The following is a 115,343-nucleotide window of genomic DNA, read 5'->3' as shown; positions in this document are numbered from 1 at the left end:
GCGGCCCGGAGCCCGTGGCCCAGTCGGCCAGTCGCGCGGCGAGACCGGCGTCGATCCTCGTGCCGGGGTGGTGCGGCACGGGGGTCGACAGCGCGGGGTCATGCGGCGCCGGCCCGTCGAGCAGGCGGTCCACCTCCGGCAGCAGCTCGGCGATCCGGTACAGCGGGATCATGTGCCCGTGCCGCTTCTCGAACTGCGGCACCTGCCCGTCGTCGTAGAACCGGCTGACGACCATGCCCAGGATCTCCGGCGGCGGCTCCGGCGAGATCCGCTCCAACTGGGCGACGGCGACCCCCGCGCCGCTGAAGCCCGCTTCGAGGACCATCGCCGGGTTCTCCGGGGTGAGCTGCCACCAGGCGCCGTACGGGCCGTCGACCTCGGCCCGTACCCACAACCCCTCGTCCCCCCTCTCGGGGAAGCCGCCGATACGCACCTTCGCGCCGGTGTAGTGCAGGTTGCGGCGCAGCGGCGCCGGGCGGACCCCCGCGCGGGGCGGGTCGAGTGAGAGCAGTGCCACGTCCCCGTCGGCCGGCTCCGCGCCGCAGGGTTTGACGCAGCCGGGCAGCGGGCGGGCGCGGCTGGGCGCGACGGTGCCCCGGTAGTCGACGTAGTCGGCGGTCAGCGTGCCGTCGGCGCGCTCCAGGGTGTGCGCCGTGGTCAGGGCCCGGTCCGGCGCGATGAGGATGCCCGCGCCCAGGATCCTGCCGCCGGCGCGCAGCCGCAGCCGCCAGCCGTGGCCCTCCGCAGCCCGAACCCCCATACCCGCTGACGATAACGCTCCCGGCGGACCTCCCTCTACACTCTGGCGCGGCTCCATGACACACAGTCATGGGAGAAAGGGGGTCGCCGATGGCCCACGGGGCGCGGGGCGACGAGTTGGTGGGGCTGGCGGACGCGATCGCCGAGGTGCGGCGGGAGCTGGCCGAGGCGGAGCGGGAGGGGGAGCGGAGCGACTGGCGCTTCCGGGTGGAGCGGGTGAGCCTGGAGTTCGCCGTGGAACTGCACCGCACGGGCGAGGGGAGGCTGTCGCTGCGGCTCGGGGTGGTGGAGGGGGGCGCCGGCGGGTCCGCGACCCGGGTGGGTACGCACCGGGTACAGCTCGATCTGGTGCCGCACGGCGCGGCGGGCGACCGGCCGGTCAGCCGCTGAGGGTGCCTCGTCGTCGAGGCGGGGTGGTGCGGGGCCTGCGGTGACGTACGGGATGGGGTCCGTACGACATCGCTTCGGCGGTCCGGCTCGGAACGATTCTGCACCGGGCCGTCCGGGTCGTGCAGGGTGAACGGGCGGCTAGCCCCGCTCGATGCGGATCGTCGTCCACGCGCCGACGTGCACCCGGTCGCCCTCCTTGAGCGGCACCGGGACGAAGGGCTGGATCGGGTCGGCCGCGCCGTTGACGGTCGTGCCGTTGGTGCTGTTCTGGTCGACGACCGCCCAGCCGCCCTCCGGCTGCTCGACGAGCATCGCGTGCTTGTGCGAGACGCCCGGGTCCTCCGGGGGTCTGGCGAGGTCGATGTCCGGCACCTCGCCCGTCGACTGGCGCTTGCGGCCGATCGCGATCTGCGGGCCGACCAGCGGCACCTTCTGCTCCGGCGAGTACGCCGGGAGGTTCAGCCCCTGGGCCTCGGGCCCGCTGCGCGACATCATCGCCGCGAAGTACTCCCGGTCCGGCGCCACGACCGCCACCCAGCCCACCGGCTGCTGCGGCGGCCCCTGGCCGGGGAACTGCTGCCCGTGCTGCGGCGGCGGCTGCGCCGAACTGGGCGGCGTGATCACGAAGTCGCCGCCCCTGCGCGGGTCCGGCTGCGCCGGCGGCGCCTGCGGGGCCACGCCGGGACCCGGGCCGGGCGGCGGGGGCGGAGGCGGCGGTGCCTGCGCCGCACCGGTGTCCGGCCCGAGCGGCTCGGGGCCTCGGTGGACCTGCGAGGGGCCCGACGGCTGGTACGTCAGCCCCTGCGGGTGCTGCGGGTGCTGCGGGTGAAAGCCCTGAGAGAACCCGGCGGCCGTCGCCGGGGGCACGTACGGCTGGGCGCTCTGGGTGACGAAGTTGTACCGGCACTCCTCGCAGAACTGCGCCTGCCCCTCCCGGGGCGTGCCGCACGACGGGCAGGGCTCCGCGGCCTGGGTGGGCTCGCCGGCGGGGGGACCGGGGTAGCCGTAGCCCCCCGGGCCCGGCGGCGGGACCTGGGCGGCCGGCGGCGGGACGGCGCCCGGCATGCGGATGCCGCACACCTCGCACCAGTCCTCGGCTCCTGACGGGTGACCGTTCGGGCAGGTCGCCATCTCGGTGGATCCCCCTGTCTCACTCTCGTCATTTCTTGACGCGGACGGTCTTCGTCGACCGTGTCTCCAGTGTCATTTCGTCGGCCTCCGCGACCTTGGCCTTCAGACGCACAGTACCGCTCGCCGCGTCCACCACGTCCACCACCTTCGACAGTAGCTTTGCGGTGTCCGCGTTTCCGGAGGCGCTCGCCAACTGGACGGCGCGCCCCAGTTTGGCCGTGGCGCCGTCCATGTCACCGGCCTTGCGGTCCTCCAGTCCCTGCTGGATGACGTGGGCGAGTTCGGCCTGTCCGGTGTAGTGCGCGACCTGGGCGTTGATACGGGTGGAGGCCGCCATGTCGTCCGTCCACACGGCCCGGATCAGGCCCTGGGAGAGGGTCTGCGCGCTGCCGTCGGGCCGCGGCAGGATCAGCGAGACGCGGGCGGCGAGCATCTCCTGGCCGATCGAGGCGGGGGGCACCTCGACGCAGACGTGGTAGTCGCGGGACTCGTCGCCCCACGAGCCGGTGGGGTAGTCGCCGGCGCGCGGGCCGGCTTCCGTACGCCGCTCGGTCAGCTCCTCGACCGTGGGTGCCACCTGCTTGACGAACTTTATGGTCGAGCCCTGCGGCGTCCACAGCCGCAGTGCCACGTCCGCGACCTCCTTGCCCATCGCGGTCTCCATCATCTGCGTGAAGTCCGCGGCGAGACCGGCCGGGTCGGCGACGATGTCGGCGGTGCCGAGCAGCGCGGAGGCGATGCCGGTGACCTCCTTGACCTCCCAGTCCGTGCCGACGCCGCGGGCGTCGCAGGTGAAGCGGCCGGCGCAGGCGTCCAGGGCGGCCCGCAGGTCCTCCGGCGACTCGTGCTCGTTGCGGCCGTCGGTGAGCAGGATGCCGTGGCGAATCGCCACCTCGGCGGAGCCGAGGAGCTTGTCCGCGAGCCGCAGCCAGGTGCCGATCGCCGTACCGCCGCCGGCGCTCAGCTTGCGCAGCGCCTCCTTGGCCTCGGTACGGGTCGAGGCGTCGGCGACCGCGAGCCGGCCGCCGCCGGGATAGACCTCGCGCGCCACGTGGGTGCCGGCGACGACGGCGAAGGCGACGCCGTCGCGTACCGTCTCGATCGCGGCGGCGGTGGCGTCCCGGGCATTGCGCATCTTGGTGGGGGGATAGTCCATCGAGCCCGAGCAGTCGACCATGATCACGACGCCCGCGTCCGGGCCTCCGGAGCCGAAACTCGTGCGCGCGGGATCGGCGGCGGGCAGGGGCATGCCGCCCGTCGTGCCGCCGCCCGTGGAGGCGACGGTCACGATCGCGTTCACTTCCCGGCCGCCCTCGGGCAGATACTCGTTCTGGTAGACCTCGACCGAGAACTCCGGCGCGTTCGACTTCGAGAAGTTGGCCATCTCGTCCCCTCCCACTGATGGTGCTGGAACCGTGTAGACAATTCACCGGGCAAGAGAGGCTGACAACGTGACGCGCGCCGCCCCCCGTGGCGGATCACTCCCGCTCGCGACCCCCCTTTGTCACGAAGGGCCTGCCCCGCCCGCCGGGCCGGGGAACGGGAGCACCGCCACTGTTACGTTGTCGTGGCCCCCGCCGTCCAGCGCGTGGCCGACAAGTACCTGCGCCGCGTGCAGCGGCCGGGTCGCGGCGTCCGGCGGCACCGCGGCCGCCAGTTCCGCCGCCGCCTCCGCGTAGTTCCACAGCCCGTCGGTGCACACGATCACCACACCGGGACCGTCCGGCTTGAACGAGGCCGTGTGCGGGTCGAGTTCGTGCGCGTCCGCGCCCAGCCAGCCGGTGATCGCGTGCGCACGCTCGTCCGCGTACGCGTCGGCCTCGGACATCAGCCCGGCGGCGACCATCTGCGCCGCCCACGAGTCGTCCTCGGTGAGCCGGGCCGACGGCGCGGCGCGGTCGTCCGGCACCCAGTACGCGCGCGAGTCGCCGATCCAGCCGACGGTCAGGATGCCGCCCGCGATCACCGCGCTGACGATCGTGCAGGCCGGCGCGTTCTGGTGGCTCAGTGGCGAGTGCTGTGCGGCCAGTTCGTTGACCGCGCCGGCGGCGGCGAGCACCGCCTCGTGCATCGCCTGCTGCGGGTGCAGCCCGCGGCCCAGCGCGGCCTGCAAAGACGCGCCGGCCCTTCCGCTGGCGGCGGCGGACGCCTCGTCCGGGCGGCTGGCGGAGGACACGCCGTCGCAGACGACGGCGACGGTCGCCGGGGCGCCGTTGGGCAGGGACGCCTCGGCGATGGCGAAGTAGTCCTCGTTGCGGTGGTGGCGCAGACCCCGGTCGCTGACCGCGGCGACGCCCTCCCTCTCGTGCTCCATGTGGTCGCGTTCGCGCGGCTGCGCATGGCCGCAGCGCTCGCAGTAGCCGTCGGTGTCGATCGCGCCCGTACGGCAGGCGATGCAGCGCCGTCCGGACGGCGCGGGACCGGCGGCGGGCGGCTCGGCGGCCGGGCCGTCGGGAGCCGCCGTGCCCAGCACCGCGCGCGGATCGGCGCCCTGCGGCGCGGCCGGCTCGGCGAGACGGTAGTGCTCCGGGTCCTCCTCGGGCGCGTCGAGCAGGAACTCACCGGAGTCCCCGCCGGTCTCCGTCCCGGCCGCGGGGCCCGCGATGCGGTAGCTGCCGGTGCGCTGCGCCTCCGCCGGGGCGGCCTGCCCGGCGGGCGGTGCACCCGCGGCGGCGGGCGCGGCGCCGTTGGGGTTGGCCGCGGGCTCCGCGGCCTTCGGCGCGGGTGCGGCCGGCGCGGGTGCGGCGAGATCCGCGCCGCACGCCCCGCAGAACAGGTCACCCGCCTCCAGCGGCTCCTCGCACGAGGGGCACGCGCTCAGTTGGGATACGGGAGGTGTGTTCGCCATGGGCTTTCCTCTCATACCCAGGTCTTCGGCCGGTAGCGGTTGGCCCGTTCGACCATGTCGATCCGCTCATGGCCGTGCGGTGCGAGACGGGCCAGCACCCGGAAGGAGTTTTCCAGACCGAGCCGCAGCCCGTCCTCATCCAGCGCACAGCCCAGCAGCGGCTGCGGCGGACCCGGGTGGGCGGCAGGGCCCGTACCGGCACCGGTGCGGCCGGTCAGCACCCAGTCCAGCGCGCTGCCCAGCACCTCGGTGGAGAGCCGCGCTCTGCGGCCCGCGTCCAGGCCCATGTCCTGGAGCCGTTCCACCTGCGCTCCGGCGGCCTGCAGGTCTGTCAGCAGGGGCTCCTGCGGGGCGCGCTGGCGCAGCCGGGCTCTGATCGCGGCGACGCGCGCCGCGGTGTAGTGGATCGACGCCTCCGGTACGGACTCCAGCGCCCGTACCGCACCCGCCCTGTCGGCGGCGGCGAGCCGCACCCTTGCGAGCCCGAACGCAGCGCTGACGTAGGCCGGGTCGGTGGTCCACACCAACCGGTAGTACTCGGTGGCGTTGTCGAGTTGACCCAGCACCTCGGCGCAGATGCCCAGCGCCAGCTTCGGCGCGGGCTCGCCGGGGAAGGCGTCGTAGATCGCGTCGAAGGAGAGCGCCGCGGTCTCGAAGTCCCGGGTGGCCAGGGCCTGCAGACCGCGGTACCAGACGATCCGCCAGTCGTCGGGGTGCTGCGTGCCCAGCTCGGCGAGCGCCGAGCCGGTCGCGGCCAGGTCGCCCAGCTCCAGGTGGGCGCGGACCCGGCGCAGTTGCAGCTCGACGGAGTCGGTCGGCGCGTTGGCCAGCGCCGCGGTCAGCTCCGCCGGCGCGGACGCCATCAGGCCGGCGAGGAAGCCGGCGTTGGGGTCGCCCGGGTTCACCCGCGGCACCGGCAGCGCCAGCGCCGCCGCGGGGGAGTCCAGCGGCAGCGTGTCCGCGATCTGCGCGGGCAGGGCCACCTGCGTGCCCATGCCCTGCGCGCCGCCCGGCAACAGCGGCGGTACGCCCTGCGCGGCCGGCAGCGCGGGGGCCCCGTTGGCCGCGGCCCGCGCCGCGCGCTCGCGCTTGCTGACCGCCCGGGCGCCGAGCTGCGAGGTCTCGCCGGTCGCCGGCGGGAACAGCTCGGTGTCCACCACCCGCAGCTCCGCCCCGAAGAGCGTGGACAGCGCCGGCTGCGGCTTGCCCGTCTGGAGCGCCACGACCTCCCGCAGCACGCCCGTCAGTTGCTCGGACATCTCGGCGGCCGAGGCGAACCGGCGGGCCGGATCGGGATCGGTGGCGCGGACCAGCAGGCGGTAGAAGGACTCGTACCGGCTGAAGACGTCGATCGAGTCGGGGTCGGGCAGGGAGTCGACGAAGACGTTGGTGTAGCCCTGGAAGTCGAAGGTCAGCACGGCCAGCGTGCGGGCCACCGTGTACAGGTCGGAGGCGACGGACGGGCCGACGTCGGCGACCTCCGGCGCCTGGTAGCCGACGGTGCCGAAGATCGCGGACTCGTCGTCGTCCATGCGGCGCACCGCGCCCATGTCGATCAGCTTGAGCTGGTCGCCCTGCTGGATGGCGTTGTCGACCTTGAAGTCGCAGTAGAGCAGGTTGCGGCTGTGCAGGTGGCCCAGCGCCTCCAGCGCCTCGATCCCGTACGCGCACGCCACCTCGACCGGCAGCGGGTCGCGCTTGCCGTCCGGCGTGCGCCGCTCGTTGGCGATCTCCTTCATCGACTTGCCGCCGACGTACTCCATGACGATGTAGCCGTCGAGGCTGCCGGTGCGCTGGTCGAGGTGCTCGACGAAGTTGTAGATGCGCACGATGCCCGCGTGCTCGATCTCCGCGAGGAAGCGGCGCTCGGAGACGGCCGCGGCGATGGCGTCCTCGTCGCCGGTGTTCAGCAGGCCCTTCAGGACCACCCAGCGGTCGGCGACCGCGCGGTCGATCGCCAGGTAGATCCAGCCCAGGCCGCCGTGCGCGAGGCAGCCCGCGACCTGGTACTGCCCGTGGACGATGTCGCCCTCCTGGAGCTTGGGCACGAAGGAGTACGGCTGCCCGCACTTGGTGCAGAAGCCCTCCGTACGCCCCGGCCGCCCGCTGCGCGAACGGCCCACCGGCGCCCCGCACTCGCTGCGGCTGCAGTACCGCTTGCGCTCGGGCACCTCGGGGTTGGCCAGCACCGCCGTGCGCGGATCGGGCCGCGGCACCTCCGGCACCGACACCAGGCCCGCGCCCAGCTTGCCGCGGGAGGCCACCGCGGACGTACGGGAACTCTTGACCGAGACCGAACGGCCCGTCGACTCCCCGGTCAGCGCGCGCGACAGCCGCCCGGAGACCGACCGGCGCGACGCCCGCGAACTGCTCCGCGAGGTGCTGCTCGACCGGCTGGACGCGCTGGAGCTGCTCGACGAGCTGCCCCGGCTGCCGCGCCCGCGGCCGGTCACCCCGGTGGGCGCCGACCCGACCACCCCGTCCGGCGAGACGACGGGGGCGAGCCCGCAGGTGTCGCAGTACAGCTCGCCGCCGCCGACGTCCTCGTACGTGCCTCCGCAGCCCGGCCGCTGACATGCCCGCGTGTTGCTCATGACTCCCCCAACTCCGTTCCGTCCGGCTTCACGCCATGCCTCCGGGGCGGTCCTCCCCCTCGGCGCGCCGAGCGCGCGAGGGCGGTGGCCCCTGAGCCGCCGCCAGCACCTCCGCCGTGGCCCGCTGGTAGCGCAGCACAGCCTGCTCCGCCGCGATCAGATCACAGGGCGCCGACCACAGCAGCCGGCGCGCCGCGTCGTACCGCTCCACCAGGATGCGGTCCTCGGCGAAGCCGTGCCGGGCCACCTTCGCCTTGTACGCGTCCAGCCGGCCACGCAGCTCCGCGCGCACGGCCAGCGGCGCGGTCACCGCCGTCAGCGACTCCCGCGCCCGCAGCAACTCCTCCTCGGCCCGCTGCTCCAGACTCTCCAGCAGCGGTGACAGCCGGTGCCACTGGGCGCGCCTGCGGAACTCGACGGCGTTGGCCAGCTCCTCGTTCAGCGCCGTCGGCGGGCCGCTGACCGCCGGCACCTCGGAGGCCGCGATCTTCGCCAGCACCTCGCCGCGCGCCCGCCGCGCCTCGCCGAGCGTACGGTCCGCGCGCGAGAGCACGTCGCGCACCCTGATCAGCCGCTCCTCCGCGTCCTGCCGGACGTGCAGCACGGCGTCGATCTCCCGGCGCACGTCCTCCAGGCCGCGCGCCGCCGCGTCGTAGCGCGCGGTGTCCGGCGTGCCGCCGCCCGGCGCCGCACCGGGGCTGCGCCCCGCCGGCCGGGACCAGAACGCCAGCGGGTCGCGCACCACCTCGTCCCGCAGCGACGCCAGCTCCGCGGTGATCCGCTCCAGGTCGTCGCCCGCCGGGTGCTCGCCGGAACGCACGCCGACCGACTGGGCCAGCGAACGGGTCCGCTGCAGCTCCGCGGCGAGCATGTCGATGCGCGCGGGCAGCGCCGACCACACGGAGTCCGCCGCCGCGACGACGTCGATCACCTCCGCGTACCACCGGTTCATCCGCTCCACCAGCTCGTCGAGCTTCAGCGACTCCGACAGCCGGGCCGGGCCGGTCAGCGACGCCGGATAGCCCCCGGCGACGGTACGGGGCAGGGCGGCGGCGCCCGGCGCGATAGTGACGCCGTGGTCGCGCAGCAGCGCCGTCAGCTCAGCCAGTTCCGCGGCCCCCGGAGAGCGGCGGCGGGCCCGGATCTCGCGGGCCGAGCCGAGCGCGCCGGTGTAGGCGTCGAAGTGCGCCCAGAGCAGCGAGATCGCCTGCTCGGCGGCGGCCCACCGTTCCTTGGTCGTACCGGACAGCTCGGCGCCCTCCAGGAGCCGGCGTCCCGCGTGGTCCTGGAGCGCGAGCAGCGAGGTCTCGATCGCCTCGTGCTCGGCTCCCAGCCGCGCGAGCGCACGATCGACCTCCTCGCGGTCCATCGAACCCCGTGGCGGGAGCGGCATCTGTTTCCCTCCGTGCTGCCGTACTCTGCCCGATGTCGTGCCGTTGGTGCGTGAGCCCGCTCAGTCCTTGTACTTGGGGGCGGGCGGCCGGTCGATCCCCGGCATGGCGTCGGCCAGCCACTCGTCGTAGGAGTCCATCCAGCGTCCGTCCTTGCGGTAGTCCTCGAGCAGCTTGTTGACGCGGCGCACCAGATCGTGGTCCTTCTCGTTCATCGCCACGCCGTAGGGCTCCGGGCGGTTCAGGGTGCCGAACAGCTTCATCGACGGGTCCTGCGCGGCCTGGCCGGCCGCCAGCGCGTTGTCGGTGACGACCGCGTCCGCCTCGCCGAGCTGCACCCGCACCAGGCAGTCGAGCTGGTTCGGCACCAGCATGACCTCCGCGCCGTACGACTCCTCCTCCAGGGCGCCCTGGCCCGTGGAGCCTTCGGCGGTGCAGACGCGCTTGCCGTCGAGGGACTCGTCGAAGCCGGTGATGCCCGAGTCGGCGGGCGCGAGCACCTGCTGGTCCCCGGTGAAGTACTCGGTGGAGAACGCCACTTGCTCGATGCGCTCGCAGTTGATGGTCATCGTGCGCACCACGACGTCCACCCGCTTGTCCTGCAGCGCGGGGATGCGCTCGCTGGTGGGGATGGAGCGGAAGACGACGTCCTCCGGGTCGCCGAGGATCTCCTCGGCGATGGCCCGCGCCAGGTCGATGTCGAAGCCCTCCAGCTCGCCGGTGAGCGGGTTGCGGTAGCCCCACTGGTAGCTGTTCTGGTCGATGCCGGCGATCAGGTATCCGCGGTCGACGATCCGCTCGACGCCGTCGCCGGAGGCGTTCGCCGACGGCCGCAGGCTCGCCTCCGGCGTCTCGCACTCCTCCTGGCTCGACGTCGCCGGCTGCGCCGCGACCGCGCCTCCCGCGGCCCGCTCGTCCGCCGCACCGCCCCGCCGGTCGTCGCCCGCGAGGCCGGGCAGCAGCGCGGCGGTCAGCGCGACGGCCGCCGCCGTCCCGGCCACACCGCCCCAGCCGTGCAGTTTCCGCCTCGTCCTGGTCGCCTTCGGTGTCCGCATGGCTGCCTCCCCCTTCGCCGTCACCGGTACTCCGAGAGCCTGCGGCCGATGCCGAACACCGCGCCCGCGGCCCCGAGCACGGCGAGCACCGCGGCGCCGGCCCACAGGCCGGAGAGCGCCCCGCGCCCGTCCTCGGCCGCCGAGGTGAACTCCTGCCGCTCGTGCTCCAGGGCCACCTTCAGGCTGTCGTCGACCTCGTCGAAGAACTCGCTGGTCGACTCCTCCCCGTCGCCGCCGATGACCATGTCCTTCGCGGCCTCGTAGTCGCCCGCGACGTTCTTGTCCTGCGCCTCGCCGTGCATCTCGCGCCATGCGCGTACGTTGTCCATCGCCTTGGCGATGGGTTCGCGGCCCTGGTCGTCGTCGGCCAGCTCCATGGCGCGGCCGAGCAGGCTGTTCTCCGGCGCCTGTTCGGCGTCGGCCTTCTTGCCGGCCAGCTCCTGCATGCCCTTGAGGTAGCTGTCCTCGTACTTGTCGAGACCGTCCTCGGTGGTGACGGAGCCGCGGTTGACGTACGTCAGGTTCTCGTCGGCGCGGGCCCTGAGGGTGTTGATGCGCGCCTCGTTCAGCGCGTGCAGCGACTGGGCGCCGTGCCGGTCGGAGTCGCCGAGACCGGAGCGGGCGAAGGTGTGCCCGACGGCGAGCCAGAGCAGCACGATCACGGTGGCCGCGGAGGCCGCCAGCAGGCCGTGGTTGAACACCCGGTTCGTACGGCGGTAGTGGCGGCGCTGCGCCCAGAACAGCACCCCGAGCGCGAGCAGTCCGCTGACCAGCGCGGCCCACGGCCACGACTTGGCGTCGGAGTAGTCCTTCTCCAACTGGCCGGTCTCGGCGAGGTAGAGCCGCTCGGCGGCGGGCAGCAGCGTCTCGCGCATCTGCTCGTCCGCGTAGCGCAGGTAGGCGCCGCCGAGCGGCAGGCCCTGGCGGTTGTTGGCGCGGGCGGTCTCGACCAGCGAGGTGTAGACCGGCAGCGCCTGGTTCAGCTTCTCGATCTGCTTCTGGGACGCCTCGGCGCCCTGGGAGTTGGCCGCGGCCTTCACCAGCAGTTGCGAGGCGAGCTCGATGTCGGCGTCGTAGCGCTCGCGCACCGCTCGCGGCTCCTGCCCGCCCTCCAGGAAGCCGGTGGCCGCGGTGGTGTTGGCGCGGGCCAGTGAGCGGTAGATGTCCGCGGCGTCGGCGCTCAGTGGCTGGCTGCGGTTGATGACGTCGTCGGCCGCCGCCGACCGGTCGGACACCTGCCAGGCGGTCAGCGCCCCGAAGAGCACGACGAGTGCCGCCAGTACCGCCCCGATGATCCGCAGCCGGCCCGGCTCGGTGGTCGCGGCGGCGCGCAGCCGGTCGAGACCCTCGGCGAACGCGGAGCGCCGCCCCGGTGGCGCGGCGGGCGGCGGCGGTGCGGCGGAGCCGCCCGCGGGGGAGCCCGCCTGCGGTGCGAGTGGGCCGTCCGGCCCGGCCTGCGCGGGAAACGCAGGCGCGGTCTGGTGCTCCGGCGGCGCGGCGCTGCCGGCCGGCGGCGGGTACGTCACGTGACCTCCCCCTGGGTCGCTGGCTGTTCGCCCGGTTCGTGGGCGGGTCCAGTCCACCCCGGGCACGTCGGCAAGTATGGCGGCCCGGTCAGGCCGTCACACCGCGATTCCCGGGATCTTGTTCGGATCGGTACCGTAGCGCGCAGCGCGAGCGGGCTCAGGCTCCTATCCTGCCCTTCTTCACGCGCAGAGCACCCGTTCGGTTCCGGTTCCGACCGGCTTGCCCGCCCCGGGGGGAGAGCCGGGGCACGGGGCCGCGGCGGAGGGGGCCGCGGGCGTCACGGCGGGCATAACAAAGGCCCGGTTCTAGGCAGAGATGCCGTCGATCCGGGCCAGGGCCTCGTCCGCGCCGTATGGCTGCAGGTAGGGCAACCAGCGCGGGTCCCTATGCCCTGTCCCGATGATCCGCCACGCCAGTCCGGACGGCGGCGCGGGCTGGTGGCGCAACCGCCAGCCCAGCTCATGGATGGGCCGGTCGGCCTTCACGTGGTTGCAGCGGCGGCAGGCCGCCACCACGTTGTCCCAGCGGTGCTGTCCGCCGCGGCTGCGCGGGATCACGTGGTCGACGCTCGTGGCCACCCCGCCGCAGTACGCGCAGCGTCCCCCGTCGCGGGCGAAGAGCGCCCGGCGCGTGAGCGGAACGGGCCCCCTGACGGGGACCCGTACGAACCTCTGCAGCCGCACGACGCTTGGCGCCGCTATCACCCGCGTGGCGCTGTGGAGAAAGGCACCGGATTCCTCCAGGCTCACAGCCTTGCCGTTCAGCACCAGCACGAGCGCGCGGCGCAGCGGCACGACGCCGAGCGGCTCGTATGAAGCATTGAGGACGAGGACGTGCGGCACGGTGCCTCCTTGTACGCCGGCGGCGCGTGGCTCGCGCCGGGACGATCTGGTCAACAGTGTGTCCTGCACCCCCGCCTCCGCGCCACCACGATCAGGTAAACGGGCCAACCGCCCGGCAAGGTTCCACGGCCGCGCCCCGTGATGTTGATCCCCCTTTCGGCCCCGCCCTACGCCTGCCCGCGCGGGCGGTAACCGGACCGCAACACGTGCCCCGCCGGACCGCCCCGCGGCGGGCGCCGGACGTCGCCGCATAGGTAAAGAATCGGCAAAGAGGCAGGCCGGAGCGGCGGGTAGGGTCGGGGGTGCCCCACGCCCGCCGGGCGTAGGGGAAGCGTCCACCCCTGAACGGAAGGTTCCACGCCGTGTTCGCCACCGTCCGCCCGGCTGCCGAGAGCCCTTCCCCGACCCCGCTCGAGGACTCGCGCAAGAGCGCGGAGGAGACGGCCGGGTGGATCCAGGAGAACTGGGCCTCGTGGCTGGGCGTGAGCCTGCGGATCCTGCTCGTCGTGGTGATCGCGTACGTGCTGCGCCGCGTCGTCCAGCGCATGATCACCAAGCTGATCACGCGGATGACGCGCACCGCCGACGCCGTGGACGGCACCGCGCTCGGCGGCCTCCTCGTCAACCACGAGAGACGCAGACAGCGATCCGAGGCACTGGGCTCGATCCTGCGCAGCAGCGCCTCCTTCGTGATCCTCGGCACAGCCGCCCTGACCGTGCTGTCCGCGCTCGACATCGATCTGGCGCCGCTGCTGGCCAGCGCGGGCGTCGCGGGCGTCGCGCTCGGCTTCGGCGCCCGCAACCTCGTCATGGACTTCCTCTCCGGCATCTTCATGCTCGTCGAGGACCAGTACGGGGTCGGTGACACCATCGACGTCGGCGAGGTCACCGGCGAGGTGATCGAGGTCGGGCTGCGGGTGACCAAGCTGCGCGGCGACAACGGGGCGATCTGGTACATGCGCAACGGCGAGGTCAAGCGGATCGGCAACCTCAGCCAGGGCTGGGCGACGGCCGTCGTCGACGTGCCCGTGGCGGCCGGCGAGGACCTGGACCGGGTGCGCGACGTGATCGCCGCCGCCGGCGAGGAGTTCGGCCGGACCGAGCCGTGGAGCGAGCAGTTGTGGGGCGAGGTCGAGGTGCTCGGTCTCACCGCCGTCTCGCAGGGCACGGCGACCCTCCAGGTGCAGGTCAAGACGATGCCGGGGAAGTCCATCGGGGTCGAGCGCGAGCTGCGCTGGCGGATCCGCGAGGCGCTGCTCGCGGCCGGGACCGTCATGTCGGACATACCGCCCGGCGCGACGGTGCCGGGACGGACCGAGCGGGTCACGATCGTGCAGCAGCCGGCATCCTCGGGCGGCGGTGGTGGCGGGGAGTAGCCCCGGCCCCCGGCCGCGGCGGGCGGACCGGCCCGCGTTTCGCCCGTTCCCCTTGACGTGCCCCGCCGGCGGCACTATTTTCGCCGGACTCCGATAGGAAAGTTTCCTAACCATTCCCGGCGAGCGGTACGGCACGTGTCCGGACCGGTGAGAGGTGACACCCATGGCCGGTGGCCCGGGGACGCTGCGCGCGATGAACGACCGCGCCGCGCTGGAGCTGCTGCTCGACCACGGCACGCTCTCGCGCACCCGGCTCGGCAAGCTCACCGGCCTGTCGAAGCCGACCGCCTCGCAGCTGCTCGCCCGGCTGGAGGCGGCCGGGCTGGTGATCGCCACCGGCACCAGCGAGGGCCGCCCGGGACCCAACGCCCAGCTCTACGCCCTCAACCCCACCGTCGCCCACGTCGTCGGGCTCGACGTCACCGCCGCCCGGATCCGCGCGGCCGTCGCCGACGTCACCGGGCGCACCGTCGGCTCGTACGAACTGGCCACCGCCAAGCGCACCGGCGGCGCCGCGGCGGAGGGGACGGTGCGCCGCGTCGTCCGCGCCGTCGACGGCGCCGCCAAGGACGCCGGGCTCACCCGCGCCGAGCTGCACCGGGCCGTCATCGGCACCCCCGGCGCCTTCGACCCCGGTACCGGTCGCCTGCGCTACGCCTCCCACCTGCCCGGCTGGCACGCGCCGACGCTCCTGGAGGAGCTGGCCGCCGCCCTGCCGATGCCGGTCGCGTACGACAACGACGTGAACCTCGCCGCCGTCGCCGAGCAGCGCCGCGGCGCCGCCCGCGGCCACGACGACTTCGTGCTGCTCTGGAACGAGGAGGGCCTCGGCGCCGCCGTCGTCATCGGCGGCCGGCTGCACCGCGGCAGCACCGGCGGCGCCGGTGAGGTCGGCTTCCTGCCGGTGCCCGGCGCGACCCTGGTACGCCAGGTCACCCGCGCCAACAGCGGCGGCTTCCAGGAGCTGGCCGGCGCCCAGGCGCTCGCCCCCCTCGCCCGCGAGCTGGGCCTGACCCCGGGACGCGGGAGCCACGCCGAGATCGCCGCCGGCCTCGTCGCCCGCGCCGCCGCCGAGCCCGGGGTACCCGGCCACGCCGGCCTGCTCGACCGGTTCGCGCAGCGTCTGGCCGTCGGCCTCGCCTCCGTCGTCGCCGTCCTCGACCCTCAGCTCATCGTGCTCTCCGGCGCCGTGCTCACCGCGGGCGGCGACCGGCTGCGTGCGCTCGTCCAGGCCGAGCTGGCCGAGCTGGCCGCACCCCGGCCGCGCCTGGTGACCGGCGCGGTCGAGCGGCACCCCGTCCTCACCGGTGCCCTGGAGACCGCGCTTGCCGCCACCCGCGACGAGGTCTTCGACACCACCGCCCGCTGACCCCGCCCGGCCCCACCACGCCTGCCCGCTTCGCGCTTCCGCCGGCCCGCCGCACGCCCCGCGTCACTCCCCACCCGCCGAGGAGGTACGACGACCATGCCCCCGACCCGCCCACGCGCCCGCGCCGCCGCCCTCCTCCCCTTCTTCTCCTGCTGGAACGGCTCCTTCGGGTCGCAGATCCACGCCTCGGAGAACCCTGGCCGGTGGACCCTGAGCTACGGACCGGAGTCGTGCAAGGACGCCCACCAGACCGACCGGAACCTCACCACGGCGGCTACCGTCCTGGTCATGACCCCGGTGCTCGTGGTCTTCTTCTTCGCCCGGAAAGCCTTCATCGAGGGCGGCACGCTGACAGGAGGCACAGGGTGAAACTCGCAGTGGTAGGCGGCGGCTCGACCTACACGCCCGAGCTGGTCGACGGGTTCGCGCGACTGCGCGAGACGCTGCCCGTCGACGAACTGGTACTCATCGACCCCGCCGCGGAGCGGCTGGATCTGATCGGCGCCCTGGCGCGGCGGATGTTCGCCCGGCAGGGCCACGACGGGCGGGTCGTCACCACCGCCGGCCTCGAGGAGGGTGTCGAGGGCGCCGACGCCGTGCTCGTCCAACTGCGCGTCGGCGGGCAGGCGGCGCGGCAGCAGGACGAGACGTGGCCGCTGGACTGCGGCTGCGTCGGGCAGGAGACGACCGGCGCGGGGGGTCTCGCCAAGGCGCTGCGCACCGTGCCCGTGGTGCTCGACATCGCCGAACGGGTCCGCAAGGCCGCCCCCGACGCCTGGATCATCGACTTCACCAACCCCGTCGGTATCGTCACCCGCGCGCTGCTGCAGGCCGGGCACCGCGCGGTGGGCCTGTGCAACGTGGCCATCCATCTGCAACGGACGTTCGCACGACTCCTGGACGCCCCACCCGCGGACGTCCACCTGGAGCACGTCGGCCTCAACCACCTCACCTGGGAGCTGGCCGTGCGCCTCGGCGGCCCCGGCGGCGTCGACGTGACGCCCAAGCTGATCGGTGAGCACGGCGCCCGGATCGCCGCGGACCTGCGCCTCCCGCCCGAACTGCTGACCCGCCTCGGCGTCGTGCCCTCGTACTACCTGCGCTACTTCTACGTCCACGACCAGGTCGTGCGCGACCAGCGGGAGGGCCCCACGCGGGGCGCGCAGGTCGCCGGGATGGAGGCCGAGCTGCTGCGGATGTACGCCGACCCGGCGCTCGACACCAAGCCGGAGCTGCTGTCGAAGCGCGGCGGCGCGTACTACTCCGAGGCCGCCGTCGCGCTCGCCGCGTCCCTGCTGGGCGGGGCGGCCGGCGCCGTCCAGGTCGTCAACACCGCCAACCGCGGCACGCTGCCGTTCCTCCCCGACGACGCGGTCGTCGAGGTGCAGGCGGAGGTCACCGCCGAAGGGGCCAGGCCGCTGGCCGTCCGCGAGCTGGACCCGCTCTTCGCCGGCCTCGTCGCGCACACCACGGCGTACGAGAACCTGGCGCTCCAGGCGGCGCTGCACGGCGGGCGCGAGCGTGTCTTCCGCGCGCTGCTCGCGCACCCGCTCATCGGGCAGTACAACCGCGCCGAGCGGCTGACGGACGCACTGATCGCGCACAACCGGGAACACCTGCCGTGGGCCTGAGCCCGGGGCGGGCAGCGGCTGTGCTGGCGATCGACGCCGGGAACAGCAAGACGGACGCGGCGCTGGTCGCGGCGGACGGCACGGTGCTGGGGCAGGGGCGCAGCGGCGGCTTCCGGCCGCCGGCGACGGGGGTGGCGGCGGCGGTCGACGTGCTGGCGGAGGCGGTGGCCGGGGCGGTACGGAGCGCCACCGGCGGGCCGGAGGGCTCCGGTGCGCCGGGCGGGGCCGGGGTCCCGGCCGCACCCGGCTCCGGGCCGGTCGCCGCGCACGTCTCCGCGTGCCTGGCCAACGTCGACCTGCCCGTCGAGGAGCGCACCATCGCCGCGGCGCTCCGGGAGCGGGGGTGGGGCCGTACGGTCGCCGTCCACAACGACACGTTCGCCCTGCTGCGCGCCGGCCTTCCGCCCGGCGCCGAGCCGCGCGGCGTCGCCGTCGTCTGCGGCGCCGGCATCAACTGCGCCGGGCTGCTTCCCGACGGCCGCACCCACCGGTTCCTCGCCCTCGGCAAGCTCTCCGGCGACTGGGGCGGCGGCGCGGGTCTCGCGGCGGAGGCGGTCTGGTACGCGGCGCGGGCCGAGGACGGCCGCGGCGAGCCGACCGCCCTGGCCACGGAGCTGCCCGCGCACTTCGGCCTCGGCACGATGCACGAGCTGATCGAGGGCGTCCACCTGGGCACGATCCCGGTGGCGCGCACCCGGCGGCTGGCGCCGCTGCTCTTCGCGGTGGCCGCCGCGGGCGATCCGGTGGCGCGGTCGCTCGTGGACCGGCAGGCCGACGAGGTGGTGGCGCTGGCCGCGGTGGCGCTGGAGCGGCTCGGCCTGATGGACGAGGAGGTGCCCGTGGTGCTCGGCGGCAGCGTCCTGGCCGCGGGCCACGCGCAGTTGGACGACCGGATCCGCACGCTGCTCACGACCCGCGCCCCGAAGGCGGTCCCCCGGGTGGTCACCGCCCCGCCGGTGCTGGGCGCGGCACTCCTGGGCCTGGACCGCGCCGGAGCCCCGGAGGCGGCCAAGTCCCGCACCCGGGCGCACTACGGCTGACCGTCCCGCGGACGGGCGTGTCCCCGGGACACCGCCCACCCCGGCTCGCCACGGGGCCGGCACGAGAGGACCGGGCAGTGCGGCCGGCGACCGCGCGGCAGGGTGGTATACCGAACGGGGAACGGCGTCTTGGCGTTGTGGACGGTGCGTTAGCATGAGCCGTTCCGGCACTGATGGAGCGGCGACAGGACGATGGTGAAACTGCAACACATCGGGGCGCAGCATCCGCGGATTCGCCAGATCGTGTCGATCCAAAGGAACTCGGCACCGAACCCGCACAAGCTCTTCGTCGCTGAAGGTCTGTGGGCGCACAACCTGCTGCTCGACAATGACGTGACCATCGATGCGTTCTTCTGGTGCCCGGAAGCCGCTTACGGTGACGAGGCCCGCAAACGCGCCGAACAGCTCATGGACCGCGCTCAGTCGGCTTACCAGATATCAGCGAAGACGCTGGAGCGCATCTCCGAGCGGGACCGGCCGGATGGGCTGGTATCGCTTGCGGCTCTCCCGAGGCATACCCCGGAGGAGGTGCGGCTGCCGCCGAACGCGCTGGTGATCGTCGCCGATGGCATGGAGATCCCCGGCAACCTGGGCACCCTCATCCGCACCTTCGACGCCTGTCGCGGTGATTGCCTGGTGCTGACGAACCGCCGCACTCGACTCACGCACCCGAAGGTGTTCCGGGCCAGTCAGGGAATGCTGCTGACGACGCCCATCATCGAGTTCGACCAGGTCGAGGACGCCGTGGCGTGGCTGCGCAAGTGGGACGTCGAGGTGTATCTCAGCGATACCAGAAACTCGCGCAACTATCGGCAGCACGATTACGGGAAGGGCCGCACGGCGATTGTTCTCGGCGCCGAGAAGTACGGGATTCCGAAGGCGTGGAACCAGCCCGACTTCAAACGGGTGTTCGTGCCGATGCTCGGCAATGCCGACTCGCTCAACGTCTCCGTCTCGGCGGCCGTTCTGTTGTATGAGGCCAGGGCGCAGAAAGAGGGATGGTGACCCGCGTATTCCCGCGATCGGCTGCCGCCGCCGTCCATAACCCCCCAGGGCAGAACAACGTGGGCACCTCGCCAACCCGGCGACACCCGGTGATCTTCGGCGTAGGATGCGACGGTGTCGAGCGTCGGGGGTGGAAGGCCGACTGCGGGGTCACCCCGGCGCTCCGGCTACATTCGTGACGGGAGCCCCGACCGGGCCGGGAAGCGCAGGAGGTTGCCGACGATGGCGGTGCACGAAGGAGATATTGCCCAGGTGTGGGCAGACGTGATCGGGGTGGATGTCTCCGAGATCGACACGGTCACCAGCTTCTTCGACGTCGGGGGAAACTCGTTTCTGCTGATCAAGTTGGTCGACGAACTGAAATCGGTCCTGGGCATCGCAACGGACGTCGTCGAGTTGCTGGAGTACGCAACGATCGAGGAGTTCGTTTCCCACTGCAATTCCCGGCTCGAAGACGCGGAGTCAGAGCCAGCTTGACCACAACCGGGCGTAGGTGCCGCCCTGCTCGAGAAGGTCCTGATGGGAACCGATCTCGACGAGCCGCCCGTGCTCCATCACGGCGATCCGGTCCGCGTCGTAGGCCGTGTGCAGGCGGTGCGCGATCGCGATGACCGTGCGACCCTCGAGCACGGTCGCGAGCGCCCGCTCAAGGCTGCGGGCCGGGCCCGGGCTTATCTGCGAGGTCGCTTCGTCGAGGATGACCACCGGTGGATCCGCCAGCAACAGCCGGGCGAGGGCAAGCTGTTGCGCCTGCGCGTCCGTCAAGGACTCCCCGCCCGCGCCGACCACGGTGTCCAGTTTCTCCGGAAGCCCGGCGAGCCATTCGCTCGCGCCGACCGTTTCCAGGGCCGTGCACAGCGCGAGGTCGTCGGGCTGCGCCCGCACGTCCCGGCCGGCCCGGGAGGTGGACATTTCGAGGTTCTCCCGGAGCGAGCCGCCGAAGACGTAGTGGTCCTGGGTGACCAGCATGACGTGCCGGCGCAGTTCGTGCAGCGGAATCTCGTGCAGCGGAACCCCGGAGATACGCACGCTGCCGGCACGCGGGTGGTAGACCCCGGACAGCAAGCGGGCGAGCGTCGACTTGCCGCTCCCGGTCTGGCCGACGATGGCGAGCCGCTCACCCGGCCGCACCGTGAGGTCGATCCCGTGCAGCACGTCCGGCCCGTCCTCGTAGCCGAACCGAAGGGCACTCGTGGACAGGTCGGCCGAGGAGATGACGCTCTCCCGCTTCGTCGCTGCCGGCTTCGTCTCCGCGTCCGCGACGCCGAGCAGACGCGCCAGTGAGACCTTCCCCTGCTGCAGCGTGGGCACCCAGTCGAGCAGGACTTCCAGGGGAACCATCGCCTGCAGGATGTACAGCGTCGCGGCGGTGACCTGGCCCAGGTTGACCCAGCCATGGTCGTAGGCGAACCCGCCGAGCAGCAGCGCCACGGCCAGCGGCGCGACGAAGAGGAACTCCTCGACCGGGTAGAGGACGCTGCGCAACCGCAGCGTCCTGCCGACGGCGCCGTACCAGGACCGGGTGTCCTCGACGGTGTGGCGCATGCGGTCGGCCTCCAGGCCGAACGCCTCGACGGTCGACGCTCCCGCGACGGTGGCGCTCAGGCCCTCGGTGATGCGTGCCGACGCTTCGGCCTCGCGCAGGTACGCGGTGTAACTGCGGTTCAGATACCACCGGTTGACGAGCACGAGCGGCGGCGCGATCACCAGCAGCGCGAACGAGAGCTGCCACGACACCAGCAGGAGAGCGCCGACACTGAGCACGACCCACACCACGGCCTCGGTCACCTGAGGTACCGCCAACTGCATGGTGCGCCGCAGCATGTCGACGTCGCGCGACGCCCGCGTCACCAGATCGCCGTCGTCGGAGGTCTCGACGACGGCGAGGGGAAGTTCGAGCACATCGTCGACGAACTTCTCGCGGATCTCGGCCAGGACCGTCGCGGCGAGCCTGCCCGCCGAGCGGAAGGCGACGCCGATCAGGAAGACCTGCAGGAGAATGAACCCCAGCAGGGCGCCCGCGAGGACCGTCACGTGGCCGGCCGTCGTGCCGTCGCGTACGGCCTGAACCATGGCGCCCAGCAGTCTGGGCCCGACCAGACCGCTGGTCGCGGCCAACCCGTACTGCACCAGCACCAGTGCCAGTTCCCGCTTGTGGCCTCGCACCAGCGTCCACACAAAGCGGCGGACCGTCTTCTCGCCGGCCACGGGGAGCGTGCGCGCGGTCATCGGCCGGCCTCCAGTGCGTCCTCGCGCCTGATCAGGTCCCCGTACGCGGAATGGGTCGCCAGTAGTTCCCTGTGCGACCCCGTGGCGACCACTCGGCCGTCGGCGACGTAGGCGACCTGCCGGGCATGCTGCAGCAACAACGGGCTCACCGTGAACACGACCGTGCTCCGGCCGTCCGCGAGAGCCTCGTGGTACCTGGCCAGATTGGCCGCGACGGTGTGCTCGGTGTAGGCGTCGACGGCGTTGGTCGGCTCGACGAGCAAGGTGATCTCGGCGCCGGCCAGGATCGCGCGGGCCAGTCGCAGGCGTTGCAGCTCGCCACCCGAGAACGTTCTGCCCCGCCCACGCATCCGCGTGTCGGAGCCGTCCGGAAGCGAGTCGATGATGTCCGCCGCGCAGGCGATCTCGAACGCGGCCGCGAGTTGTTCCGGCGAGGCGGCCGGCGCGATCTCGTGCCTGATGGTGCCGCCGAAGAACCGGTCGCTGTTGCGTGCCAGCAGCACCCGGGAACGTATGACGGACAGCGGCAGCGAAGCCAGCGGCTCGCCGTCCAACGTGACATCGCCGGAGCCCTCGTAGCGGGCCCACCGCCGGGCGATCAGCTCGGCGGAGGACGGCTCGGCGCACGCGACCGCCATCAGGGTCGACGGGGGGACCTCCAGCCCCGAGGTCCGGTCGACCAGGTGGGCCGCGCCGTTCGTCCCGGTGGCCACCGCCGGCCGCGTCCGGTCCGGCGCCTCGGTGTTCAGCAGCGCCGTGACACGGCCGGCGGAGACCAGCGCCTGGGTCACCTGCTTCGCGCCTTCCATGATGTCGTTGAGGGGGAGGGCGAGAAAGACCGCGAACGCGTAGAACGCGACCATCTGACCGATCGTCACCTGCTGGTCGAGCGCGAAGAGAGCCGCGATGTAGGTGGTGATCGCGGCGATCAGGCCCGGCATGAGGATGCGCGCCGCCTCGAGATTCGCCTCGGCCCGGGCCACCTCGGTGTCCGCGGCACGCAGGTGTGCGGAATCGGTGTGGAAGGCCGTCGAGAACTGCCTCTCGCCGCCGACCCCGCGCAGCACCCGCAGTCCCGAGGCGATGTCGACGGCCCTGGCCGCCAGCCGTCCCTGCTGAGACCGGTACGCGTCCTGGTTCCGGTACAGGGGGCGCAGCAGAAGTCCGCTGAGCGCGAGGAGCGCGGGAACCAGCACCAGGACCATCAGCCCGAGCGGCACCGAGATCGTGAGCATGAAGATGGTGACCACGATGACGGCCACGATCGAACCGAGGACCCGGCCGGCGTGGAGCAGTCCGTTGCCGATCGTGGTCACGTCCGACGTTACCGTCGCGGTCAGGTTGCCGGCGTCCTGCCCTCGCGGCAGCGAGCCCCCGAGCTTCGTGACGTGCCGCGTGACCGCCTGGACCGTCAGGCCGGCGGACACGGTGCGGCTGACGACCGTCTGCCGGTAGAACGCGATCCCCGCGGCCGCTCTCACGACGCCGAGCAGGAGGATGACAACGGACCAGAAGACCAGGTCGCCGCTGTCGCGGCCGGCGATGCCCTGGTCCAGGGACTGGCCGATGGCGACCGGAATGAACGCCTGGCCGGCGTTCCACACCGCGGAAGTCACCATCCCCCAGGCCGTGCTGGCCTTTTGACGCCCGACGAGCCACAGTAGATACCTGCTGGCCGAGCGGTGATCGACTGCGCCCGCGCCTAGCTCGGGGATGCGTCGCATGGCGGGAGGGGCTCCTTTTCGGGGTGTTGATCCGTGCGGCAGCATATCGTCCGGCCAGCGGGGGGTGATCTTATATCGTGGGTTTCCCGTGACGACTCGCCGCCCGGAGACTTCGCGACCTAGGGGAAGGCTGCCTGTGAGTGGACTGTCCGTACTGGAACAGGTCGGCGACATCGCCGCACGTGAACCGCGCCGACCCGCGGTCCGCTCCGGGGGAGGACTGCTCGACTACGGCGAACTCATGGCGAAGGTGACCGATCTCCACGATCAGTTGCGCGCGCAGGGGGCCGGCCCGGAAGACGTGGTGGCAACCGTGTTGCCCCGGGGCGGCAACTCGATCATCGCCATGCTCGGCATCTGGATGACGGGTGCGGCGTACCTGCCGGTCGACGTGAAGTGGCCCGAGCGGCGGCGTGAGCGCGTCCTCGCCGAGGTGGCCACCTTCGCTCTGGAGGCGTCCGACGGCGCGCACGGTGGCATGCCGGGTGAGTCGGGGCTGTCTGCCCGGCGCCTGCGCGAAGGCCGTGCCCGGGCCGACGGGGTGAGCGCGACCGAGCGCAATCTGGCCTACGTCATCTGCACGTCCGGCTCCACCGGTACCCCGCTGGCGGTCTGTGTCGAGTTCGGGGCGCTGGACAACTACGCGCGGTACCTCCGCGACCTGGTGAAGCAGCCGGGTGTGCACGACGAGACCGACCTGCGGGTGCTGCTCTCGGCCGACTTCGCCTTCGACGCGTCGCTGCGGCCCGTCCTGCTCCTCGCGGCGGGTGCCGAGCTCGTCGTCGCGCCGGATCTGACCGAGGGCTCGTGGCAGGAGCACATCGACTGCATCGCCGAGCACAAGGTCACGGTCCTCAGCGGCGTGCCGTCCTGGTACTCCGGGCTGCTGGCCGCGGGTTACGTACCCGGCGACTCCGCCGTGCGACTGGCGTTCATCGGCGGCGAGGCGGTGCCCAACGGCGTCGTGCGCCAACTGGCCGCGAGCCAGTGCGTCGTGGTGCAGTACGGTCCCACGGAAACGACGGTCGCCGCGACGGGCGGCCGGGTGACCGACGACGGGTTCCAGGAAGCGCCGATCGGCGAACCCCTGCCCGGGACGCGGATCCACCTCTACCGCAACGCCGACCTCGACCCGGCGACCGACGGCGAGCCGGCATACCTGTACGTGGGCGGCGCGGGCGTGGCGCGCGGGTACCTGAACGATCCCCGGCTGACCGCCGAGCGATTCATCCCGGACCCCTCCGGTCCGCCGGGCTCCCGGCTGTTCCGGACCGGCGACCTCGCGAAGGTGTCGCCGCAGGGCACCTACAGTTTCCACGGGCGGTCGGACGACCAGGTCAAGATCAGCGGACGGCGGATCGAACTGTCCGAGATCTCGACGGTCCTCAACCGGCATCCCGCTGTCGCCCAGTCGGTCGCGTTCGTGGACCGCGACGCCCCGGCCCCCGTGCTCGTCGCCTGCTACGTCGGTGCTCGTGGCGTGGCCGAAGCGGGGGAGGAGGCCAGTGTCCGGGACCACCTGGCCGGCGAGCTCCCCGGCTACGAAGTGCCCGCCGTGGTCCGGCGCGTGGAGTCCATGCCGATGACCGAACGCGGGAAGGCGGACGTCCCGGCACTGGCGCGACTGGTGAAGCCGGCCGAGACCGGAGCCCGGGACGAGAAGCCCGACGAGTCCGGCATGACCGAGGTCGAGAAACGGGTGATCGCGATCGTGCGGTCGATGACGGACGCCCCGTGTTCGCTCGACGACGAGTTCTTCACGCTGGGCCTCGGCTCGCTGGACTCGCTGAACATCCTCGCCCAGATCCGCGAAGAGCTCGGCGTCCGGGTGCGGTTGCGGGACTTCTTCCAGGCACGCACCACGCGGAACCTCTGCAAGCTCATCGGGGACGTCAGTTGACGAGCACGGAGGTGGGCGAGCGCATCGTCCCGCTCGGGCCGCTCCAGGAGCAGTTCTGGCGCTTCTGGCGGCAGAACCCCCGGAGCACGGCGTACATCATGCCGGAGGTCTATCTCTTCGACGGTACCTTCGACGTCGCCGCCGCCACGTACGCCCTTGAGGAGACGGCGCGCCGCCACGAGTCCCTGCGAACCACCTTCCGCGAGGTGGACGGTACCGTCGTACAGGTCGTCGGCCCCGATCCGGCGCACGCCCCGGTCGAGGTGCTCGATCTCCGGGAGCTGTCCGGGGCCGCGCAGACCGAGCGGTTCGAACGCGCCATCGCCGACGCGACGAACACGACGTTCGACCTCACCGACCGGCCGGCGATCAGGCTCACCGCCGTGCTCCTGTCGGACAGCCGGACAGGGCTGGTCCTCTCCGCTCATCAGATCATCTGCGACGGCAGCTCGATGGCGCTCGTCGTCGACGATTTCGGCGAGTTGTACCGCTCGGCCCGGGCGGGCACGACGCCGGAGCTCGCGCCGGTCACGCCCGGATACTCCGCCTTCGTGACGGACCAGCTCGCGGCCCTCGCCGGCGACATGACCCGCGACGACCTGAAGTCCTGGGTCGGCGGGCTCTCGGGCGCCGCCGGCAGCGTCCTGCCCGGAGACTCCCGGGCAGCGGAGGGGAGTCCGGCGGCGCCGGAGAACGGCGATCTGTCCACGACACTCCTGTCGACGACGCTCGACGATGCGCTGGCCGGCCAGGTGGTGGCGTACGGGCGCCGCGCGGGATCGACACCGTTCTCCGTTCTGCTGTGCGCGATGAGTGTCATGACCGCCGCCGCCACCGGCGACGGCGACGTGTGCGTCGGGACCGCGACGAGCTGCCGGACCCCGAAGTTCGCACGCACCGTGGGAATGCTCACGAACATGGCCGTGACGCGCGCGCGGATCGACCTGTCGGGCACGTTCGCCGCAGCACTGCGCGAGGTGTCGATGAACCTGCTGGACGCCATCGACAACCAGGACCTGCCGTTCAGCAAGGTGGCGGATCTGTGGCGAGCGGACGGATCGCCCGCCGGCACCGAACTGGTCCGGACGACGTTCTCCGCCGGCGCCAGCGGTGGACTGGCCCTCGGCGAGGGCACGTTGTCGGAGCGCGTCGCCCGCACCTCGCAGGGGCCTTTCGACCTCGGGGTCGTCTGCGACATCACCGAGGCCGGCATCGCTCTGGACTGGCAGTACGCGCTGCGCGCCTACTCGCCCCGGCTCTCCCGCGACTACTGCGACGCGTATCAGGAGATCCTGGCGATGTTGCTGACGCACTCCGAAACGGCGATGGACTCGCTCGGGATCCCGGAGGTTCTGCCTCCGGCCGGTCGTCGGGCTGGTGGAGTGCGGGGAGAGGCGGATGCGTGAACCGCTGGCCATCGTGGGCATGGCGTGCCGCGTCCCCGGCGCCGCCGACTACCGTGCACTGTGGGCCAACGTCGAGGCCGGCGCGACAGGCATGGTGGAGGTCAGCGAGCAGGATCGCCGGCGCGAGGGAATCGTCCTTCCCCCGGACGTGAGACACCCTTACGTGCCGGTGGCCGCGCCGCTTGAGGATCACGACGAGTTCGACCACGCCGCCTTCGGCATCACCGCCGGTGAAGCCCAGGCTGTGAACGTCAACCACCGCGTCATGATGGAGGTCGTCCTCGAGGCCCTGGAGGACGCCGCCTGCGACCCGTTGCGGAACTCCGGCAGGATCGGTCTCTTCGCGGCCGGTGGAGCCGGCTCGCCGATCCCGGTCCTGGAGCGCATCGGCGACCCCAGGTGGGGCGATGCCACGAGGCCGCTCATGTCGTCGGAGGCGGTCAACTGGGTGTCGCTGATCGACCATGACCTCCTGTCCACCCGGATCGCCTACGCCCTCGACCTGCGCGGTCCGTCCCTGACGGTGCAGAGCGCCTGTTCCAGCTCGCTGGTCGCGCTGCACCTCGCCGGCCAGAGCCTGCTGTCCGGTGATTCCGACGTGGCCGTGGCCGGGGGAGTGAACGTCGAGCACCCGCACCGGGCGGGCTACTACCACCAGCCGGGCAGCATCTGGTCCTCGGACGGCCGATGCCGTCCGTTCGACGCGTCCGCCGACGGCACGATCTCGGCGAGCGGGGCGGGCGCGGTGGTGATCAAACGACTCGACCGTGCGCTCGCCGACGGAGACGAGATCCACGCCGTCATCCGCAGCAGCGCGATCAACAACGACGGCAGGCGCAAGGCCGGGTTCACGGCGCCGAGCGTGCAGCAGCAGAGCCAGGTCATCTCCGCGGCGCTGACCGCGGCGGGCGTGGCAAAGGGCGACATCGGCTACGTCGAGGCACACGGAACCGCGACCGAGATCGGGGACGTCGTCGAGTGGGCGGGCCTCGAACGCGCCCTCGGCACCGAGGGCGCGCCGTGCGCGATCGGCGCCGTCAAAGCGAACGTCGGGCATCTCGGTGCGGCGGCCGGCGTCGTCGGCCTGATCAAGGCCGCGCTCGTCGTCCACCACGGCCGGATCCCTCCGGTCGCGAACTTCGAGCGGCTGAATCCGAGGATCACGGCGAACTCCAGGATGTTCGTGCCGGCGGACGTGAGGTCCTGGGCGGACGGCGGACATCCGCGACGAGCCGGGGTCAGCTCGATGGGGGTCGGCGGCACCAACGCGCACGTCGTCCTGGAACAGGCGCCGGTGCGCGAGCCGGCGAACCCGCCGGCCGACGGTGCGTACGTGCTCCCCGTCAGCGCCGCGTCGGCGCGCAGCGCCGAGAGAACGATGGACCGCGTGGCGGACTTCGCCACCGAGGAGCCGGAACGCCTGGGCCGGCTCGCGCACACGATGTCGACGGGCCGGCGGGTGCTCGCCCACCGGCAGGCCACCGTCGTGGTCAAGCAGGACGGGCAGATCAGCACGTGGCGGACGGGGGTCCGGCGGGCGAAGAAGAAGCCTCACACCGTTCTCGTCTTCCCCGGGCAGGGGAGCACGCTCGGTGACCTGACGGCGGCGAAAGAGGAGATCGACGGGTTCGCCGACTCGTTCTCGGAGGCTCTGTCGAGCCTGGCGGCCGAGGACCGGCCGCTGGTGGCGGCCCTGCTCACCGGCGCGGGGGAGCCCTCCACGCCGAGGATCACCGAGCTCGCGATGCTCGTCCGGTCCGTGGCGATCGCGAGATCGCTGCTCGCCGACGGCATCCGGCCCACGTCCTTGTGCGGCTACAGCATCGGCGAACTGGCCGCCGGTGTGGTCGGCGGAGTGCTCACCCTGGCCGATGCCGCGACCGTGCTCACCGAGCGTGCCCGCATCCTGGAAGGGGCCCCGCCCGGGGAGATGATCCGGGTACGGCTGACCGAGGACTCGGCCGCCCAGTACCTCAGCGACCGGGTGTCGTTGGCGATCGTGCCCGGTGCCAGGGACTGCGTCCTCAGCGGTGAGGCGCAGGCGATCGAGGCGGTCGCGGCCGAGCTGCGGGCCGGGGGGGTCGCCTCGGTCAGGATTCCTGTCGCGCACCCTTTCCACAGCACGGTCCTGGAGCCGTTCACCGAGAAGTACACCGCGATCTGGTCCCAGATCGACCTGCGGCCCCCGGCACTGCGGCTGACGTCGCCGACGACCGGCGGCGCGATCGACGAGGCGACCGCCCGGGACCCCGGGTTCTGGGCCGGCCAGTTGGTCCGGACGGTCCGGTTCGCCGACGCGCTGAGCGCGCTGCACGCGGACGGCGCGGACCTCGCCGTCGTTCTGGATTCGGGCACGGGCGTCACCCCGTTCGTCAAGGACGTCTTCGGTGCCGGCGCGGTGGCCATGACCACCGGGCGGCAGACGGGGTTCGACGCGAGCTCGCGCGCCCGGCTGCTCGCGACGGCCTGGACGGCCGGGCACGACCGGGCGCTCCCGTCCACCGCCGAGCGCGCGGACGGTGCGAGGAGTGTCGTCGTCCACGCCCCCACCTACGCGTTCGACCGTGACGGGACCGACCGGGACGGCGTCGACCGGAACCACGCTCACGCACGCAACGAGGAGGGGCACGAGCCCATGCCGGCGGAACCAGTCCCGGCCACCGCTTCCGGTCGGCCGGAGTCCTTGCCGGAGCAGCCTCCGGGGACCGCCGACCGTGACAGCGTCGAACTGGGTATCCGGCAGGTTGTCGCGAAGCTGGTGGGACTCACGCTGTCGGAGGTGTCGCCGAGCACGTCCTTCATCAACGTCGGGTACGACTCGTTCCTGCTGATTCAGCTTGCGGACGCGCTGTCGGCCGAGTTCCAGGTCGCCGTCGACGTCCGTCTGCTGTACTTCGAGCGGGATTCGCCCGCCCTCCTGGCCGAGCACCTCACCGGTCTCGTGCCGGCGAGCTGGCGCCCGTCGGGCGACGCGCCCGCGCCCGCCCCGGCTCGGGAGCCGGCCCCCGCTCCGGCTCCCACTCCGGCCCCCGCGCAGGTCTCCGCGCCGGCGCCGCGGTCCGAGCCCGAGCACCGGCCCGACGAGACGTCCGGGCTCCCGACGGAGGAGGAGCAGGAGCGGCTCCGGCGTACCCCGGTGTCGAAACGAGTCACCGAGGAGGACCGGTACACGCTCGTCGATCAGCGGAACGTGGTGTTCTCGCTGCGCACGGGCCGCCGCGAGGTGAGCTACCCGGTGGTCGGGGTCAGAGGCGAGGGCTCACACTTCGTCGACGTGGACGGGCGCGAGTACCTCGACCTGTGCATGGGCTTCGGCGTCACCATGCTGGGACACGCGTCCGAGCCGGTGACGCGGGCGCTGCGCTCCTTCGAGCCCTCCGAACTGCTGCTGGGCCCGCAGTCGTCGACCGCGGGAGACGTCGCCCGCGGCATCGCGTCGTTGACCGGGGTCGACCGGGTCGGCTTCGCCACCTCGGGCACCGAGGCGGTCATGGCCGCGGTGCGCGCGGCTCGCGCCAAGACCGGGAGAGATCTGCTCGCGGTGTTCACCGGGTCGTTCCACGGCACCTTCGACGGCGTGCTGGTCGCTCCCCGGGCCGGTGGGCTGCCCGGTGAGACGACGACCCTCGGCCGGGGCACGCCGGCCGGCATGGTTCAGGACGTCATCGCCGTCCCGTACGACGAGTCGGCGATCCCCGTGCTCGAGTCCTACGGCGAACGGCTGGCGGCGGTGCTGGTGGAGCCGGTCCAGAGCCGGCGCCCCGGCTACCAGCCCGCGGAGCTGCTGCGGCGGCTTCGCACGCTCACCAGCGACGTGGGCGCCGCACTGATCTTCGACGAGATCATCACCGGTTTCCGGTGCCATCCGGCCGGTGCGGCCGGATACTTCGGTGTCCGTCCGGACCTGGTCACCTACGGCAAGGTCATCGGTGGCGGCATGCCCCTCGGGGTCATCGCGGGCGACGCGGAGTTCATGGCGCCCATCGACGGCGGTCGCTGGCGGCAGGGGGACGCCGGACTGCCGCAGCGACCGAGCATGGTGTTCTCCGGGACGTTCAGCAAACAGCCGATGGCGATGGCCGTCGCGCAGCACATGGTCGGACATCTGAAGAAGGAGTCGCCCCGGCTGCAGGCCGACCTCACCCGGCGGACCGCGGACATGGCCGAGGCGATCAACGCACACGCCGCCGCGCACGGTTATCCGGTCACCGTGGAGAACTTCTCGTCCTTGTTCCGCATCAACGTCGGCGGCTCCGAGCGAGCGGAGGACATGTTCTTCCTCGGGCTGCTCAGCCGTGGCGTGTACGTGTGGGAGGGGCGCACCTGCTTCCTCAGCGCCGCACACGACGACGCGGACTGCGAGCGGATCGTGCGGACCGTCGCCGACACCGCGGCCGAGATCGCCGCGAGCGGCCTCTGGCCGGGGACGGGGGCAGGGGCCCCGCCCGCACGGCCGCAGCCACCTCGGCCACCGGGCCCCGAAGCCCCTTCGCCGGTCGTCGGGCAGGCTCCGCTCACCGACGGCCAGAAGCTGCTGTGGATGAGCAGCGAACTGGGCGGCGAGCGCGAGGCCTCGTACCGCATGTCCGACGTGCGCCGGATCGACGGCGCGATCGACGAGAAGCGGTTGGCGGCCGCCATCGCCGCGGTCGCGGAACGGCACGAGGCGATGCGGCTCGGATTCGACCAGGACGGCGCGACGCAGAACTGCGTCGCCCGCGCCGTTCCGAAGCTGACCACGTGCACCATGAGCGACGCGTCGCCGGAGGACATCGAGGCGCTCCTCGACCGTTTCGCGAAGCGGCCGGTCGACATGTCGGTCCCGTCGCTGTTCCAGTTCCACCTCGTGCGGACCGGCGATGCCTCGTTCCTTCAGGCGACCGCGCCGCACGCGGTCGTGGACGGGTGGTCGTTCGAGGTTCTGTGGGCGGAGTTGTCGGCCTGCTACCTGGGTGACGCGGCGAGCCGGGCCCTCCCGGCGCCCGCCGGCTTCCTGGAGTACGCCCGGTTCAAGCGAGCCGAGGAGGACGCGCAGTTCGAGGCGAACGCCGCGCTGTGGCGGCCGAGGCTGGACGAGTTCTGGACGGCGGGCCGCATGGTCGAAGGCCCGGGGCCGTTCGCGCCGGTCACCCGGGTCGACTCGTTCTCCGCGAAGAGCCTGGCGGACCTCCGGAGTCTGTCGCGCGCCGGCCGGTCCACGATGCACACCGCCGCGCTGTCGGCCGTGGCGGTGGCGTCGTCGCTGCTGACGGGGGCTCCGCGGGCGATCATGGTGGCCCACCGCACCGGACAACCGCACTACGCCGGCAAGCCGCTCGTCGGCTTCTGCGTGGACCAGCTACCTGTCCTCATGGAGCTTCCCGACGATCGCAGCCCGGCGGACGTGACCCTGGACGTACAGACACAGCTCGTGGACACCTCGAACGCCACAGCCGGCCTGTACCGCCTGCTGCAGGACCGGCGCTACCGCCGGACACCCGCCGCTCTCATCGCCTTCGACTACGCGCACGAGGGCCAGGAGGACCTGTTCGGGTTCGCGACCACACCGGTGGCGATGCCGCGCCGGGCCATGCCCCGGCCGGCGATGGTGACCGTCGAGGAGCACAGCACCGGGTTCGAGATCATCTCGGAGGTCTCCCAGGAAAGCGAGCTCGCGCCGTACGCGGCGGACCTGGCGGCCACCGTGGAGCGGGTGCTCTCCGCATCCACCGTCCCACTCGGCGAGATGCGCCGAGCTCATCGGTCCTAGGTGATCGATCTGTGATCATCCGACCGGGCGTTGCGACTAGACTGGATCGACGACCTGAGGGTCCATCAGCGGAGGGGGAACAGATTGTCCAGCGACCGGACAGATGCCGCAGTGCGTGACCTCGATCATCCAGCCGGCACCGCGGCCGCGGCGTCAGGCCCCGTCGAGTGCTACAACGAGTGGGACCCGCTTGAGGAAGTCATCGTCGGCATCGTCGACAACGCCCACTTTCCCCCGTGGCATGTCGCCGTCGGCGCGCCGCTGTCGCCCGAGCAGCGTGAGATCTTCCGGCAGCGGGCCGGGCAGCCGTTCCCGGCCGACCAGGTGGCCGCCGCGCGCGACGAGCTCGATCAGCTCGCCGAGATCCTCGAAAGCATGGGCGTCGTGGTGCGCCGACCGGAGCCCCGCGACCACTCCGCCTCCTACGGCGTTCCCGGCTGGTCGAGCACGGGACTGTACGACGCGATGCCACGCGACCTGTTGCTCGTCGTCGGTGACGAGATCATCGAGGCGCCGATGTCGTGGCGGTCGCGGCACCACGCGGTCTCGGCGTTCCGGCCCTTGCTGAAGGAGTACTTCCAGCGCGGTGCGCGTTGGGCCTCCGCGCCCAAGCCCGAGCTGCACGATGAGCTGTACGTCGGGGACTGGACGGACCAGCCGGACGGCGAGCCGTTCCGGTCGGTGATCACGGAGTACGAGCCGACCTTCGACGCGGCCGACTTCATGCGCTTCGGCCGGGACATCTTCGCCCAGCGCAGCCACGTCACCAACGGGATGGGTATCGAGTGGCTGCGCCGGCACCTCGGCGACGACTACCGCGTCCACGAGGTGACGCTTGACGACGACCACCCGATGCACATCGACGCAAGCCTGGTACCCCTCGCTCCCGGGAAGCTGCTCATCCAGCCGGAGCGGGTGAGGGAGGTGCCGGAGCTGCTGAAGGACTGGGAGGTACGGTCCGCGCCACCGCCGGTCATCCCCGACAGCCACCCGCTCTACATGACCAGTAAGTGGCTCAACATGAACGTGCTGATGATCGACGAGGAACACATGCTCGTGGAGGAACAGGACGTGCCGATGCAGCGACTGGCCGAGAGCTGGGGCATCACTCCGGTTCCCTGCCCGTTCCGCAACTTCAACAGCTTCGGCGGTTCGTTCCACTGCGCGACGACCGACGTCCGCCGTCGCGGCGAGCTGCGGTCCTACCTGTGACGTCGATGCCGCACTTGGCCCACCGGCTCATCGAGGCGCAGGCCGAGCAGACCCCGGACGCGGTGGCGGTGTCCTGGGACGGCGGGAACTACACCTTCCGCCAACTCGATGAGCGGGCGAACGTGCTCGCCGGCATGCTCGCCGAACACGGTGTCCGGCCGGAACGCCTGGTGGGCGTGAGCATGCAGCCGTCGCCACTGCTGCTCGTGTCGATGTTCGCGATCTGGAAGGCCGGCGGAGCGTACGTCCCCATCGACGCGTCGCTGCCGCGTGATGTCGCCGAGGGCATGGTCTCCGACGCCGGCGTGACCCTGCTGATCGGCAACGGTCCCGTCGCGGTGGATCTCGCCGGGGTGCACACGATCGACCTCGACGGCCTCGACCTTTCCGGCCCGCCCACAGCCGTGCCGTCGGTGGAACCGCACCCGGACAACCTCGCGTACTGCGTGTTCACCTCGGGCTCGACGGGTAAGCCCAAGCTGGTCGCGGCCGCGCACGCGAGCTTCGTCAACCACGCGCGGGCGCTGCGCGACCAGCTCTCGCTCGGTCCCCAGGATCGTTCGCTGCAGTCCACGGCGATGGCCTTCGATGCCGCGCTCGAGGAGATCCTCCCGGCGTGGCTGGCCGGCGGCGCTGTGGTGATGCCCGCACAGAGCAAGTTCACCCCCTGGGAGTTCACCAGCCTCATCGAGCGGTTGTCGGTGACGATGGTCAGCCTGCCGAGCGCCTACTGGCACCTGTGGGTCGACGACCTGGTGGCCGGCGTGGTGAGCCTGCCGCCGAGCCTGCGGACCGTGTTCATCGGCGGCGACAAGATCCTCGTCGACAAACTGACGGCCTGGTACGGGGTTCCGGGGGCGGAACGGATCAACTGGGTGTCGGACTACGGGCCGACCGAGACGTCGATCAGCGTCGCTCTGCACCATCCCGCCCGCGACGGCGTCGGCGGCTCCGACGGCTCGGACTACGCCCTGGTGTCGCTCGGCCGTGCGTTCGCGCAGGCGGCGCTGTACATCCTCGACGACGAGCTGCGGCCGGTGCCCGACGGCGAGCCCGGCGACCTGTGGGTGGGCGGTCCGCCGGTGACCCGCGGCTACTACCGGGCTCCGGCGATGACCGCCGACCGCTACCGTCCGGACCCGCAGGGCACGCCCGGTGCCCGGATGTACCGGACCGGCGATCGCGCCGCCCGGGCGCCCGACGGCACGCTCTCCTTCCTCGGCCGTTCCGACCGCCAGGTGAAGATCCGTGGGCAGCGGGTGGAACTCGGCCAGGTGGAGAGCGTCCTGCACCAGATCGACGGCGTGCGCGACGCCGTGGCAGTCGTCGTCGAGAATCCGTCCGCGGGGTCGTCCCTCGTCGCGTACGTCGAGGCCGGGGCCGAGGTGTCGGCGGGGGGGATCAGGACCCTGCTGGCCGAGCGGCTGCCGGAATCCGCGCTGCCGGCGCACATCGTGCTGCTGGAGAAGATCCCGCGTTCGCCGTTGAACGGGAAGGTGTCGCGCTCTGCCCTGCCGCCGGTCGGTGGCGCACGGGCCGGACGTCCCGGCGACGGGGCGGCCACCACGCTCGAACGCGCTGTCGCCATGCTTGTCGCCGACGTTCTCGGCGCTCCGGTGAGCGACCGGCACGACGACATCTTCTCGGCCGGCGGGGACTCGTTGCAGGCCATGCAGATTCTGAGCCGGGTCGCCGAGGTGACCGGTGTGGCCCTGACCTTCAAGGACTTCCGTGCGGCCCCGCACGTCGCCGGTATCGCCGCGTCGGTGACGCGGCTGCGCGGCGCCGGGCACGCGATCGTCCCGGCCGCCGGCCGCGATGAGTGGCAGCCGGCGTCGCGTGGGCAGCAGGCCCTCGCGTACCTCGACAAGGTGCACCGAGGCGCGCCCGTGTACGCCATCCCGGTCTGCTACCGGATCCGCGGGCCGCTCGACATCGAGCGCCTGGACGCCGCCCTGTCCGCCATCGTCGTCCGGCACGAGGCGCTGCGGACGGTGCTTGTCCAGAAGGACGGCACGGTGTGGCAGCACATCCGGCCTGCCGAGCCGGTCCGGACCGAGGTCGTCCGCGCCGACGGCTTCGCCGACGCCGCCGAACGCGCCCAGGCCGCGGCCGGGGTCCCCTTCGATCTGAGCACGGGACCGCTGCTGCGCTCGACCGCGTTCACGTTCGACGGCGAGTGGCTGTGGCTGCTCGACGTGCACCACGCGGTGTTCGATGCCTGGTCGCTGGCCCTGTTCTGGAAGGAACTCACGGCGCTCTACGAAGGCCGGCCGCTGCCGGACGTGGCCGTGCAGTACGCCGACTACGCCGTGTGGCAGCAACGCTGGCTGGCGGGACCGGAGGCGGCAGCACAGCGGGCGTACTGGTCGGCACACCTGACCGGAGCCCCGGAGCCCGCGCCCCTGGGAACGCGTCGGGCTGCCGGTGCCCGGGTGGGCACCTCCGGCTTCGCGCTGCGGTTGCCCCCCGGCGCCATCGACACCGCGGCGGTCACGCGCGTCGCCCGCGAGTGCCGGTCGACTCCGTACACGGTCCTGCTCGCCTCCTTCTTCCTCGCCCTGAGCCGTGCGATCGGCACGGACGAGCCGGTGGTCGGCCTGCCGGTCGCCTGCCGCAACCGGCCGGGCACAGAGGACATCATCGGGTACCTCGTGAACACGGTCGCGGTGCGCGCCCGGTTGAAGCGGACGATGACTTTCCGCGAGGTGATCGCCGACGTCGACGTGGCGATGGCCGAGGCGCTGACGCATCAGGATCTGCCCTTCGCCGACGCGGCCGACGGGGCGTCACGCAGCTCCCGGGCCGGGGCCCCGCCGATCTTCGAGGCGATGTTCGGGTTCCAGTCCACGCCGCTCGACAGCCTCGACGGCATCGCGGGACTGTCCGTCGTCGAGCACTTCGTGCACTCCGGCACGGCGAAGACGGCACTGACCTGGACGGCGCGCAACGAACCGGCCGGCCTTGTCGGCGAGATCGAATTCGCCGCCGACGCCTTCGACACGGAGTCCGCGGGGCAGTGGCAGGCGGACCTGATGGCCACCCTGGCCGCGGCGCTGGCCGACCCCGACCAGCCGATCGGCGCGCTTCTCGAGGCGCCCCCCGCGAGTGTTCCCTCCTCGGTAGAACGTAGAGGTTGAGTTGGATAGAGTCTCGTCATGTCGCAAACTTTCGCCGATACGACGTCGGGCGGCAGGGGGACCCGGCATCGGTTCGATCGGGAGATTCTCGACGCCGTCCGCGTAGCGTCCCGCCCGGACAACTGGCACGGACCCGCGGAAATCCTCCGGCACTGGTTCTGGATCGCGTTCTGGTGCACGGCATCGGTGTGGACCTTCGGCAACTTGTCGCTCTGGGCGTCCGTCCCGGTGTACCTGATCGCCGCATTCTTCATCGGCGGCCGGCAGCGCGCCGTGGCGGGTGTGCTGCACATGGCCACGCACCGCGCGTTCATGGCCAACCATCGCGTCGGCAGTGTCCTCGGCGCCGTCTTCGGCGGGTATCCGGTGCTGCAGAGCTTCACCGCATACCGCGCGTCACATCTCGGCGAACACCACGGGCGCCTGGGCGACCCGGAGCGTGATCCCGACTACCGCCAGTACAAGGACAACGGCCTGTGCGGTGACAATCTGGGCCGCCCGGCGCTGAACCGCTACCTGCGCAAGGTGGTGGGCCCGCGATCCACCGGCTCGTACATCCTCTACCTGCTGCGGCACCGGATCTGGTCGAAGGACGAAGCGACGTTCGAGCGCGCCCTGCGTATCGCGTTGCTCGTCGCCGTGCTGGGGTGGGCCGTGGTCGGCAACTGGTGGCTGTGGCTGATCCTGCTCTGGTTCGTCCCGCTGGTGACCACGCAGGTCTGGATCGGCGCGGTGGCCGAGTTGATGGAGCACTTCCCGCTCATCGAGAATGCGCCGCGCGTCGACCTCTACATGTCGTGGAACCGGGACTACGGGTTCTGGACCCGTTTCCTGTTCGGCGAGACCGATGGCGAAGGATTCCATCTGGTCCATCACCTGTTTCCCAGGACACCGATGTGGCGCCTGCGTGAGGTCGACGCCATCCTCGCGAAGGACCCGGTCTACGCCGCGCTTCCGCGGCTCAGCGGGGTGCTCGGCGGCATGGTGCAGATCTACCGGTCGCTGCCGCCGACCCCGCGGCCACGCCCGCAAACGGGCCCGGTTCAGACCGCCACGTGAGGAGTTGACGTGCATCACGTGAGCGGCTCGACGTCGCTGGTCTCACGGTTCGCGTGCCAGGCCGGATCCACGCCGGAGGCGATCGCGGTCGACGACGCCGGCCGGCTCGTCACCTACCGCCAGCTCGACCAGTGGTCCGACGCGGTCTGCGCGGAACTGCTGGCCGCCGGGGTCGCGCCCGGCGGCCTCGTGGGTGTGCTGCTGCCACGCGACTCCCGCTGGATAGCCGCGATTCTGGGCGTGCTGAAGACCGGCTGCGGTTATGTGCCGCTGGATCCGCTGTATCCGGCCGAGCGCCTGGCCATGATGGCGTCGGACTCGGCGCTCACGCTGGTCCTCTCCGCATCCTCGGAGACGGATCCGGCGTTGGGCCGGCCGTGCGTGGCGATGCCGGCCCCGACCGCGACTGCCCGGCCGGCGGTACGCCCGCCCGTTGGCCCCGACTCACCGGCGTACGTCATCTACACGTCGGGTTCGACCGGGAGGCCGAAGGGGGTGCCGATCCGGCACCGCAACGTGCTCGCCCTCCTGGACGGGGCCCATACCCGGATGAGCTTCGATGCCACCGACGTCTGGTCCCTGTTCCACTCCTTCAGTTTCGACTTCTCGGTGTGGGAGATGTGGGGGCCGTTGCTGACGGGCGCCCGCATCGTCCTCGTGCCGCAGAACGTGCGGCTGGACCCCCAGGCGTTCGTTTCCTTTCTGGCGAGTTCCGGTGTGACCGTGTGCAACATGGTCCCGTCGATCTTCCGGCACCTCGTCGCCTCGGGTGAGGGACCGCAGGACGAGCTTGTGCTGCGCCAGGTCATCTTCGGTGGCGAGGCGGTCGATCCGGTGTCGGTCTCGCGGTGGTACTCGGCACTGCCCCCGTCGCGACGGCCGGCGGTCGCCAACATGTACGGGATCACCGAGTCGACCGTGCACGTGACACTGCGCCAGATGACCGCGGCCGACTTCTCGCGCTCCGAGCCGGGAACACTGATCGGCACGCCGCTGCCCCACGTCCGGCTGCGGCTGGTGGATCACCTGCTGCGGCCGGTTGAGCCCGGGGACGTCGGCGAGATCCTCCTCGACGGCCCCGGGGTGAGCGACGGCTATCTCGGCCGCGCGGACCTCAACCGCGAGCGGTTCCCCGCCAGGACCGGCGATGACGGATCGAGGGAGCACTGCTTCCGCACCGGCGATCTCGCCGCCTGGGATGAGGCCGCGGGCAGCTACGTCTATCGCGGACGCATCGATGACCAGGTACAACTGCGCGGTCACCGCATTGAGTTGGGAGAGGTCGAGGCATCGCTGCGCGCCTGTCCCGACGTGTTCGACGCCGCCGTGGTGCTGCACAGCACCTCCGGGCAGGACGCGGCGCTCCTCGCTCACGTCGTCGCGGCCGGGTCCCTCCCGGACGACCAGGCACACGCGAGCCGAGTCGTCCGGGCGATCAGACGCAACCTGGCCGAGATGCTGCCGCACTACATGATTCCGCAGCACATCCGACTGGTGCCCGCCCTGCCGCAGAGCGAGTCGGGCAAGGTGGACCGGAACGCTCTTGTTCCGCTTTCCCTCCCGGCGGAACAGCAGTAATACCCGGTTCGTGTCAGCGTTTGATTCGCCATCATCCGACGTCAGGAGAGTTGTGTACCGTCTCGAGGGTAGGGTCGCCTTCATCACCGGAATCGGCCGCGGCCAAGGGCGTAACCAGGCTGTGCGGCTGGCCTCCGAAGGTGCGGACATCATCGGCGTGGACATCTGCCGTGATGTCGAGTCCGCGGCCTATTCGATGGCGTCGGAAGACGACATGGCCGAGACCGTGCGACAGGTGGAGGCACTGGGCCGGCGCGTCGTCGCGCGCGTCGGCGACGTGCGTGACGGCGCGTCGTTGCGCAAGGCCGTGCAGGAGGGCGTCGAGCGGTTCGGCCGGCTGGACTTCGTGGTGGCGAACGCCGGTATCAGCACCGCCCAGTTCGGGATGACGACGCCGGAGCAGGAAGAGCAGGCGTGGAACGACGTCATCGCCGTGAACCTCACCGGGGCCTGGAACACCGCGCAAGCCGCCATTCCGTACATGGTCGCCGGCGGCCGAGGCGGTTCGATCGTCTTCATCGGCTCGACCGCGGGGCTGCGTGGCCTGGGGGCGGGCGGGTACACCGCGGCCAAGCACGGCGTCGTCGGCATCATGCGCGGGCTGGCCAACGAACTGGCCGAGGACAACATCCGCGTCAACGTCGTGCACCCCGCGGCGGTCAACACGCCGATGGCGGTCAACGAAGGGATGCAGGCATACGTGGATGCGCAAGCCGAGAAGGGCGGTGGCGACCAGAACGCGATGCCCTTGCTGGAACCTGCCGACATCAGCGCCGCCGTCGCGTTCCTGCTCTCGGACGAGGCCCGTTACATCACCGGCACGGACCTTCCGGTCGACGCGGGATTCGTGAACCGCGTCAGCTAGGGCGCAGCGACAGCACGACGCTCTGCACTTCGAGCACCTCTCGCTCGGCGAGCGCATCGAGGTAGGCCGCCCGCTCGTCCCGCCCGACGGCCAGCAGCGAATGCGGTGGCAGCCGGCGTTCGCGGACCATGTCGCGGCTCAGGGTGAACGGCGACGACTCATCGGTCGCCGGGCTCAGGTGCCAGCTCTCCGGATCGTGGATCACCCGGCGGAGCAATCCGTCCAGCGAGCCGTCCGCCGCGGTGACCTCGGTGTCGAACCAGATCTGTGCCATGCCTTGCGGGTCGAGAAGGCCGCGAAGTGAGGTGTTGATGAAAGCGAACGCGGTCGCGCTGTCCGGAGCGTTGAACGCGATCCGCCCATAGGTGGCGGTGTCGGTGTAGGTCGTGCAGTCGCCGACGACGTACCGGGCGTCGACACCGTTGAGTACCGCGTTCGCGGTGGCGTAGGAGACCGATCGGGCGCCGATGTCGGCGCCCACCCGCGGATGACCGCAGTCGGCCAGTTGGGACACGAAGCCGGTCCCGCATCCCATGTCGAAAAAGGATTGCCCCCGCAGGTCGGGGCGCTGGACGTGCCGGAGCAGCTCTATCGACGAGGCGTGCGGCGGCATGCACCCGCCGTCGGGCCAGTCCCGGGTGAACCCGTCCGGACCGTGTTCGAACAGCCGGTCGGAGAGAAAGAGCCCGTTCCGGTACTCGGTGACGGCGACCGTGCCGCGCCGCTCGCCGTCCGGAAGGACCCTGACCAGTCCGAGGTCGGTGAGCAGCGAGGCGAGCTCCGGAGCCAGGAGCTTCCAACGCTGCTGAGGCACCTGTCCACACAGGAGGAACAACTCGAACAGGACCGCGGTGGGATCGTCGATCAGCGACAGCTCTCCGAGGTGATACAGCGAGAACCGCCCTATGTCGGACAGGGCGGCTTCGCCGGACGTGTCGAGCTCAAGCAGGTGCGGCAACCGGGCGGTTCGGTAGTCCGCCGCGCGGAGCAACGCGCCGAGCCGGGCGAGTGAGTCCCGCTCCGCCTGGAAGACATCCACGTTCCGCTACCCGCGCGCGTCCATCGCCTCCCGCAGGCTTTTGGGCCGCATGTCGGTCCAGACCTCGGCGATGTGGTCCAGGCACTCGGTCCTGCTGCCCGTGTGACCGACCTCGCGCCAACCGGCCGGCAGCGATCGACCGGCGAGCCATATCGAGTACTGCTCCTCCTCGTTGACCACGACCGCGTAGGTCCGGTTGTCCTCGTCGATCTCGCTCACGACCAGCCTCCGTGGGGTCTTCGCCGAACAGCACGAGTCTATCGTCCTGTTCATAAGGTTAGACTGATCTTCCCGCCGCGATGCCACATGGAGACACTCATGGCAGAAGTCGATCCGATCACGATCGACGAGATGTACACGTCCCGCCACCTCGATGTGGCGCAGCGGGGGCAGTACCGCAGTTATGAGCCCCGGCGTTCCGCCATGTTGTACGAGTTGGTCGATGATCTCGGAATCGGACCGGGGGATGTCGTGCTCGACATCGGCGGGCGCGACGGGTCGCATTCGCTCGCGCTGGTCAAGATGTTCGGCTGCGACGCCGTTTCCGTGGATCCGGTGGCGAGCAACAACGAGGAGGCGCGGGCCGCGGTGGCGGCGTCTCCCCTGAGCGGCAAGGTGTCGGTCCGGGACGGCATGATGGAGGAGATTCCCGCCGCCGACGGCGAGTTCGACTTCATCTTCAGCCGGGACATGTTCTTCCATGTCGTCGGTGCCGACCGGGCGCTGGCCGAAGCCCGGCGTGTGCTCAAACCCGGCGGACACATGCTGCTGTACCAAACCTTTGCCACCGACCGCCTGGAACCGCTGGAGAGAGCACAGCTTTTCTCCGACTTGGCCGTCGCGCCCGAGCGCATGTCACCCGAGGACTTCCGGACGCGAGCGCTGGCGGCAGGTTTCACCATCGAGTCGACCGACGTTATCGGCTCCGAATGGCGTGAGGCGTGGGAGGAGGACGGTGAAGGGCTGACGTCCCGGCAACTGTTGTATGCGGCCCGACTGATCCGCAAGTCCGAGCAGTTGCGGGCCGAACTCGGAGATGTCGATTACCGCGTCGAACTCTCCAACGCCCTGTGGGGCGTCTACCAGATGATCGGAAAGCTTGAGCCCTGGATCTTCCTGCTGCGAAGGTAAAGCCCGGGGAGAGGTTGCATCCGGCCAGGTCAGGGCCGGATGCAACCTTCCGCGTCACGCCTCAGTAGCCGCGGGCGCCGAGGAATTGTTCCATGCGGTCGAGGGCCTGCGGCAGTGCCGAACGTCCGAGTCCGACGCGGAACCGGTTGTCGGTGGTGTCGAAGACCGTTCCGGGCAGGAGCAGGACACCCTGATCGCGCACAAGATCGGTGACGAAGTCGTCGACCGGAACGGGCGCCAGCAGCCGGGGGAACGCGAGCAGACCCGCTGCCGGTGGGGACCAGGCGAACGTGTCGCGATGTCCGCCGAAGAACGACGCGACGTGGGCGAGGTTGTCCCTGACGATCGTCCGGCTGCGCTCGATCAGGTGGTCGTGGGCTCGCAGCGCGATCAGCGACAGGATCTCGGCCGGCGCCGAGGAACAAACCGACGTGTAGTCCTTGAGGGTTCGGGCCGCCTCGGTGAGGGACTCGTCGCGGGTCGCGAACCACCCGACGCGCAATCCCGCCAGTGCGTACGCCTTGGACATCACGCCGACGCTGACGGCGCGCTCGTCCAGATCGCAGGCCGCCGGCAGGGTGTCGGCGTCGTCGTACTCCAGATGGCGGTACACCTCGTCGGAGACGACCGTGACCCCGGCCTCGCGGGCCATCGTGAGCAGCTCGGTGAACTCGGCAAGACCGGGCAGCGCCCCGGTCGGGTTGTGGGGGAAGTTGACGAACAGCGCCCGGGTGTTCGGCCGCAGCGCCTTCCGCACGGCGCCGAGGTCGAGTTTCCAGTCGTTGTCGGCGTCGAGTTCCACGGCGGTGAACGTGGCGCCGAGCGACGGCGCGATGCGGTGCAGTGACTCGAACGCCGGCCATACCACCACCGCATGGTCTCCCGGGCCGAGCAGGGAGTGTGCGAGCAGGAACAGTGCCTCGACCGCGCCGCCGGCGCACACGGTGACCTCGGAGGCCGCGGTCTTTCGGTACTGATCGGCGATCGCCTCGCGCAGCAGTGGATGGCCGGTGGTCTCGGTGTAGCCGAGTTCGAGCCCGTCCCACAGCGCCCGGGTGTCGGCGTCGGCCAGGTCCAGCAGTTCTCGGAGGGACAGCGGATCGACGTCCGAGGCGCAGGCGAGGTACTCGACCTCGGGGTCCCACCGGCCGAAGAAGTCCTCGATCTTGCAGCGGTTCGGGATCACGTCAGCCGGCCTCCTGCGCCTGGCCGTCGTGCAGCCTCGGCCTGCCCCGGTCGAGGAAACCGACCATCGCCGGAACCGGGCTGACGATACGCGGCTGAGCGGCCAGCCGTTCCCGGTGGCGGGCGTTGATCACGGGCATCTTCGACCAGTGGGTGGCCGGGCTCAGGTGGTGCTCCTGGTGGTACCCGTCGTTGAAGGTGACGAGGTTGTAGAGCCGGCCGTAGTGGCTGACCGAGTCGGTCATGCGGGAGTCGGGGTTCGCGCCGTAATGGCGGTAGTAGTTCTGCACGTTCACCAGTGTCAGGGCGCAGAAGAACGCCGGCAGGTAGACCATCACCGTCCACTGCCAGGAGATCACCACGAAGCCGGCCAGCGCCAGGCAGTGGGCGGCGCGGTCGGCCTGGAGCTGGAGCAGCTCCCGCCTGCGCCGGTCAGGCTTCTTGGAAGCCAGGGCGAGCAGGTTCTCCTCTCCGGCCCCGACCCGCCAGAGCCGGACCACCGCCGCCAGGTCCATGGCGCGGTCGGCGAGGGAGTCCACGGCGCCGCGCAGCGCGTACGACGGGAGCGGCTCGTGCTGGCCGTTCTTGCCGCGGCGGTACGTCGACGAGCGGTCACGGGTCGGCTCACCCCCCTTGGGGCGGTCGTTGTTGTGCCGGTGGTGGTTGCGGACGTGCGTCAGCTCGTAAGCCTGCACCGACTGTCCGATGTTCGCCGAGTTGATGATCGACACGACCGCGTTGAGCTTGCCGCTCACGAACCAGGGGGTGTGGGTGAACAGGTGGGACACGACGATGATGTTGTAGGCCATCATGAAGGTGAGCAGGACTCCGCCGGCGATCCGTCCCGCGATCGGCATGAGCTCCCATGTACCCGCCAGCGTGAACGTGAGGGCGAACTGCGCCACGCTGATGACTACCAATATCGCGTCCTTGCGACTGTGCTTCCACATCCCGTAGACCGCCAATCCGCAACGAAAAGGGGAGAACTAGCTGCGCGCACCGAACGGTTCGGTGTTTGATCAAGGATAGTACTGGCAGTGGGGCGGCGCGGGGAGTGGCATAGTTTCACGCGACTTCGGCCGTGCCGGCGTGGCGAAGGGTGGAGATGACAACACAGGACCACGTGAGGGCGGAGTCCCCGCGGATCGACGGTGCGGTCCCACCGGTCGACGAGACGAGTGACACGCTCCCCATCGGACCGCTCCAAGAGGGACTGTGGGTGTTCTGGCGGCTGAACCCGGCCAGCGCGGCGTACAACCTCCCCGAGGCCCTCCACGTCGAGGGCGAGTTCGACCTCGACGCCCTCCAGTTCGCGTTCGACGAGACGGTGCGGCGGCACGAGGCGCTGCGCACGACGTTCCGGGAGACCGAGTCCGGTGTGGTCCAAGTCGTGTCGCACGCCCCGGGCCGGATGCCGGTCAGGGTCACCGACCTTCGTGACGTGCCGGAGCCCGAGCGTGCCGAGCGGATCGCCGCCACTCTCTTCGACGAGGCCAACGCGCCGTTCGATCTGGCAGCGGACATGCCGATCAGGCTCGCTGCGATCCGCGTCGCCGAGGAGCGCACGTCGATCCTCCTCGTCGTCCACCACATCGCGTGTGACGGTCCCTCGTTGTCGCGCGTGCTGGAGGATTTCGAGGCGTTCCATCAGGCCGCACGACGAGGGGCCGTCCCGGATCTCCCGCCGGCTCCCCCCGGCTACACCGAGTTCGTCCGGCGGCAACTCGACGCGCTCTCGGGGCAGGGCTTCCGCGAGGAGCGCGAATACTGGCGTGAACGGCTCGCCGGCGTGCGCGGAAGCGTGCTGCCGGGTGACGGCGGCAGCCGGCCGGCGGAAGGCACCCATCGGACCTGTGCCGTGTCGACGGTCCTCGAGCCCGAGCTGGCGGCCGCGGTGCTCGACTACGCCCGCCGGGCGCGGGCCACCCCGTTCACCGTGCTGCTCTGTGCGATGCAGATCATGTTCGCCCACGCGGCGAACGACCGTGAGGTGGTGCTCGGCACCGCGGTGGAAGGGCGGCCGCGACGGTTCGCCGGCACCGTCGGAATGCTCGTGAACACGCTCGTGATCAAGTCGACCGTCGACAGGGCCGCCTCCTTCGGGGCCGTGGTCGAGGCCGTCTCCCTCGACGTGATGGACGCGCTCGACCACCAGGAGCTGCCCTACAGCCGCGCCATCGCTGAACTCGAAGTCTCCGGGCGCGGGTTGGGCGACGACCTCATCAACACCATGTTCACCGCGGGTGCGAAGGGCAGTCCCACCGTCCGCGGCGAGCGGGACTCCGGGGTTCCGGCCCACCGGGTCGAGGGCCCGTTCGAACTCATCACCTGGTGCTACGTCGAGGATTCCGTGGTCGCTCTCGACTGGGAGTTCGCGCTGCGTACGTACTCCCGCGAGACCGCGGCGGGCTACCGGGACGCCTACCGCGAGATCCTGGCCGCCCTGCTGCGCGATCCCGAGGCGCCGATCGACTCCCTGGGGCTGACCGGCGTGCTCACCCGGCTCGTTCCCGGCACGTCCCCGAACGCGCCCGCCGGGCCGGCCGAAGCCCCGCCCGAGGCGGAAACCTCCCATGGAACCGGCGATACGACGCTGTCACCGGTCGAGGCGGCAGTCGCCGCGATCTGGTCGGAGTTCCTGGGGGTTCCGGTCGAGTCGCCGTTCGACGACTTCTTCGAGCTCGGCGGCCACTCGATGGTGGCGAGCCGGGCTGTGGCGGTGATCCGCCGGAAGGTCGCGCCCGCGACGATGCGGAAGCTGTTCGACCACCCGCGACTGCGCGACTTCTGCGCCCAGTTGGACGCGGGTGAATGAACCGGCGTGGCGTGGACCTGAAGGCGCGCCGCTCGTGGGGTACCCGGGTTGTCGCAACAGGAGCCGGCAGCATGATCTTTCCTGCTAGCATCGCCGAATGCGCGTGAATTCAATGAAGGTGATATGGCGGACTCGGTGAATCCGGAAGGACTGGCGCCCGTCTCGGTCGGTCAGGAAGCGCTGTGGTTCATCGACCAGATGACGCCGGGCACCTCCCAGTACCTGATGACCTTCCCGTTCCGGCTGACCGGTGAGCTGGACGTGCCCGCGCTCGAGAACGCGCTCGACCGGCTCGTCGCCCGGCACAGCGCTTTCCGGACGACGTTCGCCGAACGCGACGGCCGGGTGTGTCAGGTCGTCCATGACAACCTGCGCGTGCCGTTGACCGTCGAGAACGTGTCGGGCGGCGAATCCGGGCTGCGCCGGCGGCTGGCGCGGGAGGCCGACCGCGGCTTCGACCTGGGGACGAGTCCGCTGTTGCGGGCGACCCTGCTGAGGTGCGGTGAACGGGAGCACGTGCTGGTGCTCGCCACGCACCACATCATCTTCGACGGCGGCTCGCTCGACATCGTCATGGACGAGCTCGCCGAGTTCTACGCCGACGGGCCGGGTGCCGCTTCGCGCAAGAAGCCGGCCGGCCAGTACACCCGGTTCGCGATCGACGAGCGGGCATGGCTCGACCAGGAGGAGAGCCGTGAGCAGCTCGACTTCTGGCGCGCGACCCTCTCCGGCGCCCCCCATCTCCTCCTGCCGACCGACCGCCCCCGGTCCCTGGCTTCGTCGCTGACCGGTGACGCCGCGCGGTTCACCATCGGTGCGCGGGAGTTCGAAGGTGTGCGCTCGCTGCTCGCGCAGGAGCGGCTCACGCCGTTCATGTTCGCCCACGCGCTGCACCATCTGGCGGTCGCCCACCTGACCGGCCAGCGGGACATCGTCGTCGGCAGCCCGGTCTCGAACCGGCCGGACGAATTCCGTGACGCCGTCGGCTACTTCGTGAACATGATGACACTGCGCGTCGACTCGTTCGGAGCGCGCACCTTCCGGGATCTGCTGCGCCAGGTCCGGGGCGACCTGCTGGACGCCTACGAGAACCAGAGATACCCGTACGCCTATCTGGTCTCCGAGCTCGCGACCTCGGAGCTCGGGCTCCGTCCCGACCTGTTCGACACCGTTCTCGCCGTGGAATACGAGGGGTCGGGAGAGGACCGCTGGCCCGGGCTGCGCGTGGCGCGTCTTGAGACCGACAACAGCACGACCAAGTTCGAACTCGGCGTCTCGGTCATCTGGGGCGACAACGGTTTCGAGACCGACATCGCGTTCCGTACGGCGCTCTTCGACCGGTCGACGATAGCCTCCTTCACCGAGCACTACCGGTCACTCGCGCTACGGGCGATCGCCGAACCGGATGTCGAGCTGGCGAGCCTGCTGTCGGACGGCGCCGCGCCGTCCGGACGCAAGGATCCGGTCCGGCGTCTCGTCCGCGGTGGGGCGTCACTCACGTCGCCGCCCGCTGAGACGGGCCCGAGCGGACCGTCGCCGCAGTCGGCGGCCGGGGGCCGGGCGCCGCGCAACTCCCGGGAGGAGACCATCGCCCGGCTCTTCGCCGAGGTGCTGGGCCGGGATGCGGTCGGGGTCGACGACAACTTCTTCGACCTCGGTGGCCACTCGCTGCTGATCCTGCGCCTGGTGTCGCGGGTGCGGGCGGTGCTGGGGACGGAGGTCGCGATCCGGTGGCTGTTCGAGGCGCCGACGGTGGCGGGACTCGCCGACCGCCTCGCACACCCGGTGCCCGACGCGCCGAAGCGTTCCGACGGCGATGCTCCGGCCGTCCGGAAGAAAAGCAGGGTTCACGTCCGGCGGCTCGTCGGCGACGGGGCGGCCCGGAACGAGCCTCGGGCAGGGGTCGCGATCGCGAACCCGCCGCCGCCGGAGTCGCCGGCCGGGGGCCGGGCGCCGCGCAACTCCCGGGAGGAGATCCTCGCCCAGCTCTTCGCCGAGGCGCTGGGCGAGGAGGCGGTCGGGGTCGACGACAACTTCTTCGACCTCGGTGGCCACTCGCTGCTGATCGCGCCCCTGGTCTCGCGGGTGCGGGCGGTGCTGGGGACCGACGTCGAGATTCCGTGGCTGCTCGAGGCGCCGACGGTGGCGGGACTCGCCGACCGCCTGGGGAGCCCGGTGCACGACTCGCTGGCGCCGCTGCTCCCCCTGCGCGCGGACGGCGACCTCGACCCGGTCTTCTTCCTTCCGCCGATCGGCGGACTCAGTTGGGCCTACGCACGGTTCCTGCCCTTCCTCCCGAAGGGACGCCCGGTCTACGGCCTGCAGGCCACGGGTGTGGTCTCCGGTGCGGACCGGCCGGGGACGCTGCGGCAGGTGGCCGAGACCTACCTCGACCTCATCGCCGGTGTGAACGCCGACAGTCCTCTGTCTCTGGTCGGATGGAGCTTCGGCGGCGTCGTCGCGCAGGAGATCGCGGTGCTGGCGCAGGAGTCCGGGCGTCCGGTGCGTGACCTGGTGCTGCTCGACGCCGTCCCAGGCGTTCCGGGGATGGTCCAGGTCGGCGGGGCCGAGTCCCCGGAGGCTCTCTCACCGGAGACCATGGAGGCGATCACGGCATCGATCCGTGGCTCCGTCGGGGGCGAGGCCGGCGAGCTGACCGAGTCCCTGTTCGACGATTTGCTGGGCACCGCCACGCACTGCTTCCGCCTCTCCGCGGCTCATCGATCCCGGCCGTTCGACGGCCGGACCGTCAGCTTCGAGACCGACGAGACCGGGCCGCTACGCCGCCGGGCCGGGATCACGTGGGCCGACCTCTCTTCCGGTGGCGCCGAGACGCATCGACTGACGTGCCTGCACACCGAGGTCATGGACACATCGATCGTTCGCCGGACCGGCCCCGCCGTCGCGGGTATCCTGGCACGGCCCCGGTGATGATGATCGCACCCCGCCCCTGCCTCAAGCGGTCGGCGAGCACAGAGGGACGTGTCCTGTGAGAACGCTGCATTCCTGGTTCACCGCCACTGCCGACCGGCTCCCCGATGAGATCGCGCTGGTCGTGGACGGGCAGCAATGGACCTACCGGGAACTGGACCGGGTCGCACGATCCGTGGCCGCGGTCGTCGCGGAGGTCGCGCCTCGACGCCCGGCCCGGATCGGACTGCTGGCCGCACAGAGCGTGGGGGCCTATGCGGGCTACCTCGGCGTGATCCGCGGCGGCAACGCGGTGGTGCCGATGCATGTCGACTATCCCGCCGAACGCAGCCGCCAAGTCGCCGAGGTCGCCAAGCTCGACGCCCTGATCGTCGACGAGGGCCGCGACTTCGAGTTCGCCGAGGACCTCGACCTGCCGGTCATCGAGATCGGCACCGAGGACGCCCGGCAGGTGTCGGCCGCACCCGCGGCCGACGCCGTCGAGGACGCGGACGACGCGCAGGACATCGCGTACATCCTGTTCACCTCGGGATCCACCGGCGTGCCGAAGGGGGTGCCGATCCGGCATCGCCACCTCGACGCGTTCGTCCGCTACCACCTGGACCGGTACGGTGTCGGTCCCGGTTGCCGCCTGTCCCAGACGTTCGGGCTGACCTTCGACCCTTCGGTTTTCGACATGGCCGTCGCGTGGGGGAGCGGCGCCACGCTGGTGGTGCCGTCACGGGCCGAACTGATCGACCCGGTCGAGTTCGTCAACCATCACGCCCTGACGCACTGGTACTCGCTGCCCTCGATCGTCTCCTGGGTGCACGACGCCGGGTCACTGGAGCCGGGCAGCCTGCCCACGCTGCGCCGAAGCATGTTCGCGGGTGAGCAGTTGACTCTGGAGCAGGCGCGGGTGTGGTCGGACGCCGCGCCCCACAGCACGATCGAGAACCTCTACGGGCCGACCGAGCTCACCATCACGGTCACCGCGTACCAACTGCCGGCGGACCGAGAAGCGTGGCCGGCGACCAAGAACGGAACGGTGCCGATCGGCCCGGTGTACCCGCACCTGGAGGGCCGGATCGACCCGGCGACCGGTGAACTCCAGGTCCGCGGGCCGCAGCGATTCGACGGGTACCTCGACCCGGCCGACAACGCCGGCCGCTTCCGGGATCCCGATGGGGCGGGTGACGCCGGCTCCAGCGACGGTTCGGTCGACGATGCGGCATGGTACCGCACCGGTGACCGCATGACCGACGTCAATGGCGATCTCGTTCACCTGGGTCGCCTCGACGAGCAGGTCAAGATCATGGGGCGGCGGCTCGAACTCGGTGACGTGGAGGCCGCATTGCGGCGGTGGGCGGGTGTCGGCGATGTCGTCGTGGTCGGCGGCTCCGCCTCGACCGGCGAGCTTCAGCTCACCGCCGTGTACACCGGCACGGCCGTCGACCCGGGCGAACTGCGCAACCGCCTGCTTCCGAACGTGCCGGTTCACATGGTTCCCGCGCGGTTCGTGCACGTGGATGCGTTTCCGCTCAATGCCAACGGCAAGATCGACCGCCAGGCGTGCCGGGCGCTGTGACTCCGATGGTCCAGCGCCCCGGCCCGCGGGCTACCGAACGCGGAACGGATAGCCCCGCTGGTTCTTCGTAGCGATGCGGTTGATGCCGTAGTCGTCGACGCCGGAGACGAGCACGGCGCCGTACTTCGAGAGGTCGATCGCACCGCCGTACTCGACCACGTCGTCGGTTTCCGGGTAGACCTTGACCTTGGTCGGCACGTAGCGGGCGGCGAAACCCATGCGGTAGTCCCGGACGCTTCCCGTATGCGGCAGGGACGCGTGCATGAGGGTGGACCAGAAGATGACCGCCTCGCCGGCCCGCATGACCAGAGGGAACGCCTGGGACTCGTCCGGCTTCCAGTCGGGATCCGTTTGCAGTTGCCGGTAGTCGTAGCCGAAGAAGCCCCGCTTGATGCCTTCCTTTTCCGTCTTGTTGAGCGTTTCGGGCTGGAAGTCCATGGGTTTCGACTCGTCGTAGTTCATGTGGCGGTGCGTCCCCGGCATCAACTGGAGGCACCCGTTCTCCAGCGTCGAGTCGGTGAACGCCGTCCATACCGTGATGGTGCCGCCGAACGCCGGCTCACCGTTCTCCGACGGCCAGGCGATCTGCGGCTTCTTGCTGGCGTTTGCGAAGGTTGCCGCCTGGTGCCAGTCCGTTCCCTCGTCGCCGGCGTACTTGGGGAAGAACTCGGTGCGCCAGCACAGGACATCGGGGCCGAGGATCGACGCCACCCGGTCGACGATCCTGGGGTTCATGATGTGCTCCGAGAGCAGATCGATATCCAGGTGCCGGTCGTAGTTCGCGATGTTGGTCGCCGAACCCCGGGCGTTCGCGTCGTAGATGGCGTGGGACCGGTCAACCAGTTGACGCCTCACGGTCCGCCATCGTTCCTCGATCACTTCGGGCTCGTAGATCCGGACCGGCCCGATGTAGCCGTCCCGCTCGAACTGTTCGCGCTGCTCCGCAGAGAGTGCGAAATCGCCGCGTGCGTCGTTGATCGTCATCGTGATGATTTTAACACCACGATCGGTTGATGATTTTCACTTCGGCCGGGTAATGCTGGTCGACCACGGAATCGCCCCCGAATCCGAACCGCCGGTCTTCGCCGAATTCGCCGCTACCGCGAGGTGGCTCGGCGCGGTCTTCTCGGAGAGTGGTGCTCTGACCGCCCCCGCCCGGGGCGCGGTCAGTCGCGCACCGCGCGGACCTCGACCGCGTACAGCGAATAGCCGAACTCCGTCGCCCGCTCCATGCCCTGGACGCGCACGTACCGCACCTCGCGCTCGTCCATCCGCACCGACTCGCGTCCGCCCTCGCCGTCGTCCACCGCCGCCGCCGTGCGCCAGCGGCGGCCGTCGCGGGAGACCTGCACCCGGTAGCGCTTCGCGTACGCGCTCTCCCAGCTCAGCGCCACCTCGCCGACGCGCGCCGGCTCCGCGAGCCGCACCTGTACCCAGGCGCCGTCCTCGACCGGCGAGGACCACCGCGTGGCGGGGTCGCCGTCGATCACCGCCGCGGCCGGGAAGTCCGGCGTCTCGTCCCCGGACGACGACGCGCGGCCGGCGCGTGCCAGGTCGGGGCCGCCCACCGCGGGGTAGGCGTGCACGGTGAGGCGACGGACCTGGGTGTCGCCGCCGTCCTCCAGCCGCACCGGGATCTCGTACGTGCCGGGCGCCACGTCGTCCGTCGCGCGGATCTCGATCGGGGCCCTGGCGGTCGTGCCGCGGGCGATCCGCACCTCGCCGGGGAACTCCGCCTTCAGCCCCTTCGGCGCCTTCGCGGTCACCTTGCCGCCCGCGTCGCCCGGCCGCCTCGCGGACAACTCCGCGTCCACGACCACCGCATCGCCGCCGATCGTCACGTCGGCCTCGTCGCGGGAGAGCGAGAGCCGGGCGCCGGGCTCGTCGGCGGACCACGGCACCACCTCGTGCACGACCGGCGCGGTCGTGCCGGCGGCCCACACCAGCCGTACCGCGTCGGCGTCGGCGCGCCCGGCGGGCAGCTCCGTCCAGCCGCCGCCGTCGAGTTCGCCGACCGGGCGCCACGCGGTCCCGTGCCCGTCCCGCACCCGGACCTGCACCTCGGCCCGGGTGCCCGTGTCCGGCTGGGTCAGCACCGTCACCGCCCGCAGCGGCTGCCGGTCGAACTCCACCACCATCGCCTCGCGCGTGCCGGGTGACGGCGGGCGGGCGGCCTCGTACGCCGTCGCCGGCCTGCCGTCGGCCGCCGCCGCCGGCGGCGAGCCCTCCAGCGGCTCCGCGCCGCCCGAGGCGGACGTCCCGCGGCCCCGGCCGGGTCCGCCCGCGCCCAGCCAGGAGTCCGAATCGGTCAGCGCCCGGCTCAGGAAGGCGTCGAGCACGCCCGCGCCCACCACCCCGCCACTGTCCTCCGCCTCGCCGGCCAGCCGCTGCAGCTCCAGTCGCGCCCGCCACGCCTCCTCGTTGCGGCCCCGGGCCTGCGCGGTGATCATGTCCACCGCCTGCTCGCCGGCCCTGCCGTACCGCGCCAACTGCGTCAGCCACGGCCGCACCTCGTCGCCGAACGTCCCGTCAGCCAGCGGCGCCAGCTCGTCCGGGGCGCGGCGCATCACGGTGAACGCGTCCCGCAGTCGCTGCGCCGCCTTCTCCCCGTCCCGCCGGCCGGCCGACGCGCGCTCCCGCTCCTGCCAGAAGTCCGCGATCAGCGGCCGCAGATACGCCGACTCCCTGGCGCCCAGCTCCGACGACGCCGAGTTCCCGGCCAGCGCGGCGAGCGCGGTGCCCGCGCTCCCGGGGTCGGGGGCGTCCGCGGCGAGGTCGCGCACGGCGGCCCGCCAGGCGGTGTCCGGGTCGTACGCGCGCGGGTTCCAGGCGTAGTCGGCGACCGTGAACAGCGGCACACGGGAGGCGGCGGGCTGTTCCATCGCGCCGGCCAGTACGCCCGCGGAGCCGGCGGCCACCGCCGGGTCGCGGCCGTCGTAGGGGCCGAGGAAGATGCGGTCGCGGGCGTAGTCGTTGACGGGGTAGTTGTCCTGCGTGACCAGCGGGTGGCCGCCGAACGCGGCCTGCGCGTCACGCAGTTGGCCGCCGGTGATCTCCTTGGGCACCGCGCCCACGCCCGACCAGGCGACCTCGACCCGCTCGTCCAGCTCGCCGGCGAGCGCGGTGCGGTAGTCGGTGGTGCCGTCCTGGTAGTACTCGGTCGGCAGCAGCGACAGCGGGGCCGCGTCCGGGTGCCGCCGGGACAGGTGCGCGGCCAGCGCGTTGGCGGTCTCGGCCTGCGCGCGGGCGGCGGCCTCCGGGCCCGAGCCGTACTCCTCGGCGTCCTCGCCGCAGGCCCACTCGCGGTAGCTGACGTCGTGGAACTGGAGTTGGAACGCCCGGACGCCCAGCGCCCACATCGCGTCCGCCTTGGCCAGCAGGTCCTTGCGGTCGCGGCCGGAGGAGAAGCAGAAGTTCTGGCCCGGCGCCACCGCCCAGGCGAGCGTCACGTGGTTGGCGCGGGCCCGCTCGGCCAGCTCGCGGAACCGGGCGCGCTGCCCGGCGGGGTATGCCTCGCGCCAGTCGGCCTGGCGGTACCGGTCGTCGCCGGGGGAGTAGAGGTAGCGGTTGAGCTTCGTGCGGCCCATGAAGTCGAGTTGCGCCAGGCGCTGTTCGTGGCTCCAGGGGCGGCCGTAGTGGTTCTCGGCGATGCCGCGCACGGCGGTGCCCGGCCAGTCGCGTACGGACACGGCGGGCAGCGTGCCCTCCGTACGGGCGGCGCGAGCCAGTTCGCGCAGGGTCTGCACGCCGTGGAAGAGCCCGGCCGCGTCGGTGCCGGCCAGCGCGACGACGTCGCGGCCCTGGTGCTGTCCGGTGGCCAGCCGGTAGCCGCCGGCCGGCAGGTCGGCCTGATCGCCGGCGCCCAGGGCGCGCAGCGCGGTGTCGGCCGGGGAGTGCCGGGACGGCGGGCCCGCGACGCCTGCGGGTCCGGCGGGCGCCTCCTCGGCGTGGACCACCAGCCCGGCCGCGGGCAGCGCGGCGCCCGGACGCACCTGCGTGAACTCCCGTACGCCGAAGGACCGCAGCACCTCACGCAGCTCCGCGAGCGCCCGCACGTCCGCGCCCTCGGGGCTGACGAGCACCGCCTGCCCGCCCGCGTGCACCTCGCCGTCGCGGGCGCGCAACTGCTGCGGGCGCGGCCACACCGCGTCGCGCAGCGCCGTCTCCGCGGCCGGCGTCTCGGCCGACCCCGCGCCGCCGTTGTCCGGCTGCTGCTCCGGCTGCGCGGCGGCGTCCGGTGCCCGGCCGCCGAGCAGCCCGCCGATCACGGCGGCGGACAGTGCCGTCGCCGTGGCCATCCGCCGCCTGGCAGATCCGCCCAACTCCGCCCGCCCTCCGTTCGTTTCCGGTCCCGTGCACCGGCTGCCGGCCGTCCTTCCGACCGTACGCCGATGCCGGCGACTGCTCGTCGCCGTTGCGTTTCGCCGCGGTCAAGGATGCCCGTACGTGTGCCGTACATCTACCCCGCGCCGCCCGCGCACACCGGGCGCAGGCGGAGAGCCCACCACCGCGGCATGGCCGCTGTCAACGGCCGGTCGGCCCTGTTCTGCCCGGGGGGAGCGAGCCGGGCCACCGGCGCCGTCAGGACGCCGAACCGGCGACCCGCTCCTCGATGCCGACGTAGTGCTGCCGCACGGCGTCCCTGGCCAGCTCGGGGTCGCCGCTGAGGACCGCGTCGAGGATACGGGCGTGCAGCTCGTGGATCACTTCCGGGTCGCGGTGCGGGGCGGTGGGCGCGGCCCGGTGGTAGGCCACCCAGAACAGGTCGAAGAGCTGCAGCAGCATCGCGTTGCCGAGGTCGGCGAAGAGCAGCCGGTGGAACTCCCGGTCCAGCTCGGCGATCTCCTCGTGCCGGCCCGCCGCCGCCCGCATACCGGCCAGCACGTCGCGCAGCGAGTCCACGCTCCCGGGCGTCAGCGACCGCATCGCGTCCGCGATCATCCCGGACTCCAGCGCCTTGCGCAGCGCGACCAGCTCGCCGAGCGCGCGGGGACCCTGCATCAGCCCGTACGGGAGGTTGTCGAGAAGAGGGGCGAAGGAGAAGTCCCGGACGAACACGCCGCTGCCGCGGCGGGTTTCGAGCACGCCCGTGGACTCCAGGGCCTTCACCGCTTCCCGGACGGAGTTGCGGCTGACGCCGAAGAGCCGGGCCAGCTCGGCCTCCGGCTTGAGCGGGTCGCCGGGCCGCAGCCCGCGCTTGATGATGTAGTGCCTGATCTCGTCCTGCACCGTCTTGTGCAGCGGGGGGACGGTCCCCACCCGCTTGAACGCTTCTTGCACCGGCGACTCCCGCCTTTTCTCGTCCACGTGCGAATCCCCGTCCTACCACGGCTCTTGACAGCGGTGCACGGTGAACCTACGGTCCCGAACTTGTAGGATATCTTGCAGATTCCGAACGGCCCAGAGGGGGAGCCGGTGGCCACAGACACGGGGTCGGCCCTGAGCATCAGGGACTTGGCCGTGGAGTTCGACACCCCGGCCGGCGTGGTGCGCGCGGCGGACGGCGTGAGCTACGACGTCGCCGCCGGCGAAACGCTCGGCGTCGTCGGCGAGACGGGCTCCGGCAAGAGCGTCACGGCCCTGGCCGCGCTGGGGCTGCTGTCCGCCGGGAACGTGCGGCGGGTGACCGGGCAGGCGCTGCTGGACGGCACGGACCTGCTGGCGCTGCCGCCGGACGAACTCCGCGCGGTGCTCGGCCGCGACGTGGCGATGATCTTCCAGGACCCGGCCTCCGCCCTGAACCCGGTGCAGCGCGTCGGCGACCAGATCGCGGAGGCGCTGCGGGTGCACGACCGGACGCTGACGGCGCCCGCCGCGCGGGCCCGGACCGTGGAGCTGCTCGACGAGGTGGGCGTGCCGGACCCCGCCGGGCGGTACGACGCGTACCCGCACCAGTTCTCCGGCGGGATGTGCCAGCGCGCGGTCATCGCCATGGCGATGGCCAACCGGCCGCGGGTCCTGATCGCGGACGAGCCGACGACGGCGCTCGACGTCAGCGTCCAGGCGCAGATTCTGGAGGTGCTGCGGCGGGCGGCGCGGGAGACCGGGGCGGCGACCGTGCTGATCACCCACGATCTGGGGGTGGTGGCGGAGACCGCGGACCGGCTGTGCGTGATGTACGCCGGGCGGGTGGTCGAGTCGGGCACGGTGTACGACGTCTTCGCCCGGCCCCGGCACCCGTACACCGCGGCCCTGCTGGCGTCGCTGCCGCGCCTCGACGTACGCGCCGACCGCCTCACCCCCATCCCGGGCCGGCCCCCGGACCTGATCGAGACGACCCCGGGCTGCCCGTTCGCCCCGCGCTGCCCGGTGGGCCACGACCGCGCACGGTGCGCCGAGGAACGCCCGGAGCCGGTGCGGAGCGGCGACGGCCTGACCGCGTGCCACTACCCGGACGAGGCGGGCCTGCCCCCGGGGACGGCGGGCCCCGAGCGGGGTCCCGCGGCGGACGCGGACGCCGCGGGCGATCCGGGGGTGGCCGGGGCCGCCCCGCCCGCGGCCGCGCCGCGAGGCACGGCGGCGAAGTCCGCTACCCCGCCGGACGGCGGGCTCGCGCTTGACGTGCGGGACGCGCGCAAGCTCTTCCCCATCCGCACCGGCGTCTTCGCCCGCACCTCCGGATACGTGCACGCCGTGGACGGGGTGTCGATGCAGATACCCGCCGGGCGGACGCTCGGGCTCGTGGGGGAGTCCGGGTGCGGGAAGTCGACGCTGGCGCGGATGCTGCTGCGCCTCGTCCAGCCCAGCGGCGGGGAACTGACCGTCGCCGGGCACGACCTCGTCCGGGCGAACCGCGGCGAGCTGCGGCGCATCCGGCAGCGGGCGCAGATGGTCTACCAGGACCCCTTCGCCTCCCTGAACCCCCGGCTCAGCGTCGGTGACAACGTGGCCGAACCCCTGCGCCTCGCCGGCGGCTTCAGCCGCCCCCGGCGGCGCGCGCGCGTGCTCGACCTCTTCGACCGCGTCGGCCTGCGCCCCGAGCACGCCGACCGCTACCCGGCCGAGTTCTCCGGCGGACAGCGCCAGCGCGTCGCCATCGCCCGCGCCCTGGCGCTGCGCCCGCGGCTGCTGCTCCTCGACGAACCGGTCTCCGCGCTCGACGTCTCCGTCCAGGCGCAGGTCCTCAACCTCCTCGCCGACCTCCAGCACGACTCCGGCATGGCGTACCTCTTCGTCAGCCACGACCTGTCCGTCGTCCGGCAGGTCGCCGACGAGGTGTCCGTCATGTACCTCGGCCGGATCGTCGAGACCGGCCCCGTCGAGCGCATCTACGGCCGGCCCCGCCACCCGTACACGCGCGCGCTGCTCGACTCCGTGCCCGCCCCCGACCCCGCGGGCCGCGAGAAGCGCCGCCGGGCCCCGCTCGGCGGGGACGTCCCGAGCCCGGCCGACCCCCCCTCGGGCTGCCGCTTCCGCACCCGCTGCCCGCTGGCGGAGGCGCGCTGCGCCGCCGAGGAGCCGGTGCTGCGCGCCGTGGACGGCGGCCTGACCGCCTGCCACTTCGCCGAGACCCTCCGCGGTCCCGACGCCCCCCGCACCGCCGGCACCCCCCGCGCCACCGGTTCCGTCCCCCGCGAGGTCCACACATGACCGCCCCCGGCCCGCCCCGGCCCCCCGCCGTCCGCCGTGCCGCCGAGCGACTCCGCGGCACCGACCCCGCGACCCCTGTCCCCGAGGTCCGCCGCGCGGTCGATCCCCCACGGCGCGAGGTGCGTTCATGACCGACACCGCCCTCACCAAGACCCCCGCCGCGGCCCCGCCCGGGAGGGCGCCCCGCTTCGCCGCCGCCCGCCGCTTCGCCCGCTCCCGCTCCGCGCTCGCCGGCGCCGCCGGGCTGCTGCTGCTGGTCCTCCTCGCCCTCCTCGCCCCCTGGGTCGCCCCCTTCGACCCCAACGAACAGGGTGCCGACAACCTCCTCGGCCCGTCGGCCACCCACCTCCTCGGCACCGACGAACTCGGCCGCGACGTCGCCTCCCGCGTCATCCACGGCACCCGCGCCTCGCTGCTCGTCGGCTTCGGCGCCGCCGCCCTCGGCGCGCTGGCCGGCGTGCCGCTCGGACTCGTCGCCGGTTACGCCGGCCGCTGGGCCGACGCCGTCGCGATGCGGCTGACCGATCTGCTGCTCGCCGTGCCCGGCATCCTGCTGGCGCTCGTCATCATCGCCGTCCTCGGCCCCGGCCGGCTGAACCTCATCCTCGCCATCGGCATCGGCGCCGTACCGGAGTTCGCCCGGCTCACCCGCGCCGCCACGCTCTCCATCCGGGAGCGCGACTTCGTCGTCGCCTCCCGCGGCATGGGCGCACCGGCCGCCGACACCATGGTCCGCACCGTGCTGCCGAACGTTCTCGGCCCCATCCTCGTCCAGCTCGTCGTCACCGCCTCGCTCGCGGTCGTGGTCGAGTCCGGCCTCAGCCTCCTCGGCCTCGGCACCCCGCCGCCCGCGCCCTCGTGGGGCGGGATGCTCCAGGAGGCCCGCTCGTACCTGCACCAGAGCCCCTGGTACGGCGTCTTCCCCGGGCTCTGCCTCGCGTTCACCGTCTTCTGCCTCGACCGGGTGGGGCGCGGGCTGCAACGGGCCTTCGGCACGGCCGTGACCGGCGGGGCGCGGGAGGGGACGATCTAGATGTACGCCTACGTCATCCGGCGGCTGCTGCAGTTCGCCCTCGTGCTGTTCCTCGGCTCCGTCGCCGTCTGGGCGTTCGTCTTCGCGCTGCCCGGCGACCCGGCCACCGTCCTCACCGGCCCCGACGCCGCCCCCGCCGAACTGGCCGCCACCCGCGAGCGGCTCGGCCTGGACGACTCGGTGGTCCAGCAGTACGTCACCTGGCTCGGCAACGCCCTCACCGGCGACCTCGGCGACTCGTACTTCTCCGCCGAGTCCGTCCGCTCCACCCTCCTCGACACCGTCCCGGCCACCGGCCAGCTCGCCGCCTTCGCCATGGCGCTCACCCTGCTCATCGGCATCCCCGCCGGCACCGTCGTCGCGCTGCGCCCCCGCTCCTGGGCCGGCCGCGCCGCCGACGCCTACCTCACCGCCGGGCTGGCGATCCCCGCCTTCTGGCTCGGCCTGCTGCTCATCATCGTCTTCGCCGTGCAGCTCGGCGCGCTCCCCGCGGCCAGCGACTACGTGCCGCTCTTCAGCGACCCGGCGGGCGCCGTACGGGCCACGATCCTGCCCGCGCTGGCGATCGCCGTGCACGCCTCCAGCGTGCTCGCCCGCTTCCTGGCCGCCTCGCTGCGCGAGGTGATGGGCCGGGACTACATCCGCACCGCGCGCGCCAAGGGCGTGCCGGAGCGGTACGTCGTACGCCGGCACGCGCTGCGCAACGCCGCGCTGCCGACCGTCACCGTCGTCGGCATCCAGCTCGGCGGCTTCCTCGGCGGCACCGTCGTCATCGAGGCCGTCTTCAACTACCCGGGTCTCGGCCGGCTCCTCTACACCTCGATCGGCGAGCGCGACTACGCGGTCGTGCAGGGCGGCGTGCTCTTCGTCGTGGCCGCCTTCCTCTGTCTCAACCTGCTGGTCGACCTCCTCTACGCCTACCTCGACCCGCGGATCCGGCTCACCTGACCGCCGCACCGACTCCTCCGCACCCCGCTCCTCCCGACACCCGCGCCCGCACTACGTCAAAGGAGTCCTGTCATGGCACGACCCGCGCCGCGGTTCAGCCGGCGTTCCCTGCTCAAGGCCGCCGGTCTGACCGGAGCCGGTTCGCTGGCCGGCATCCCGCTGCTGACCGCCTGCGGCGAGGGCAGCCAGTCCGGCGGCGCGTCCGGCCGGCTGACCCTCGGCACCACGCAGATCATGCAGTTCGACCCGTACCAGACGAACACGGCCCTGCACATCCACACCTTCTACAGCTACCTCCTCGACTACAGCGGCGATTACACGGCCAAGCCGGCCGCCGCCTCGGCGTGGGAGTTCGCCGACGACAAGAAGTCCGTGACCGTGACCCTGCGGAAGAGCGAATTCCACTCGGGCCAGGCGGTCACCGCCGCCGACGTCGTCGCCGGCGTCGAGCGCGCCAAGGACCCGGAGGCGGGGTTCACACTGGCAGCGACGACCGCGTTCATCGACCGTGCCACCGCCGAGGACGACCGCACCGTGCGGCTGGACTTCACCGAGGCCGTGCCCGACGAGCTGGTCCTGGACTGGATGTTCGCCTTCCCGCTGGTCCCGGCGAAGCGGAACGACGCCGCCGTGCTGGAGAAGGAGCCGGCCGGTTCCGGCCCGTTCCTGCTGGAGGACTTCCGGCGGGACCGGCTGCTGCGGCTGAAGAAGAACCCCGGCTACCACCGCCGCGGCGAGCCGCGGCTGGACGAGGTCGAGTTCCGCTTCTTCCGCGACGAGGAAGCGCTCGTCAGCGCGCTGGAGTCGGGCGACCTCGACGGCGCGCTCTACCTGTCGCTGCGCAACGCCGACCGGCTGCGCGACCGCTTCGAACTGGTCCAGGGCGCCGGGCGGATGGACCTGTTCTTCATGAACGGCGCCAAGCCGCCGTTCGAGAACAAGAAGGTGCGCCAGGCCCTCGCCCGCGCCATCGACCGCGAACGGATCATCGACCAGGTCCGCTTCGGCCTCGGCAAGCCCGTCTACACCGCTTTCATGCCGGAATCCCCCGCGTTCGACCCCGGCTACCTCGACTCCCACGGCTTCGACCTGGACGCCGCGAAGAAGCTGCTGGACGAGTCCGGCGGGCCGCGCAAGGCGACGGCGGCGTTCGGTCCCGAGCCGGGAGCCAAGGACATCGTGCAGGCGATCCAGGCGGACTTCGAGAAGATCGGCTTCGAGCTGACGCTCCAGCCGATGGAGGAGACGGCGTTCCTCGACGCGCTCTTCGCCGGCGAACTGGAGTGCTGCATCGCCGCGCAGCCCAACAACCTGCAGAGCCCGTCGCTGATCTCCCGCGGGCGGCAGATGCTGACCACCGAGGACAACGTGATGATGGGCGCCGCCGTCCCCGCCCGCTACGCCGCCGCCGTCGAGGCCAGCCGCACCGCGCTCACGCCCGACGCGCAGGCCACGGCGTACGCGGAGCTGAACGGCGTGCTGGTCGACGAGGCGTGGGCCGTCGGCATCGCCACCCGGCCCTCGCTGGCCGCGCTGGACCGCAACGTCAGCGGCTACACCGTCGACAAGCGCGACTTCCTCGACCTCACCCGCACGCGCATCGCCTAGCGGCGGGCGGCGGGTGGAAGCCGGCGCCCGGGCGTGGTCGGCGCGCCCGGGCGCCCACGGCGGGGTCCGGGTGCGGGCGGCCGGGGCGGAGCAGCGCGTGCACCGCGCCCGGCGGCAGGCAGCGGACGGTACGGGGCCCCGGCAGGGGCGCCGGGGCCGGCAGGCGCCGCGCGCGGGGCGCCCACCGTCCGCCCGCCGCGCCATCGCTCGTCCGCCGCGCCGCCTGTCCGCCCGCTCGCCCGTCCGCCCGTCCGTCCTCGTTCGTCGTCCGTCCCCGCCGTGCGCCCTGCGCGGCCGGCGCTGCCGCGGCCCGTCCTCCGCTCCCGCGACGTCCCCCCCCGGGCCCGCGCAGCCGTGCCCGTGCCCGTCTCCGTGGTTCCGACCCCGATCCTCCGAGAAAGGTCTCGTATGAAAGCGCTCGACTACGCCGCCGGCAGTCCGGTGATGAGCCTGCTCACCGCGGTGTTCACCCCCTTCCGTCCCGACGGCGGCCTCGACCTGGAGACCGTCGGCAAGCAGGCGGACGCGGTGGCGGCCTGGGGCTGCCCGGCGGTGTACGTCGGCGGCACCGCCGGCGAGGGGGCGTCCCTCACCGTCGCCGAGCGGATGGCGCTGCTGGAGCGGTGGTGCGCGGCCGCGGAGGGGCGGATGGACGTCATCGCGCACGTCGGCCACACCAGCCTCGCCGAGGCACAGGCCCTCGCCGCCCACGCCGAGGCGAGCGGCGCCCGCGCGGTCTCCGCGGTCCCGCCGTACTTCCACCGGCCCCGCGACGCCGCGGCGCTCACGGACTTCCTCGCCCCGCTGGCCGCCGCGGCCCCGCGGCTGCCGTTCATCTATTACCACATACCGTCCGTAACCGGGGTGCAGGTGCCGGCCAGCGCGCTCCTCACGGAGGCCGCCCGGCGCATCCCCACCTTCGCCGGCATCAAGTACGCGGACAACGACCTGGCCGACTTCCAGCGATGTCTGGAACGGGCCGGGGGCAGGTACGAGATGTACTTCGGCAGCGCCCGGCTGCTGCTCGCCGCCGCCGGGGTCGGGGCGCGCGCCGCGATCGGCTCCGCCTACAACTTCGCCGCCCCCGTGTACCTGCGCCTCATCCGCCATCTCGAACGCGGCGAGACCGACCGGGCGCGCGCCTGCCAGCTCCTCGCCCAGGCGGCCATCGACGCCGCCTCCCGGTACGCCGGTGAGCTGCCCGGCTTCAAAGCGGCGACCCGGCTCGCGGGCGTGGACTGCGGCCCGTGCCGGGAGCCGCTGGGCACCCTCGACGACGCCCAGCTCGACGCACTGCGCGCCGACTTCGACCGCATCGGCTTCCCCGGCGGGGCGCCCGCATGACCGCACCGCGTCCCGCGCCGGGCGGCCGGTCCGGGGCCCGCCCCCACGTGCTGGTCATCCAGGCCGACCAGTACCGCTGGGACTGCCTCGGCGCCGCCGGCCACGCCGACGTGCGCACCCCCGCCCTCGACCGGCTCGCCGCGGACGGGGTCCGGTACACCGAGGCGTACTGCCCGTACCCCGTCTGCACCCCCTCCCGCTACGCCATGCTCAGCGGCCTCTACGCCCACCAGCACGGCGCATGGACGAACCACAGCACCCTCGACCCCGCCCTCGACACCTTCCCCCGTGCCCTGCGCCGCGCCGGCTACCGCACCACCGCCGTCGGCAAGATGCACTTCACCCCGACCTACCTGGACGTCGGCTACGACCGCCTCCGGCTCGCGGAACAGCACGGCCCCGGCCGCTACGACGACGACTACCACCGCGACCTGCGCGCCGCCGGCCTCGCCGACGTCGTCGACCTGCTCGACCAGGAACTCGCGCTGCGCCCCGAGGCGCCGCCGGGCTACCGGGACACGTACGGCACCGGCCGCTCCGACCTGCCCGAGGAGTGGCACTCCACCACCTGGATCGGCGAGCGCGCCCTGCGGGAGATCGAGGCGTGGGACGACGGCGGCGGGCATCTTCTGCACGTCTCGTTCGTCAAACCCCACCACCCCTTCGATCCGCCCGCCCCCTGGGACATGCTCCACGACCCGGCGGCGCTCTCCCTCCCGCCGGGCTGGACCCCCCGGATCCCCGACGCCGATCTGCCGCACGCCCGCGCGTACTTCGACTACGGCCCGCTGACCGAGCCCGTGCTGCGTACCGTCCTCGCGCACTACTACGGCTCCATCGCCCAGCTCGACCACCACGTCGGCCGGCTGCTGGACGCGCTGCGCCGGCGCGGGCTCTACGACGACACCCTCGTGCTCTTCACCTCCGACCACGGCGAGTACCTGGGCTTTCACCACCTGCTGCTCAAGGACGGCCCGATGTACGACCCGCTGGTGCGGGTGCCGCTGCTGGTCAAGTACCCGGCCGGGGCGCGCGGCGGAGGCCGCCGCGGGGAGGTGAGCGACGCCCCGGCCTCGCTGGTCGACGTCGCCCCCACGGTGCTCGCCGCCTGCGGCGTCGCCGCGTCCGGTGCGCTGCCGGGGCGCGACCTCGCCGGGCCGGGCGCGGGGCACCGGTACGTCTTCGCCGAGGACCGCCGGCGCGGCCGGGTGCTGATGGCCCGTTCCCGTACGCACAAGCTGCTGCTGGCCGCCGATCCGGCGGAGGACGCGCTGTACGACCTCTCGTCCGACCCGTACGAGCTGACGAACCGGCTCACCGACCCCGCCTGCGCGGACGCCGCCGCCGAGCTGCGCGAGGCGCTGTGGCGCTGGGCGGTGTTCGACACCCCGGTGCCGTCGCGCCTCGACGAGAACGCCCCCCGCATCCCCGGCCGCGGCACCGCACCGCATCCCGCGCAGCCCGGCGGCGATCCGCGCGCCGCGCCGCGGGCGCACGACGCGGCGGCCGTCCGCCGCGTGCTCGCCGCCGGCGGCCCCGACGTCTGGACCTCCTCCCCGGACACCCACTCCTGAAGGGAGCACCATGTCCGCACCCGTTCGCCCACCCATCCGCCGACCCGCCCGCAGCAGGGGCCCGTGGAGATCCGCCGGCCTCGCCGCCTGCGGCCTGCTGCTGGCCGGCGCCCTGCCGGCCGCCGCCCTGCCCACGGCGGCGGCGCCGGACACCGCCGCCGGGCCGGGGCCCGGTCCCCGCATCACGTACTCCACCGTCTTCGAGCGCGGCGGGGACGGCTACCACTCCTTCCGCATCCCCGCCGTCGTCGAAGCCGCCGACGGCACCCTCCTCGCGTTCGCCGAGGGCCGGGTGAACAGTCCGGGCGACGACGGCGACATCGACCTCGTGCTCAAGCGGTCCGGCGACGGCGGCCGTACGTGGGGCGAGCTGTCCGTCGTCGCCGACGACGGCGGCGACAAGTTCGGCAACCCGGTACCGGTCGTGGACCGCGCCACCGGCCGCGTCCTGCTCAACACCACCCGCACCGGCGGCGGCGTCTCCGGCCAGGACGTCCTCTGCGGCCGGGCGTCGGCCGAGGAGACCCGGCGCTCGTTCGTGCAGCACAGCGACGACCACGGCGCCACCTGGTCCGATCCGCGGGAGATCACCGCCGACGTCAAGCGGCCCGGATGGCGGCACTTCGTCGGCGGCCCCGGCCACGGCACCCAGCTCACCCGCGGCGCGCACGCCGGCCGGCTCGTCATCCCCGGCAACCACTCCAGCGCCCCCGGGCCCGGCGGCACCTGCCCCGACAACCGCCTCTTCGGCGGCCACGCCCTCTACAGCGACGACGGCGGCGCCACCTGGCACCTCGGCGGCGTCGACGAGGTCACCGACGGCACCGTCATCCCCAACGAGACCTCCGCCACCGAACTGTCCGACGGCACCGTCTACTTCAACACCCGCGACCAGCACGGCAGCAGCACCGGCTCCCGCGCCGCCACCGTCAGCGGCGACGGCGGCGCGACCTTCGACGCCCCGTACCGCGAGGTGCCCGACCTCCTGGCGCCCGTCGTCCAGGGCGCCGTGCTCACGCTCCCCGCCGCCTCCGACCCGGCCCGGCGGCTGGTGTTCTCCGCGCCCCGGCACGCCACCGCGCGCGAGAATCTCACCCTGCGCACCAGCCGCGACGACGGCGCCACCTGGCGGGACGGCCCGCAGGTCCACGACGGCCCGGCCGGCTACTCCGATCTCGTACCCGCCGCCGGCGGTGTCGGCGTGCTCTACGAGAACGGCGACCGCACGCCCGCCGGCGACGGCCTGCAGCCGTACCACCGGCGGATCACGTACGCGCACGTGCCCGCCCCGCTGCTGAACACCCCGCCGCCGCGGCCCTCCACCACGCCGGACACCTCCGGCCACCGCCGCGACGCCGTCGTCAGCGGTGCTCCCGCGCACGTCGATGGCCCCTTCGGCCGCGGCCTGGCGCTCGCCGGCGACTACGTCGAGACACCGAAGGCCGACGAGGCGGCGTTCGGTACCGGGCCGTTCACCGCCGCCGCGTGGTTCCGCAGCACGGAGCGGGTCCAGCAGCAGGCCGTGCTCTGGGCGCACTCCGAGGAGGCGTCGGACGCCAAGTGGTGGATCCGGCTGGAGCCGGACCAGAACCGCATCCGGGGCCACCTGAACACCGGCACCGAGAACACCTTCGTCTCCGCCCCCGGCGACTTCGCCGACGGCCGCTGGCACCACGTCGCGCTCACCCGCGACGCGTCGGGCGTCACGCTCTACGTCGACGGAGCCCCCGCCGCCGCATCGGGACCGGTCTCCGGCTCGGTCTCCGCCGACGCCCTCACCGGCGTCCGGGCCGGCGCCCGCACCGGCGGGATCAACAACCCGCTCGCCGGCGCCGTGGACGAGGTGTGGCTGCTGGACCGTGCCCTGGACACCGGGCAGGTCGGCCGGCTCGCCGCGGACAACCGCGCCCCGGACGGGACGGCCGTGCTGCACCTGCCCCTGGAGAGGGTCCGCCGCGGCTAGCCGCGGCGCGCGTCTTCCGTCCTCCCGGCCCCGGCGGAAAAAGCGGGCCGGGAGGGCGTGCGTGCCCCATCTCTTGCGTTCTCCGGGGCCCCTTACCGTGAAATCGCCCGTCCCGGGTACTGTGACGTATGGCACGAACGCGTGTCGCCACGACTGCCGGGCCCGTGATCGGGTAGCGGCGGACGTGACCAGCCGTCGACCGAGGAGGACCCGCGGTGGCCGCTCCCGCTCCGTACCAAGTCAGCCACGACCCTCACCTCAAACCCGTCGAGGGCGCCGACCCCGACTACGGCCTGGCCGGCTCCTGCTCCTGCGCCGAACTGCCGCTGACCAGCGAACCCCCGCTGGCCGCGGGCACCCCGCTGACCAGCGAGCCGCCGCTCGCCGCCGACGACAACCTCATCAGCGAGCCGCTGCCGCCCGTTCACTTCACGTGACGGCCTGCTGACGGCGCGCGGCTGCCGCAGTACGATCAGCCTGCCGGCTCACCCCGGCGGCGACCCTCCGGGGCCCGTGACCCGATGCGCGGGTGAGGTCCGGAGCCGATGACGTCGCATACCACCTGGGGGTGGCATGTCTCTGGCGCGGTTAGCTGCGCTGCACGGAGTCGCGGTCTCGTACGAACCCACGCCGGGCCGCGTCCGCCAGGTTCCCGAGGACACCCTCGTCGCCGTCCTCGCCGCGCTCGGCGTGGACGCCTCCGGGCCCGCCGCCGTCACCGCGGCGCTCGCGGAGTACCAGAGAACCGAGCGGGAGCGCCTCCTGCCGGCGACCCTCGTGCCGGCACCCGGCACGATCCTCGCCCCCGGCCCGCTGCCGGAGGGCACCGAGACCGCCCTGGCCGGCGAGGACGGCGCGGAACTCGACCCGCACGCCCCGGTACCCCCGGGCGTGCACACCCTCACCGCCACCGCCCCCGACGGGCGCACCGGCACGGCCACCGTCATCGCCGCCCCCGCGCGCGTACCGCAGCCACGCCGGCGCGGTGCCGGGCTCGCACTCCGGCTGCCCGCGCTGCTGTCCGCCCGCTCGTGGGGCATGGGCGACCTCGGCGACCTCGCCGAACTGGCCGCCTGGTCCGCGCGCACCCACGGGCTGGACTTCGTGCACCTGGGCCCGCTGCACGCCGCCGTCCCCGGCGCCGACGGCCACCCGGCGGACCCGTCCCCGTACCTGCCCTCCTCCCGGCGCTTCACCGACCCCGTGCACCTGCGGGTCGAGGACATACCCGAATACCGCTACCTCGCCCCCGCCGACCGCGCGCAGGCCGCCGAACTGGCGGGCCGCGCCGCCAAGCTGCGCGAGAAGGTGAGCGCCAAGGGCGGACTCATCGACCGCGACGAGGTGTGGCGGCTCAAGCGCGCCGCGCTGGAGCTGCTGCTGCGCGTCGAGCTGACGCCCGGCCGGCGCGTCGCCTACCACCACTTCCTCGCCGAACAGGGCCAGCCCCTCGACGACTACGCCGCCTGGTGCGCGCTGGCCGAGATCCACGGCCCCGACTGGCGCTCCTGGCCCGGCGGCCTCACCGACCCGCGCTCCACCGCCACCACCCGCGCCCGGCACGACCTGCTGCACCGCATCGACTTCCACTGCCGGCTGGCCTGGCTCACCGACAACCAGCTCTGGCGGGCACAGCGGATCGCCCGGGACGCGGGCATGGCCATCGGCGTCATCCATGACCTGGCCGCCGGTGTGCACCCCTCGGGCGCCGACGCCTGGGCGGAGCAGTCCGTCCTCGCCGACGGCTGCACCGCTGGCACCCCGCCGGACGCCCGGGACGACCGCGGCACCGACCGGGGCGTGCCGGTGTGGCGGCCGGACCGGCTTGCGGCCACCGGCTACGGCCCGTACCGCTCGGTGCTGCGCGCCGCGCTGCGGCGGGCGGGGGCGCTGCGCATCGGGGACGCGGGCGGGCTGTTCCGGCAGTGGTGGGTGCCGGCGGGCCGGCCGCCGGCGGAGGGCACGTACGTCTCGTACGACGCGGCGGCGATGCTCGGCGTCCTGGCGCTGGAGGCGCACCGGGCGGGCACCCCGGTGATCGGCGAGGACCCGGGCGGCCCCGCGGACCACGGCATACGCGAAACGCTGGCGGCGCGCGGCGTGCTGGGCACGTCGGTGCTGTGGAACCAGCGCGAGCCCGTGGCGGAGACCGTCCCCGGCGTACGGTGCCCGCTGCCGCCGGAGCGCTGGCGGGCCGACACGCTGGCCACCGTCACCGGCCACGACCTGCCGCCCACCGCGGCCCGGCTCAGCGGCGCGCACCTGGTGCTCCGCCACGAACTGGGCCTCGTCGACACCCCGCTGCTCGCCGCCCGCGCCGCCGACGCCGTCGAGGTCGGCACGTGGCTCGACCTGCTCGACCGGCTCCGGCTGCTGCCCGGCGGCCGGGCCGACGAGGCGTCCGTCATCACCGGCCTGTACCGCTTCCTCGCCCGTACCCCCGCGCGGCTCGTCTCCGTCTGGCTGCCCGACGTGGCCGGCGACCGCCGCCCGCAGCACGTCCCGGGTGCGGGCCCCGAGTACCCCGGCTGGCGGCTGCCGTTCGCCGATCCGGACGGCCGCGCGCTGCTGCTTGAGGAACTGGCCGACGCTCCGCGGACGCACCGGCTGCTTTCGGAGGTGGTCCGCGAACTCGGCGGCACCGACGCCACGGACGGCACCGATGCCACGGACGGCGCGGGTCCGGGCGCCCCCGCCGGCGGCGCGTCCGGCCGTACGAGCGGGGAGGAACCCGGTGCGTAGGGCCGCCCGGTCCGTCGGCACGGGCGCCGCGGCCGTCGCCCTCACGGCGACCGCCCTGCTGCCGGCGACCCGCGAGCCCGCCTCCGCCGCCGGGGGGTGCACCAGGCCGATCGAGCCCGCCTCCCGGATGACCGTCGAGGACTGCGACACCCCCGAGCGCATCGTCGCCAAGGCCGCCCACATCGTGCCCACCCGCGGCCAGCTCGCCTGGCAGGGGCGCGAGGTGACCGCCTTCACCCACTTCGGGATGAACACCCTCACCGACCGCGAGTGGGGCTCCGGCGCGGAGGATCCGGCGCTCTTCGACCCGGGGCGCGTCGACGTCGCCCAGTGGATGCGCACGTACCAGGCGATGGGCGCCGAGATGGCCATGCTCACCGCCAAGCACCACGACGGCTTCAACCTCTACCCGACGCGCTACTCCGACCACTCCGTCGCCGCCAGCCCGCACAGCCGCGACCTCCTCGGCACCTACGTCCGGGAGGCCCGCAAGGCCGGCCTCGGCGTCGGCGTCTACCTCTCCCCGTCCGACGGCGCCGAACTGCCGCACGCCTGGCACGCCGGCTGGCTGGAGCGACTGCGCGCCAAGCAGGAGGCGGGCGAGCCGCTGACCGGCGTCGAGCGCACCGCGCTCGCGGACGGCGGCCCGCCCTCGGGCCACGGCCGCTACGGCAACGGCAGCCCCGTGCGCACGCACACCGTCCCCACACTCACCGAGGGCGACGACCGCGCCGAGGACGTCGCGGCCGGGCGGCTGCCCACGTTCACGGTGCGCGCGAACGACTACGACGCGTACTACCTCAACCAGCTCTACGAGCTGTTCACCGAGTACGGACCCATCGACGAGCTGTGGCTCGACGGCGCCAACCCGTGGCGGGACGCGGGCATCACGCAGGAGTACGACTTCCGGCAGTGGTACGAGCTGATCCACGCGCTCTCCCCGGACACCGTCGTCTTCCAGGGCCCGCAGGGCATCCGCTGGGTCGGCAACGAGCGCGGCGTCGCCCGCGAGAGCGAGTGGAGCGTCACCCCGCACACGGTCGACCCCTGGTCGACCCACGGCGCACTGCCCCGCGACTCCACCGACCCCGACATCGGCTCGCGCGACCGGCTCCTCGCGGACGGCGTGCGCTACCTCCAGTGGTATCCGGCGGAGGCCGACGTCTCCAACCGGCCCGGCTGGTTCCACCACCCCGGCGAGCGGCCGAAGACCGCCGACGAGCTGTTCGCGCTGTACGAGCAGAGCGTCGGCCGCAACGCGCCGCTGCTGCTCAACGTGCCGCCCGCGCGCGACGGCCGGATCGCCCCCGAGGACGTACGCGAGCTGCGTGCCTTCGGGGACCGGGTGCGCGCGGTGTACGGCGGGAACCTGCTCGACGGCCGCGGGCCGCAGACGTTCGACCGGGTCCGTCTCGCCGAGGACATCCGGCACGGCCAGCGTGTCGAGCGCTTCGCGGTGGAGGCGCAGGATCCGGCGACGGGGGAGTGGCGGGAGATCGCGGCGGGCACGACGATCGGCGCCTACCGCATCCTGCCGCTGCCCGGTCCGGTGACGGCGGAGAAGGTGCGGGTGCGGGTCGACGAGGCGCGGGGGACGCCGCGGCTGCTGCCGGTGACGGCGCATCTGAGCACGGCGGGGGAGCGGGATCCGTAGCGATCCCGCACGTGAGGCGACCCCGGGCGCGCGGGTGGTGCCGGTGTTCGCTACGGTTTGAGCGTGGACAGGAAGAAGACACTGCGCGCCGGTGCACTCGCCGCCGGGACGGCGCTGATCACGCTGATGTCGTCCCCCGCCGCCTCCGCGCTCAGCCGCGACGACGGCGACGACCCGGGCTCCGGGCTGAGCGTCGCGGAGACCCTGGGTCTCTTCGTGCTCACCCCGCTGGTGGCCTTCGCGGTGATCGCCGGGCTGGTGCTCGCGGCGGAGAAGAAGAAGAGCTGACGGCCCGCGGGTCCACCGGACCGCGCGCAGGCGCCTGCTCCGTACCGCGGGGCGGGCGCTTCTGGCGTGCGCCGGCGACGGGCGGCACGGGGCCGGGGCGCCCCGGCACCCGGGCCCCGCGCCTGCCGCCGCCCGCTCCGCTCAGGCGAAGTCCGGCATCTCCCCGACCGTGCGGTTGACGTCGATCACGGTGAAGGACGCGCCCTGCGGGTCCTCCAGGGTCGCCATCCGCCCGAAGGGCGAGTCCTGCGGCCCGAACGTCACGCTGCCGCCGCGCCGCTGGGTCGTCTCCACGGCGCGGTCGCAGTCGTTCACCGCGAAGCAGACGCCCACGTGTGGCGGCGTGTCCTCGGGGAAGACGTCGCCGCTCATCTTCGCCCGGCCGATGAGCGGATCGCCGTCACCGGTGCTCCACACGGCGTAGTCCATGCTGTCGTCCTGCATCTTGCGCACCCGGTAGCCGAAGACCTCGGGGAAGAAGGCGTCGGCGTGCTCCGGGTGGCGGGTGTCGACCTCGGCCCAGCAGAACGTGCCGGGCTTGCCGATCGCGGCGAAGCCCTCGTGGGTGCCCGGCTCCCACAGACCGAACCGGATGCCGTCGGGGTCCTCGGCGATGGCCATCTTGCCGTACTGGCCGACCTCCGTCGGTCCCGTGACGATCCGCCCGCCGTGGTCGCCGACGGACCCGGCGGTGGCGTCGGCGTCGGGGGTGGCGAAGTAGAGCGTCCAGTCCGCCGGCGCGTTCTCCTGCCCCGGCATCGGGGGTGCAAGCCCGGCGGCGACCCCGCTCTCCGTGGACGCCTGGGTGTAGTGCCCGGCGGCCTCGCCGCTGTCCTGGAAGGTCCAGCCGAAGACGTCGGCGTAGAAGCTCTTCGCGGCCTCCAGGTCGGGGAAGGTCGCGTCCGCCCAGCAGGGTGCGCCTTCGGGTCGTACGGTCATGATCGGTCGCCTCCTCCGAGGATGGGGCATATCGGGTGAATTTGTGCCCTTCTCACGCTAGCCCCGAGACCGGCGGCTCGCGCGGGGACGGCTCAGGGGGCGTTCCTCGTGCCGGAAACACCGGCATTCCACGGCCCGCACGGGCGCAAACGGCGACGCAGCGCCGCCCTGCCCTCGCCCTCGGTGACCGCCGGGCCCGGCCGCCTTCCCCGCCTCCGTGGCGGGAAGCGCCGCGCGCCCGCTGGCGGCTATGCGCCAACGCCGTCATCCGCCACTCGCAACTCCCCCCGCGTGCGAGTGACTTGCTGATAGATATGCGGACAGTCGGCACCGGATGCCGCTTTCCACACAGGTGGGGGTTGAACAAAGAGATGACGATCTCTCCCAGACGCAGACCCGGACGCATACCGGGGGGCGGACGGCCGCGCGCCGCCGCCCGGATAGCCCTCGCGGCCGGACTGGCCGCCGCGCTCACCGCGACGGGCTCGGCGGCCACCCAGGCCGCGGAGGGGGCCCCGGACGCCGACCGGCCCAAGGCCGCGGCGGACAAACTCGGCGCCAAGGACGCCGAACTGCTCGCCGAGGCGAAGGCCGGGGGTGACAAGAACGTCACGCTGCTGGTCGCCGTCGAGCCCGGCGAGGCGGCCGAGGTCGCCGACACCTTCCGTGCCGTACGAGGCGCCTCCGTCGGCCGTACACACGACAAACTCGGCTACGTGCGCGCCACCGTGCCCACCGGCCGGGCCGACGCCGCCATCGACAGGGCCGCGAAGATGGCCGCGGTGCACGGCATCGATCTGAACGAGGAGATCGAGCTGCCCGACCCGCGGCCGGAAGCCGACCGGGCCAAGGGCGGTAAGGGGAGCACGGGCGGCGGTGCGCAGGGTGCCTACCCCGCCCCCGGCCGCTCGACCCCGGCGAAGAACCCGTACCAGCCGGCCCACGAGACCGGCGCCGTCGACTTCGTCAGGGAACACCCGAAGGCCGACGGCCGCGGCGTCACGATCGGCATCCTCGACTCCGGCGTCGACCTCGCCCACCCCGCACTGCGCAAGACCACCACCGGCGAGCGCAAGATCACCGACTGGGTGACGGCCACCGACCCGATCGTCGACGGCGACCGCACCTGGCGCGCGATGGTCACCGACGTCTCCGGCCCGTCCTTCACCTTCGAGGACCGCGAGTACACCGCCCCGCGCGGCGACTACTCCGTGAGCCTCTTCAGCGAGAACGCCACGCTGGGCGGTGAGATGCAGGGCGACCTGAACCGCGACGGCGACACCACCGACTCCTGGGCGCTGCTGTACGACGCCGCCGCCGGCACCGTGCGGGTCGACCTCGGCGACGACGGCGACTTCAGGAACGACAAGCCGATGGCCCCGTACGGCGAGGACCACAAGTTCGCCTTCTTCGGCACCGACGACCCGGGCACGGCGATCGCCGAGGCGATCCCCTTCGTCGTGGAGATCCGCAAGGACGTGCCGATGGACCCCTACGGCGGGGACTGGATCGGCAAGAAGGAGGACTTCGTCAACATCGGCGTCGTCGAGAGCGCGCACGGCACCCACGTCGCCGGCATCACCGCCGCCAACGGCCTCTTCGGCGGCCGGATGAACGGCGCCGCGCCCGGCGCGAAGCTCGTCTCCTCCCGGGCCTGCACCTGGAGCGGCGGCTGCACCGCGGTGGCGCTCACCGAGGGCATGATCGATCTGGTCACCAACCGCGGCGTCGACGTCGTCAACATGTCGATCGGCGGCCTGCCGCCGCTCAACGACGGGAACAACGCCCGCGCCGAGCTGTACAACCGGCTCATCGACACCTACGGCGTCCAGCTCGTGATCTCCGCCGGCAACAGCGGCCCCGGCGCCAACACCATCGGTGACCCCGGCCTGGCCGACAAGGTCATCAGCGTCGGCGCGGCCGTCTCCCGCGAGACCTGGGCCGCCAACTACGGCAGCCGCGTCGAGAAGAAGTACGCGATGATGCCGTTCTCCTCCCGCGGCCCGCGCGAGGACGGCGGCGCCACCCCGACGATCACCGCCCCCGGCGCGTCCATCAACACCATCCCGACCTGGCAGCCCGGCGCTCCCGTCGCCGAGGCCGGCTACGAGCTGCCGCCCGGCTACGGCATGCTGCAGGGCACCTCGATGTCCTCGCCGCAGACCGCCGGCGCCGCGGCGCTGCTGCTGTCCGCCGCCGAGCGGGAGGGTATCGACGTCACCCCGAACGCCCTGCGCACCGCGCTGACCTCCACCGCCGACCACATCCCCGGCGTGCAGACCTACGCGGAGGGCGCCGGCCGGGTCGACGTCGCCGGCGCCTGGGACTCCCTGGAGGACGGCGCCTCGGCGTACGCGTACGAGGTGCAGGCGCCCGTCGACACCGTGCTCGACGGCTTCCTCGCCACCCCCGGCGTGGGCACCGGCGTCTACGACCGCGAGAGCGGCCCGGCGCGCGGCGAGTCCGAGACGTACGAGATCACCCTCACCCGCACCTCCGGGCCGGCCGGCGGCACGCCGCACGAGCTGGAGTGGCAGGGCAACGACGGCACGTTCAAGCTGCTCGGCGACGACGACGTCACGCTGCGCCGCGGCCGGCCGCTGACCGTCAGGGTGCAGGCGAAGCCCCGCTCGGCGGGGCTGCACAGCGCCGCGCTGCTGATCGACGGCAAGCGCACGGAGGGCATCGACCACCGCGTGCTGACGACCGTGGTCTCCGCGCAGGAACTGGCGGCTCCGGAGTACGGGCACCGGGTCTCGAACGAGGTGCAGCGCAACGCCACGCGCTCGTCCTTCGTCACGGTCCCCGAGGGCGCGCGGTCGCTGGAGGTGGCGATGAGCGGGCTCAGGGACGAGAGCCAGACCCGCTGGATCGCGATCGACCCGTGGGGCATCCCGGCCGACCCGACGTCGACGCCGTTCTGCTACAACAACTACGACAACCCCGACAACACCTGCCGCCCGGACGTGCGCTCCTACGAGAACCCGATGGCGGGCGTGTGGGAGATCGCGGTCGAGTCGCGGCGCACCTCACCCGAGCTGGACAACCCGTTCACGGTCGAGGCGACCGCGCTCGGCGCGGTCTTCGATCCCGAGGTGCAGACGATCGACGAGGCGAAGGTCGGCACGCCCAGCCCGGTGGAGTGGACGGTGACCAACGGGTTCGCCCCGGTGGCCGGCAAGCTCGCCGGCGGGCCGCTCGGCTCCGGTCTCTCGGACCGGCCCGGCATCGCCGCGGGGGAGACGAACACCACGACGATCGAGGTCGCCGAGGGCGTCACCCGGCTCGACGCGGTGATCGGCGCCCCCTCCGACGCCAACGCGGACCTGGACCTGACGGTCTACCGCGACGGCCAGCCGGTGGCGCAGTCCGCGGACGCCGACTCGGAGGAGGGCGTCACCCTCACCGACCCGGAGCCCGGGACGTACACCGTGGAGGTCTTCGCCTACGACGTGCCGGCGGGCACGACGGAGTACGACTACCGCGACGTGTACTTCTCCCCGGCGCTGGGCGAGGTGAGCGTCGGCGACGAGCCCGTCGAGCTGGGCAGCGGCGAGAGCGCCGAAGCCGGGGCCGAGGTCACGGTGGCGGCGCCCGGTCCCGAGGGCCGCGAGTTCTTCGGCGAGGTGCAGGTGCAGAACGCCCGCGGCACGGCGGCGGGCGCCGGCAGCGTGCGGATCGGGACGGTGGTGCCGTAGTGGTGGCGCGTACGTCCCGTACGTCCTGACACGACCCGCGGGGGCGGGACACCGGAGTGCCGGTGTCCCGCCCCTGTGGCGTGTGTCTCAGTTCGCCGCCCGGGTGCGCCCGGGGCGGACGGCTGGGCAGGGGAAACGACTGGAGTCAGCCGCCCGGCGCCCGGCATCATGGTGAGGGCGGAGCCGCACCTGTGAACGGAGAGCCATGAAGATCGGAATCGTCGGAGCCACCGGCCAGGTCGGCGGAGTGATGCGCGACATCCTCGCCGAGCGGGACTTCCCGGTGGACCAGCTCCGCCTGTTCGCCTCGCCCAGGTCGGCGGGGCGCACGCTGCCGTGGCCCGGCGCTCCGGGCGGTGCGGTCACGGTGGAGGACGCCGGCACCGCCGACTACTCCGGGCTCGACATCGTGCTGTTCTCCGCCGGCGGCGCCACCTCCAAGGCGCTCGCCGAGAAGGTCGCGGCGCAGGGTCCCGTCGTGATCGACAACTCCTCGGCGTGGCGCCGCGACCCCGCCGTGCCGCTCGTGGTCTCCGAGGTCAACCCGCACGCGGTGGCCGACCGCCCCAAGGGCATCATCGCCAACCCGAACTGCACCACGATGGCCGCGATGCCCGTGCTCAAGCCGCTGCACCGCGAGGCGGGCCTGGTCTCCCTGGTCGTCGCCACCTACCAGGCGGTCTCCGGCTCCGGCCTGGCGGGCGTGGAGGAGCTGTTCCAGCAGGTCCGCGCCGTCGGCGAGGCCGCGCCGAAGCTGACCCGGGACGGCGCGGCGGCGGACTTCCCCGCGCCGGCGACGTACGTGGCCCCGATCGCGTACAACGTGCTGCCGATGGCCGGCTCCCTCGTCGACGACGGACTCGACGAGACGGACGAGGAGCAGAAGCTGCGCCACGAGTCGCGCAAGATCCTGGAGATCCCCGAGCTGAAGGTCTCCGGCACCTGCGTCCGCGTTCCCGTCTTCACCGGGCACTCGCTGCAGGTCAACGCCCGCTTCGCCGAGCCGCTGAGCCCCGCGCGGGCCGCCGGGCTGCTGGCGGAGGCGGAGGGCGTGGCCCTCGCGGACGTACCGACGCCGCTGGGCGCGGCGGGGCGGGACGTGTCGTACGTGGGGCGCATCCGGCGGGACGAGACGGCGGAGAACGGGCTGGCGCTGTTCGTCTCGGGCGACAACCTGCGCAAGGGGGCGGCGCTGAACGCGGTGCAGATCGCCGAGCTGGTAGCGGCTGAGCTGCGGTCCTGAGCGGCGGTCCTGAGCGGCGGTCCTGAGCCGCGGGGTACGGCGGCCGGACAGCCGCCGGACGGAGTTGTCCACAGGCCGGCACAGGGGACGAAACCCGGTGCGGGCGTCATCCACAGGCCGCTTCGCGCGGGGGAGCGACGTGCGAGGATTGCGGTCAGTCGTAGGGGTAAGGAGTAGCCCAGGTGCCTGGCACGAATCTGACCCGGGAAGAGGCGCGGGAGCGCGCGCGCCTGCTGAAGGTGGACGCGTACGAGATCGACCTCGACATCTCCGGCGCCAAGGAGGGGGGCACCTTCCGGTCGGTGACGACGGTGCGGTTCTCGGCCGCCGAGGAGGGGGCGGAGACCTTCGCCGACCTCATCGCGCCCGAGGTGCACGAGGTGGTGCTGAACGGCACCGCGCTCGACGCCGCCGAGGTCTTCGCCGACTCCCGGATCGCCCTGCCGGGGCTGCGCGCGGGGGAGAACGAGCTGCGGGTCGTCGCCGACTGCGCGTACACCAATACGGGTGAGGGTCTGCACCGCTTCGTCGACCCGGTGGACGGCGAGACGTATCTGTACACGCAGTTCGAGGTGCCCGACGCGCGCCGGGTGTTCGCCACCTTCGAGCAGCCGGATCTCAAGGCGGCGTTCGCCTTCACGGTGACCGCGCCGGAGGGCTGGCAGGTCATCTCCAACTCCCCGGCGCCGGAGCCGGAGGGCGGGGTGTGGCGCTTCGCGCCCACGCCGCGCATCTCGACGTACATCACCGCGCTGATCGCCGGGCCGTACACGTCGGTGCACGGCACCTGGGAGGGGGGCGGGCGGACGGTGCCGCTGGGCGTGTACTGCCGGCCGTCGCTCGCGGAGTATCTGGACGCGGAGGCCGTCTTCGAGGTCACGCGGCAGGGCTTCGACTGGTTCCAGCAGCGCTTCGACTACCCGTACCCGTTCGAGAAGTACGACCAGCTCTTCGTCCCGGAGTTCAACGCCGGCGCGATGGAGAACGCGGGCGCGGTCACCTTCCGCGACCAGTACGTGTTCCGCTCCAAGGTCACGGACGCGGCCTACGAGATGCGGGCCGACACGATCCTGCACGAGCTGGCGCACATGTGGTTCGGCGACCTGGTCACCATGGAGTGGTGGAACGATCTCTGGCTGAACGAGTCGTTCGCCACCTACTCCTCCACCGCCTGCCTCGCCCAGGCGCCCGGCTCGCGCTGGCCGCACGCGTGGACGTCGTTCGCGAACCAGATGAAGACGTGGGCGTACCGCCAGGACCAACTGCCCTCCACCCACCCGATCATGGCCGAGATCACCGACCTCGACGACGTGCTGGTCAACTTCGACGGCATCACGTACGCCAAGGGCGCCTCGGTGCTCAAGCAGCTCGTGGCGTACGTCGGCGAGGACGAGTTCTTCCGCGGTGTGCAGGCGTACTTCAAGCGCCACGCCTTCGGCAACACCCGGCTGAGCGACCTGCTCGGCGCGCTGGAGGAGACCAGCGGGCGCGACCTGGCGGCCTGGTCGAAGGCATGGCTGGAGACCGCGGGGATCAACGTGCTGCGGCCCGAGCTGGAGACCGACTCGGACGGCGTGGTGAGGTCGTTCGCGATCCGCCAGGAGGCCCCCGCGCTGCCCGCGGGCGCCAAGGGCGAGCCCGTGCTGCGCCCGCACCGCATCGCCGTGGGGCTGTACGACCTCAAGGACGGCCGGCTGGTCCGCACCGACCGGCTGGAGCTGGACATCGACGGCGAGCTGACCGACGTGCCGCAACTGGCCGGCCGCCCCCGCCCCGCGGTCGTCCTGCTCAACGACGACGACCTCACCTACGCCAAGGTCCGGCTCGACCCCGTCTCCCTGGACGTGGTCACCCGGCACCTCGGCGACTTCGAGACCACCCTCCCGCGGGCCCTGTGCTGGGCTTCGGCCTGGGACATGACCCGCGACGGCGAGCTGGCCACCCGCGACTATCTGGACCTGGTCCTCTCCGGCATCCGCAAGGAGAGCGACATCGGCGTGGTGCAGTCCCTGCACCGGCAGGTGAAGCTCGCCCTCGACCTCTACGCCGCTCCCGACTGGCGCGAAACGGGCCTGGCCCGCTGGTCGGCCGAGTGCGAGACCCAGCTCCACGCCGCTGAGCCGGGCGGCGACCACCAGTTGGCGTGGGCCCGCGCCTTCGCGGCCACCGCCCGCACCGACGGCCAGCTCGACCTGCTCGCGGGCCTCCTCGACGGCTCCCGCACGATCGAGGGTCTCGACGTCGACACCGAGCTGCGCTGGGCCCTGCTGCACCGCCTGGCCGCCACCGGCCGCGCCGGCGACGACGCCATCGAGGCGGAGCTGGAGCGCGACAAGACCGCCGCCGGCGAACGCCACGCGGCCTCGGCGCGGGCGGCCCGGCCGACCGCGGCGGCGAAGTCCCGCGCGTGGACGGAGGTCGTCGAGGAGGGCAACCTGGCCAACGCGGTCCAGGAGGCGGTGATCGGCGGCTTCGTCCAGACCGACCAGCGGGACCTGCTGGCGCCGTTCACGGCGAAGTACTTCGACGCGGTCAAGGACGTCTTCGACTCCCGCAGCCACGAGATCGCCCAGCAGATCGTCGTCGGCCTCTACCCGGCCCTCCAGGTCTCCCAGGCCACCCTGGACGCGACGGACACCTGGCTGGCCGAGACCCAGCCGCCGCCGGCCCTGCGCCGCATGGTGACGGAGTCCCGCGCCGGCGTGGAACGCGCCCTCCGCGCCCAGCAGGCGGACGCGGCAGCGGCCACGTCCTGACCCGGCATGTCGCCGTCCCGGCCCGGCTTCCGGGCCGGGACGGGACAACAAGGCCACCGCGGGCGCGGCAGGCGGCGAGCGCGCGCAGTTCCTGCAGTTCCAGGGCGTCGGCGGGGCTGACCGGTATGGCGACGGTCTGCCCGTGGTCAGTGATGGCGACCGGCTCACGGGTCGCACTGACCTTGCGTGCGAGAGCACCCAGCCGGGCACGGGCTTCCACGATCGAGTACGTCGTCTCCCTCACAGAACCTCCGCCGTTGTCGGGAAGGAGCGGGAGAGTGCAGGGGCGGCGGCCTTGAACAAGGCCCAGACGGCCTTGCCGGGGCCGGTGCGGTCAGAGAAGCCCCACTCGTCGGCGAGCGCCTCGACCAGGTGCAGGCCGCGGCCGTAGTCGTCGGTGTCGGCGGGGTCGCGCAGATGCGGGGGTGCGTCGCTGGCGTCGTGGACCTCGATCCGCACGGCGTCGTCCTCGATGGTGACGTGGACCCGGAACTGGCGGCCTCGGGGGGTGCCGTGCAGCAGAGCGTTGGTCGCCAGCTCGGAGACGCACAGGCGGATGTCGTCGGCGCGGTCGGCAGGAACAGCCGCGCTCACACGGGCCGTGACGAAGTCACGCGCCCGACCGACGGAGCGGGCACCTCTGACGAACTGGCGCGCGTACGTAGTCATGGATCTTGCCTCGTTCCAGGCAGACCCGAGTCGCCGCCCTTGTCCGTCGCCCCCTCGGCCGCGGTCTCTCTGTCAGTGCGGCGCGGCGCGACGGCCGGCCCTTCCCGGCCCAGGTAGAAGCCGACACCGTCGGTGCGACCTTCGCGTGCCAGCCCTCCGGTCAGGGGCTCCGAGTCAGCCATGACCTTCCTCCTCATCACTGAGTGCTCATGAATGACAACGCAGTGCGTGCGCCGGGCGGTAGCGTGGAGTGACGGCCGAAGCATGAGAGTCATAAGAGTTCGGGGACGGAGCCGTGCGTGGGTAAGGGTGGGCCGAACGTCCAACTGGGCAGGCTCCTTGCAGAGTCAGGGCTGAGCGAGACCCAGTTCGTGCGCGCGGTCAACCGGCTGGCTGCGGAATCCGGTGTGACCCTGCACTATGACCAACCCTCGGTCAGCCAGTGGTTGAGGGGCACGACGCCACGTCAGGTCGCGAGACCGTTCCTCGTGGAGGTCCTCGCCAGGAGGCTGGGCCGCCCCGTGACCCTCGCCGAGTTGGGCTTCGCCGCCCCCCGTACCACCCCCGAGAATCGAACACTTCCGCGGACCGTGGAAGAGCTGGTAGACCTCGTGAGGAGCGACATGGACCCGTCCCGTCGAGGGGTGCTGAGCGCCGGACTCTACTCTGTCGCTCTGACCATTCCGGGATGGCCCGACATCGTGGGCCGTATGGAGGCCGTCCAGACCGGTCAGGCACGGCGTATCGGCATGGGGGACGTCGAGGCCGTGACGATGATGACTGACCGCCTAGCAGACCTTGACGGCCACTTCGGCGGGCGCTACGCGCGACCGATGGCCGCCGCCTTCATGGTCAACACGGTTGCCCCCTACCTGCGGGCAGACGCCCCTAGCCGCGTCCGGGAGGCCATGCTTTCCGCTTCGTCTCTCCTGTGCTACTTGACCGGCTGGATGGCTGTGGACGAGGGCCTTCAGGGACTCGCTCAGCGGTACTACGTCAAGGGCCTAGAGTTGGCAGGTGCCGCCGCCGATCACAAGACCTATTGCCACATTCTTCGAGGGATGTCGGTCCAGGCCGTGAACCTGGGACATGGCCCCGCAGCTCGCCGTCTCGCTGACGCCGCTGCGGCGGCGTCCCATACAGCAGGTCCTCGGATGCGGGCATTCCTCGCTGGGCAGCAGGCACATTCCTACGCGGTGGCCGGTGATCGGTCCAATGCCCTTCAAAGCATTCGGGAGACCGAGATTGCTATGGACAAGGCAGAGAGCCAACTTGGGACCTTCGGTGGATATAATCCTTCGACCCTTGCCTACCATGTCGCCCAAGTCCGGTACGAACTCGGTGATGTGGCCGGAAGCGTGGCATCCCTTCAGTTGCATTTTCGTTTGCGTGATGCCACCGACAGCCGGAGGTCCGCACTCTGGTTCGGTGCCATGCTCGCCGAACGGCAGTGGGAAGTAGGCCATCTGGAGGCCGCCTGTGCGACCTGGAACCGGGTTCTGGACGACTACCCCACCGTGCAATCGGGCCGCGTGGACGAACGAGTGGCCATGATGAAGTCACTTCTCCGTCCGTACCGGTCCCATAAGGCGGCGCGCGAGGTATATGACCGTGCCCGCCAGGTCACCGCGGCCAGGCATGTGACGGTCAGAGCCTGACGGACCCAGCACCGGCCGGGTGCGCGAACCGCGCCCCGGCCGGTCGAGGCGGGAGAGGGCAGAGAAGGGCGCAGAGGCCGGGGGCGCCGCGTGGGGGTCACTGCGGCAGGACCACCACGTGGGTGGCGGGGTCCCGTTCCGCCGAGGCCAGCATCGCGGCGCGTACCACCTCCGCCTGCTCCTCCAGCGACTCGCGCAGCCCTCGCGGGGTGACCCGCACGACCGTGATGCCCAGGCGCTCCAGCATCTCCCGCTTCTTCACGTACTGGGACCACAGCGCCTCGCCGTCGTGGGAGGCGCGGCCCGGGGTGCGGGCGTCGATCTCCACGGCGACCGCGTGGTCGGGCCAGTAGGCGTCGACGCCGCCGAGGTGAGGGCCGCCGGGCAGACGGAGGTCGACGTTCCAGAGGGGGTCGGGCAGCGCGTGGACGCGGACCATGTCGTAGAGACGGCCCTCGGCCAGGGCCCGGCCTTCGGCGATCAGGGAGTCGACCGCGTCGATCACGTGCGGACGGTTCAGCAGCCGGGCCCGGCTCAGTTCGCGGACCACCGCCGCCGCCTCGCAGTGCCCGCCGCGGACCGACTCCGTCAGCAGCCGGTGCACGTCGGCGGCGTCGGTGAGCACCGCGACGGTGTCGGCGAGGGCGCGGGGTACGGGGGCCACGGGCAGGCCGGTGACGCGGTCGGGGCGCGGGAGCGTGTGGGCGCGGACGAGGCGGACCGGGCCCGTGGAGCGCAGCCGGCGGGTGCGCGGGAGCAGGACGTCGATCCGGTCGAGCGCGAGCAGCGGTGGAGCGGCGGCGAAGCCGTGCAGGGCGAGCGCCGCGAGCCCGGTGATCATCGCGTCGCCGTACGGGGCCGAGGCGGCCTCCCGCGCCGGGGCCGAGGCGGAGGCGCCGCGGGTCTGGCCGGGGACGGTGGCGCGGCCGGGCGCCCGGCCGGCGTAGAGCAGGGCCGCGTGCAGCCGCTCCTGCGGCGTCGGTGGTCCTGCGTGCAGGAGGTAGACACCGGGCAGGAGTTGCTGCCACGGGCCGGCGGGGCGGCAGCGCTGCGCGGCGTCGGCGGCGGTGACGCCGTGCTCGCGCAGTTGCCGGGCGGTCATGACCTGGCTGCGGGCGCCGGCGGCGTGGTGGAGCGGGCGCGGGCTGAGCGGTGCCGGGAAAGGCGGGTTCGCGTTCATGGCGGCTGGATTCCCGGCCGCCGGCCCTCTCCTAACCGCTGTTACAGGGCCGTCGAAGAATACGGACAAGCCAGGGCTAATACGCACATGTTCGACTGTCGAAAGGAGGGTCGGCGCATCGTGCGGAACCGGGCCCTCCGAGGGCTCAGCCCTGCGCGTCGCGCTCCTGCGCGCGCAGCGCACGCGCCAGGTCGTCGCGCGCCTCCCACACCAGCCGGCGCAGCGCCGGCGGCGCCGAGCCCTCGGTGTCGCGGAGCCAGGCGTCCGTCGCGTCCAGAGTCCCCCGGTGCGCCTGCAGCGCCGGGTAGAGGCCGCGGACGACCGCCATGGCGCTCTCGATCGTCCGCTCCCGCCAGATCCGCTCGAGCTCCGCGAAGTACCGCGGCGCGTACGGCGCGAGCAGGTCCCGCTGGCCGGGCCGGCTGAAGCCGGAGATCGTCGCCTCGACGAGCGCGTTCGACAGCTCGTCGGAGTCGACGACGGCCGTCCACGCCGCCTCCTTGACCGCCGGATCCGGCCGCGCGGCCAGGCAGCGGACCTGATGGCGCCTGCCGGACGCGGTGTCGTCGCGGGCGAGTTCGGCGTCGATGTCCGCCGCGTCGGCGACCCCGTGCGCGGCGAGCGGAAGCAGCACCTCCCAGCGCAGCTCCTGGTCGACGTCGAGCCCGTCGATCTTCGCCTGGCCGTCGAGGAGGCCGCGCAGCAGTTGCAGGTCGTGTTCCGTACCGGCGACGGAGGCGAAGAAGCGGGCCCACGCCAACTGGTGGTCGCTTCCGGGCGGGGCGAGCCGCAGCTCGCTCAGCGCCCCCTCGGCGAGGGACTGTTCGGCCCCGGCGCGGTGTTCGGGGGCGGTGTAGTGGTCGACGGTGTAGTGGGCCTGCTGGTGGAGGCCCTGGAGCACGCCGATGTCGGTCTCGCGGCCGGCGAAGCGCAGGATGAGGCCGAGGTAGTCGCGGGCGGGCATGAGGCCGTCGCGGGTGAGGTCCCAGGCGGCGGCCCAGATGATGGCGCGGGCGAGGGGGTCGGTGAGGTCGCCGAGGCGTTCGCGGACGGTGTCGAGCGAGTCCTCGTCGAAGCGGGCCTTGCAGAAGGTGAGGTCGTCGTCGTTGACGAGGATCAGCGCCGGTCGCGGCTGCCCGGCCAGCTCCGGGACGACCGCGTGCCCGTCGGTGACGTCGACCTCGGCACGCGCGTAGCGCACCAGTTCGCCGGAGGCGTCCGGCTGCGCGTAGAGCCCGACGGCCACCCGGTGCGGTCGCGGCGGTGCGCCGGCGGCGGCGCCCGGGCCGGAATCGGGGCCCACGCGCAGGACCGCCAGCTCGGTGATCCGGTCGCTCGCGTCGTACGTCGCCCGCGGCGTGAGCGTGTCGACGCCGGCGGTCTCCAGCCACGACCGGGACCACGCCGACATGTCCCGCCCGCTGGTCTCCTCCAGCGCGGTCAGCAGATCGGCCAGGCGGGTGTTGCGGAAGGCGTGCCGCTTGAAGTAGCGGCGCGCGCCCTCCATGAAGGCGTCCCGGCCGACGTAGGCCACGAGCTGCTTGAGCACCGAGGCGCCCTTGGCGTAGGTGATGCCGTCGAAGTTGAGCTTGGCGGCCTCCAGGTCATGGATGTCGGCCGTGATCGGGTGCGTCGTCGGGAGCTGGTCGGCCCGGTAGGCCCACGCCTTGCGGCGGTTGGCGAAGGTGATCCAGCTCCCGGAGAACCGGGTGGCCTCCGCGAGCGCCAGCGCGCCCATGTAGTCGGCGAACGACTCCTTGAGCCACAGGTCGTCCCACCACTCCATGGTCACCAGATCGCCGAACCACATGTGCGCCATCTCGTGCAGCACGACGTTCGCCCGCCGCTCGTACGCCGCGTCGGTGACCTTGCCGCGGAAGACGAACTCCTCGCGGAAGGTGACGAGACCGGGGTTCTCCATCGCGCCGATGTTGTACTCCGGCACGAACGCCTGGTCGTACTTGCCCCAGGGGTAGGGGTAGTCGAAGTGGTCGTGGAAGAAGTCCAGGCCCTGCTTGGTGACGGTGAAGATGTCGTCGGCGTCGAAGTGCCGCGCGAGCGACCTGCGGCAGAGCGCGCCGAGCGGCACGACCAGCTCCCGCCCGTCCTCGAACGTGCGCGTGTAGCGGTCCTCGACGTAGGCGTACGGACCGGCGACGACGGCCGTGATGTACGTGGAGATCGGCTTGGTCGGCTCGAACCGCCAGGTCGCCGAGGCCGCCTCCGGGGCGTCGGTGCGGTGCTCCGGCCGGCCGGCCGGAGCACCGCCGGAGAGCACGGTCCAGTGGCCGGGGGCGGTGACGGTGAAGGTGAACGGGGCCTTGAGGTCGGGCTGTTCGAAGGTGGCGAACACACGGCGGGCGTCGGCCGGCTCGTACTGCGTGTAGAGGTAGACCTCGCCGTCCTCCGGATCGACGAAGCGGTGCATGCCCTCGCCGGTGTGGCTGAACGCGCAGCGGGCGTCGACCACGACCTCGTTCTCCGCCGCCAGGTCCTCCAGCACGATCCGGGAGCCGTCGAAGACCGCGCCGGGGTCGAGGTCCCGGCCGTTGAGGGTCACCGCGATCACCTCGGGTGCGATGAGGTCGAGGAAGGTCGCCGCACCCGGCTGGGCGCAGCGGAACCGCACGGTGGTCACCGACCGGAAGGGTTCCGCCGCCGGGGCCACCGCGCTGCGCAGGTCGAGTTCGACCTCGTACGCCTCGATCTCCAGCAGCCGCGCGCGCTCCCGGGCCTCCTCGCGGGTCAGGTTCTCACCGGGCACGGGGGGACTCCTTCGTCTCTCGCAGGTCCGACAGCGGAATCATGTCATGCGGGTTCCGCGCGGCGGTGCTGACGTACCAGGCCCACGAGGGACAGCGCGGCCGCCAGCCCGGCCGTGGTCAGCAACTGGCTGCGGGAGTCCGGCTCGCGCAGCATGAGCACCAGGATCCCGCCCATGGCGGCCAGCGCCGCCCAGGTCAGGTACGGGTACGCCCACATCCGTACCGTCAGCAGCTCCGGCGCCTCGCGCTCCAGCCGGCGGCGGGTGCGCAACTGGGCGGCGGCGGTGAACGCCCAGACCACGAGGATGGCCGCGCCGACCATGTTCAGCAGCCACTGGAAGAGCGTGTCGGGCCAGCGGTAGCTGAGCAGCACGGCGGCGAAGCCGAAGGAGCAGGTGGCGACGACCGCGCGGCGCGGCACCCGGTCGCTCAGCCTGCCCAGGAAACGCGGGCCCTGGCCGCGGGCGACCAGGGAGTACGCCATGCGCGAGGCGCCGTAGATGTTGGCGTTCATCGCGGACAGCAGCGCCACCAGCACGACGACGTTCATCACCTGGCCGGCGGCCGGGATGCCGAGGTGGTCGAGCGCGGCGGCGTACGGGCCGGACTCGACCGTCGGGTCGTCCCAGGGGATCAGCGCGACGACGATCAGCATGGAGCCGACGTAGAAGAGCGCGATCCGGTACATCGCGGTACGCACCGCGCGGGCGACGCCGCGCCGCGGGTGCGCGGACTCGGCGGCGGCGATGGTGACGTTCTCCAGCCCGCCGTACGCGAAGACGGAGGCGAGCAGGCCGACGAGCAGCCCCTCGGAGCCGTTGGGCAGGAAGCCGTCGCCTGCACCGGTGAGGTTCGCGGTGCCGGGCGAGTCGGTGCCCGGCAGCAGCCCGAGCACGGCGAGCACGCCGAGGGCGAGGAAGGCGGTGATCGCCGCGACCTTCAGCCCGGCGAACCAGAACTCGGCCTCGCCGAAGTTGCCGACCGCCGCCAGGTTCGTGACGCAGAACACCACCATGAACAGCAGGACCCACATCCAGGACTCGGTGCCCGGCAGCCACCCCGTGACGATCTGCGAGGCGCCGAGGGCCTCGGCGGCGATGGCGACGCCCAGCAGCGTCCAGTACATCCACCCGGAGGTGAGCCCCGCCCACGGGCCGAAGGCCCGCTCGGCGTGGACGGAGAAGGAGCCGGAGGCGGGGTTGGCGGCGGACATCTCGCCGAGCATCCGCATCACGAGCATGACGAGCAGCCCGGAGCCGGCGTACGCGAGGACGATGCCCGGGCCCGCGGCGGCGATGCCCGCGCCGGAGCCGACGAAGAGCCCGGCGCCGATCACGCCGCCGAGGGCGATCATCGTCAGGTGGCGCTGCTTGAGGCCGGTGCCCAGGGCGGACGGTGCGGGGACGGAGGGCGCCGGGGCGGTCACGGCGTCCCGGGCCTGCGCGGCGCCGGCGGTGCCGGTGGTGCCTTCGGTGTGGGGGGAGGTGCTCATGCTGATGTCCCGGGGGGTAGTGCGTGGTGACGGTTCAGTGTGCGGCATCGCGCCGGGCGCACGCCGCTGCCGGTGACCCGGCATTGGAGGGGTTCCACAGCGGGAGTCGACCGTGCGGCCCGGTAGTTGGGCCGGCACGAAACCCGATCACGGTGTGGTATATCTCACGTGACCTGCTCGGATGCCGGAATCGCAGCCCCGGGCCGGTGGCCGCGGGAGTGCGGGGGAGTGACAGGTATCTGTGCGACGGATTGGCACCTTTCCACGGTGATCGGCCCGGGGCCGTCGGCTAGCGTACGCAGCGTCCACGTACCCCGTGACGGACCCGCGAACCGAGACCGACCGGAGAACCCGATGAGCACTGCCGCCGTCTCCTCCCCGCACCCCGCCCGCCCCGGCGCCGTCCTGGCCGACGTGCTGCCCGCCTCGACCGCGGCCCGCGCCCGGCTGCGCGACGCCGCGCTCGTCACCGGCGGCGCGGCGCTCACCGGCGCCGCCGCGCAACTGGCGGTGCCCGTCCCCGGCTCGCCGGTGCCGGTCACCGGGCAGACGTTCGCCGCGCTGCTCGTCGGCGCCTCGCTGGGCACCGGCCGGGCGTTCCTGTCCCTGCTGCTGTACGCGGTCGCGGGCGTGGCCGGGATGCCGTGGTTCGCGGAGGGCTCCTCGGGGTGGGGGATGCCGTCGTTCGGCTACGTCATCGGAATGCTGCTCGCCGCCGGGGCCGTCGGCGCCCTGGCCCGGCGCGGCGGCGACCGCGACGTGTGGCGTACGGCGGCCACCATGGTCCTCGGCAGCGCCGTCATCTACGCCGTGGGCGTGCCGTATCTGGCGCTCTCGCTGGACGTCTCCCTCGGCGAGGCGGTCTCCCTCGGCCTCACCCCGTACCTCCTGGGCGACGCGCTGAAGGCCGCCCTCGCGATGGGCGCGCTTCCCGCCGCCTGGCACGTCGCCGGGCGTGCGCACCGCGGCTGACCGGGGCCCGTAGACTCCGGGCCATGCGCGTGTACCTCGGCAGTGACCATGCCGGCTACGAACTCAAAAACCACCTCCTCGCCTGGCTCCGGGAGCACGGGCACGACCCCGTCGACTGCGGCCCGCTGATCTACGACGCCGCCGACGACTACCCGCCGTTCTGCCTGCGCGCCGCCGAGCGCACCGTCGCCGACCCCGGCAGCCTCGGGGTCGTCATCGGCGGCTCCGGCAACGGCGAGCAGATCGCCGCCAACAAGGTGGCGGGTGTGCGCGCGGCGCTGGCGTGGAGCGAGGAGACGGCGCGGCTGGCGCGCGAGCACAACGACGCCAACGTCGTCAGCGTCGGCGCGCGGATGCACACGCGCGACGAGGCCACCAGCTTCGTCGAGGTGTTCCTCGCCACCCCGTACGCCGGCGAGGAGCGCCACCAGCGGCGCATCGACATGCTCAGCGCGTACGAGCGGAGCGGCAAGCTGCCCGACGTGCCGGCGCACCACCCGCAGCCGTAGCGGACCCGCCGGGCACGACCGCGAGGCGCAGGACCGGACCGAGAGAGGGCGTGTATGCCTGAGGGCCACACCATCCACCGCCTGTCCGTCGAGTACGGCGTCCGCTTCGGTGGCCGGGCGGTCCGCGCGACCAGCCCCCAGGGCAAGTTCGCCGACGGCGCCGCGCTCATCGACGGCTGCCGGCTGACCGGCACCGATGCCCACGGCAAGCATCTCTTCCTCGGCTTCGGGCCCGTCGGCCACCTCCACGTCCACCTCGGCATCTACGGCAAGGTCGGCTTCGGCGACGGCCCCGCGCCCGCGCCCGTGGGCGCGGTCCGGCTGCGCCTGGCCACCGGCGCGGGCTACGCCGACCTGCGCGGCCCCTCGGCGTGCGAGCTGGTCACCGAGGAGGAGAAGGACGCCGTGCACGCCCGGCTCGGCGACGACCCGCTGCGCGCCGGCGACGACGGCGAGGGGGCGTGGGCGCGGATCTCGCGCAGCCGCGCACCGGTCGCGACGCTGCTCATGGACCAGCGGGTGATCTCCGGCGTCGGCAACATCTACCGCACCGAGGTCCTCTTCCGGCACGGCATCGACCCCTACCGCGCGGGCCGCGACCTCGGCCGCCCCGCCTGGGAGGCGGTCTGGGCGGACCTGGCGGTGCTGATGCGCGAGGGCGTACGCACCGGGCGCATCGACACCGTGCGGCCCGAGCACCTGCCCGAGGCGATGGGCCGCCCGCCGCGCGTCGACGGGCACGGGGGTGAGGTCTACGTCTACCGCCGCGCGGCCCGTCCCTGCCACCTCTGCGGCACCCCCGTACGCACCGCCACACTCGCCGCGCGCAACCTTTTCTGGTGCCCCACATGCCAGGCCACGTGACCCTCGTCCCAACTCCGTCCGGGCAGGCCCTCCTTCGTTCCAAACGCCGTGAATTCGCATACGATTCCGGCAGTGCCGCCCGAAGAGTGCGGTCGGCACGCCGTGAATCGACGCCCGGCGCGGCGGGTGGATAGGGTCCCGGGGCATGGCCGGAGGTGCGGATTCCACCTCGCAAGCGGCCCGGTGGCACAAAGGGCTGCACCGGGCCCGGGTCGGCGTGCGCAGGGCCGGTGTCGACTACTTCCGCGGTGAGGGCTCCGACTGGATCGCCCTCGTCGTCCTGTTGCTGACCATCCCCGCGCTCGCCGCCGGCACGCTCCTCTCGCCGGCCTGGGTCTCGCCCGCCGCGCTGGCGCTGCCGATCTTCATCGGTGGCCTGGTGCTGCGGCCGGCCAGTCTCCTCGCGCTGTACGCCTCGTCCGCCACCGCACTGATCATCGAGTCGATGCTCCTCGGCCCGTACGCCGAGGGCCCGGCCCGGGTGACGCCGGGCACCGTGCTCGTGATCGCCTCCGTGGGGCTGACGGGGCTGACCGTCGCGCAGTTCCGCAGCCGCGTCGGCGTGCCGTGGCGGCGCGGCGGCACCATGCTCTTCGACCTGCGTGAGCGGATCCGGGTGCAGAGCAAGCTGCCGCGGCTGCCGCGCGGCTGGCACGCGGAGATGTCGCTGCGGCCGGCCGGCGGCCAGTCCTTCTCCGGCGACTTCGTCGTCGCCGCCCGCACCCACGGCGGCCACATCCTGGAGGCGGTGCTCACCGACGTCTCGGGCAAGGGCATGTCGGCCGGATCACGGGCGCTGCTGCTGTCCGGCGCCTTCGGCGGGCTCCTCGGCTCGCTGCCGCCGCACGACTTCCTGCCCGCCGCCAACGGCTATCTGCTGCGCCAGGAATGGCAGGAGGGCTTCGCGACCTCCGTGCACCTGGTGCTGGACCTGGAGTCCGGTGACTACGAGCTGTTCTCGGCGGGGCACGTGCCCGGCGTGCAGCTCAGCGCCGGCACGGGGCGCTGGGAGGAGAAGGGCGCGGAAGGGCCGCTGCTCGGAGTGGTGGAGGAGGCGCTGTTCGACCCGCTGAAGGGCACGCTGCGCCGCGGGGACGTGCTGATGCTCTTCACCGACGGCCTGGTCGAGGCGCCCGGCCGGGATCTGACCGAGGGCATGGACCGGTTGATAGGCGAGGCGGACCACTACGCGTCGAGCACCTTCCGGGGCGCGGCCTGGCATCTGATCGAGAAGGTGGCCAAGGACGTCAAGGACGACCGGGCGCTGCTGCTGATCTGCCGCGAGTGAGGCGTACGGACCGGGGCGCTCGCGCGTCGCCGTCGCGTGCGCCTGGCGCCCCGGTCCCCGCGGTCACGTGGCCCCGGCCGTTCCCGGAGCCGGTTCCCGTGCGGCGCTGCCCCCGGGCGGGTTGCCTCCGGGCAGGATGCGGGACAGCCAGTGCGACCGGCCGGCCGCCAGCGGCCCGAGCACGGCGAGCAGCAGCACGTACCCGGCGATGAACGGCGACAGCCGCAGGTCGAGGCCGGCCGTGGCCGCCATGGTGGCCAGGATCAGCGCGAACTCCCCGCGGGCCAGCAGCGTCAGCGCGATGTTCGAGGCGGGCAGTGCCCCGAACCCGTACAGCTTCGCGGCGGCGAGGCCGGCGGTCACGTTCATCACGATCGTCAGCAGCACGGCGAGCATCACCGGGGCGGCGACCGAGGGCAGGTCGCCCGGGTCGATCGAGAGCCCGAAGCCGAAGAAGAAGATGGCGCCGAAGGCGTCCCGCAGCGGGTGCACGAGCGTACGTATCCGGTCCGCGGACGTGGTACTGCCGAGCATCAGGCCGACCATGAACGCGCCGATGGCGTCCGCCACCCCGAACCACTCCGAGATCCCGGCGACCAGCACGGCGGCACCCAGGAAGGAGATGACGAGCAGTTCGTTGTCGCGGGTGTCGAAGAGCCGGCCGATGACCCTGGTCCCGAAGCGCGCGAGGGTGGCCAGGGCCAGCAGGAACGCCAGTGCCTTGCCGGCCTGCAGGGCGGCCTCGGCGGGTCCTTCGGCGCCGGAGAGCACGGGCTGCAGCACCGCCAGGTAGACGGCGAGGAAGATGTCCTCGACCACGATGATGCCGAGGATGGGCCTGGTCTCGCCGTTCCCGATCCGGCCGAGGTCGACGAGGATCTTCGTGACGATCGCGGACGAGGAGATGCCGAGCACACCGGCCAGCACCAGCGCCTCGGACGTGCCCCAGCCGAGCGCGAAGCCGAAGCCGAGCCCCGCGCCCACGTTGAGCAGCAGATAGATGCCGCCCGCCAGAGCCATGCGGCGACCGCCCGACTTCAGGTCGTCCATGTGGAATTCGAGGCCGAGGTAGAACAGCAGCAGGACCAGGCCCAGGGCGGTGAGCATCTCCAGGTCGTGCGGGTCCTTGACCAGCACGAAGCCGGGGGTGTTCGGGCCGAGCAGGATGCCGGCGAGGATGAACAGGGGGATGGTCGGCAGCCCGATGCGGCTGCCGATACGGGCAAGGATGGCGGCTGCCATGAAGGCGCCGCCCATAGCGATCAAGGTGTCTGCGTGTCCGATGGGTACTTCCTCCCGGGGTCGTGGGGACGGCCGTTCCCGGACCTGAAACCTTTACTTACTTTACCTCAATATTGCCAGGTCATTAATGTCCGGTCCTCGTCTCGGGTTAACCCCACCCTCCGTCCGCCAGCAGCCGCCATGGCCGCGGCAGGCCCCCGCTCCGTAGCGTCGAGAGCACGACGACCGGGGCCGCGGCCCCGGTCACGACCACCGTGAACGGCACGGACGAAGGGCGGACGGCATGCGGCTGCGGAGCAGGGGAGAGCGGCAGGACGACGGGGCGCCCGCCGCCCCCGGCCACGCCGTCGAACTACGCGGCGTCCAGCGGCGCTACGGCCGCGGCGCCGGCGCGGTCCACGCGCTGCGCGGCATCGACCTCGCCCTCCCCCGGGGCACGTACACCGCCGTCATGGGCCCCTCCGGATCCGGCAAGTCCACGCTCCTGCAGTGCGCCGCGGGGCTCGACCGGCCCACCGCGGGCTCGGTGCTCCTCGGCGGCACGGAGCTGACGGGGCTCGGGGAGAACAAGCTCACCGAACTGCGCCGCAGCCGGCTGGGGTTCGTCTTCCAGGCGTTCAACCTGCTGCCGTCGCTCACCGTTGCGCAGAACATCCTGCTGCCCATGCGGCTCGCCGGACTGCGCGCCGACCACGCGCGGGCGGCGGACGTCCTCGCGCAGGTCGGCCTCGCGGCATACGGCAAGCGGCGCCCCGCGGAGCTGTCCGGCGGCCAGCAGCAGCGGGTGGCGATCGCCCGCGCGCTGGTCACCAGGCCGGACGTCATCTTCGCGGACGAGCCGACGGGGGCGCTGGACACCCGCACGGCCGCGGAGATCCTCGCACTGCTGCGGCACGCGGTGGACCGCCTCGGGGCGACGGTGGTCATGGTCACCCACGACCCGGTCGCGGCGTCGTACGCGGACGTGGCGCTGTTCCTCGCGGACGGCGCCCTGGCGGGCAGCCTGCGGCGGCCGACGGCGGAGCAGGTGGCGACCCGGATGACGACGCTCGACCCGCGCGGCGAGCGCCGGGCGGCGGAGCCGGCGGCGTGAGGAAGAAGGCCGGGCGGCGGGGCGGGCCGGCCTCCGGGCCCGGTCGGGACACCGGGACGGGCCCGGTCCCGGGCCCGGTCGCGGGGCCGGAGTGGGGCGGCGGGCTGCCGGCGGCGGGGGTGCGGGCGCGTACGAACGGGCTCGCGCGGGCCGCGCTCCGGTTCCGGCCGGGAGGCTTCGCGGGCACGTTCGTCGCGCTGATGATGGCGGCGCTGATCGTGTCGGCCTGCGGCATCCTGCTGGAGACGGGCGTACGGGCGGCGGTGCCGCCGGAACGGTACGCGAACGCGCCGGTGGTCGTCGCCGCGGACCAGCGGACGCACCTCACGGTGGGCGGCGGCGAGGACGCCTACGACGCCTCGGAACAGGTACCGGACCGGGCGCGGGTGAAGGCGGAGCTGGTGGAGCGGATCGCGGCGGCACGGGGCGTCGCGACCGCGGTCCCGGACGTCACGTTCCCGACCAGGCTGGCGGCGGACCGCGTACACGACGAAGCCGCGCCCGGCCCCGGACTCTCCGCGCAGGGCTGGGGTTCCCACGCCTTCACCGGCGCCGCACTCACCGCGGGCTCGGCGCCGGGGCCGGACGAGGTGGTCCTCGACCACACGACGGCCCGCGCGACGGGCACCGAGGTGGGCGACACGATCACCCTCGTACTCCCCGCCGGAACCCGGGACTTCCACGTCTCCGGCCTCGCGGCCCCGCCCGCGGACGCACCCGCCGCGACGCGTACCGCGGCGGCCACGCGCGGCGACGGCCCGCCCGCCGCAGCCGGCGACGCGTCGCGCGCCGCGGACGGCACGTCAGCCGCCCGGTCGCCCTCCGGGGCTCCGGACTCTCCCGGACCGGTCGCCCCCGCCGCAGGCGGGGCGGCGTCACGTGCCGCGGGAGACGGTTCCGCCGACGGCGGCGGCGCGGTCCCGGCGCGCGGCTCGTCCGGTTCCGCAACCGCCGCAACCGCCGCACCCGACGCGGGCGGGGCCGTCTACCTTGCCGATCACGCCGCCGCCCGGGCCGCCGGGCACCCGGGGCGGTTCGATGCCGTCGCCGTGCTGCCCGCCGCGGGTGTCGGCACCGGGCAGCTCGCCGACGCCGTGCGCGGTGCGGTGGGGGAGCGGGCCGAGGTGCACACCGGAGACGGACGCGGCGGTGCGGAGGATCCCCGTGTGGCGGCGGCCGAGGAGCTGCTGACCGGACTCGGCGGCTCGTTCGGCGGCATCGCCGCCACCGTCGCCGTCTTCACCGCCGCCGGGACCGTCGCCCTCTCCGTCGCCCAGCGCAAGCGCGAGTTCGCCCTGCTCCGGGCCATCGGCGCGACCCCGCGGCAGATCCGCCGCTCCGTGGCGGCCGAAGCACTGCTCGTCGCGCCCGTCGCCGGCGTCGCCGGGCTGCTGCCCGGCATCGGGCTCGCGTCCTGGTGGTTCGGCCGGCTCAAGGACCGCCACGCGGTGCCCGCCGCCCTCGACCTGCACGTCTCCGCCGTCCCGCTCGCCGTCGCCGTGGGCACCGCGCTGCTCAGCGCGCTGGTCGCCGGCTGGGCGGCCTCCCGCAGGCCCGCCAGGACCAAGCCCGGCGAGGCGCTCACCGAGGCGTCCGTGGAGCGACTGCGCCCCGGGATCGTCCGCACGGTCCTCGGACTCGGCGCCGTCGCCGGCGGCATCGCGCTCAGCGGCGTCGCCGCCCGCTCCGCCGGGGACGACGCGGCCGAGGCGGCGCTCGGCGTGGTGATGCTGTTCATGCTGGCCGTCGCCCTGCTGGGGCCGCTGATCGCGCGGCTCGCCGCCGGGCTCCTGGGGCTGCCGCTGCGCGCCGGCGACGCCGCCGCGGAGCTGGCCGCCGCCAACTCCCGTACGCACGCCCGCCGGCTGGCCTCCGCGATCACGCCGATCGTGCTGGCGACGGCGTTCGCCTCGGTGCTGGTCTTCATGCACACGAGCGAGGACCACGCCACCGCGACCCAGCAGCGCGACGGTGTCACCGCGGACCACGTCGTCACCCACCCCGCCGGGCTGCCCGCCGACGCCGCCGAGCGCGCCGCGCGGCGGCCCGGGGTGGACGCGGCGGTGGGTGTGCTGCGCGCGGAGGTGCTGGTGCCGGTCGGCGGCGGGGGCGACCGGTGGCTGCAGGGCGCTACGGCCCAGGGCATCTCGGGTGACGGGCTCGCCCACGTCCAGGACCTCGACGTCACCGACGGCACCCTCGACCGGCTGCACGAGCCCGGCACGGTGGCGCTCGACGAGAACCTGGCCCGCTCCGCGGGCGTCGGCGTCGGCGAGCGCGTCGAGCTGCGGCTGCCGGACGGCGTGCCCGTGCGGGCCGAGGTGGCGGCCACGTACGGGCGGGGTCTCGGGCTCGCCCAGGTGACGCTGGACCGCGCGGTGCTGACGGGGCACGTCACCGCGGCGTACGACACGGACGTGCTGGTCAGCGGCGGTAGCGCGGCCGGCCTCGGCGCCCTCGGCGGGGCCGGCACCGAGGTGACCGACGCGGCCGGCTACGCGCGGCAGCAGGACGTCGACCGCAGCCTCAACCGCTGGGCGAACTTCACGATGGCCGGCGTGCTCGGTGGCTTCGCCGCGATCGCCGCGGTCAACACCCTCGTCATGACGGTGCTGGACCGCCGCCGCGAGCTGGGGATGCTGCGGCTGATCGGCTCCACCCGGCGTCAGGTGCTGGGCATGATCCGCTGGGAGGGGCTGCTCGTCGGGGTCGCGGGCCTGGTGCTGGGCGGGACGATCGCGGCGGCGACGCTCGTGCCGATGGTCCGCGGGATCACCGGCGGGGATCCCTACCTGCCGCCGCTGACCGTCGCGGCGTTCGGCGGGGGGGCCGTGGGGCTGGGGCTGCTGGGCACCGTGCTGCCGGCCCGCGCGGTGCTGCGGCGGACGGAGCCGGCGGGCTGACGGCGGGCCGGCGGCGGGGTGGCGCGATTCGTACGGGCACGTGTGTGAGAAGGCGCACCGGAAGGCGTACGGGAACGCCGGCGGCCCGGGCCGCCCCTGCGCGAAGGAGGGGCGGCCCGGGCCGCGTGGGGTAAGGAGATTCAGCGGCCGGCGGTCGCCCGCTCCCGCTCGGGGGAGTGCTCCGCCGACGCCGGCCGGGAGTGCGGCGAGCCGCCGCGGCCGGCGTCGGTGTCGGGCTTGAACAGCCAGTTCATCCGCGGCTCCATGGCCCACCGGAACATCTGCCGCACCGGCGGGGTGCACAGCACCGTGATGATGACGACCGCGATCGCCGTCACGGCGATGGCGCCCAGCGGCGTGTGCGCGAAGTCGTTGTCGTACCAGCCCCAGAAGCGGGAGCCCTTGGCGAGGAAGCCGTGCAGCAGATAGCCGTAGAGCGTGCCCGCGCCCAGCACCGTGAACCACATCGTGCGCCGCGGCACCCAGGCCAGGAAGCACACCGTGAGCACCAGGGCGCAGCCGAACATCGCGAACGTCATCACCGGCCCGGCCCAGATGGGCGCACCCAACTCCTGCGCGGAGTCGCGGTGGTAGAACCAGCCGGCGTTCATCCGCGGCACCGCCCAGTACGCGACGACCGCGGCCATCAGGCCCACGGGCACGGACAGCAGCCGCACCTCCCGCCTGCGCACCAACTGGAAGTGCTCCGGCCTGAGCATCAGGCCGAGCACGAAGAAGGGCATGAACTGCAGCACGCGCTGCAGGTCGAGGTCGTTGCCGACGGTGTCGCTCATGGACGCGGCGATGGCGATGACCAGCGCCAGCGGAACCGGCCAGCGCACCGCCTTCCACAGCGGCGTCGTCATCCGCCAGACGAACAGCGCGATGAGGAACCAGGTGAGATACCACGGGTCGAGGATGCTGATGCGGTAGTCGGGGACCTCGCCCGCCCAGCGGTTGAAGAACGTGTACGCCGTCTCGAAGATCACGTACGGCACGAGCACGCCGGTGACCAACCGCTGTACGCGCCCGGGACGACCGAGGTCGAATGAGCGCGACATATAGCCGGAGATGAGGATGAACGCCGGCATGTGGAAGGAGTAGACGAGCATGTAGAGCGCGGACGCGGCGCGGCTGTCATCGCGCAGCGGCTCCCACGCGTGGCCGAGTGCGACCAGCACGATGGCCAGGTACTTTGCGTTGTCGAAGAAGGGATCGCGGGCCTTCGGCTTGCCGGATTCGCCGGCCGGGCGAGCCGCGGTCTGCGGCGGGTGGGTCACGAAGCCTCCAGATACGAGTCCGGCGGCGGAACCCGGAACCGCACCGGCGGGTTGGGGTCGAGGGGGGATCGAAACATCGTCGGCACCATAGCGTCCGAGCGTCGGACCCGTAAATTCGAAGTCGGCGTCGGCAATTTCCTCACCCTGAAGAAGGACAGCGAGGGCAGGGGGCATCATCGTATGCCAGTTTTGTCCTGAATGAATCGGACATGGAGGGACGGAGTGGCGGCGTGTCCACCGATCTTCTTCGGCCAGTTTGCCGTGCATGAATCTGCTGTGAATGGGGAATTGCGACGGGCCGGAACGCCCGCCCGCGTACCGCACATTGCGTAAATCCGGACCCCCCCGATCACGCAATTCGGATTCGCCGCTCCGGTTTCCCCCGGCCCGCCGCCGGGGATGGACCGCATGGGCGCACCGCCGGCGCGGGGGTCGCACGGTGCCCCGCGTACGGCGCTCCGCATGCGCCGTGGGCGCAGATCGGTGTAAGGGGCGCGAGATATCAGCCAGTTGGGCATCCCACGCACCCCCGTGCACCTCTTGGTGGCACGATGGATCCACCGGGGTGTGCGGGCGGCGGGTGCCCTGGGTGGGTGAACGAGAACCTAGGGGTGATCAGGGCGTGGCTATCTCACTGTCATTGGTGCTGCTGATGGGGATCATCCTGGTCGTGCTGATCCGCGGCGGCTCGATCAAGGTGGGCCCGGCGATCGTCGCGGTGCTCTTCGGCTTCTTCCTGGCGTCCACCAGCGCCGCTCCGGACATCCAGGATGCACTCGACGAGATCAGCCAGAGCATCAGCGACATCGGCACCTGACCGCCCCCGCGGGCGCCCCGGCCGCCGCGCACACGCCGACGGCCGGGACCCCGGCCTGCGCGCGTCCCGGCGGACGCGGCGCGGCCCGGACCCCGGCCGTCTCACCGAGCGGGTGACGGGAATCGAACCCGCGTAGCCAGCTTGGAAGGCTGGAGCTCTACCATTGAGCTACACCCGCAGGCGCCACCCACGGCGGGTGGCACGCCCTGCATCGTAGCCGCTGTGCCCCCGGTCCCGCACGCCGCTGCGTCTTCGGGCTCCCGGCCCCGCCCGCACGCGCGCGTGCGGCCCGTGCGGCGTACGGGCCGCGTGCGGCGTCACCAGGGACGTAATCGGCGGCGGCGCGGCTGTGCGGGCATGTACCCTACTGCTCGCACACGCGGGGTGTGGCGCAGCTTGGTAGCGCGTCCGCTTTGGGAGCGGAAGGTCGTCGGTTCGAATCCGGCCACCCCGACCGCGGCAGGGGACCTTCGTCGTGAAGGTCCCTTCATTGGGGAGCGGACCCGGCACCGGTACTATGCAAGCTGCGTTCCTGCGTGCCTGGACCGGGCCGCTCCACGCGCTTCTGCCGGAAGCCGGACGCAGCCACAAGAAGTCCAGAAGAAGTACAGCACTTCCCAGACGCCATCCCAAGGAGACCGACCGTGAAGAGCGCCGTGGAGACCCTGAACCCGACCCGGGTTCGGCTCACTGTCGAGGTGCCCTTCGAGGAGCTCAAGCCCAGCCTCGACGCGGCGTACAAGAAGATCAACCAGCAGGTCACGGTGCCGGGCTTCCGCAAGGGCAAGATCCCGGCCCGCATCATCGACCAGCGGTTCGGTCGCGGCGCCGTCCTTGAGGAGGCCGTCAACGACGCGCTGCCGAAGCTCTACGAGGACGCCGTCAACGAGGGCGACCTCAAGCCGCTGGGCCGGCCCGACGTCGACATCACCGAGCTGAAGGACAACGAGACGCTGACCTTCACCGCCGAGGTCGACATCCGCCCCGAGTTCGAGATCCCCGACTACTCCGGTATCAGCGTCGAGGTCGACGCCATCGAGGTCCCCGACGAGGACGTCGACAAGTCGGTCGAGCAGCTCCGCGAGCGCTTCGCCTCCACCACGCCGGTGGAGCGGGCCGCCGCCGAGGGCGACGTCGTCACCCTCGACCTGGAGGCGAGCGTCGACGGAGAGGTGCTGGAGGACGGCGTCGCCAGCGGCGTGTCGTACACCATCGGCTCCGGCGAGCTGCTCGACGGCATCGACGAGGCGGTCACCGGCCTGGAGGCCGGCGGCTCCGCGACGTTCGCCTCCGAACTGAAGGGCGGCTCCGCGGCCGGCCAGGAGGCGCAGGTCAAGGTCGAGGTGACGCAGGTCGCCGAGCGAGAGCTGCCGGAGCTGGACGACGAGTTCGCCCAGATGGCCAGCGAGTTCGACACGCTGGAGGAGATGCGGGCGGACAGCCGGAAGCGGCTGGAGCAGATGAAGCGCTACGACCAGGCGCAGCAGGCCCAGGAGAAGGTGCTGGACGAGCTGCTCGGCCTGGTCGAGGTCCCGGTTCCGGAGAAGCTGCTGGAGGAGGAGATCTCCACCCGCAAGCACAACCTGGAGAACCACCAGCTCGCCCAGATGGGGCTGAACCTGGAGGGCTACCTCAAGCTCCAGGAGAAGACCCCCGAGGAGTACGAGGCGGAGCTGAAGGAGCAGGCGGAGCGCGGCATCCGCACCCAGTTCGTCCTGGACGAGCTGGTGGGCAAGGAGCAGGTGAACGTCGGCCAGGAAGAGCTCACCGAGCACCTGATGCGCCGCGCCCAGTCCTCGGGCATGAGCCCGGACCAGTTCGCCCAGGCGGTCGTCGAGGGCGGCCAGGTGCCTGTCCTGGTCGGCGAGGTGGCCCGCGGCAAGGCCCTGGCGGTCGTGGTCGAGGCCGCAACGATCAAGGACACGAACGGCGAGCCGGTGGACCTGTCGGACGAGGACGAGACCGCCGAGACGGCCGCGGCCTCCGACGACGAGACGGCGGACGGCGCGGAGCAGTCCGCGGAAACCGAGGACGGGTCGCCGTCCGAGAAGGCAGACGCCTGAGCCGTACGATCACCCGTGGGCCCCGCCGCACGACCGGCGGGGCCCACGGCCGTACGCGGCACCCCGCCGCCGGCGGAGCCCACGGCCGACGCCGCGACGCCGTCGGCGGCGGCCCAGGGCCGTACGCGGCGCCGCGTGCCGGCCCCCACGGTGCCCTCGCGCCGCGCCGCGTCCTCCACGGCGACCCCATGCTGCGCCCCTGCCGAAGCCGCCGCACCCCCCTCCGGCACACCTGCGGCGCACCGGACCTGCCCCGGCCCCGCACCACTGTCCGCGGACGGTGGCGGGCGCCCGGCCCGCGTGCTTCGGCAGCAGCCCGGACCGACCGGGTCCCGGTCTGTCGCCCGACGGTGCGGCCCGCGGGCGCACGCGCCGCGCTGGGCGCCCGGCCCGGACCCCGTGGCCCGTACCCCGGCGGTCGGTTCCCGCACCGCTGCGCGGCGCGTCGGGCTGCCGGCCTGCCGCAGGCAGCCCCGCAGGCCCCGGCCCGGGCACCCGCTCCCGCCCCACGGACCCGACTGGTCCCGGCCTGCGGCTCCGCTGCGCCGGGTGCGTGGGTCCGAGCCTCGTGGCCGCGTGCTGCGGGACCTGTCCCGTTCATGCCCGCGGGCGTGGGCCGGGCCGACGGGTCCTGCCCTGCGGCTGCGCCGCGCCCCCGCAGGGCCTCGCCCCGCGCGGAGGCGGCACCGGCGGGGTGTCTCCGGCGCCGGTCGGAGCCGTTCCGCCGCGGTGCGGCCGCCCCGCCGCCCCGCCCGGAGGGCCTGCGCTCACAGCGAACAGTTCCGGAACCGGGATGGCCGCCGCCTACCTGCGCGTTAGGGTCCATAAAACAAGTCAGGTAACTCAGGAACGTACAGTCAGACGGCCTCTGGCGGCCGTCGCAGAGTGAGCAGGTGGACACGTGACGAACCCGATGCTTTCCGGCCCGGGCGAGCCGTCCTTCGGCGGCCTTGGCGACCAGGTCTACAACCGGCTGCTCAACGAGCGCATCATCTTCCTCGGTCAGCCGGTCGACGACGACATCGCCAACAAGATCACGGCGCAGCTCCTCCTCCTCGCCGCCGACCCGGACAAGGACATCAACCTCTACATCAACAGCCCGGGCGGCTCCGTGACCGCCGGCATGGCGATCTACGACACGATGCAGTTCATCAAGAACGACATCGTCACCATCGCCCTCGGCCTCGCCGCCTCCATGGGCCAGTTCCTGCTCAGTGCCGGTACCCCCGGCAAGCGCTTCGCGCTGCCCAACGCCGAGATCCTGATCCACCAGCCGTCCGCCGGCCTGGCCGGCTCCGCCACGGACATCAAGATCCACGCCGAGCAGCTCATCCGCACCAAGAAGAAGATGGCGGAGCTGACCGCGCTGCACACCGGCCAGAGCGTCGAGCAGGTCACCCACGACTCCGACCGCGACCGCTGGTTCTCCGCCGAGGAGGCCAAGGAGTACGGCCTGATCGACGAGGTCATGCCGTCGGCCACGGGCATCCCCGGCGGCGGCGGCACCGGCGCCTGAGGCCCCGGCGCCCGGCAACGACCCGCAACAGCCCCGCGCAGCCTTTCAAAGCCGCACTGCCACCAGGACGGAACACCACGATGCAGAACTTCCCCGGACGCGGCCTCTACGACCGTATGGCCGACGAGGCCGCCGACGCCCGTCGTTCGCTGGGCGCCGAGTCCCGCTACGTCATCCCGCGCTTCGTCGAGCGCACCTCGCAGGGCATCCGCGAGTACGACCCGTACGCGAAGCTCTTCGAAGAGCGGGTCATCTTCCTCGGCGTGCAGATCGACGACGCGTCGGCGAACGACGTGATGGCCCAGCTCCTGTGCCTGGAGTCGATGGACCCCGACCGGGACATCTCGGTCTACATCAACAGCCCCGGCGGCTCCTTCACGGCGCTCACGGCGATCTACGACACCATGCAGTTCGTCAAGCCGGACATCCAGACCGTCTGCATGGGCCAGGCCGCCTCGGCCGCCGCCGTGCTGCTGGCCGCCGGCACCGAGGGCAAGCGCATGGCCCTGCCGAACGCGCGCATCCTGATCCACCAGCCGTACACCGAGACCGGCCGCGGCCAGGTCTCCGACCTGGAGATCGCCGCGAAGGAGATCTTCCGGATGCGTAACCAGCTCGAAGAGATGCTGGCCAAGCACTCGACGACGCCGATCGAGAAGGTCCGTGACGACATCGAGCGGGACAAGATCCTCACCGCCGAGGAGTCCCTCGAGTACGGGCTGATCGACCAGATCGTCTCCACCCGCAAGCTCTCCGCCGGCATCGGCGGCTGACGCTCGCGGCGGCTCCCGGCTCCGTATCCGCGGCGCCGGACTTTCGCCCGGGCCCTTGTCCTCTGGACAGGGCCGCCCGTGGAGCGGTCCCCTGGGAAGCGAACCAGTGAGTTGGGCCCAAGGGGACCGCTCGGGGCTCCGGGCAAGGTACCGTCGATACGCAACCAGGTTCCGCCCCCCAAGAGCGGATCCCAGGCGAAGGGGAAGCACCTCGTGGCACGCATCGGTGACGGCGGCGATCTGCTCAAATGCTCGTTCTGCGGCAAGAGCCAGAAGCAGGTCAAGAAGCTCATCGCAGGACCCGGTGTCTACATCTGCGACGAGTGCATCGACCTCTGTAACGAGATCATCGAGGAGGAGCTCGCGGAGAGCTCCGAGGTGCGCTGGGAGGAACTGCCCAAGCCACGCGAGATCTACGAGTTCCTCGAGGGGTACGTCGTCGGCCAGGAGGCCGCCAAGAAGGCGCTGTCCGTCGCGGTCTACAACCACTACAAGCGGGTGCAGGCCGGCGAGAACGGCGCCGCGGCGCAGAACCGCGAGGACGGCATCGAGCTGTCGAAGTCCAACATCCTGCTGCTCGGCCCCACCGGTTCCGGCAAGACGCTGCTGGCGCAGACCCTGGCGCGGATGCTCAACGTCCCCTTCGCCATCGCCGACGCCACCGCCCTCACCGAGGCGGGGTACGTCGGCGAGGACGTGGAGAACATCCTGCTGAAGCTGATCCAGGCCGCCGACTACGACGTCAAGAAGGCCGAGACCGGCATCATCTACATCGACGAGATCGACAAGGTCGCACGGAAGAGTGAGAACCCGTCGATCACCCGTGACGTCTCCGGCGAAGGCGTGCAGCAGGCGCTGCTGAAGATCCTGGAGGGCACCACGGCCTCCGTGCCGCCGCAGGGCGGCAGGAAGCACCCGCACCAGGAGTTCATCCAGATCGACACCACGAACGTGCTGTTCATCGTCGGGGGCGCGTTCGCCGGCCTGGAGAAGCTCATCGAGTCCCGGGCGGGCGCCAAGGGTATCGGCTTCGGCGCCACCATCCGCTCGAAGCGCGAGCTGGAGAACGAGGACCCGTTCCAGGAGGTCATGCCCGAGGACCTGGTGAAGTACGGCATGATCCCCGAGTTCATCGGGCGGCTGCCGGTCATCACCAGCGTGCACAACCTGGACCGGGCCGCCCTGCTGAAGATCCTCGTCGAGCCGCGGAACGCGCTCGTCAAGCAGTACCAGCGCCTCTTCGAACTCGACGGCGTCGAGCTGGACTTCGACCGCCCGGCGCTGGAGGCCATCGCCGACCAGGCGATCCTGCGCGGCACCGGCGCCCGCGGGCTGCGCGCCATCATGGAGGAAGTGCTGCAGTCGGTGATGTACGAGGTGCCGTCCCGCAAGGACGTCGCCCGCGTGGTCATCACGGAGGAAGCGGTCCACTCCAACGTCAACCCGACGCTGGTGCCCCGCTCCCGCGCCGCCGAGCCGGAGCAGCGGCACCAGGAGAGCGCCTGAGCCGCACGCCGTCCGCGTCCCGTACGAGCCGGGCGCCGCGTACCCGCGCACCCATACGAAAAGGGGCCGCCCACCGGGCGGCCCCTTCGCGTGTGTGCCGTACGGGTCAGCCGATCGGCACCCGGACGTCGTTGCGGACGTCCGCGGTGGTGGTCGAGGCCTCGTCCATGCTCATCTCGCCGCCGGTGAGGATCAGCGTCGGGTCGGTCAGAGCGACGTAGCCGATGGTGCTGCTGTCGGCCCAGGCGCAGGTGGGGAACTGGAAGCTGTCAGTCGGCGCGCTGGGGTCCGAGGTGGTGAACTTGACGTACTGGCACTTCATCGAAGCGCCCTCCTCCAGCCCGTCGGGGGAGACCTCCTCCGGGCTGCCGACCAGCTCGGCCGTGTCGCCGCCACCCGCGGACGGGTCGGCGGCGGCCTCCTTCGCCATGTAGGCGAAGAACGCGTCCAGCACCATCTCCGGGTTGGAGATGTCGCCGTAGACGCCCTGGAACTGCAGGATCTTGGCCGTCGCCGAGGTGCCCGCCGTGTAGCCGGCGCCGACGTCCTTGGGGTTGGAGACGCCGATGGTCTCCAACTGGTCGATGTCGCTGGAGTTGAGCCCCGAGCCGCCCGTCGCGCCTTCGTTCTTCTTGTACTCCGTGGCGACCGTCTCGGGGGCGGTCAGCTTGTACTTCTTGCCGTCGTCGGCGGGCGGGTCGTCCCCGCTGTCGCCGTCGTCGCCGGTCTTCCCGCCGTCGGTCTGCGAGTTCTTCGACTCGTCCTTCTTGCCGTCGTCATCGTCGCCACCGACCAGGAAGAACGCGGCGGCGGCTATCACCGCGACCGCGACCACGGCGCCGACGACGACGAGCATGGTCTTGTTCTTGCCGCCTCCCGGCGGGGGCGGGACCTGGCCGTACGCGGGCTGCTGCCCGTACGGCCCGGCCTGCTGCTGTCCGTACTGCTGCTGGCCGTAACCACCGGGCTGTCCGTAGGCACCGGGCTGCTGCTGCCCGTAGCCCTGGTCGCCGCCCTGCTGCGGGTAGCCGTAGCCGGGCTGACCCGGCTGGCCGCCCTGCCCGGGCTGGGCGTAGGGCGACTGCGCGGGCTGCGCCGGCGGCTGCGGGGGCTGGCCGTAGGGACCGGGCTGCCCGTACGGGCCTGGCTGCTGCCCTCCACCCCCGTATGGTCCGGGTGGCGGCGGCTGGTTGTGACTCATTACGGTCCCCTCCGTGAGTTAAAGCTGCTCCGCCCATACTGTCGGATCGCGTCGTGGTGCGCTGCCTCGGGTCTCGATCGGAGCGGCGCGGTTGTCCACAAGGACGCAGCCCGTCCCCAAGTGGTTCGCGGCGGGGTGTGACGCGCCTCTAGACTGACCGTCGTGACCGACGCAAAGAATCCGCAGAGCAGCGCAGCAGAGCTACCCACGCAGTACACGCCCGGCGAGGTCGAGACCTCGCTCTACGAGGGCTGGGTAGAGCGCGGTTACTTCGCGGCGGACGCCAAGAGCGACAAGCCGCCGTACGCGATCGTCATCCCCCCGCCGAACGTTACGGGAAGCCTCCATCTCGGCCATGCTTTCGAGCACACGCTGATCGACGCCCTCACCCGCCGCAAGCGCATGCAGGGGTTCGAGACGCTGTGGCAGCCCGGCATGGACCACGCCGGCATCGCCACGCAGAACGTCGTGGAGCGCGAGCTGGCCAAGGAGGGCCTGTCGCGGCACGATCTGGGCCGCGAGGCGTTCGTCGAGCGGGTGTGGAAGTGGAAGGCCGAGTCCGGCGGCCAGATCGCCGGCCAGATGCGCCGTCTCGGCGACGGCGTCGACTGGAGCCGCGACCGCTTCACCATGGACGAGGGCCTTTCGCGCGCCGTCCAGACCATCTTCAAGCGGCTCTTCGACGACGAGCTGATCTACCGCGCCGAGCGCATCATCAACTGGTGTCCCCGCTGCCTCACCGCGATCTCCGACATCGAGGTGGAGTACCAGGACGACGACGGCGAGCTGGTCTCCCTCCGCTACGGCGAGGGCGAGCAGTCCATCGTCGTGGCCACCACCCGCGCCGAGACGATGCTCGGCGACACCGCCGTCGCGGTCCACCCGGACGACGAGCGCTACCGCCGTCTCGTGGGCACGGAGATCGTGCTGCCGCTCACCGGCCGCCGCATCCCCGTCATCGCCGACGAGCACGTGGACCCGGAGTTCGGCACGGGCGCCGTGAAGGTGACCCCGGCGCACGACCCCAACGACTTCGAGATCGGCCGCCGGCACGATCTGCCGATGCTCACGGTCATGGACGACCACGCGGTCATCACCGCCCACGGCCCGTTCCAGGGCCTGGACCGGATGGAGGCCCGCTCGGCGATCGTCGCCGCGCTGCGGGCCGACGGCCGGATCGTGGCCGAGAAGCGGCCCTACGTCCACTCGGTGGGCCACTGCTCCCGCTGCAAGACCACGATCGAGCCGCGGCTGTCCATGCAGTGGTGGGTCAAGGTCGCCCCGCTGGCCAAGGCCGCGGGCGACGCGGTGCGCGACGGCCGGGTCGCCATCCACCCCAGGGAGATGGAGTCCCGCTACTTCGGCTGGGTCGACAACCTCAACGACTGGTGCATCTCCCGGCAGCTCTGGTGGGGCCACCGGATCCCCGTCTGGCACGGCCCGGACGGCGAGCTGGTCTGCGTCGGCCCGGACGAGGAGCCGCCGAGCGGCGAGGGCTGGACGCAGGACAGCGACGTGCTGGACACGTGGTTCTCCTCCGGCCTGTGGCCGTTCTCCACGCTGGGCTGGCCGGAGGAGACCGAGAGTCTGGCGAAGTTCTATCCGAACTCGGTCCTGGTCACCGGCTACGACATCCTCTTCTTCTGGGTCGCCCGGATGATGATGTTCGGGCTGTACGCGATGGACGGCGAGGTCCCGTTCCGCACCATCGCGCTGCACGGCATGGTCCGCGACCAGTTCGGCAAGAAGATGTCGAAGTCCTTCGGGAACGCCGTGGATCCGCTGGAGTGGATGGACACGTACGGCTCCGACGCCGTCCGCTTCACCCTCGCCCGCGGCGCCAACCCCGGCACCGACGTGCCGATCGGCGAGGACTGGGTGCAGGGCTCGCGCAACTTCGCGAACAAGGTGTGGAACGCCACCCGTTTCGCGCTGATGAACGGTGCCACGGTCGAGGGCCCGCTGCCCGCCGGATCGGAGCTGTCCACGACCGACCGCTGGATCCTCTCCCGGCTCGGCGCCGTCGTCGCCGAAGTCGACGCGCTCTACGACGACTTCCAGTTCGCGAAGCTCTCCGACGTGCTGTTCCACTTCGCCTGGGACGAGGTCTTCGACTGGTACGTGGAGCTGTCCAAGACGACGTTCGCGGCCGGCGGCCCCGCGGCCGACGCCTCCCGCCGCGTCCTCGGCGAGGTCCTGGACCTCACGCTGCGGCTGCTCCACCCGGTGATCCCGTTCGTCACCGAGACGCTCTGGACGACGCTGACCGGCCGCGAGTCCCTCGTGATCGCCGACTGGCCCGCGGACTCCGGCTTCCGGGACGCGGCGGCCGAGGCGGAGATCGTGAAGCTGCAGGAGGTCGTCACCGAGGTCCGCCGCTTCCGCGCCGACCAGGGCCTGCAGCCCGGCCAGCGGGTGCCCGCCCGGGTGGAGCTGGCCGGCGCCGGCCTGCAGGCGCACGAGGCCGCCATGCGGCACCTGCTGCGGCTCCAGCCCGAGGGCGACTCCTTCGCCGCCACGGCGTCCCTGCCGGTGGCGGGCGCGACCGTCGCGCTGGACCTGTCCGGGACGATCGACGTGGCGGCCGAGCGCAAGCGGCTGACGAAGGATCTGGCCGCCGCCGAGAAGGAGAAGACGCAGGCGGAGGCCAAGCTCGGCAACGAGGGCTTTCTCGCCAAGGCGCCGGAGCCGGTCGTGGCGAAGATCCGCGCCCGGCTGGCGAAGGCCGAGGAGGACATCGTCCGCATCGGCGCCCAGTTGGAGCGCCTGCCGACGGCGTAGCGGGGCACGGGCCCGGGGCGTCTGCCCCGGGCCCGTGCGCGCGGCTACGCGCTGTGGCCCAGGGACTCCGGGCGCACGGGGTGGGCGAAGGGCAACCCCGCGGCGTAACGGGCCAGTTCACCGGCCGCCGCCCGGCCCAGCCGGGGCAGCTCGCCCGCCAGCGACCCCGCGACATGCGGTGTCAGCAGCACGTTCGGCAGCTCGTACAGCGGCGAGCCGGCGGGCAGGAACTCCGGCTCGGTCACGTCGATGACCGCGTGCAGCCGCCCCGCGACCAGCTCCTCCGTGAGCGCCTCCTGGTCCACCAGCGAGCCGCGCGCGGTGTTGACGAGCGTCGCGCCGTCCCGCATCGAGGCGAGCCGGGCGCGGCTGATCAGGTGACGGGTGCCCGGCAGCTCCGGCGCGTGCACGGTGACGACGTCGGCGATGGCGCACAGCTCGTCCAGCCCGGAGGGCGTGGCGCCGAGGACGCGCAGCTCGCCGGCGTCCGCGTACGGGTCGTACACCAGCGTCGACAGGTCGTACGGGCGCAGCAGTTCCAGCACCCGCCGCCCGATCGTCGAGGCACCGACGACGCCGACGGTGCGCCGGTAGTTCCCGGCCCCCGGATGGTCCGCGTACCAGTCGTACGGACCGCGCCGCCGCCGGTACTCCTCGCGTACCTGGAGCACCCGCTTGTTCGCGAAGAGCACCGCCGCGACGGTGTACTCCGCCACGGGCAGCGCGTTCGCCCAGGCCGCCGAGGAGACCGCGATCCCGCGCCGCCACACCGCCTCGGTGACGTGGTGCTTGACCGACCCGGCGGCGTGCACGACGGCCCGCAGGTGCGGCGCCGCGGCGAGCGCCGTCCCGTCCAGCGGCGGGCAGCCCCAGCAGGTGATCAGCACCTCGGCGCGGGCCAGCGCAGCGGCTGCCCGCGGCTCGGCGAAGTCCGCGGCGACCAGCCCGGGTTCGAGGTCCGCGATCTCGGCGAGCCGATCCCGCGTCGCCGCGTCGAAGAGCCGCGGCAGGGTGTCGGGGCTCATCGCGAACAGGGCGCGCGGGCGGCGCACCACGCCGCTCGGAGGGTCGTTCGGTGACACGCGGTCGCCTCCTGTGTCGAACGTGCGATCCGAAGCTGCTTCCCGGGTACCGGCCGGCCGCCCCGCCGGGCGGGAGACTGTCGTAGCCGGACCCTAGACTGACACTGTGAGCGCCCGCGAAGAACCCGCAGGTCCCGACCCGGACGAGACCCCCGGCAGCCCGGACACCCCGGAAGACGACGTTTTCGACGAGATCGTCGGCACCGAGACCGACCGTGACCCCGACCTGGCGGTCATCGAGGCCGGCAGCCGCACCCTGCGCACCCAGGCGGGTCCGCCCACCGGTGACGGCGTGCCCGCGACCCCGGCCGACCCCGAGGTGGCCGGCGCGCTGCGCGAGGCCGAGGCGGAGCTGCTGGCCCGCTGGCCGGAGACGCGGATCGACCCGTCGCTGGAGCGCATCCGGGCGCTGCTCGACATCCTCGGCGATCCCCAGCGGGCGTATCCGTCGATCCACCTGACGGGCACGAACGGCAAGTCCTCCACGGCCCGCATGATCGAGGCGCTGCTGGTGGCGTGCGACCTCAGGACGGGCCGTTTCACCAGCCCGCACCTGCAGTCGATCACGGAGCGGATCGGCCTCGACGGGGCGCCGATCGACGCCGAGCGGTTCGTGGAGACGTACCGCGAGCTGAAGCCGTACGCGGAGATGGTCGACGCCCGGCAGGAGCACCCGCTGTCGTTCTTCGAGATGCTCACGGCGATGGCCTTCGCGGCGTTCGCCGAGGCTCCGGTGGACGTGGCGGTCGTCGAGGTCGGCCTCGGCGGCACCTGGGACAGCACGAACGTCGTCGACGCCTCCGTCGCCGTCGTCACCCCCATCGCGGTCGACCACAGCCGGCTGCTCGGGGACACCCCCGGCGCCATAGCCGCGGACAAGGCGGGGATCGTGAAGAAGACCGCGACATCCCCGGGCGGCGGCCCGGGCACCGTGGTGATCATGGCCCAGCAGCCGGTCGACGCCGCGCAGGTGATCCTGAAGCGGGCCGTCGACGTGGACGCGACGGTGGCCCGGGAAGGCATGGAGTTCGGCGTGCTGAACCGGGAGGTGGCGGTCGGCGGGCAGTTGCTGACGCTGCGCGGCCTCGGCGGCGAGTACCCGGAGGTCTTCCTGCCGCTGCACGGCGAGCACATGGCGCACAACGCCGCGGTCGCGCTCGCCGCCGTCGAGGCGTTCTTCGGCGTCGGCTCCGAGCACGCCCGCAGCCTCGACGCCGACACCGTCCGGCGCGCCTTCGCCACCGTCACCTCGCCGGGCCGGCTGGAGGTCGTACGGACCTCGCCCACCGTCATCCTCGACGCCGCGCACAACCCCGCCGGCGCGCGGGCCTCCGCAGCGGGGGTGCAGGAGGCGTTCGGTTTCAGCCGACTCGTCGGCGTCGTGGGCACGAGCAGGGAGAAGGACGTGCGCGGCCTGCTGGAGGCGTTCGAGCCGATCTTCACCGAGGTCGTCGTCACCCGGAACTCGACCACCCGGGCCATGGACCCGGACGAGCTGGCGGCCATCGCCGTCGAGGTCTTCGGCAGCGAGCGCGTCCAGGTCGAGCCCCGCCTCGACGACGCGCTGGAGGCTGCCATCACGCTGGCGGAGGAGGAGGACGAGTACGCCGGCGCGGGCGTGCTGGTCACCGGCTCGGTCATCACCGCCGGAGAGGCCCGGCTGCTGCTGGGCAGGACGTAGCACGGCGGCCGGTGCGCGCCTCCCGCGGCGGTGGTGGAGGGCTCCGTGGGCGCCCGGGGCCGCCGCCGCGGACGCACCCTGGCCGAACCCGGCCGGAAGACCGAGGCGGGTGGACGGGACTCCGGCCGCGGCCATTACTCTGGCGGATGAGGACGGGGCCGCCGGTGCCGGTGCGCCGGGTTCCGTCACCACCCCTGGTCCGGAGGAGAGAGGCGAGCGATGCGCACGCTCTGCGCGAGCACGCTGGTCGGCGAGATCTTCGTCATCGGCCTGACGGGTCTCGTCGCGATGCAGCAGTCCGACCTGTCGAACGGCGCGATCTGGGGGGTCAGCGGCGCCGCCATGGTCCTGTGCGTGCTGGTCTGCGGCATGCTCGGCCGCCCGGGCGCGGTGCAGATCGGCTGGGGACTGCAGATCGCCCTGATCGCGTCCGGCTTCGTCGTGCCGTCGATGTTCTTCCTGGGCGCGGTCTTCGCCGGGCTGTGGTGGGCGTCGGTGCACTACGGCCGGATCGTCGACGAGGCCAAGGCGGCGCGGGCCCGCGCCGCCGCCGAGGAGACCGGCGGAGCCCCGGCGTAGCCGGCGGCGGGGATGCGTGCGGGCGCCCGTGCGCGTCCGGGTAAGGTCGGATTCCCCCGAGTCCAGCAACGCACTGCCAGGAGCCGTACATGAGCCAGCGCACGCTCGTCCTCCTCAAGCCCGACGCGGTACGCCGCGGGCTGGTCGGCGAGATCATCGGCCGGATCGAGCGGAAGGCCGACTGGTCGATCCTCGCGCTCGAGCTGCGCACCCTCGACCGCTCGACCCTGGAGCAGCACTACGCCGAGCACGTGGGCCGGCCGTTCTACGAGCCGCTGGTGGAGTTCATGGCGTCGGGACCCGTCGTCGCGCTCGTGGTCGAGGGCGACCGGGTCATCGAGGGAATCCGTACCCTGGCCGGGCCCACCGACCCGATCGCCGCCGCGCCCGGCAGCATCCGCGGCGACTTCGGCACCGTCGTCCGCGAGAACCTCGTGCACGCCTCCGACTCCGAGGAATCCGCCGCGCGCGAGCTGAAGCTGTTCTTCCCCGACCTCGCCTGACGTCCGCGCAGGTCGGCAGCCGGCCCGGCCCCCGAAGAGGCGACCGGATCATTCGGTCGCCTCTTGGCATGTGCAAGCGAAAAGGGGGAAAGCGCAACCGACACGGTGCCGTATTGACTGCTACACCCTCGCTCCCTCCACGACCTCGCGAGACTACGATGGCCCCCACGGGCCGTAGCGCGCGCCGCCCTGCTGCCGACCCCCGTCCGCCATCACCCTGGAAGGCCAGACGTATCCCATGGCGAACAACATGTCTTTCATCGGCCGTGACATGGCCGTCGACCTTGGGACCGCCAACACGTTGGTGTACGTCAGAGGCCGGGGCATCGTGCTGAACGAGCCCTCGGTCGTGGCCATCAACACCAACACCGGCGGGATCCTCGCCGTCGGCGCCGAGGCGAAGAAGATGATCGGCCGCACCCCCGGCAACATCGTCGCGGTGCGCCCGCTGAAGGACGGCGTCATCGCCGACTTCGAGATCACCGAGCGGATGCTGCGCTACTTCATCCTGAAGATCCACAAGCGCCGCTACCTCGCCCGCCCGCGCGTCGTGGTCTGCGTGCCCTCGGGCATCACGGGAGTCGAGCGCCGGGCCGTCATCGAGGCGTCGACCCAGGCGGGCGCGCGTCAGGTGCACATCATCGAGGAGCCGATGGCCGCGGCCATCGGCTCCGGGCTGCCGGTGCACGAGGCGACGGGCAACATGGTCGTGGACATCGGCGGCGGCACCACCGAGGTCGCGGTGATCTCCCTCGGCGGCATCGTCACGGCGCAGTCCATCCGGGTCGCCGGGGACGAGCTGGACAATGCGATCATCCAGCACATCAAGAAGGAGTACAGCCTCCTGCTCGGTGAGCGCACCGCCGAGATGATCAAGATCACCATCGGCTCCGCGTACGACACCGACCGCGACGAGCACACCGAGATCCGGGGCCGCGACCTGGTGAGCGGGCTGCCGAAGACGGTCGTGATCTCCTCCGCCGAGGTGCGCAAGGCCATGGAGGAGCCGCTCAACGCGATCGTCGACGCGGTCAAGACGACGCTCGACAAGTGCCCGCCGGAGCTGTCCGGCGACATCATGGACCGCGGCATCGTGCTCACCGGGGGCGGCGCGCTGCTGGCCGGCCTCGACGAGCGGCTGCGCCACGAGACGGGGATGCCGATCCACCTCGCCGAGGAGCCGCTCGACTCCGTCGCGCTCGGCTCGGGCAAGTGCGTCGAGGAGTTCGAGGCGCTGCAGCAGGTACTCGACGCGCAGCCCCGTCGCTAGCCCCCAAGTCCGCACCCCACCGCCGGGACACCCAGGAAGGCGCTTCGGAAGCACGTGAGGGACACACGAGAGAGCCGGGTCCTGCTCCTGCTGCTCATCACCATCTCGTTCGCGCTGATCACGGTCGACATCCGGGGCGGGGACGACTCTCCCCTGGACGCCACGAAGCGGGGGGCCGCGACGGCCCTGGGGCCCGTCGAGGACGGCGTCGCCACGGTGGTCGACCCGGTGGGCAATGCGATCGAGGCGGTCGGGGAGTCGGGGGACAGACACGACCGGATCGCCGAGCTGCAGCGGCAGAACGCCGAGCTGAAGCAACGGCTGGGCAGCGACGACCGCAACCGCGCCCGCGCGGCGGAGCTGGACAAGATCCTGGGGACCGCGGGCGCCGGCCGCTACGGCATCAAGGGCGCCCAGGTCATCGCCATAGGAGCGGCCCAGGGCCTGTCCTGGACCGTGACCATCGACGCCGGCTCCCGCGACGGCCTGAAGCGGGACATGACCGTACTCAACGGCGACGGCCTCGTCGGCCGCGTCACCACCGTCGGCCCGTCCACCGCCACCGTGCTGCTCGCCAACGACCCGGAGTTCACCGTCGGCACCCGGCTGGAGAAGACCAGCGAGCTGGGCTTCGCCACCGGCCAGGGCGATCGGCCCATGAAGGTCGAACTGCTCAACGGCAAGCTGAAGGTGGAGAAGGGCGACCGGCTGGTGACCTTCGGCTCCCACGGCTCCCGGCCGTTCGTGCCGGGCGTGCCGATAGGAGTCGTCTCGAAGGTCGAGCCGGTCGGCGACGTCACCCGCACCGTCTACGTCGAGCCGTACGCCCGGTTCACCCGGCTCGACATCGTCGGCGTCGTCGTCCAGCCGCCCCGCGACGACCCGCGCGACGCGGTGCTGCCCCCCGCGCCGGAGGCGACGCCGACGCCCACCGTCACCGTCACCGTCCCCCCGGACGGGGAGGGGACACCGGACGGCGAGGCGGACGCCGGCGCCGGTGCCGGAGCCGAGGACCCGGCCGGCGACCCCGCGGCGGGGGACGTCACGACCGGAGTGGACGGGAACTGATCGCATGAGACACGTCAACCGCGTCCTGCTGTGCGCCTCGCTGCTGGTGACCGCCCTCGTCTTCCAGGTCACCGTGCTCGCCCGGCTCCATCTGCCCGGCGCCGTACCCGATCTGACGCTCCTGGTCGTCCTCGCCCTCGCGATGGTCTACGGCCACGTCGGAGGCGCTCTCGTCGGCTTCACCGCCGGTCTGCTCGCGGACATCGCGCCGCCCGCCGACCACGCCGTGGGCCGCTACGCCCTCGTCCTCGCCGTCATCGGCTACCTCGCCGGGCTCGTCAAACCCGAGTCCGGGCAGGTGCGTACCGCCGCGGGCCCGATGATGGTCGTGGGCTGTGCCGCCGTCGGCTCCACCCTGCTCTACGCGGGCGTCGGCGCCCTCGTCGGCGAGGGCTCGGTGCGGGGCGTGGGCCTGGGCAACCTGGTCTTCACCGCCGCGATCTACGACCTGCTGCTCGCCCCGTTCACCGTGCCGCTGGTGATGGCGCTGGCCCGCAGGGCGGACCGCGACACGACCGCCGAGGCCGCGGAGACCGCCACCGGCGGCTCGGCCGCCGGCGACTCCGCGTACCGCTGGCTGGCCGGCGGGACCGCCAGCCGCGCCGCCGTCAGGCGGGCCCGTTCCTACGGCCGCGGCGGCATCGGCCGGCAGCGCGGCAACCTGTTCGGCCCCAAGTCCAAGTCAGTCAAGGCGACCCGTATCAAAGGGGTGAAACGGCT

At 72.5% G+C, this 115,343-nt stretch carries 80 protein-coding genes, 2 tRNA genes and 2 pseudogenes (2 of these 84 cut by a window edge); 55 read left to right on the top strand and 29 right to left on the bottom strand.

What is annotated here, in order from left to right; translation table 11 throughout:
* Nucleotides 1-760, bottom strand: partial view of a trypsin-like peptidase domain-containing protein gene (locus I003_RS0103285; protein WP_027770187.1) — the 5' portion only. It extends 590 nt beyond the left edge of the window; the window shows 760 of its 1,350 coding nt (coding positions 1-760); it begins with the start codon at nt 758-760; its stop codon lies beyond the left edge, outside the window.
* Between the two features lie 89 nt (nt 761-849).
* On the opposite strand from I003_RS0103285, the gene I003_RS0103280 reads away from it, so the two are divergent.
* A complete protein-coding gene (locus I003_RS0103280) occupies nt 850-1,149 on the top strand; it encodes a trypco2 family protein (RefSeq protein WP_027770186.1) in 300 nt (99 codons plus the stop codon).
* Nucleotides 1,150-1,287: 138 nt separating this feature from the next.
* On the opposite strand, the gene I003_RS0103275 is transcribed toward I003_RS0103280, so the two are convergent.
* The 4 genes from I003_RS0103275 to I003_RS0103260 form a co-directional block, all read right to left on the bottom strand.
* A complete protein-coding gene (locus tag I003_RS0103275) occupies nt 1,288-2,229 on the bottom strand; it encodes an FHA domain-containing protein (protein WP_037719955.1) in 942 nt (313 codons plus the stop codon).
* A gap of 79 nt (nt 2,230-2,308) precedes the next feature.
* Complete coding sequence (locus I003_RS0103270; RefSeq protein WP_027770184.1) at nt 2,309-3,664, bottom strand: VWA domain-containing protein; 1,356 nt, start codon at nt 3,662-3,664, stop codon at nt 2,309-2,311.
* A gap of 120 nt (nt 3,665-3,784) precedes the next feature.
* Complete coding sequence (locus I003_RS0103265) at nt 3,785-5,128, bottom strand: protein phosphatase 2C domain-containing protein (RefSeq protein WP_027770183.1); 1,344 nt, start codon at nt 5,126-5,128, stop codon at nt 3,785-3,787.
* 11 nt (nt 5,129-5,139) lie between these two features.
* On the bottom strand, nt 5,140-7,392 hold the full coding sequence (locus I003_RS0103260; protein ID WP_037719953.1) for a tetratricopeptide repeat protein: 2,253 nt from the start codon (nt 7,390-7,392) through the stop codon (nt 5,140-5,142).
* Between the two features lie 19 nt (nt 7,393-7,411).
* On the opposite strand from I003_RS0103260, the gene I003_RS36675 reads away from it, so the two are divergent.
* A complete protein-coding gene (locus tag I003_RS36675) occupies nt 7,412-7,702 on the top strand; it encodes a hypothetical protein (protein ID WP_486584068.1) in 291 nt (96 codons plus the stop codon).
* Nucleotides 7,703-7,750: 48 nt separating this feature from the next.
* Here I003_RS36675 and I003_RS31390 read toward each other — a convergent pair whose 3' ends face one another.
* The 4 genes from I003_RS31390 to I003_RS0103235 all read right to left on the bottom strand — a co-directional run bounded on the left by I003_RS31390 (nt 7,751) and on the right by I003_RS0103235 (nt 12,537).
* A complete protein-coding gene (locus I003_RS31390; RefSeq protein ID WP_051368069.1) occupies nt 7,751-9,091 on the bottom strand; it encodes a hypothetical protein in 1,341 nt (446 codons plus the stop codon).
* 84 nt (nt 9,092-9,175) lie between these two features.
* Nucleotides 9,176-10,168, bottom strand: coding sequence for a glutamate ABC transporter substrate-binding protein (locus I003_RS0103245; protein ID WP_051368068.1), 993 nt, complete (start codon nt 10,166-10,168; stop codon nt 9,176-9,178).
* 20 nt (nt 10,169-10,188) lie between these two features.
* Nucleotides 10,189-11,694, bottom strand: coding sequence for a hypothetical protein (locus tag I003_RS0103240; protein WP_027770179.1), 1,506 nt, complete (start codon nt 11,692-11,694; stop codon nt 10,189-10,191).
* 306 nt (nt 11,695-12,000) lie between these two features.
* The gene (locus I003_RS0103235; RefSeq protein WP_027770178.1) at nt 12,001-12,537 is read right to left on the bottom strand and encodes an HNH endonuclease; all 537 of its coding nucleotides are present in this window, start codon (nt 12,535-12,537) and stop codon (nt 12,001-12,003) included.
* Nucleotides 12,538-12,899: 362 nt separating this feature from the next.
* Between I003_RS0103235 and I003_RS0103230 the strand changes: the two genes are divergently transcribed.
* The 7 genes and pseudogenes from I003_RS0103230 (at nt 12,900) to I003_RS31385 (ending at nt 19,435) form a co-directional block, all read left to right on the top strand.
* Nucleotides 12,900-13,913 carry a mechanosensitive ion channel family protein gene (locus I003_RS0103230; protein WP_027770177.1) on the top strand — a complete coding sequence of 338 codons (1,014 nt, stop codon included), beginning with the start codon at nt 12,900-12,902 and terminating at the stop codon, nt 13,911-13,913.
* A gap of 163 nt (nt 13,914-14,076) precedes the next feature.
* Nucleotides 14,077-15,282 (top strand): ROK family transcriptional regulator, encoded by a 1,206-nt coding sequence (locus tag I003_RS0103225; protein ID WP_027770176.1) that lies wholly within the window; start codon nt 14,077-14,079, stop codon nt 15,280-15,282.
* 120 nt (nt 15,283-15,402) lie between these two features.
* Nucleotides 15,403-15,651 (top strand): annotated as a pseudogene (locus I003_RS0103220) (carbohydrate ABC transporter permease); the annotation flags it as partial.
* Nucleotides 15,648-16,913 carry a 6-phospho-beta-glucosidase gene (locus I003_RS0103215; RefSeq protein WP_027770174.1) on the top strand — a complete coding sequence of 422 codons (1,266 nt, stop codon included), beginning with the start codon at nt 15,648-15,650 and terminating at the stop codon, nt 16,911-16,913. The pseudogene I003_RS0103220 and the gene I003_RS0103215, both read left to right, overlap by 4 nt.
* Nucleotides 16,904-17,953 carry a BadF/BadG/BcrA/BcrD ATPase family protein gene (locus I003_RS0103210; protein WP_027770173.1) on the top strand — a complete coding sequence of 350 codons (1,050 nt, stop codon included), beginning with the start codon at nt 16,904-16,906 and terminating at the stop codon, nt 17,951-17,953. Before I003_RS0103215 ends, I003_RS0103210 begins: the two co-directional genes overlap by 10 nt.
* Before the next feature lie 192 nt (nt 17,954-18,145).
* Nucleotides 18,146-18,958, top strand: a complete 813-nt coding sequence (locus I003_RS0103205; RefSeq protein WP_027770172.1) for a TrmH family RNA methyltransferase — start codon at nt 18,146-18,148, stop codon at nt 18,956-18,958.
* A gap of 222 nt (nt 18,959-19,180) precedes the next feature.
* Complete coding sequence (locus I003_RS31385; protein WP_037719947.1) at nt 19,181-19,435, top strand: acyl carrier protein; 255 nt, start codon at nt 19,181-19,183, stop codon at nt 19,433-19,435.
* Here the strand turns inward: I003_RS31385 and I003_RS0103195 are convergent.
* The gene (locus tag I003_RS0103195) at nt 19,421-21,187 is read right to left on the bottom strand and encodes an ABC transporter ATP-binding protein (RefSeq protein ID WP_027770171.1); all 1,767 of its coding nucleotides are present in this window, start codon (nt 21,185-21,187) and stop codon (nt 19,421-19,423) included. The genes I003_RS31385 and I003_RS0103195 overlap by 15 nt on opposite strands.
* Complete coding sequence (locus I003_RS35900) at nt 21,184-22,806, bottom strand: ABC transporter ATP-binding protein (protein WP_158688933.1); 1,623 nt, start codon at nt 22,804-22,806, stop codon at nt 21,184-21,186. The genes I003_RS0103195 and I003_RS35900 overlap by 4 nt, the downstream gene beginning before the upstream one ends.
* Before the next feature lie 241 nt (nt 22,807-23,047).
* On the opposite strand from I003_RS35900, the gene I003_RS0103185 reads away from it, so the two are divergent.
* The 8 genes from I003_RS0103185 to I003_RS0103150 all read left to right on the top strand — a co-directional run bounded on the left by I003_RS0103185 (nt 23,048) and on the right by I003_RS0103150 (nt 39,820).
* On the top strand, nt 23,048-24,811 hold the full coding sequence (locus I003_RS0103185) for a non-ribosomal peptide synthetase (RefSeq protein ID WP_027770170.1): 1,764 nt from the start codon (nt 23,048-23,050) through the stop codon (nt 24,809-24,811).
* Nucleotides 24,808-26,217, top strand: coding sequence for a condensation domain-containing protein (locus tag I003_RS0103180; protein WP_027770169.1), 1,410 nt, complete (start codon nt 24,808-24,810; stop codon nt 26,215-26,217). The genes I003_RS0103185 and I003_RS0103180 overlap by 4 nt, the downstream gene beginning before the upstream one ends.
* Nucleotides 26,210-31,966, top strand: coding sequence for a type I polyketide synthase (locus tag I003_RS34140; RefSeq protein ID WP_027770168.1), 5,757 nt, complete (start codon nt 26,210-26,212; stop codon nt 31,964-31,966). Before I003_RS0103180 ends, I003_RS34140 begins: the two co-directional genes overlap by 8 nt.
* A 111-nt stretch (nt 31,967-32,077) precedes the next feature.
* The gene (locus I003_RS31370) at nt 32,078-33,178 is read left to right on the top strand and encodes an amidinotransferase (protein WP_051368066.1); all 1,101 of its coding nucleotides are present in this window, start codon (nt 32,078-32,080) and stop codon (nt 33,176-33,178) included.
* A 5-nt stretch (nt 33,179-33,183) separates the two neighbouring features.
* A complete protein-coding gene (locus I003_RS0103165; protein ID WP_158688932.1) occupies nt 33,184-36,318 on the top strand; it encodes a non-ribosomal peptide synthetase in 3,135 nt (1,044 codons plus the stop codon).
* Between the two features lie 18 nt (nt 36,319-36,336).
* Nucleotides 36,337-37,377: a fatty acid desaturase gene (locus I003_RS0103160; RefSeq protein ID WP_078563693.1), complete on the top strand. Its 1,041-nt coding sequence runs from the start codon at nt 36,337-36,339 to the stop codon at nt 37,375-37,377.
* A 9-nt stretch (nt 37,378-37,386) separates the two neighbouring features.
* Complete coding sequence (locus I003_RS31365; protein WP_051368065.1) at nt 37,387-38,955, top strand: amino acid adenylation domain-containing protein; 1,569 nt, start codon at nt 37,387-37,389, stop codon at nt 38,953-38,955.
* Between the two features lie 52 nt (nt 38,956-39,007).
* Nucleotides 39,008-39,820, top strand: coding sequence for a mycofactocin-coupled SDR family oxidoreductase (locus tag I003_RS0103150; protein ID WP_027770315.1), 813 nt, complete (start codon nt 39,008-39,010; stop codon nt 39,818-39,820).
* Here I003_RS0103150 and I003_RS0103145 read toward each other — a convergent pair.
* On the bottom strand, nt 39,813-40,859 hold the full coding sequence (locus I003_RS0103145; protein WP_027770165.1) for a class I SAM-dependent methyltransferase: 1,047 nt from the start codon (nt 40,857-40,859) through the stop codon (nt 39,813-39,815). The two genes, I003_RS0103150 and I003_RS0103145, sit on opposite strands and share 8 nt — an antisense overlap.
* 6 nt (nt 40,860-40,865) lie before the next feature.
* Nucleotides 40,866-41,078 carry an MbtH family NRPS accessory protein gene (locus tag I003_RS0103140; RefSeq protein ID WP_027770164.1) on the bottom strand — a complete coding sequence of 71 codons (213 nt, stop codon included), beginning with the start codon at nt 41,076-41,078 and terminating at the stop codon, nt 40,866-40,868.
* 99 nt (nt 41,079-41,177) lie between these two features.
* Here I003_RS0103140 and I003_RS0103135 point away from each other — a divergent pair, with 99 nt between their 5' ends.
* Nucleotides 41,178-41,990: a class I SAM-dependent methyltransferase gene (locus tag I003_RS0103135; RefSeq protein ID WP_158688931.1), complete on the top strand. Its 813-nt coding sequence runs from the start codon at nt 41,178-41,180 to the stop codon at nt 41,988-41,990.
* Nucleotides 41,991-42,051: 61 nt separating this feature from the next.
* On the opposite strand, the gene I003_RS0103130 is transcribed toward I003_RS0103135, so the two are convergent.
* Together I003_RS0103130 and I003_RS0103125 are read right to left on the bottom strand one after the other, a co-directional pair.
* Complete coding sequence (locus I003_RS0103130) at nt 42,052-43,176, bottom strand: aminotransferase class I/II-fold pyridoxal phosphate-dependent enzyme (protein ID WP_027770162.1); 1,125 nt, start codon at nt 43,174-43,176, stop codon at nt 42,052-42,054.
* 1 nt (nt 43,177) lies between these two features.
* A complete protein-coding gene (locus I003_RS0103125; protein WP_027770161.1) occupies nt 43,178-44,125 on the bottom strand; it encodes a fatty acid desaturase in 948 nt (315 codons plus the stop codon).
* Between the two features lie 155 nt (nt 44,126-44,280).
* On the opposite strand from I003_RS0103125, the gene I003_RS0103120 reads away from it, so the two are divergent.
* The 3 genes from I003_RS0103120 to I003_RS0103110 all read left to right on the top strand — a co-directional run bounded on the left by I003_RS0103120 (nt 44,281) and on the right by I003_RS0103110 (nt 50,488).
* Entirely contained in the window at nt 44,281-45,990 is a 1,710-nt protein-coding gene (locus tag I003_RS0103120) for a condensation domain-containing protein (protein WP_078563689.1), read from the top strand.
* Between the two features lie 123 nt (nt 45,991-46,113).
* The gene (locus tag I003_RS0103115; protein WP_027770159.1) at nt 46,114-48,921 is read left to right on the top strand and encodes an alpha/beta fold hydrolase; all 2,808 of its coding nucleotides are present in this window, start codon (nt 46,114-46,116) and stop codon (nt 48,919-48,921) included.
* A gap of 58 nt (nt 48,922-48,979) precedes the next feature.
* Nucleotides 48,980-50,488, top strand: a complete 1,509-nt coding sequence (locus I003_RS0103110) for an AMP-binding protein (protein ID WP_027770158.1) — start codon at nt 48,980-48,982, stop codon at nt 50,486-50,488.
* Between the two features lie 30 nt (nt 50,489-50,518).
* On the opposite strand, the gene I003_RS0103105 is transcribed toward I003_RS0103110, so the two are convergent.
* From I003_RS0103105 to I003_RS0103095, 3 genes are all read right to left on the bottom strand, one after another.
* Nucleotides 50,519-51,472 carry a chlorinating enzyme gene (locus I003_RS0103105; protein WP_027770157.1) on the bottom strand — a complete coding sequence of 318 codons (954 nt, stop codon included), beginning with the start codon at nt 51,470-51,472 and terminating at the stop codon, nt 50,519-50,521.
* A gap of 182 nt (nt 51,473-51,654) precedes the next feature.
* Nucleotides 51,655-54,786 carry a glycoside hydrolase family 84 protein gene (locus I003_RS0103100; RefSeq protein ID WP_027770156.1) on the bottom strand — a complete coding sequence of 1,044 codons (3,132 nt, stop codon included), beginning with the start codon at nt 54,784-54,786 and terminating at the stop codon, nt 51,655-51,657.
* A gap of 283 nt (nt 54,787-55,069) precedes the next feature.
* The gene (locus I003_RS0103095; RefSeq protein ID WP_486584067.1) at nt 55,070-55,795 is read right to left on the bottom strand and encodes a FadR/GntR family transcriptional regulator; all 726 of its coding nucleotides are present in this window, start codon (nt 55,793-55,795) and stop codon (nt 55,070-55,072) included.
* 147 nt (nt 55,796-55,942) lie between these two features.
* Between I003_RS0103095 and I003_RS0103090 the strand changes: the two genes are divergently transcribed.
* The 11 genes from I003_RS0103090 (at nt 55,943) to I003_RS0103040 (ending at nt 71,232) form a co-directional block, all read left to right on the top strand.
* The gene (locus I003_RS0103090) at nt 55,943-58,078 is read left to right on the top strand and encodes an ABC transporter ATP-binding protein (protein ID WP_027770154.1); all 2,136 of its coding nucleotides are present in this window, start codon (nt 55,943-55,945) and stop codon (nt 58,076-58,078) included.
* 127 nt (nt 58,079-58,205) lie between these two features.
* Nucleotides 58,206-59,111 carry an ABC transporter permease gene (locus I003_RS0103085; protein WP_027770153.1) on the top strand — a complete coding sequence of 302 codons (906 nt, stop codon included), beginning with the start codon at nt 58,206-58,208 and terminating at the stop codon, nt 59,109-59,111.
* Nucleotides 59,112-60,059, top strand: coding sequence for an ABC transporter permease (locus I003_RS0103080; protein WP_027770152.1), 948 nt, complete (start codon nt 59,112-59,114; stop codon nt 60,057-60,059).
* Between the two features lie 72 nt (nt 60,060-60,131).
* Nucleotides 60,132-61,667, top strand: coding sequence for an ABC transporter substrate-binding protein (locus I003_RS0103075; protein WP_027770151.1), 1,536 nt, complete (start codon nt 60,132-60,134; stop codon nt 61,665-61,667).
* 408 nt (nt 61,668-62,075) lie between these two features.
* The gene (locus tag I003_RS0103070) at nt 62,076-63,011 is read left to right on the top strand and encodes a dihydrodipicolinate synthase family protein (RefSeq protein WP_027770150.1); all 936 of its coding nucleotides are present in this window, start codon (nt 62,076-62,078) and stop codon (nt 63,009-63,011) included.
* Nucleotides 63,008-64,585 carry a sulfatase-like hydrolase/transferase gene (locus I003_RS0103065; protein ID WP_027770149.1) on the top strand — a complete coding sequence of 526 codons (1,578 nt, stop codon included), beginning with the start codon at nt 63,008-63,010 and terminating at the stop codon, nt 64,583-64,585. Before I003_RS0103070 ends, I003_RS0103065 begins: the two co-directional genes overlap by 4 nt.
* Before the next feature lie 10 nt (nt 64,586-64,595).
* On the top strand, nt 64,596-66,548 hold the full coding sequence (locus I003_RS0103060) for a sialidase family protein (protein WP_051368064.1): 1,953 nt from the start codon (nt 64,596-64,598) through the stop codon (nt 66,546-66,548).
* Nucleotides 66,549-66,763: 215 nt separating this feature from the next.
* A complete protein-coding gene (locus tag I003_RS0103055; RefSeq protein WP_027770147.1) occupies nt 66,764-66,985 on the top strand; it encodes a hypothetical protein in 222 nt (73 codons plus the stop codon).
* 136 nt (nt 66,986-67,121) lie between these two features.
* On the top strand, nt 67,122-69,290 hold the full coding sequence (locus I003_RS0103050) for a 4-alpha-glucanotransferase (protein ID WP_027770146.1): 2,169 nt from the start codon (nt 67,122-67,124) through the stop codon (nt 69,288-69,290).
* Nucleotides 69,283-70,944 carry an alpha-L-fucosidase gene (locus tag I003_RS0103045; RefSeq protein WP_027770145.1) on the top strand — a complete coding sequence of 554 codons (1,662 nt, stop codon included), beginning with the start codon at nt 69,283-69,285 and terminating at the stop codon, nt 70,942-70,944. Before I003_RS0103050 ends, I003_RS0103045 begins: the two co-directional genes overlap by 8 nt.
* Nucleotides 70,945-71,007: 63 nt before the next feature.
* Nucleotides 71,008-71,232, top strand: a complete 225-nt coding sequence (locus I003_RS0103040; RefSeq protein WP_027770144.1) for a hypothetical protein — start codon at nt 71,008-71,010, stop codon at nt 71,230-71,232.
* Between the two features lie 141 nt (nt 71,233-71,373).
* On the opposite strand, the gene I003_RS0103035 is transcribed toward I003_RS0103040, so the two are convergent.
* The gene (locus I003_RS0103035; protein ID WP_027770143.1) at nt 71,374-72,171 is read right to left on the bottom strand and encodes a VOC family protein; all 798 of its coding nucleotides are present in this window, start codon (nt 72,169-72,171) and stop codon (nt 71,374-71,376) included.
* 371 nt (nt 72,172-72,542) lie between these two features.
* On the opposite strand from I003_RS0103035, the gene I003_RS0103030 reads away from it, so the two are divergent.
* The 3 genes from I003_RS0103030 (at nt 72,543) to pepN (I003_RS0103020) (ending at nt 79,868) form a co-directional block, all read left to right on the top strand.
* Complete coding sequence (locus I003_RS0103030) at nt 72,543-75,869, top strand: S8 family serine peptidase (RefSeq protein WP_027770142.1); 3,327 nt, start codon at nt 72,543-72,545, stop codon at nt 75,867-75,869.
* A gap of 205 nt (nt 75,870-76,074) precedes the next feature.
* A complete protein-coding gene (locus I003_RS0103025; protein WP_027770141.1) occupies nt 76,075-77,112 on the top strand; it encodes an aspartate-semialdehyde dehydrogenase in 1,038 nt (345 codons plus the stop codon).
* 182 nt (nt 77,113-77,294) lie between these two features.
* Nucleotides 77,295-79,868: an aminopeptidase N gene (gene pepN / locus I003_RS0103020; protein ID WP_027770140.1), complete on the top strand. Its 2,574-nt coding sequence runs from the start codon at nt 77,295-77,297 to the stop codon at nt 79,866-79,868.
* A gap of 85 nt (nt 79,869-79,953) precedes the next feature.
* Here the strand turns inward: pepN (I003_RS0103020) and I003_RS34475 are convergent.
* Both I003_RS34475 and I003_RS31360 read right to left on the bottom strand, forming a co-directional pair.
* Nucleotides 79,954-80,112 (bottom strand): annotated as a pseudogene (locus I003_RS34475) (type II toxin-antitoxin system Phd/YefM family antitoxin); the annotation flags it as partial.
* Nucleotides 80,109-80,537: an ATP-binding protein gene (locus I003_RS31360; protein ID WP_051368063.1), complete on the bottom strand. Its 429-nt coding sequence runs from the start codon at nt 80,535-80,537 to the stop codon at nt 80,109-80,111. The pseudogene I003_RS34475 and the gene I003_RS31360, both read right to left, overlap by 4 nt.
* Nucleotides 80,538-80,836: 299 nt before the next feature.
* Between I003_RS31360 and I003_RS0103010 the strand changes: the two genes are divergently transcribed.
* Nucleotides 80,837-82,195, top strand: coding sequence for an NsdA family TPR-like regulatory protein (locus I003_RS0103010; RefSeq protein WP_027770139.1), 1,359 nt, complete (start codon nt 80,837-80,839; stop codon nt 82,193-82,195).
* A 97-nt stretch (nt 82,196-82,292) separates the two neighbouring features.
* Here I003_RS0103010 and I003_RS0103005 read toward each other — a convergent pair whose 3' ends face one another.
* The 3 genes from I003_RS0103005 to I003_RS0102995 all read right to left on the bottom strand — a co-directional run bounded on the left by I003_RS0103005 (nt 82,293) and on the right by I003_RS0102995 (nt 87,632).
* The gene (locus tag I003_RS0103005; RefSeq protein ID WP_027770138.1) at nt 82,293-83,375 is read right to left on the bottom strand and encodes a hypothetical protein; all 1,083 of its coding nucleotides are present in this window, start codon (nt 83,373-83,375) and stop codon (nt 82,293-82,295) included.
* A 145-nt stretch (nt 83,376-83,520) separates the two neighbouring features.
* On the bottom strand, nt 83,521-86,139 hold the full coding sequence (gene pepN / locus I003_RS0103000) for an aminopeptidase N (protein WP_027770137.1): 2,619 nt from the start codon (nt 86,137-86,139) through the stop codon (nt 83,521-83,523).
* 44 nt (nt 86,140-86,183) lie between these two features.
* Nucleotides 86,184-87,632 (bottom strand): amino acid permease, encoded by a 1,449-nt coding sequence (locus tag I003_RS0102995; RefSeq protein WP_037719942.1) that lies wholly within the window; start codon nt 87,630-87,632, stop codon nt 86,184-86,186.
* 354 nt (nt 87,633-87,986) lie between these two features.
* On the opposite strand from I003_RS0102995, the gene I003_RS0102990 reads away from it, so the two are divergent.
* From I003_RS0102990 to I003_RS0102975, 4 genes are all read left to right on the top strand, one after another.
* Nucleotides 87,987-88,604, top strand: coding sequence for a biotin transporter BioY (locus I003_RS0102990; RefSeq protein ID WP_027770135.1), 618 nt, complete (start codon nt 87,987-87,989; stop codon nt 88,602-88,604).
* 23 nt (nt 88,605-88,627) lie between these two features.
* Nucleotides 88,628-89,113, top strand: a complete 486-nt coding sequence (locus tag I003_RS0102985; protein WP_027770134.1) for a ribose-5-phosphate isomerase — start codon at nt 88,628-88,630, stop codon at nt 89,111-89,113.
* A 54-nt stretch (nt 89,114-89,167) separates the two neighbouring features.
* Complete coding sequence (locus I003_RS0102980; protein WP_027770133.1) at nt 89,168-89,977, top strand: DNA-formamidopyrimidine glycosylase family protein; 810 nt, start codon at nt 89,168-89,170, stop codon at nt 89,975-89,977.
* Between the two features lie 145 nt (nt 89,978-90,122).
* Complete coding sequence (locus I003_RS0102975; RefSeq protein ID WP_027770132.1) at nt 90,123-91,265, top strand: PP2C family protein-serine/threonine phosphatase; 1,143 nt, start codon at nt 90,123-90,125, stop codon at nt 91,263-91,265.
* A 63-nt stretch (nt 91,266-91,328) separates the two neighbouring features.
* Here I003_RS0102975 and I003_RS0102970 read toward each other — a convergent pair whose 3' ends face one another.
* A complete protein-coding gene (locus tag I003_RS0102970; protein ID WP_027770131.1) occupies nt 91,329-92,522 on the bottom strand; it encodes a cation:proton antiporter domain-containing protein in 1,194 nt (397 codons plus the stop codon).
* A gap of 268 nt (nt 92,523-92,790) precedes the next feature.
* Here I003_RS0102970 and I003_RS0102965 point away from each other — a divergent pair, with 268 nt between their 5' ends.
* Both I003_RS0102965 and I003_RS0102960 read left to right on the top strand, forming a co-directional pair.
* Nucleotides 92,791-93,600 (top strand): ABC transporter ATP-binding protein, encoded by an 810-nt coding sequence (locus I003_RS0102965; RefSeq protein ID WP_027770130.1) that lies wholly within the window; start codon nt 92,791-92,793, stop codon nt 93,598-93,600.
* A complete protein-coding gene (locus I003_RS0102960) occupies nt 93,597-96,503 on the top strand; it encodes an FtsX-like permease family protein (protein ID WP_486584066.1) in 2,907 nt (968 codons plus the stop codon). Before I003_RS0102965 ends, I003_RS0102960 begins: the two co-directional genes overlap by 4 nt.
* A 140-nt stretch (nt 96,504-96,643) precedes the next feature.
* Here I003_RS0102960 and I003_RS0102955 read toward each other — a convergent pair whose 3' ends face one another.
* Nucleotides 96,644-97,783 (bottom strand): acyltransferase family protein, encoded by a 1,140-nt coding sequence (locus I003_RS0102955; protein ID WP_027770128.1) that lies wholly within the window; start codon nt 97,781-97,783, stop codon nt 96,644-96,646.
* A gap of 622 nt (nt 97,784-98,405) precedes the next feature.
* Here I003_RS0102955 and I003_RS0102950 point away from each other — a divergent pair.
* Nucleotides 98,406-98,600 carry a hypothetical protein gene (locus I003_RS0102950; RefSeq protein ID WP_018834270.1) on the top strand — a complete coding sequence of 65 codons (195 nt, stop codon included), beginning with the start codon at nt 98,406-98,408 and terminating at the stop codon, nt 98,598-98,600.
* 107 nt (nt 98,601-98,707) lie between these two features.
* Here the strand turns inward: I003_RS0102950 and I003_RS0102945 are convergent.
* Nucleotides 98,708-98,778, bottom strand: a tRNA-Gly gene (locus tag I003_RS0102945).
* A 202-nt stretch (nt 98,779-98,980) separates the two neighbouring features.
* Between I003_RS0102945 and I003_RS0102940 the strand changes: the two genes are divergently transcribed.
* The 5 genes from I003_RS0102940 (at nt 98,981) to clpX (ending at nt 104,458) form a co-directional block, all read left to right on the top strand.
* Nucleotides 98,981-99,054 (top strand) — tRNA-Pro (locus I003_RS0102940).
* Nucleotides 99,055-99,244: 190 nt separating this feature from the next.
* The gene (gene tig / locus I003_RS0102935; protein WP_027770127.1) at nt 99,245-100,663 is read left to right on the top strand and encodes a trigger factor; all 1,419 of its coding nucleotides are present in this window, start codon (nt 99,245-99,247) and stop codon (nt 100,661-100,663) included.
* A gap of 913 nt (nt 100,664-101,576) precedes the next feature.
* Nucleotides 101,577-102,179, top strand: coding sequence for an ATP-dependent Clp protease proteolytic subunit (locus tag I003_RS0102930; RefSeq protein WP_106966248.1), 603 nt, complete (start codon nt 101,577-101,579; stop codon nt 102,177-102,179).
* Nucleotides 102,180-102,259: 80 nt separating this feature from the next.
* The gene (locus I003_RS0102925; RefSeq protein ID WP_027770125.1) at nt 102,260-102,952 is read left to right on the top strand and encodes an ATP-dependent Clp protease proteolytic subunit; all 693 of its coding nucleotides are present in this window, start codon (nt 102,260-102,262) and stop codon (nt 102,950-102,952) included.
* 213 nt (nt 102,953-103,165) lie between these two features.
* Nucleotides 103,166-104,458, top strand: coding sequence for an ATP-dependent Clp protease ATP-binding subunit ClpX (clpX, locus tag I003_RS0102920; RefSeq protein ID WP_027770124.1), 1,293 nt, complete (start codon nt 103,166-103,168; stop codon nt 104,456-104,458).
* 106 nt (nt 104,459-104,564) lie between these two features.
* Here clpX and I003_RS0102915 read toward each other — a convergent pair whose 3' ends face one another.
* Nucleotides 104,565-105,659, bottom strand: a complete 1,095-nt coding sequence (locus tag I003_RS0102915; protein ID WP_027770123.1) for a hypothetical protein — start codon at nt 105,657-105,659, stop codon at nt 104,565-104,567.
* Between the two features lie 162 nt (nt 105,660-105,821).
* Between I003_RS0102915 and I003_RS0102910 the strand changes: the two genes are divergently transcribed.
* Complete coding sequence (locus I003_RS0102910; protein WP_027770122.1) at nt 105,822-108,440, top strand: valine--tRNA ligase; 2,619 nt, start codon at nt 105,822-105,824, stop codon at nt 108,438-108,440.
* 44 nt (nt 108,441-108,484) lie between these two features.
* Here I003_RS0102910 and I003_RS0102905 read toward each other — a convergent pair whose 3' ends face one another.
* Nucleotides 108,485-109,465, bottom strand: coding sequence for a hydroxyacid dehydrogenase (locus I003_RS0102905; protein WP_027770121.1), 981 nt, complete (start codon nt 109,463-109,465; stop codon nt 108,485-108,487).
* A gap of 163 nt (nt 109,466-109,628) precedes the next feature.
* On the opposite strand from I003_RS0102905, the gene folC reads away from it, so the two are divergent.
* The 6 genes from folC to mreD all read left to right on the top strand — a co-directional run.
* Nucleotides 109,629-111,203 carry a bifunctional tetrahydrofolate synthase/dihydrofolate synthase gene (folC, locus tag I003_RS0102900; protein WP_027770120.1) on the top strand — a complete coding sequence of 525 codons (1,575 nt, stop codon included), beginning with the start codon at nt 109,629-109,631 and terminating at the stop codon, nt 111,201-111,203.
* Between the two features lie 219 nt (nt 111,204-111,422).
* Nucleotides 111,423-111,782: a DUF4233 domain-containing protein gene (locus tag I003_RS0102895; protein ID WP_027770119.1), complete on the top strand. Its 360-nt coding sequence runs from the start codon at nt 111,423-111,425 to the stop codon at nt 111,780-111,782.
* A gap of 89 nt (nt 111,783-111,871) precedes the next feature.
* The gene (ndk, locus tag I003_RS0102890; RefSeq protein ID WP_027770118.1) at nt 111,872-112,285 is read left to right on the top strand and encodes a nucleoside-diphosphate kinase; all 414 of its coding nucleotides are present in this window, start codon (nt 111,872-111,874) and stop codon (nt 112,283-112,285) included.
* 250 nt (nt 112,286-112,535) lie between these two features.
* Entirely contained in the window at nt 112,536-113,555 is a 1,020-nt protein-coding gene (locus tag I003_RS0102885; RefSeq protein WP_018834281.1) for a rod shape-determining protein, read from the top strand.
* Nucleotides 113,556-113,609: 54 nt separating this feature from the next.
* Nucleotides 113,610-114,623, top strand: coding sequence for a rod shape-determining protein MreC (gene mreC, locus I003_RS0102880; RefSeq protein ID WP_027770117.1), 1,014 nt, complete (start codon nt 113,610-113,612; stop codon nt 114,621-114,623).
* A 4-nt stretch (nt 114,624-114,627) separates the two neighbouring features.
* Nucleotides 114,628-115,343: the 5' portion of a rod shape-determining protein MreD gene (gene mreD, locus I003_RS0102875; RefSeq protein ID WP_027770116.1), read on the top strand. 4 nt of this gene lie beyond the right edge of the window; only the first 716 of its 720 coding nucleotides appear in the window; it begins with the start codon at nt 114,628-114,630; the stop codon falls past the right edge of the window.

It is taken from the genome of Streptomyces sp. CNQ329, assembly GCF_000482585.1.
Note: the sequence above shows the minus strand (reverse complement) of the source record. Positions and strands in the feature narration are given on the sequence as shown.

Excerpts from the sequence above, each read along its gene's own strand:
- I003_RS0103025 (WP_027770141.1), top strand. The coding sequence starts at position 76,075 with ATGAAGATCGGAATCGTCGGAGCCACCGGCCAGGTCGGCGGAGTGATG.
- I003_RS0103085 (WP_027770153.1), top strand. The coding sequence starts at position 58,206 with ATGACCGACACCGCCCTCACCAAGACCCCCGCCGCGGCCCCGCCCGGG.
- I003_RS0103195 (WP_027770171.1), bottom strand. The coding sequence starts at position 21,187 with ATGACCGCGCGCACGCTCCCCGTGGCCGGCGAGAAGACGGTCCGCCGC.
- I003_RS0102990 (WP_027770135.1), top strand. The coding sequence starts at position 87,987 with ATGAGCACTGCCGCCGTCTCCTCCCCGCACCCCGCCCGCCCCGGCGCC.
- I003_RS0103225 (WP_027770176.1), top strand. The coding sequence starts at position 14,077 with ATGGCCGGTGGCCCGGGGACGCTGCGCGCGATGAACGACCGCGCCGCG.
- I003_RS0103065 (WP_027770149.1), top strand. The coding sequence starts at position 63,008 with ATGACCGCACCGCGTCCCGCGCCGGGCGGCCGGTCCGGGGCCCGCCCC.
- I003_RS0103035 (WP_027770143.1), bottom strand. The coding sequence starts at position 72,171 with ATGACCGTACGACCCGAAGGCGCACCCTGCTGGGCGGACGCGACCTTC.
- I003_RS0102885 (WP_018834281.1), top strand. The coding sequence starts at position 112,536 with ATGTCTTTCATCGGCCGTGACATGGCCGTCGACCTTGGGACCGCCAAC.
- I003_RS0103105 (WP_027770157.1), bottom strand. The coding sequence starts at position 51,472 with ATGACGATCAACGACGCACGCGGCGATTTCGCACTCTCTGCGGAGCAG.
- I003_RS0103125 (WP_027770161.1), bottom strand. The coding sequence starts at position 44,125 with ATGTGGAAGCACAGTCGCAAGGACGCGATATTGGTAGTCATCAGCGTG.
- I003_RS34140 (WP_027770168.1), top strand. The coding sequence starts at position 26,210 with ATGCGTGAACCGCTGGCCATCGTGGGCATGGCGTGCCGCGTCCCCGGC.
- ndk (WP_027770118.1), top strand. The coding sequence starts at position 111,872 with ATGAGCCAGCGCACGCTCGTCCTCCTCAAGCCCGACGCGGTACGCCGC.
- I003_RS0103115 (WP_027770159.1), top strand. The coding sequence starts at position 46,114 with ATGGCGGACTCGGTGAATCCGGAAGGACTGGCGCCCGTCTCGGTCGGT.
- I003_RS0103205 (WP_027770172.1), top strand. The coding sequence starts at position 18,146 with ATGGTGAAACTGCAACACATCGGGGCGCAGCATCCGCGGATTCGCCAG.
- I003_RS0103265 (WP_027770183.1), bottom strand. The coding sequence starts at position 5,128 with ATGGCGAACACACCTCCCGTATCCCAACTGAGCGCGTGCCCCTCGTGC.
- I003_RS0103270 (WP_027770184.1), bottom strand. The coding sequence starts at position 3,664 with ATGGCCAACTTCTCGAAGTCGAACGCGCCGGAGTTCTCGGTCGAGGTC.
- I003_RS0103280 (WP_027770186.1), top strand. The coding sequence starts at position 850 with ATGGCCCACGGGGCGCGGGGCGACGAGTTGGTGGGGCTGGCGGACGCG.
- I003_RS0103080 (WP_027770152.1), top strand. The coding sequence starts at position 59,112 with ATGTACGCCTACGTCATCCGGCGGCTGCTGCAGTTCGCCCTCGTGCTG.
- I003_RS0102915 (WP_027770123.1), bottom strand. The coding sequence starts at position 105,659 with ATGAGTCACAACCAGCCGCCGCCACCCGGACCATACGGGGGTGGAGGG.
- I003_RS0103075 (WP_027770151.1), top strand. The coding sequence starts at position 60,132 with ATGGCACGACCCGCGCCGCGGTTCAGCCGGCGTTCCCTGCTCAAGGCC.
- I003_RS0103120 (WP_078563689.1), top strand. The coding sequence starts at position 44,281 with ATGACAACACAGGACCACGTGAGGGCGGAGTCCCCGCGGATCGACGGT.
- I003_RS0102970 (WP_027770131.1), bottom strand. The coding sequence starts at position 92,522 with ATGGGCGGCGCCTTCATGGCAGCCGCCATCCTTGCCCGTATCGGCAGC.
- I003_RS31390 (WP_051368069.1), bottom strand. The coding sequence starts at position 9,091 with ATGGACCGCGAGGAGGTCGATCGTGCGCTCGCGCGGCTGGGAGCCGAG.
- I003_RS0103165 (WP_158688932.1), top strand. The coding sequence starts at position 33,184 with ATGCCGCACTTGGCCCACCGGCTCATCGAGGCGCAGGCCGAGCAGACC.
- I003_RS0103100 (WP_027770156.1), bottom strand. The coding sequence starts at position 54,786 with ATGGCCACGGCGACGGCACTGTCCGCCGCCGTGATCGGCGGGCTGCTC.
- I003_RS0103050 (WP_027770146.1), top strand. The coding sequence starts at position 67,122 with ATGTCTCTGGCGCGGTTAGCTGCGCTGCACGGAGTCGCGGTCTCGTAC.
- I003_RS0102965 (WP_027770130.1), top strand. The coding sequence starts at position 92,791 with ATGCGGCTGCGGAGCAGGGGAGAGCGGCAGGACGACGGGGCGCCCGCC.
- I003_RS0102895 (WP_027770119.1), top strand. The coding sequence starts at position 111,423 with ATGCGCACGCTCTGCGCGAGCACGCTGGTCGGCGAGATCTTCGTCATC.
- I003_RS0102925 (WP_027770125.1), top strand. The coding sequence starts at position 102,260 with ATGCAGAACTTCCCCGGACGCGGCCTCTACGACCGTATGGCCGACGAG.
- I003_RS0102985 (WP_027770134.1), top strand. The coding sequence starts at position 88,628 with ATGCGCGTGTACCTCGGCAGTGACCATGCCGGCTACGAACTCAAAAAC.
- I003_RS0103005 (WP_027770138.1), bottom strand. The coding sequence starts at position 83,375 with ATGAACGCGAACCCGCCTTTCCCGGCACCGCTCAGCCCGCGCCCGCTC.
- I003_RS35900 (WP_158688933.1), bottom strand. The coding sequence starts at position 22,806 with ATGGTGACTTCCGCGGTGTGGAACGCCGGCCAGGCGTTCATTCCGGTC.
- I003_RS0102905 (WP_027770121.1), bottom strand. The coding sequence starts at position 109,465 with ATGAGCCCCGACACCCTGCCGCGGCTCTTCGACGCGGCGACGCGGGAT.
- I003_RS31385 (WP_037719947.1), top strand. The coding sequence starts at position 19,181 with ATGGCGGTGCACGAAGGAGATATTGCCCAGGTGTGGGCAGACGTGATC.
- I003_RS0103070 (WP_027770150.1), top strand. The coding sequence starts at position 62,076 with ATGAAAGCGCTCGACTACGCCGCCGGCAGTCCGGTGATGAGCCTGCTC.
- I003_RS0102930 (WP_106966248.1), top strand. The coding sequence starts at position 101,577 with ATGCTTTCCGGCCCGGGCGAGCCGTCCTTCGGCGGCCTTGGCGACCAG.
- I003_RS0103160 (WP_078563693.1), top strand. The coding sequence starts at position 36,337 with ATGTCGCAAACTTTCGCCGATACGACGTCGGGCGGCAGGGGGACCCGG.
- I003_RS0102980 (WP_027770133.1), top strand. The coding sequence starts at position 89,168 with ATGCCTGAGGGCCACACCATCCACCGCCTGTCCGTCGAGTACGGCGTC.
- I003_RS0103030 (WP_027770142.1), top strand. The coding sequence starts at position 72,543 with ATGACGATCTCTCCCAGACGCAGACCCGGACGCATACCGGGGGGCGGA.
- I003_RS0103135 (WP_158688931.1), top strand. The coding sequence starts at position 41,178 with ATGGCAGAAGTCGATCCGATCACGATCGACGAGATGTACACGTCCCGC.
- I003_RS0102975 (WP_027770132.1), top strand. The coding sequence starts at position 90,123 with ATGGCCGGAGGTGCGGATTCCACCTCGCAAGCGGCCCGGTGGCACAAA.
- I003_RS0103060 (WP_051368064.1), top strand. The coding sequence starts at position 64,596 with ATGTCCGCACCCGTTCGCCCACCCATCCGCCGACCCGCCCGCAGCAGG.
- I003_RS0103245 (WP_051368068.1), bottom strand. The coding sequence starts at position 10,168 with ATGCGGACACCGAAGGCGACCAGGACGAGGCGGAAACTGCACGGCTGG.
- I003_RS0102995 (WP_037719942.1), bottom strand. The coding sequence starts at position 87,632 with ATGAGCACCTCCCCCCACACCGAAGGCACCACCGGCACCGCCGGCGCC.
- I003_RS31360 (WP_051368063.1), bottom strand. The coding sequence starts at position 80,537 with ATGACTACGTACGCGCGCCAGTTCGTCAGAGGTGCCCGCTCCGTCGGT.